Origin of the sequence: Myxococcus xanthus (genome assembly GCF_006402735.1) — a bacterium.
GTDB lineage: Bacteria > Myxococcota > Myxococcia > Myxococcales > Myxococcaceae > Myxococcus > Myxococcus xanthus_A.
The window spans coordinates 1,049,792-1,165,134 of the sequence record NZ_CP017174.1; the positions used below are offsets into that span (position 1 = coordinate 1,049,792).

Sequence of the window (115,343 nt, forward strand, 5' to 3'; positions counted from 1 at the left end):
CACCGACCTGTATGTGGCGGAGGTGGAGGTACCGCGCACCGGCCCGCAGCCGTACAAGCTGGTGAAGGACGGCGACTTCATCGCGGACCCGGGCGCGCGCAACGTCGCGTGGGACAACTTCAACCGGTACGACGTGGGGCAGTTCAACTCGCTCATCTACCCGGAGCTCCAGGACGCCGCGAAGGGCCGGCTCACCGCGTGGTACGACGTGCCCGCCACGGTGTTGGGGGATGTGCGCGACGTCTTCGTCTACACGCCGGCGGCGTATGACGGGCGGGAGTGCCCGGCCCTGCCGGTGATGTACCTCCACGACGGCAACGAGAGCCTGACGCGCGAGTCCTTCGCGGAATCGGCGGACACGCACTACGCGGCGCGGCCGGAGGACTCGGCGGTGCTCGTATTCGTGGCGCTGCCGGACCAGTCCGTGCGTCTGGCGCAGTACACCTTCCCGCCCGCGCGCGCGCCGGGCTGGCCCACGCCGCGCGGGGATGACTACCTGGCCTTCCTCCGTGACGACCTGATGCCGCGCGTGGAGGCGTCCTACCGCGTGAAGACGGGCCCGCGGGAGACGGGCATCGCCGGCGCGTCGCTGGGCGGCCTCATCTCCGTCTACGCGGGCTTCCAGATGCCGGAGAAGTTCGGCTTCGTGGGCTCCCAGTCCGGCACGCTGTTCTGGCCCCACGACGGGGAGGTGGACCGCGACGACGGCAACGCGATGATTCTCCGCGCGGGCCAGGAGCCGGTGGTGCCGGTGCGCTTCTACGTGGACCACGGCTCACCCGTGGCGGGCTGCACGCGGGACGGCGAGGAGGGTGGGGACGACTGCCAGTCCAACCTGCAGTTCGTGGAGGCGCTGCGCGGCCGCGGCTACGGCGTGGCCCACTGGAACGAGCCCGGCGCCGAGCACGACTGGGCCTTCTGGAAGCGGCGCCTGCCGAAGCTGCTGTGCAACTTCCGCAACGAGGCCCCAGCGGTGTGCGGCCTGTAGTCTGGCCTCACAGCTTCGCGACGATGGCGCGGGCCAGCCGGCCCGCGGCCCCCGCATCGAGCGACAGGAACAGGCGCGGCTCGGTGGCCTCCAGCTCTTGCAGCCGCGCCTGGCCCGCGTTGTCGGTGGCCACGTCCACGCGGGCGTAGAGCAGGGGGCGGCCCACCGCTTCCAGCACGGACTCTGCCAGCCGCAGCTCGGCCGCGTCCTCGGGCGTGAAGGCGGTGGGCTCGGAGAAGCCGCGCGGCGCGTCCAGCAGCGTGGGTGGCCGGCGCACCGCGTGGCTGAGGACGCCGTCGAAGAAGACGTAGCTGCGCTCGCCCTCCGTTTCGAAGGCGGTGAGGTAGGGCTGCACCATGACATCGCCCTCGCGAGTCATTTCCGCCAGCCGGGCGGTGGCGACGTGGGCCTCCGCGCGCGGGAAGATGTGCGTCTTGAGCGCTCCCGCGGACACGGCGGGCTTGAGCACCACCGCGTCCCAGCCGTGCCTGAACGCTAGCTCGCCCACATCGAGCGTGTCTCCCTTCCGCACCCAGGTGGTGGGCGTCACCAGCACGCCCTTCTCCTCCAGTTCGCGCAGGTAGTGCTTGTGCGTGTTCCAGCGCAGCACGGGCGCGGGATTGTGGAGCTGCGTGAGGCGGCCCACCTTGTCCGCCCAGGCGACGAAGGCGTCGCGGCGCAGGTGGCTGTCCCACGTGTTGCGCACCAGGGCCAGCCGCACCGTCTTCCAGTCCATGGCCGGGTCATCCCAGACGACGGGCCGGGCCTCCACGCCCAGGGCCGCGAGCGCGGGCAGCAGCGATGCGTCAAAGGCATCGAGTTGAGGCAAGCCTTCGAAGGTGAGGACGGCGACGTCCATGACGCGGGCTCCCGGTGTTGAAACGTGCAGCGGCTTGTAGCGCGTGCGGCGCCTGTGCGCAGGGCTCTCGCGGTGCGTCAAAACAGGGTGCGGGCCAGTCCGACAGGTAGGCACTGAACGTCCCGTACTTGAGGTGAGGCGAGCGGCGTACTCCACGGCACATTCGGGTGGGCGGACGCTCGGGAACTGGACCTGTGCGGTCAGGTGTCGCTGAAATGTTTCAAGGGGTACGCTCTTCGCGTGCCAAGGACCTGTCACCTTCCCTCCGGCCGGCTCCGCCGGGAGACCCACGAGATGCGAATGTCCCCACGTTTATTACTCGCCGCGCTAGGCGCGGTCCTCCTCTTCCACGCTGGATGCGGCGACGAGCCTGGTTGTGAGGGGGCGAGCTGCAACCCGCAAGCGGTCTGCGGCAACAACGTCGTCGAGCAGGGCGAGCAGTGCGACGACGGCAACAAGGTGGACGGCGACGGCTGTGAGTCCAACTGTACGCCGACGCCCGCGCCGGGCGCGGTATGTGGCAACGGCAAGCTGGAAGGCGAAGAGGTCTGTGACGACGGCAACACGGTGGACGGTGATGGCTGTCAGGCGAACTGCACGCCGACGCTGACCCAATGCCCCGCGGCCAACGCGCCCGCGCTCCCCGACGGCGCCACCTGCGCGGTGACGCAGCCGGGCTCCGCCGCGCGCCTCTTCACGGGCGTGGTGCTGAAGGACGGCGAGACGCTGGTGGGCGGCCAAGTGCTGGTGGACGCGCAGGGTGTCATCCAGTGCGCCGCCTGTGATTGCTCCGCCGCGGCGGGCGCCGCCGAGGCCACGCAGGTCTCCTGCCCCGGTGGTGTCATCTCCCCGGGCCTCGTGAATCCGCACGAGCACATCACGTATCCGATGGAGCCGTACGTCGGCTCCGAGGAGCGCTACGAGCACCGCCACGAGTGGCGCACCGGCCGCAACGGCCACACGCGCATCAACAGCCCGAGCGCGGATGCCGCGGACAATATTCGTTGGGGCGAGCTTCGGCAGATGATGGCGGGCGCGACCACCATGGCGGGCGCGGGCGGCCAAGCCGGTCTGCTGCGCAACGTGGACGTGACCAACGTCGCGCTCCAGGAAGGTCTGGACGAGGGCGTGGTGGACTCCGACACCTTCCCGCTGGGTGACACCAGCGGCAACCTGATTGCGTCGGGCTGTGGCTACGGCTCGATGCCGACGACGAGCTCGCTGCCGCGCTCGGCCGCGTACCTGCCGCACATCTCCGAGGGCATCTCCACCGCGGCGCTCAACGAGTTCCTCTGCCTGTCTACGGGCCAGAACAACGTGATGCAGCCGCGCACCGCCGTCATCCACGGCATCGGCCTGACGGCGAAGGAGATTCGCGTCATGGCGGAGAATGGCACCGGCCTCATCTGGTCGCCCCGCTCGAACATCTCGCTGTACGGCGACACGGCCATGGTGACGGCCTACAAGAACCAGGGTGTCACCATCGCGCTGGGCACCGACTGGCTGCGCTCCGGCTCCATGAACCTGCTGCGCGAGCTGCAGTGCGCGGACTACCTCAACACCTCGCACTACGCGCGGACCTTCAGCGACGAGGACCTCTGGCGCATGGTGACGTCGAACGCGTCGGACCTGGTGGACACGTTCGAGAAGACGGGCCGCATCGCCGAGGGCAAGGTGGCCGACCTGGCCATCTTCCAACTGCGCACCTTCGCCCATTCGCCGCACCGCGCGGTCGTCACCGCCAACCCCGAGCACGTGGTGCTCACGATGCGGGGTGGCAAGGCGCTCTACGGTGACCAGGCGCTGATGGCCGGGCTCCGCGGCGCGGATACCTGCGACACGCTGGACGTGTGCGGCGCCTCGAAGGAGGTCTGCCTCCAGTCCGAGATTGGCAAGAACCTGGCGGCGCTGACGTCGGGCGCCACGGCGAAGTACCCGCTGTTCGCGTGCGGCACGCCGGAGAACGAGCCGACGTGCTCGCCCCGCCGTGCCTCGCTGGACTCGCGCTGGCCGGCTGTCGTGAACAACTCCACCAGCTACACGGGCGAGGTTCGCGCCGCGGACAAGGACGGGGACGGGCTGGTGGACTCCGTCGACAACTGCCCTGCCATCTTCAACCCCATCCGCCCCATGGACAATGGCAAGCAGGCGGACTCGGACGGTGACGGGATTGGCGACGCGTGCGACCCTTGCCCGCTGGAGGAGGGCAATGCCTGCACCACGTTCACGGTGGGCGACGATGACCACGACGGCATCTCGACGTGGCTGGACAACTGCCCGTTCGTGGCCAACCCGGACCAGGCGGACGCGGACGGCGACGGCAAGGGCGATGCGTGCGATACGTGCCCCAGCATTCCGAACCCGGGTGACCTGGGCTGCCCCGCCACCATCCACGAACTGAAGACGCGGGTGAACGGCAGCCTGCCGCTGGTGGGCAAGCCGGTGTCCGTCCTCGACGTCGTCGTCACCGGCGTGGTGAAGGGCGGCGCGAGTTCGCAGGGCTACTGGGTGCAGACGTATCCGCTGCCCTCAGGCACGAGCGTGGATAACTCCGGTCTCTATGTGTACTCGCGCAAGGGTGATCTGGCGGTGGGTGACCGCATCGACATCACCACGGGCGTGCTGGTCCTCTACTTCGGTCTGCCCGAGCTGACGGAGGTCAAGTACGTCAAGCGCAGCTCCGGCAACGAGGTGCCTGCGCCGGTGGTGGTGACGACCGCCGACATCCGCACCGGTGGCCCGCGTGCCTCCGCGCTGGAAGGTGTGCTGGTGGAAGTCCGTGACGTGGCGGTCAACACCGCGGTGGACGAGTTCGGCCAGTTCCTGGTGAACGAGTCGGGTGACGTCGGCCAGCCGGGCCTGATGATTGACGACCAAGCCTATGCCTTCCCGGTGCCGTCCATCGGTACGCGCTTCGGCGCGCTGCGCGGTGTGCTGACGTACAACTTCAACGACTCCAAGTTGGTGCCGCGCTTCCAGGCGGATATGCCGCTGCCGCCACCGTCGCTGACGGGCTTCGGTCCGGACGGCTACGTGCGCGTGGGTGGCACGGGGCCGGTGAGCACCTTCCCGCAAGCGCTGACGCTATCGCTGTCGTCCGCTTACGCGGAGGCGCTCGACGTCGTCATCACCTCCTCCAACGTGAGCGTGCTGAGCGTGCCGGCCGGCCGCATCACCATCCCCGCGGGTCAGACGTCCGCGACGGTGCAGGTGAACGCGGTGGCGCCCGCGCAGAGCGTGACGCTGACGGCCACGCTGGGCGGCTCCACGCAGACGGCCACCGTCCGGGTGCTGGCTGCCGACGAGCAGCCCGAGGTGGTGGGTGTCACCCCGGGTGACGTGACGATGGTGCCCGGCGGCGAGGTGGTCTTCACCGTTCAGTTGGACCGTCCGGCTCCCGCCAACGCCACCGTGGCGCTGAGCGTGAATCCGGCGACGGGTTTCGGCACCTTCGTTCCGGCGAACGGCACGCTCACCGTGGCGGAGAATGCCACGGAGGCGGTGTTCTCCTTCATCGCGGACGCGGCGGCCACGGCCACCGAGCCCGGCACGGTGACGGCGAGCATCGGCGCGAGCAGCGCGAGCGCCACCGTGACGCTGGACCAGAACGCGCCGCGCCTGACGGCCCTGTCGCCGTCCGCGGCGGTGACGATTCCGGCGGGCGGGACGCAGACGTTCACCGTGACGGTGGACCGTCCGGCCGCGCAGGACACGGCCGTGGCGCTGGCGGTGGTGCCGGGTGCGGGCGTGCAGAACTACGGCACGGTGCCGGCCTCGGCTACGATTCCGGCGGGCGCCACGGAGGTGACCTTCACCTTCACGGCGGACGCGCAGGGCGAGGGCACGGGCACGGTGTACGCCACGCTGTACGGCATCACCCGGACTACCGAACTCACGGTGCTTCCGCCTCCGCCCGCGCTCAGCGCGGTGACGCCGGCGGTGGCCACCGTCTACTTCGGCACGCAGCAGGTCTTCACGGTGGCGCTGGATCGCCAGGCGCCGACGGGTGGCATCACGGTGGACGTGGCGCTGCAGCCGGCCACGGGCATGGGCGAGCTGTCGAGCTCGACGGTGAGCATCGCGGAAGGCCAGACGACGGGCACCGTGACGTTCACCGCGGGCGAAGAGGACGCCCAGGGACGGCTGATTGCGTCCTACGCGGGCGTCACCCGCGGGGTGGACATCACCATCGCGGAGCGTCCCGCTGTCGGCCATATCGTCATCAGTGAAATCTCCGCGCGCGGCGCGACGGCTCAGAACGATGAGTTCATCGAGCTCTACAACCCGACGGGCGCGGACATCACGCTGAACGGCTGGAAGGTCCAGTACAAGAGCGCTGCGAGCACGGCGAACTACTCGGGTTCGGCGGACATCCCGGACGGCACGGTCATCAAGGCCTACGGCTACCTGCTGCTCGCGCACAACACGGGCTACACCGGCACCGTCACCAAGGACGTGGGGTATGGCTTCGACATGTCGGCTTCGGCGACGGGTGGCGGCCATGTCCGCATCGGCCCGAACCTCACGGCGGACAACCTGGATGACCCCAACACGGTGGACAAGATGGGGTACGGCAATGCGAATCAGCCGGAAAAGACGCCGGCCCCCGCCCACCCGGCCGCCGGTGGCAGCCTCGAGCGCAAGGCGCGTCCGAACTCCACGCCGGAGACCATGGCGGAGGGCGGCTCCGATGCCGTGGCTGGCAACGGCCACGACACGGACGACAACGGGACCGACTTCATCGTCCGCGCCGCGCGTCAGCCGCAGAACTCGCAGAGCCCGGCGGAGCAGCCGTAACCGTCAGGCAACCCGGAGACGGGGCTGAAATGCCGACCCTGTCTCCGTGAAGTCCAGAACGGGCGGAACCCTGACTTGGGGTTCCGCCCGTTTCTTTTTGGCGATTTGACGGTGCCACCCCTTCTCCCAAACGAGACGAGCCGTCTATCAAATGAGACGGTTCGCGACTGCCGCTCACCGGGGGCCCTCGTTTGTCGCGGCGCACCGGGCAGGACTACTGAACTTCAACTGCCCTGAGAAAGCGCCCGTGCCAGCCCTGTCGACCGCAGCTCCTTATGGGGCCTTGAACTCGCGCATCCTGCCCTTGCTCTTCCTACGACGCCCGGAAGCAGGGGGGCCGCAGCGTCGGAATGCCACATGACACGGAGTGCGAGCGGTGGCTTGTTCATACTCCCTCTGTGTGTGGCGCCTGAGTTGCATTACTTCCGCGGAAGCATCCATGACGCGGGTGGGTCATGAATGCACGCAGAACGGGCCAGTCGCGCTCAGCCCTCATGCGCCACGCTAGTGTCGCACATGCCAACGAGCGCCTGGGGAATACCCCATGGGTCCATCTTGAGCCTCGGTCGACGTTTACCCACGATACGTTCCCAAGCTTCACGCGTTGGAGGACTGGCAGTAAAGGTAGATTCAGGGCGCCAAGGATTTCGTCGGTAGGGCTGCCTTCAAGCTAGATAAGGACTGTGCTAGTCGGCACGGACTCACGAGGAGGTTTTGCATTGTTTGGCGTGGATGTTTGTTTTCGAATTGGCCGGATCGGCGTGCTTGCCTTTGGGGCAATGCTTGCTGCTGCCTGTGGCGTAACTGAACCTGAGCGTGCTAGGAATGAATCAAATAGTGTCATTGTTCAAGGGCTCGATTTAACCTGCTCTCGCGATGCGGATTTGCTCCAGTCCTTGAAAACGACGCATCCTCGTGCGTGCTCCTTTGATGATGATTGCCCGTGGGGAGCCTTCTGCAACCGCAGTACGTCGCAGTGTGACTGGCTGTGTCTTGAGGGAGGGACAGGGGCGGAGGCATGTGCCGAACCTGGAAGCGTCTGTGGATGCGATGGCCGGTGCGGTACTCCGGGCGGTGTTCCGCCGATTGCAACGGTAAGGCCTGCTCTGTCGCTGCATCCATCTTCTCTCGGCTTTGAGCCCCCCGCTGTGTCAGGGGGCGATTGGTCGGCCTTGGGAGTTGATGTCTATCTTCAGGTGAACTCCTCGTCGGAGACTGCCTCGGCTGCAAGTCGAAACGTGCAGGTCCGAGCTGGGACGCAGATGGAAGTCTCCTGTGATGACCGAAGCGGTCCCTACAGCCATGAGTGCAGCCTCACCGGATGGAGTTTTGCTGCTGCTGGTGGCCAATTCAGAAGTGTAAAGCGAATTTGGGCTCGGCCCTCAGGGGGCAGTACTCAGGCTACTTGGGATATCTGGTTCGACGGAGTAGACGTTGCTCCTTCGAGAGAGCGGGTGTCGGCATTTCGATACGCGCCTCCGAGTTCCTCGACGGCTGTTGTGCCCTTCGAAGGACAGGTTGTTTTGCATCTGGGGAATTCGACCACGGACATTTCCGCACAAGGCGCTCCCGAGACAAAGCTGACGCTCCCAGTGAAGGCATGGGCTAATAATCAATTTTTGCTCCTGTATGATGAGAGCAAGGTGCTTTCGAGCACAGGTAAGCTCAGGCTGAGCAGAACGAATCCCAAGGTCGAGTTCGGTTGGCTCCCGTCAACGACCGCATCCGGGGATAGAGTGATTGTCGACGCGATGACCGCGGCCGTCCAGTATATTGCCGGTTTCCCCAGTGTGACGGCTTCGACTCAGAGCCTATCTGGCGCATTCCGTATGAGCGTTGCTGGTGTGGGAATTGAGATCGATTACGCACTATCCAGGGCAGTGGATGTGATGACTGATACTTGCAGTGCAGCAGCGCCTTGCGCAAGCGGCATGGTTTGTGAGGACGGCCTGCAGGTTTGCGTGCCCGGGGATGCTTGGTCCTTCGTGAGGCAAGGTCCTGCAAGTAGCACGGTAGCTGCGAGAAACACGATTGTTCATGAGCAGAGAAAGGCCTGGAGTGACTCAGGTGCCCAGCAACTCCTGGAGGCGCCTGAAGCCTTTGGTATGCCTCATGCTCTCCTTGCTCAGGGGGTCATGTGTCAAAGCGGCGGTCAGCAATCGCCAAACAGTCCTTTTGGTAATGGGATTCTTCCTTATTCAGGGGATCTTGCGTGCTCGAATGGGTTGCCTCCGTCACTTTCGCGATTGGCGACCCAGAGGGATTTCAACGCCGCCGTTCCTGGAATGAGTATTCTGAACAGCCAGCAGATGCTGCAGGCTTGCGTCAGTGACCTGAAAGCCCTGCCCCAGGGGGGGATGCCTGCGGATGTTCAGTCTTTCTTCCAGGCAAGGCTGCAAAATCCTGGGCAATGCTTCAGTGCGGCGCGGTTGTTCGACTCGCTATCATTGCTTGGAGATAGGCGGAGAGCGGACCATGACCGGCTGCGATGGCATCTCTTGCAGCGGTGGATCGAGGCGCATTCCTTTACCGCCCGCCAGGTCGTTCAGCAGCAAGGCTCGTACTCATATTTGGGAGATGATCCGATTTGGCAGGTCCCATCGCTGGCCAGTTCGCTTGACCAGTTCGAGCGGGCATGGGACCTCATGTTTGACGATGCTGTGCCTCAGATTGGAAATTATGTCGGAGGAAACTGGTATTGCGATCTTAAAAACCCGGATTATCGACTTCCCCCGAGCCCGACGGGAGTTTGGAGCTGGCGCTCAAACAGTCTGGCCATGGATCGATGGGTTTCGTCCGACAACTTCCCCGATGGTTCAGATCTGACGGTTTTGTGGTACCCAAATCCAAGTGCACAGAGCTTGTGCAGTGAAACTCAAGCGTATGCGTGCTCGCTGAGCCCGGCAGTGTGTCCGCCGGGCCGATGCGAGGCGGGGTTCTACCCGATTCTGTCTTTCGGAGAGGGGGCAGATGGCGAAGCCTCCAATAAATTCTACATCTATAAGTTTACGCATGACTACATGGTCGGGCCCGGGGAGGTGCTCATCGCGGAGCATTTCGCTGGCGACGCGCGGACGCATGCTGAGTACTCCCTGGAATGGATGGGGCCCGATGATACGGCACCGTATGTGGTGCGCCGACGTTCAGGTGGATACGAGGTCCATTCTCCGCAGCAGCAGCCCTTCTTTATTGAGCCATCAGCGACTGTTGCGACAGGGTTTGAAGCGCCATATTCGGAAGATCCCACGTTTGGTGACTTGAAGCATTCTACATTCGGGGCGGTCGTATGGGATCATGCCCTATCGGATGAACAGGTTGCTGAGGCTGTTCAGCGGCCAGTGTCGCATTTCGCTGACAGGTCACGCGATTTGCTGGCGCCGAGCGGAAGCCTCCCTCATCACGACCAGGGAATCGGGCTGCCAACTGTCGTAATGGAAGGGCTTTCTGCTCACCTTGAGCTGCTGGATGCTGAGCTGGAGCGGGTCTCTCGGATTGCAAGCTGCGGGGACACATCACCCAATTCCGAGCGCGGTCAAGCGATAGAACGCTTCAGTCGAACATTGCGCTACTCCATTGCTCTTGAATCACGGGCTGCCGCGCAGCACTACAAGACGCGCTCGGCGAACTGTGAGGGGACTGCGGGGATGGGGCCCAATGTTGAGGCACGCTGGAAGAAAGCGCGCGCCGAGCTTGAGGCAGTTCGCAACCGAGTTCAAAAGCGATTTGCTGCAATGCAGAGTTGCCGCCCCTGGGACATCCCCGAGGATGAGGCACCACTCTTCTTCCGAAGTGCGACTGGTGCATCAGAGCGCTACTTTGCAAGCTCTGACTATATTCTCGGGTATGCCGCGAGTGGTTTAGCGCAGGCCGAGGCGGACGTCGAGGCTGCGCGAACGGCTTGGGACCAACAGCGAACCAGTGCCATTCAGCAACAGTTGTCAGAGTTTGATGTACAGCGACGTTTGGAGGCCCTCAAAACGGAGTATGGTCGTCCGCTGGTTGAGATGTGCGGCCTTGATTCCGAAGCAAAAGACGCTTTGGCCTTGTTCGACCCTGAGCAGCCGAACGCGCTTCGCTCTGAGACATGCTACGTTGCGCGGCAATCCCCTGGGTGCAATGTTACGCCAATTTCCCTCTATTCAGCCGTGAGGGCACCAGCCGCTCGGTATTCGCTCTGTGTTTGGAATGGTCTGCGGGGCCGGGGGGAAATCACGCTTCCCTCGCCTTACTTCGAGGTGGCCGTAGGCTGGCATGAAGCAGTGGTTACGGGCGGGATGGTTCGCGCCAGAGGGCAACATATGCCTGTGACCGCACTGTACCGGCCGCCATTCTCCGTAGATAAGGTGTCGGAAGCATCGTTGGCATACTTCGAGCAGCAATGCAGTGGTTCGCTCGGAGGGATCCACATGTTACCCTCACCCGTGGACATTGACCGGAATCTTGGCAATGAGTGCTTCCGTGGGGAGTTGGGAAGGCTTCGGCTTGAAGTCACTGCTGCAAGCCAGAGCATGCAGGTTGCCCGTTCCTCCTGGGTTGATGCCCAGGAGCGCCATGACATCTCAACTCGTCGGTGCTGGGACGTCGTCGAGGATGGAAACGCGAGGCTTGCGCTCATTGATGAGCACGAGAAGAAAATGGTCAGGCTGATAAGCGCGAGGTCCGATGCCGATCGACTCAATCAAGGCGTCGATAGTGTCAATCGCGCTATTTCCATGGCAGGGACTGGCGCTACCCTTGGTGCATCCCTCGGGGGGCCATTTGGTGGTGGCGTTGGGTTCGTGATTGGCCTCGGAATAGGCGTTTTTGGTGGTGTTAAGGCAGATGAGTCTGCCAGAATTTCGAGGGAGATCGCCATTGCTGAGCAAGAGTTTAACACGAAGTTGGAAACCTTGGCTCTGGCGAGTTCTGTCAAGGAATGCTTCTATAACGCCAACCTCCATATGGTGGGGATCAAGACCGCAGCCCTTCAGATCGAACGCGCAGCCACGGACGTGGAACTCGCACTTCTGAATATGCGGAACATGCAGGACCGCGTGACCCAACTCTCTCATGAGGGAGCCGCAGCGGTGAGTCGTGAGGAAGGGCGCCAGGTTCCATCAGTCGCGCATCACTATTGGCTGGACGAGCGTATCGCCACGGCAGAGGCATCACTCCAGTGGGCTCGGCGATTGAGTTACCTTCTGGCGCTTTCGTTGGAATCCGAAATGCAGCAAAGCCTCATTGAGCGCCGACAGGTGCTGAGCGCATCAGGGCCCGCGGAGTTGAGGGCGGTTTTCAATAAGTTGAATCAGCTCAAATTTGCTGGCAAGGTTGGAGGTAGGTTCCCTGGGGAAGTGAGTGTCACGCTTAGCTTGCTCGATGATGTTCTCAAATTGAAGTCCAGTGAGAGTGCTCCCTTGGGTGAGCGAGCGTTCAGCGCAGGAACGCGTTTCGCACGCCTGATTGCTGCGCCTGAGAATGCGGTTTTTGACCGGACTGGGCGGTATCTGGGGCAAGGGATTCGGTTCACAATGCCCGTTCCCAATGGATTGGCATTGCGCTGCTCGGAGCGCCTCTGGTCTGTGCGGGCGAATATGACTACTGGTGACCTGGGGACTTGGCTTGAAGGCAACGGTGTTCAGTTGTTGCTGTATAAACGGAATACATTCCAGAGCCACTGGTGTGATAGCTTGGGTCGTGGAAATGGGGCGAATTTTCAGGTTCGCGCCAACCGCCCAGCGCTCGACCTGACCGGTTTGGGGACACCCCATAGTGCTGCCACAACCAATGCATGGTCAGCAGCGAGCGTTCACTCGAAGATCAACATGACGAGAAGCGAATGGACGTCGCTGACTTGTACGCCTCAGAATGGTTGCTCCGACGAACTGGCGGGAAGAGGCTTCTTCGGTGAGTATCTGTTGCTGATCCCGTATCAAGGAGCGCTGGAAAACGGCTTCCCTGCCAACGCAGTTGAAGACGTCATGTTGCGTTTCGAAGTGGTGTCCATTTCGAATGCGCCCGAGCCGAGCGCATCGCCGAACGAGGAAGATCCGAAACTGGAATCGTCCATGCCCTCTCTTTGTGAGGGGGCAGAGGTGGAGCAGGCTTCGTGTCTGCGGCTGTAGGCTGAGTTTGGATTGGTAGAAAGAGGCCCATGCCAGATTTGGGTGGGCCTCTTTTTTATGGGTGAGCGGATTTCGTAATCCAGGGTTGTCAAGATGAAGATGGTGATTGCTTGTGGTCTGTTGTGTCTTGTTTCAAGCTCGGCATGGGGGGCAGGAGAGCCAGTGCCAGGGGCGCTTAATTCTCAAACGTTGCGGCTTCCCGATGGACCAGGGTCGGTTCGAGGGCTTGGGGATGAGCTTGCCGTCAACGGCTTTAGCGCTCAGATTCAATATGGTGTGCCCTTTGAGTTGCCCAGGGGGAGGGGTGGATTTTCGCCGACATTGGCATTGTCCTATTCGGGAGAGATGGGCAATGGTCTGGTCGGCGTAGGTTGGTCGTTGCCTGTTATGTCCATTAGGCGCTCGTTGCGTCACGGCGTCCCAGCCTACACTCCAACGGATGAGTTGGAGCTGGTTGGTATTGCCGGAGGCGGGCGTCTCGTCGCGCTGCAGGATGGTACATGGCGCTTGGAGGGGCGTGGGCAAGAGGTGAAGGTGGAGCGCAGCGGGGCGGGCTTCCTGGTGACCGAAAACGGGGGGACTCGGTATTTCTTAGGGACTGCGGCCAGTGCCCGCCAGGAGTCTGCCACGACCGGGCAGGTTGCTGCATGGTTCGCAGAGGAAGTGCTGCATCCGGCAGGCCATCGAGTCGCCCTGCAGTACTCAAAAGAAGGGGGACAGGTATATCCAGTAAGCTTGGCGTGGGGGCCTGGCGATTCGTTCCTTGTGGAGTTGCTCTACGAAGAGCGACCTGACGTCGTGGTCAGCTACCGCTCGGGCTTTGCCGTGGAGACGGCCAAGCGCTTGAAGCACGTGCGAGTCACCTCCTTTGACGAGGTGGTACGCATGTATCACCTGACCTACGAAAATAGCCTCAGCCTAAGTCGATTGGTACATGTGGAAATGACCGGGCGTGGCGGCGAAGGGGCTCTGCCAATGCTCTCGTTTTCATATGCGGAGCCGGCAGCTGAGCAGATCATTCAGCAGACAGGAGTTGCTGGCTGGATCCTGAATTCGCGTGGCGTCAGTCTGGCGGATGTGGACGGTGATGGGATGAGTGACCTGCTGCGCATCGAAGCCTCTGGGCATTCATACAAGAGAGGAACTGGCAGCGGGTTTGCTTCACCTCGAACTTTGCCAGGGCCCGCCATTGATCTTGCGAATGTGCGTTTGATGGATCTGGATGGGGACGCCCGACCAGAGCTTGTTCGCTATCTCAGTAGCTCCTGGCGGCCGTATAGGTTGAACGGATTCTCCTGGGTGGACGCTGGGAGCAAGTGGCAGGGGAGTGACAATCTACCGCTCAATGGTGCTGATTATTTTTTTGCTGACCTGAACGGAGATGGTCGCGTTGATGTCATTCAGCGCATTGCGAACGGTATTCGAGTCAAACTCAACGGTGCGACAGGCCTAGGGGCTTGGATTTCTCGGCCATACATTGGTGGGGTCTCTCAGCTGGTTCCAGGACCTGATGTCCGATTTCATGATGTCAATGGCGACGGATTGGCAGACGTGGTGCAACTCACCGACTCCCTCATGCGTGTGTTCCTGGGACGAGGGGATGGCAACTTCGTCCTGAAGGGGAGTTACAGCCATCCGTGGGGCACAGGAAATTTCCCGCTGGCTGACGTACGGCTGTGTGACCTCAATCGCGATGGTCTCATGGATGTTGTGAGACTGTCCGCCAGTCACGTGTATTGGTATGCGGGCAAGGCGGAGGGCGGCGTGCTGGCGACGGCGCGGTTCCTGGCTCGGCCCGGGAGCGCGGCCTATGATTCAGTCGTGGCCATTGCCGATGTGAATGGCAATGGCAGCGAAGATGTCGTTTGGTCCTCTCAGCAAGGGCTCTGGGTGTTGGATCTGGCGGGGCGCACCTCCGCTGGCATGCTGGTTGGGGTCGACAATGGCCTAGGGAAGACGGTCTCTCTGGACTATTCGGCTTCCGCAATCTTGTCGGTGGCCGCGGAGACCGCTGGCCAGCCGTGGGAAATGCAGCTCCCCGTGTCGGTGCCGGTTCCGGTGACAGTGACAGTGAATCCCGGTGCAGGAGGGCCCCCTCGAGTGGTGGAGCACTCGGTGCGGGATGGTTTCTGGGATGGGGGAGAGCGGCGTTTCGGTGGCTTCCTCACCGGCATTCGTCGCCAAGTCGGCACAACGCTGAGGGAGACGCTCATTGAGAAGACGCTGTATCATGCAGGGTTTGCTGTTGAGCGTGTTCTCCGTGGGGTGCCGCTGGAAGTGCGCACCGAGGATGGCAATGGGAAGCTGTTTTCAGTCAAGACCTCCCAGTACGAGGCTCGAGTCGTTGATGGGCTCCCGTCCGTAGCGCTGCTTCGCAAGGCTGCGGTGCTGGAGCAGCGAATCTGGCACCATGAAGGGACGGCAACGCCAGTAGAGACCCTCACGACCTATGCGTATGACACTCGCGTGCGGCCTGTCGAAGAGTTGCACTCGGGGCGCTTGGATCTGCAGGGGGACGAGAAGACAGTCATTCGTGCGTACGCCAGTGATGATGCACTCTGGATACAGGATGTGGTGTGTGAAGAGAAGGTGCTGGAGGCGGATGGTACGCTCGTTTCTCACTCACGTACTTTCTATGGAGATGCTTCGCAGGTTTTCACCTGGACGGATGTCGCAGCATGCCGCGTAGGCAGGTTGGTGCGCGAGAAGCGTGGCTGGTTGGAAGATTCAGTTCAGCCGCGTTGGGTGGTGGATACCTCCACGGAATATGATGCTTGGGACAATCCGGTCCGGATGTTCGAGAATGGTGTGTGGCGCACCATCTCCTACGACGCCAACCGGCTCCATGCGACTGCAGAAAGTGTATCGCCCGTCCCAGGCAGGATACTGACGTGGGCTGCCCAGTGGGATGATGTGCTGGGTCAATTGAAGGTATTGACGGATCCCAATGGTATCGCGACTGAGGTGGGCTACGACAGTCTAGGACGGCTGGTAACAGTGTCGGTTGCTGGTGCGCCTCCGCATCTTCGTTACTCGTATGATTGGACGGCCCCAGCGCCGCGGACGACCACGTACGCATATGACGGTTCTGACGCCGAGCTCCGCGCAGAATCCTTGCCATGGAAGCCAAGTCCGAAGTGGCGACAGACAGTGGCCATTGCGAATGGCGCCGGCGAGGCGCTGTACACTGCCACGCGCTTGCTGCGGACACAGTGGCTCGTAGGCGACTGGGTGGAGCGAGACGCCCGGGGCAAGGTTGTCTATCGCGCGGAGCCCTTCGTCTGGGCGCAGGCGTCACTGCCTGCTGTGCGGCCGACAAACGCCGATGCTCAATTGCTGGCTTATGATGCACTGGGGCGGCTTGTGAGCCAGTCACTGCCGACCGGGGCAGTTCAGACGATGGCTTATGCTGTATTGGGCGCCACTCATACGGTGCAGGGGATGGCTCCCGTCCACACGACCAAGGATGGTCTGGGGAGAATTCGGAGGACAACGCGCCAGGTTGGCCCAGTCCTTGAGTCCGTGGACGCCACTTATGACGCTGCGGATCGAATCAGAACGCTGCGCCTGCAAGATGGGGAGGCCACCCACGCCTTTACTTACGACACATTGGGCAGATTGGTGTTCGCGAATGATCCGGACATCGGCACGAGGACATTGCGTTACGCCGATAGCGGTCACCTGACGCGATTGACAAATGGGGCTCAGCAGGCTCGAGAGTATTTTTACGATGACGCAGGTCGTCTTGTCCGTACTTTGGGTGAGGATGGCGCGACGTTCGTTTATCACTATGACGTTGCTCAGGATGGTTCCGCCGTCGGCAATACCGCCGGTCGAATGGCCTGGGTTGAAGAGCCTCGCGGTAGCGTGCACTTCGCCTATGACGCACATGGGCGAGTTGCCCGTCAGCGGCGCGCCATTGAAGGTATGTGGAGCGTGGAGGATACCCTCTTCAGTACGACGGGGTTGCCGCTCACTTCTGATGTAGACGGAGTTCTGGTTGACACGACCTACGATGCTGCCGGACGTCCCGTTCGCCTCGGAAACTATTGGGAGGCTGTGGAACTCGACGCCGCCGGAAGAGTCATTGAGGAGCGTTTCGGTAATGGAGTACGCCAAGTTTATGCGCGAGACGCTTTGGGGATGCCAAGTCGCGTTCATGTCCAACGCGCCACGGGCGTGACGCTATACGACGTGACGCTGACGCGAAACGCTTTTGGTGCGCCAGTGACTGTGAGCGACGCCGACGGCGTTGGCCTCAATCATTCGGCCACATTCGAATATGATCCTGCGGCGCGCCTGACGGAGTCCGTACTGGGGGCGGTACCTCTCCCTGATGGTACGCTCGGGGAGGGAGCGGAGTCTTTCCGGTTTGAGTATGCCTACGATGGGTTGCAGAACATGGTCCTGCGTCACTCGTCAGGTCCCAAGGCACTCAATGTGCTCGCAGGTGCCTATCACTACGGAGAGAGAGGGTTTGGGCCTCGCCAACTGACCCGAGTGACCGCAGGCTCCAATGAGACGTTGATGGGTTACGATGATGCAGGCCGCCTCGTGCAGCAGGGCGGACATCTGATGACGTACAACGGGCTGGATCAGCTTGTGCGCGTCAAGTTGCCGTCATCCCCTGGAACCACTTCAGTTGTCGAACATGACTATGGTTTTGATGGGATGCGGGTGCTTACTCGCGCGCCATCTGGAGACATGCAGTATTGGTTCTCTCCGCAATTGACCCAGCGGGGAGCATCTATTCGGGAGCGCTATCTTCGGTTGGCGGACCGCGTGTTGGCACGTGTAACCCATGTACCCTCTTCTGCGTCTGGAAAATCGGTGGTGCCACCTCCAACTGAAATTGAGGGCGCTACCATTGATGGGGCAGTAGGCCGCTTGGTGTCGGGATTGATCTTGGGCGCGCTCGCCTGCGTGACGCTGATGGCCTTGTGTATTCGTGTTCCTGCTCATGGCCGCTGGCGGCGCTGGTCTGCTGGAATGCTGGCCGTCTCGATGCTGGGGTTGTCCTGTGACACCGGTGTCCGGGCTGAGCACCATGCTGAATCTCAGCGTGCGGCGCTATGGATCGAGGAGCAGGTTCAATACTTCCACGGAGGTGTGAGCGCTGGTCCCGTGTTGATTAGCCGCCAGGATGGAAGCGTTCTGGAGGAGCGGCGTTACGAGCCATTTGGCGCCCCCATTGATGCCTATCGTGAGTTGCTTGGCGGCTCGGCGGAACTTGGTGACGTAGACCATGTGGGTGAGCCCCTTAATGTTCTGAACAAGTTGACCGAGGCGCATACCGGCTGGAGCGATCATGGTGCCCGTTGGATGGCACCCGAGTCGGCTCGGTGGTTGACCCCGGATTCGCCAGTGAAGGGGCCTGAACCGCAGTTTCTCTCTTCTCCGTGGGACCTTCACCCGTATCAGTATGTCCGTCAGAACCCCGTACTCTACTGGGATCCGGATGGACGCTTTGGCCGTCTCGACCTGCCGAGTGTTGCGCTTGCCGAGGCATGTAAAGGCGGGTGTTCGAACACTGATAGAGAGGCGTTCCAAAGCGCATTCGAGAGTACGGTTAAGGAAGGCCTCCTGGTACTTAATCCCATCCCGACAAATAAGGAGGAGTTGATTCTTCAGGTGGCAACTGGCGGGACAGGAAAAATTGCTGCCAAGCTAGTTGTGGTGGGCATGATTGCTCGAAGCCCGAAGCTCTTGAAGTCCGTCACGAATGTAACGGAAGGAGCTGCGCGCAGCAGTAACGTGCTCAGGGGGTTTCATGGGACCAAGGGTGATAATGTCGTTTCGATCATTGATAGTGGTATCTTCAGACCGAAGGACGGAAAGGTGTGGATGTCTGAGAACGTCGGCGGAACGTTTGTTCATGGAACGGACCGGTCACGGATGGCCAGCTTCAGTATTGAAGTTGAGGCAGTGGTCGATGGTGCAAAGGTGACCCGCATGTCCACGCCCAATGTTCCTCGTTCATTGCTTATTGAGACTGGGAAGGACGTTCCAGTGCAGGTGCGGCGGTTGCATGTCAGGACGCCAGATGGAGATGGTGGGTTCGCGACGGAAGTGGTTGAAGGCGCGGAAGCCATCCAAAAGTATCTTGCGAGGTGACTGGTATGGGAACTCGGTATGGTACGCGAGACTTTCCGGACATGGAGGGGCTTGTTGTTTGTGGACGGAGGGTAACTGATGCGATGGCGGTAGTAGGGGTGTCTAATTCGGAATTGCTGGAGGTCTTGGAGTTGGTGCTGTTCGGAGAAAAGGAGGCTTGGGGGGCTGCAGTTGATGGGCTGATTACGAGGACTGAGACGGCAAGGCTTCTTTTGGCGAATCTTGAGTCCTGGTTGGTAGAACGCGCGAAGATTCCCTGGGGGGAGGAGAAGGCGTGGGATCTGGAGTTGTTTGTTCCAGAGGTGGAGGTTTGCTTGTTTGGCGTTATTTGAGGTGGTTTTGGAATGGCGTGGTCGCGTGATGCCTGTGCCTGGTTGCACCTCCGCAGGATTTACTCTGCGGAGGTGGCATTCATGACCTGAGGCATCCCCTCATTTGAATCAGATGAGCCCGAAGGCTTCACGGAACACGGCGTACTCGCGTACCAATTGACCAAATCGGTCCACCAGCGGGCTCAGTCGCGCATCGCTCATGCGCGGCATGGCCATGAAGTAGTAGGCGCCCTGGGTGAAGAGCGAGTGAGTCCGCTTCTTCGCGGTGTTCACCTTCAAGTGCTTGTCGTAGCCGAGCGCCTCACCCGCCGCGCCCAGCGTATCCGTCCGGCCAAGGACGTGCTGAGAGGCGTTGAGTGAGGAGTCGGCGCCGAGGACCCTGGTGGGAATGTCAAAGCCGGTGGAGAGTATCCGTCCGGCCAAGGACGTGCTGAGAGGCGTTGAGTGAGGAGTCGGCGCCGAGGACCCTGGTGGGAATGTCAAAGCCGGTGGAGAAGCAGGAGTGGTTCCGGGTCGCCGAAGCCTTCGAGGCGAGCGGACTGACGCAAAAAGCGTTCTCCTCGCAGCGAGGCGTGCGGCTCAGCACGTTGCAGTCGTGGGTGTACCGGCGCCGACGCCAGCACGGCAGTCAGGCAGAGGTAGTGCGCCTGCTGCCGGTGGAGGTCGCGACGAGGCCCACGGCGACGGAGTCGATGCTGGAGGTGGTAACGGCGAGCGGAGCGCGGGTGCGCTTCGAGGAGGGCACCGACGTCGACTACGTGGCCCGGCTCGTCGCCGCGCTGGGGCGGTGAGGCAGTGTTTGCCCTTCCAGCCTCGGTGCGCGTGGTGCTGGCGACAGAGCCGGTGGACATGCGTAAGTCGATTGACGGCCTGATGGCACTGGTGCGCAGCGCATGGGGCGAGGACGTCTACTCGGGGCACCTCTTCGCCTTCGTCTCGCGCATGGGCGACAGAGTCAAGGTGCTGACGTGGAGTCGAGGCGGCTTCGTGCTGCTGTACAAGCGGCTGGAGACGGGCCGCTTCCGCCTACCACCGGTGGACGCGGGCGCGCAGGTGGTGCACCTGGACGCCACGCAGTTGGCGATGCTGCTGGACGGCATTGACGTGGCGCAGGTGAGGCGCCAGCCTGCCTGGACGCCTCCCGGGCGCACGGGCACCTGACGCGCCGGGCCCGGGACGCAGCGTGGCGGAGGCATGTTGAAGCTGGGTGCCTCGAGAGCTCCCTCAAGACCACTTCTGCCCCTGGCGCGAGGAGGCGGAGGAACTCAAGGCCGAGGTGAGCCGTATCGGCGGGGAGGTGGACGCACTCAAGGGGCAGTTGGCGGCCCTGCAGCGTCACGTCTTCGGCCGCAGGGCGGAGAAGTTGCCGACAGTGGCTGCCGAGCTGCGAGGGGACGCGGACTCGACGGCGGCCCGGGCCGAGGCCGCGAAGCAGAAGCGCCGGGAGAGCCTCAATGGTCACGTGAAAACCGGCCAAAGAGGGTCCCTTCAAAACCGGCCAAAGGGAGAGGACCGAGACAGGAGGACTCCTACCCCGCGGACTCGGAGGTCCGCAACTCCATGGCCCCCTTGGTGCGCCAGCTGCGGGGACCGAATTGGACGACGTGGGCATGGTGCAGCAGACGGTCGAGCATGGCGGCCACGGCGGCGTTGTCCCCCAAGAGCTTCCCCCAGTCCTCCACTGGCCGGTTGGAGGTGATGAGGGTGGAAGCCTTCTCGTAGCGGCGCATGATGAGCTCGAGCAGGTCCTCGGCGGCGGTGGCCGGCAGCTTGCGCATGCCGAGGTCATCGATGATGAGCAGAGGCGCGCCGGTGAGCGCATCGAGCTTCTGGCGTCGGGTGCCTTCGAGGCTTGCTTCGGCGAGCTCCTCGAGCAGGTGGTGCGCCTCGCGGTAGAGGACGCGATGGCCCTGGGACTGGATGACGGCGCGGCCGAGGGCCTGGGCGATGTGACTCTTGCCGGTGCCTGGAGGGCCAAGGAAGAGCGCGTCCTCGCGCCGCTCCACGAAGCCGCCGGTGGCCAGCTCGAAGACGAGGCGGCGATTCATCTTCTTGTTGAAGTCGAAGTCGAAGCCGTCGAGCGTCTTGCCCGCGTCGCGGAAGGCGCCCTGCTTGAGGCGGCGTTGGATGAAGCTGTCGCTTCTGCGAGTCAACTCGTCGTTGACGAGGGCGGAGAGGAAGTCGAGTGGAGCGAGCTTCTCGGCTTGCGCCTGGAGGATGCGGGCCTCGACGGCCTGGGCCATGCCGGACAGGCGCAAGGTGGTGAGGGCGCGGGTGATTTCGACGAGATTCATGTCTCGGTGTCTCCTGGGTGAGGGGTGGGTTGAGTCAGACGGACGATGACGTCGCGGTAGTGGGTGAGCTCGCGGATGAGCGGGTCGACCTGGCGCAGGGTGACGGGAGTGGGCGTGCGTCTTTCGAGGTAGCGGCGCACGAAGCGGTAGGTGGGGACGCCCACCTCGAGAGCCACCTCGCAGGCGTCGTCCAGGGCAGCGGCGCCGTGCTTCTTCACCAGGGACAGCACGCCCAGGATGCGGCGGGTGCCCACCTCTCCTTCTCGGCGGTGCACCTCGGCGCAAAGGGCGGCGACGCCGCGTCCGGCCCTGGCGGCGCGCTCGAGAAGTTGCACGGTGGTGCGCGGCGCGTGGGAAGGCCTGTCCTCCTCGCGTGTGCGGTGGTGGCCGCGAGGGGCCCGGGTGTGCTCCCGGAGCAGTTGCCCCGTAGCGGGCAGCAGCAGGCGGACGTGGAGGCTGTCCCACTGCACGTGCAGCTTGCGGCCGATGTGTCCCGGGGGCACCGAGTAGTACGCGCCGTCCACCTCGACGTGCCCGTCCAGGTGCACCACTCGCTCACCGTAGGCGTAGTAGCGGAAGGGCTCCACGGGCAGGGCCAGCAGCCATGGGCGCTCCTCGCCGAACATGGCGGCCACCTGGCGCTTGGTGGTGCCGTGGATTCGGGTGTCCGCCCACTTCGCCTCCCACGCGTCGAGGTAGACCTGGGCGGCCTCCAGCGACTCGAAGCGCAGGCCCTTCAGCGGCGTGCGCTGCGCGTGGCCCACCGCAGACTCCACCTTCCCCTTCCTGTCCGGGTGGCGGACTCGGGCCGGCAGGGCCGTGGCCCCGTAGTGGGCCAGCACGTCCCGGAAGAGCGGATTGAGGGCCGGCTCGTAGACGTCGGGCGAAAGCACCCCCTCACGCAGGTTGTCCAGCACCACCGTGCGCGTCACGCCTCCCAGCCGCCGGAAGGCCTCCTCGTGCAACTGCGCCCACGCGCGGCTGGAGGACTTCCAGCACAACAGCCGCACTGACTTGCGGCTGTAGCCCAGCGTCATGACGAACATGCGCGTGCGCCGGTATTTCCCCGTCTCCGGGTGGCGCACCATGGGCCCCTCCCCATAGTCCACCTGCGCTTCCTCGCCCGGCGTTGTGTGGATGACGGCCTTGGCCTCCGGGCCCTGGCTGTCGCGCAACGCCCGGACGAAGCGGCGCACGCTAATGTAGCTGCCCGTGTAGCCCTGCGTGTCGACGAGCTCCTCGTAGATGGCGCGCCCGTTGCGGCCCACCTCCAGCCGCTGCCGCACCAGCTCGACGTAGGGCGCGACGATGCTCGCCGATACGTGCCGGACTCCGGCTCGGCTGCGCGGCATGGAGTCGGTGGTCCCCTCATTGGCCGGTTTTGCTCCGGCGGCCTCGGCCTCCGGCTCACTCGCCTCGGTGGTCCCCTCATTGGCCGGTTTTGACTTGCCCCACCGGCGCGGTGGACGGATGCCCACGCCCGCGGCCTTCAGGTAGCCGCTGGCCGTCTCACGGCGCACCCCCGTCGCATCCTCGATACGTCTCAGACTCCAACCCAACCGCCCCAGGGCGATGACCTGCTGCTTCTTCTCGTCGCTCAAGACGTTGCCCATCCCCCGGGCGGACTCCACGTCCTACCCGGGCGTCAACGTCTCGGCCCTCCCCATTGGCCGGTTTTCAGGGGACCTTCATTGGCTGGTTTTGGGTGACCACTGAGGCTTCTCGTTGTAGTCGTACCGCCACGCCTCGATGAGGACGACGGCCTCCCTCCTGTTGGCAAACCACTCCGCGGACAGGCACTCGTCGCGAAAGCGGCCGTTGAAGCTCTCGTTGGTGCCGTTCTGCCAGGGCTTGCCCGGGTCGCTGTAGGCCGTCTGGATGCTGCTGACCTCCAGCCACCCTAGCAGGGCCTTGGCGATGAACTCCGGGCCGTTGTCGCTTCTGAGGTACTTCGGCGGACCGTGCACTGCCACCAGGCGCGAGAGTACCTCGATGACGCGCCTGGCACTGATGCGCCCCGCCACGTCGATGGCCAGGCATTCGCGGCTGTGCTCGTCCACGACAGTGAGACACTTGAGCTTCTGCCCGTTGGCGCATGCGTCGTGCACGAAGTCCCAGGCCCATACCGAGTTGACGCCCTCGGGCTTGGGCTGCCGCGGCCGTCCGAGCCGAAGGCGCTTTCTCGGCCTCCTTCGAGAGAGCGCCAGCCCCTCCTTCCTCCAGAGCCGATGCACCCGCTTCACGTTGACCATAGGCCCTTCGCGCCGCAGCGGCGCCCAGGCCCGCCGGTAGCCGAACCGGGGACGTGCCCGAGCGATACCTCGCAGTTTCTCCACCAGCGCCGCGTCCTTCGCCTCCTTGCGACGGACGTAGCCCAGACTGCTGCGGGCCACCTGTAACAGCGCGCACGCCCGGCGCTGCGACACGCCTCGCTCCTCGGCGTACCTCACCTGCCGGCGACGGACGGACGCGCTCACCATTTTTTTGTGGAGATTTCCTTCATGACCTCGATTTCGAGGTCCCTCTCGGCCAGCAGCTTCTTCAGCCGCGCGTTCTCCTTCTCCAACTCCTTGAGCCGCGTCGCGTCGCCTGCCTCCATGCCGCCGAACTTCTGCCGCCACCGGTAGAGCGTCTGCTCGGCGACGCCGTGCTTCCGGGCCACCTCCACCACGCTGGTCCCAGGCGCCTCCGCCTCCCTCAGGATGCGGACCATCTGCTCCTCGGTAAACCTGCTCTTCCTCACGACCGACCTACCTCCTGGCCGCGAGGACTCTCTCACTCTTCAACTGGTCCGAAAATTGGGGAGCAGACCACGCAGGCGCCTGGTCGAAACTGGTGGCCAGGCACCATTCCTCCTTCATCCCCTTTCTCTTCACACACACCACCGCCCCCACCTGTGCCCCCGCCGCGGTGACGCGTGCGCCCCTCAGCAGCTTCGCCCGGCCCCGTCCGGCCCCCATTCGGCCGCGGGCTTCGTTTCTCCTCGCGCGGAGGTGACGAGCACATCCACGCGGAAGCGCACCACGTACTCGAAGTCGAGCTGCTTCAAGGGTGCATAGAACTCCGCATTCGCGAAGCCCCGGTCCGCCAGCACCGTCACCTGCACATGGGAGGGAATCAACTCCCGCAGCCGCTGCAGCACCAGGTCCTCGGTCAGCTGCCGGTTGCCTGCGGAGGCCGATTTCACCAGCGTCGTCCACACCAGCGGCGTCGCTCTTCCATGACGCGTGACGAGGCTTGCCACCAGTGACTCCTGGTCGTCCTTCTCGAAGTCTGTCCAGTCCAGCGCGATGACGGCCTCCGTGCGCTCGGCCAGCACGAACGGCCCCCAGGCCCCGAAGGTTCTCCAGACATCCGCGCCCCCATTGGACAGCAACCGGTCCACTTGCTTCACGGCGTGCTTTGAGGTGACATCCTCGCCTCTGGCCCAGGCCTTGCCGATCGCCGCCACCGAGAGGCTGGCGGCCTGCACCGCCCCCAACGTCGCCTGGGACAGGGACAGGATGCGTTTGACGTAGCAGGTCGTCCTCACACACCTTTGTCAGGAACGGCCGCACCTGCTCTTCGTCGATGGCCACCTTGCGCGTCATGGTGGCCTGCCTCTTTTCCCAAACGCTAGTGTCGTCGCACGCTCCTGCCGAGCGACCGACTGCTGTTCAACTCGCTAAATGAGGGAAGTCCTCAGATTCATGACTCCAGTCGTGACAAGACGCCCGAACATCGCTGCTGGTAGGTCAAAGTCCATGGATGCGCGGAAGAGGTTCTGGTGCACGAGTACGCCCAGGAATCCTCCAATCAGGCTGTGGGCAGTATGGCGCGCATCCACATCCTGCCGGAACTCTCCCGTCTTCTGCCCATGGCGGATGATGTCCTCCAGCGTCGTCGCGTAGATCGCGAGCTTGTCGCGGATGGCCTCTGCCACCTGGTCATTCGAATCCGCCGCTTCAGCTGCGAGCATCGCGAAGAAGATTCCGTATTCGCGGTGCTCGCGCAGGAGCAGATGCGCCCGCTCGGAAATCGCCTGGAACTGCGCTTGCGCCGGCAGTTCGCGGTAGCCGCCGAGCAGTTGGAACTCGCGGACGCAGCGCTGGTGCAACTCTTCAATCGCAGCCAGCAGCAGGTCTTCCTTGGTGGGGAAGTGCCAGTACAGCGCTCCGGGCGTCATCCGGATGGCGCGAGATAAGTCCGCCATCGTCGTGGCGAGGAAGCCTCGCCTTGCGAAGAGGTGGATGGCCGCTTCCAGAATGTCCATGCGCGTGCGCGCGGCACGCTCTTGTTTCAGCTCACGTTGGGCGGGTTCCCTGGCCATACCCGCCGAATCTATGCATCACGCCAGGAGTGTCACCCGGACGATCTCCGGCGGCGCTCCGACGCGCAGCGGCGGACCCCAGAAGCCTGTTCCCCGGCTGACATACAGGTGCCGGTCTCCTTCGTGAAACAAACCCGCGTCGTGCTCCCAGATGGCGGAGACCGCCAGCGTGAAGGGGAAGAACTGTCCCCCATGCGTGTGTCCGGAGAGCTGCAAGCCCATTCCCTCCCGCGCCGCCACCTTCCAGTTCGACGGCTGATGCGCGAGCAGCACCGAGGCCCGCTCGGAATCCCGGCCCGTCGTCGCCGCCGCCAGGTCATAGCCTTGCGAGAACCCCATCTTGCCCGCCGACCAGTCGTCCACGCCCACCAGGTCGAATGACGCGGCCGTATCTCCAATGCGCACGTGGCGGTTGCGCAGAACATGCACATCCATTTGCTCCAGCGCCTCCGCCCAGGCAGCGTCGCTCCAGTAGTACTCGTGGTTTCCCGTGACGAAGTAGGTGCCGTGGCGTGACTTCAGCTCGGACAGCGCCGAGACCGCTGGGGCCAGCGACGCGACGTGTCCGTCCACCAGGTCGCCAGTGATGCACACCAGGTCGGGGCGCAATGCGTTGCAGCGGCGCACCAACTCGTCCATGAAGCGGCGCCGGATGACCGGGCCCACGTGGATGTCACTCAGGTGGACGATGCTGAAGCCATCCAGCGCCTTGGGCAGCCCCGGCAGCTTCACCGCCACCTCGTTCACTACCGGCGGATGGAAGGCGCTCCACATCCCGAAGCCCGTCACACCACCTGCGGCCAGCACCGCTCCGCCGGCTGTCGCCCGAGCAAGGAAGCGTCGACGCTCCACATCCACCGGGGCCGCGGACGTGGCGCCGTCGGCCCCTGTCGCCATTGCCACCGGAGCAGCTTCGGCGTGCGTCGCCGCCGCGCCGTGTCCACCTGGCGCCATGGCCTCCTGAGTCACCGACACGGACTCCGTGCCCGTCGCCGCCGCGCCGTGTCCGCTCGTCGCCAAGGCTTCCGGAGTCACTGACACGGACTCCGTGCCAGTCGCCGCCAGCGTGCCGCCAGCCTGTGCCGATCCACCCACCGCATGTGCATGGGACACCGATGCCCTCGTGCCGGCGACCTGTGCGCCACCGCGCAGCTCCACCACCGCCGGCTCGCCGCGCGAGCGCTGCATTCGTGCCGCCACCATGCGCACCGTGGCCAACACTCCGAGCGCGAGCAACAGGTAGATGGCCATGCCCATCCACGTCCACACCGCCGTGGCCACGGCGAAGGTGGAGTCCATGGGAAGGAAGCGCGTCACCGCCCACGACAGCACCAGCAGTGTGCCCAACACCGTCATGACGCCCATGCCCACGCGCCGCCATGCGCGGTGCTCCGACGTGGCCGCGAAGAGGCGCCGGTACAGGTAGACGTGGACGGCGACCGTGGCGATGCCGGTGACGAGGGCGAAGAGGATGAAGCGCGCGGTGTCCATGCAGTGCGCCATCCTGACCCGTGCGCGACGCGCTGCAATGCAATCCGGCGTGAAGAAATGTGAACACCTCGTACACGGACATCGCATCAATCCGTGTGGGGTGTTCGCAGCTGGGGCAATCGCGACCCGAACCCACGTCGCATGTGATTGCAGCATGCAGCCAAGAGAGCGCCTGAGCCATTCTCGCGATACAAGTAACAGCGTGTTGGCCGCATACACCGGCCTGCCCGAAAGCCACTGAAGGGTCGCCGCGTGTGTAACGGCGAACCGCCTGGCTGACGCGCATGCACCACCTCATCGAGGAGACCCCCATGCCCCCTGACATGATGGCGGGAACGCGCCGCCTGTTGATGTGCCTGTTGAGCGCCTTGCTGATGGCTGGCTGCGAGCCCTCGGGGGAGCTCGCCATGCCGGAGACTCCACACGCCACGCGCACCCAGCGAGTGGTCGTCACGGCTCCGCCGATGCGCATCGCCGCGGGTGCCCAGCACTCGCTGTATCTGTCGCCCGGAGGCGACGTGTGGGCCTGGGGCGGCAATGGCTCCGGCCAGCTTGGCGGGGCGGAGACGTCCCTCCTGGGACTGGCGCCGGTGCGGCTGGCGGCGCTAGAGGACATCGTGTCGGTGGTGTCCGGAGAAGCCCACTCGCTCGCACTGGGCGCGGATGGCACGGTGTGGACGTGGGGCGGCAACAGCTCCGGGCAGCTCGGTGATGGCAGCACCACCGACCGCGCGACGCCGATGCGGGTGGCCGGCCTGGACAACGTGGTGGCGGTGGCCGCCGGAGACTTCCACTCGCTGGCGCTGCGCGAGGACGGCACGGTATGGGCGTGGGGGACGAACTTCCACGGACAGCTCGGCCGGGGACACACCCAGCCGGGGCTCACGCCCGAGCGGGTTCCTGGGTTGAATGGCGTGGTCGCGCTCGCTGCGGGCTTCGACTTCACCCTGGCCGTGCTCGAGGACGGCACGGTGCGCGCGTGGGGCTCCAACGGCTCTGGCCAATTGGGTGACGGTACCTTCACCCAGCGCTTGTCTCCCGTGAAGGTCTCCCAGCTCAGCGGCATCACCGCGGTGACGGCGGGCACCTACCACGCGCTGGCGCTGGGCAAGGACGGCGGCGTGTGGGCGTGGGGCAGCAATGCCTCCGGGCAGCTCGGTGATGGCACGTGGAATGACCGCGCCGTGCCCATGCAGGTGCCGGGACTCGAGCGGGTGAAGGCCGTGGCCTCCATGGACTCGGATTCGCTGGCGCTGCTCGAAGCGGGCGCCGTGTTCGCGTGGGGTGCCAATGGCTCCGGCCAACTGGGCGATGGAGACACCACCGACCGCGCCACGCCGGGACCGGTGCCAGGGCTGAATGCGGTGGCCTCGGTGGTGGGCGGCGCGCAGCACGCGCTGGCCCTGCGAAAAGACGGCACGCTCTGGGCCTGGGGCGGAGGCCTGTCGGGCCAGCTGGGCCACGGCGGCTCCGAGCGCCACGTGGTGCCCGCGCCGGTGATGCGCCTAGCGGGCGTGACGTCGATGGCGACCGGCAGCTTCCACTCCCTGGCCGCGCTGGGGGATGGCTCCGTCTGGGCCTGGGGCCGCAACACCTCCGGACAGCTCGGTGATGGCAGCACCGCCGAGCGCCACGCCGCGGTGCGCGTGGAGGGGCTCGGCGGCGTTCGCAGCGTCGCCTCGGCCGCCCACCATTCGCTCGCCGTGGGCATGGATGGGACGGTCTGGGCCTGGGGGCGCAACGCCGCCGGACAGCTGGGGGACGGCACCACCACGGACCGCGCCCGGCCCGTCGCGGTGCCGGGCCTGACGTCGGTGACGGCGGTGGCCGCGGGCGGCAGTCACGTCCTGGCGCTGCGCAGCGACGGCAGCGTGTGGGCCTGGGGCTACAACGCGCTGGGACAGCTGGGGGACGGCACGACGGTGGACCGGTTGACGCCGGTGCGCGTGTCGGGGCTCGGTGCGGTGGTGGCGGTGGCCGCCGGTTCGTACTTCTCCATGGCCCTGCAGTCCGACGGCACGGTGTGGACGTGGGGCGAGGGCTTCGAGGGACAGCTGGGGGACGGCGGTGGCGTTCAGCGATTGAGTCCGGTGCGTGTGGAGGGACTGGCGAACGTCACCCGCGTGGCGGCGGGCTCCGCGCATGCGCTGGCCGTGCGCGGCGACGGCACGGTGTGGGCGTGGGGCGACAATGGTGAAGGGCAGCTCGGGGACGGCTCCTGGGCGGACCGCTTCCGTCCGGTGCAGGTGCCGGGGCTGCAGGGCATCACCGCCGTCAGCGGTGGCCGCTCCCACTCCATGGCGTTGCAAGGCGATGGCACGGTGCGCGCGTGGGGCTACAACGGTTACGGCCAGCTCGGAGACGGAACGCTCACCTCTCGCGTGCGGCCCGCCCTCATCCCCGGCCTGACTGGCATCCAGGCGCTCCACCCCAGCCACCTGCACGTGCTCGCGCTGCACGTGGATGGGACGTTGCGCGGGTGGGGCTACAACCGCTTCGGCCAGCTGGGCCTGGGCGCCGCGGGGTGGAGCGCCCTGCCGGTGCAGGTGCGTGGCATTGGCCGCGTGGACCGGTTGTCCGTCGGCCGCGCGCACACGCTGATGGTACGCGCCGATGGCACGGTGATGGCCTGGGGAGAGAATGGCTCGGGCCAACTGGGCGACGGCACCTCTACCCACCGCGCGGGACCGGTGTCCGTGCGCGGCGTGCCCTGTGTCCGCTCGGTCGCCAGCGGCTTGCGGCACTCGCTGGCGCTGGCGTGTGACGGCACCGTCTGGGCCTGGGGCGCGAACGGGCGGGGGCAGCTGGGGGATGGCACCGCCACCCCGCGCGTGACGCCGGGGCTGGTGGAGGGGCTTCGGGGCGTGGTGGCGCTGGCGGCGGGGGGAGACGCGTCGGTGGCGCTGCGCGCGGATGGCTCCGTGTGGAGCTGGGGCGGCAACGCCAGTGGCCAGCTGGGGGACGGCACCACTACTGACCGCGCCCTGCCGGCCCACCTCGAGCACCTCTCCAACGTGGTGGCCGTGGCCGTGGGCGAAACGCACGCCCTGGCGGTGGGCGAGGACGGCGCGTTGTGGGCCTGGGGCGCGAATGGCTCGGGCCAGTTGGGAGATGGGGGCACCGAGCCGAGCCTGACGCCGGTGCGCGTGAAGGGGCTGGAGCGTGTGGCGTCCGTGGCGGCCGGGCGCGCCTTCTCGGTGGCGGTGCGCGACGACGGCACCGCGTGGGCCTGGGGCGCGAACCCGTCCGGCCAGCTGGGCGATGGCACCAACCTCGCGCGGAGCGTGCCCAAGCAGGTGGCCTCCGTGAAGGGCATCCGCGCCATGTCCGCGGGGACCCACCACGTGGTGGCGCTGAGCGCCGACGGCACGGTGTGGACGTGGGGCGACAACACGCTGGGGCAGCTGGGGGATGGCTCGTCCTCGCCGACGTGGATGTACCCCCGGCAGGTGCCGGAGCTGCGAGGCGTGGAGGCGGTGGCCGCGGGAGAGCAGTTCACCGTGGCTGTGCTGCTGGACGGTACCGCCCGCGCCTGGGGCAGCAACGAGTACGGCCAGCTCGGTGATGGGAAGACAGGCCCGCAGCTGACGCCGATGGCGGTGAAAATCGACGGGCCGAAAATCCGCCCGCCCGTGCGTGCCGTGCGCGCCTGGGGCCAGCACGCGGTGGTGCAAATGTCGGACGGCACCGTGCAGGCGTGGGGCGACAACGCGTTCGGCCAGCTGGGAGACGGCACCACCACGCGACGCGCGGTGCCCTTGGAGGTGCGTGGATTGGCGAGCGTGGTGGCCGTGTCCTCGGGCGCCTGGCACTCGCTGGCGCTGCGCAGTGACGGCACCGTCTGGGCGTGGGGCGCCAATGGCTTCGGTCAGCTCGGGGATGGCACGTCCACTTCGCGCACCAGGCCGGTGCAGGTGGCCGGGCTGGGGGACGTGGTGGCCATTGGCTCGGGGGGCTACCACGCGCTGGCGGTGCGCTCGGATGGCTCGGTGTGGACGTGGGGCTACAACGCGTTCGGCCAGCTGGGGGACGGCACCGCGGAGTCGCGCTCCCTGCCCATCCGGGTGGAGGGGCTGGAGGGCGTGGTGGCCGTGGCGGGCGGAGACCACTACTCGCTGGCGCTGCACTCGGACGGCACCCTGTCCGCGTGGGGCAACAACGCGTCGGGCCAGTTGGGAGACGGCACCGGCACCACCCGCTACTCGCGCGTGGGGGTGAAGGGCGTGGACGGCGTGGTGGACGTGCGCGCGGGCGCGGCGCACACGGTGGCGCTGCGGGGCGACGGCACCGTGTGGACGTGGGGCGACAACGCGTTCGGTCAGCTGGGGGACGGCACCAGCGGCACGCGGATGCGCCTGGTGCCCCGGCCGGTGCCGAGCCTGTCCTCGGTGTCCGCCGTGGGCGCGGGGGCTCGCCACGCGTTCGCCGTGGGGCTCAAGGGCGCGGTGTGGACGTGGGGCCGCAACTCGCACGGCCAGCTGGGGCTGGGGGACAACGCGAACCGGACGGAGCCCCTGCGCGTGCGGGAGCTGACGGACGTCACCGTGGTGTCGGGCGGGGCGGATTTCTCCCTGGCGATGAAGCGCGACGGCACGGTGCTGAGCTGGGGCTCCAGCCTCTACGGCACGTTGGGCCTGGGCGCCGCGGGGCAGCGCTCGTCACCCGGGCAGGTGGCGCTGCCCTGAGCCGGGCATCAGGGCCTGTTCAGAGGGTGCGGCGGGCGGTCCGCATCCGCACCCGGTACTTCTTGGGCGGGCGTTTCCTGAGCCGGGCCCGGTACGTGCCATGCGCGCGCCGGGCCGGGCGGGAGCGTCGGCTGATGGTTTTCCTGCGACCCGCGCCGGGGGTGCGTCGACGAGGAGCTTTCATGGGTGCATCCGGCGCGTGCGCTAAGGCTTCTCCGTGAGCGGGCGGGGCGTCGTCAGCTCGGAGCCGATCTGCCGCCACTCCTGCGCGTAGGCGCCGCGAGCGAAGGCGCGCAGGTCGTCGGACGTCACCGTGCCCCGCGCCATGGCGGTCCCCAGCGCGCGCACGACGGCGTTGCGGTGCGGCTGCTCGACGTAGGGATTGCCCTCGCGGAACACCTCACCGAAGAGCGACTCCAAGCGGCCGTCCTGCTTCAGACGCTCGACGATGCGGGCCTGCGATGCGGGCTCGTTCGCGTGCGCGTGCAGCATGGCGGAGGCGAGCCCGCCCTGGGCGTCCGCCTGGTCGGGAAACTCGGAGAGCAGCTCCAGCTCCGCGTCAGCGCCCGCGATGGCAGTGGCGTCCGGAGGCGGAGGCGGCGCCGTTACCCCGCGCTGGGCGGGGCGCCGGTCGGGCTCGAAGTCGCTGCGGCCCTGGAACGTCTGCACCGTGCGGTGCGCCTGGACGCCCTTCGTCCCCTGGGTGGCGGTGCCGGAGGCCGGCCGCTGCTCCGGGGCGCTGGCGCGCTCATGCACCGGGCCCTTGGGCGAGGACGGACGGTTACCACCATCAATGCGAGACATGGGGGGCTCCAGGGATGGGGCCCGGTGCGGACAGAGCTCCGGGAATTCCCATGTAGGTTATCGGGCGCGGTGCGGCTCCAGTTGCGTCCCACCTCTAACGTGCGTCCGCCGGAGCGTCCCCGCACGGCGGGCGCGCCCGCGTCATCGCCCGGAAAAACGCAATGACTCCCGGCGCTTGGCGGGCGGGGGAGGGAAGTGGCGCTCCAGGCCGTGTACCAGGTCTTCACGCCACGCAGGGTAGTTGTGCCCACCGCTGTACTCCCTGAGTTCCACCTGATGCCCGGCTTCTGAGAGCACGGGAACGATGCGGCGGTTGCCCTCCAGCAAGCCCTCGAAGCGGCCGCAGTCAAGCCAGACATCCAGCGGGCGGCGGGGTGGGGGCCGCGCCAGGTCGAAGACGACGAAGTCATGGCCCTCCACCGCGAAGGCCCCGGACTGCGACAGCACCCGGCCGAAGACGTCCGGCATGCGCAGGCCGGTGTAGAGCGCCATCAACCCGCCCAGCGAGGCCCCGAGTACCGCGTGGGCACCGGGGCTGCGCCGCTCGTCCACCAGCGACAGCTTCTGGCGCGCCAGCGGCAGCACCTTCCACTTCAACAGCCCCACCGTGTACTCGCTGCAGGCGTACTCCATGCTGCGCGTCTCGCCGCCATTGCACACGAGCGCCAGGGCCACCGGACGCATGCGGCCTTCGGCCATCAGGGTGTCCACCAGCTCCGGAAGGCGGACGCGGCGCAGATAGTCCTCGCCGTCGTACACCACCACCAAGGGCACCGGCGCGTCCGTGGGCGGCGCGTACAGGTACACCCGGCGCTGGCCCGGCAGGTCCACGTCTCCTGTGTCCACCACGTGCCGGGTGACGCGGCCCCGAGGCGCGCCGCGCGGGTGCCGGGCGGGCAGGGACGAGCGGGCCTGGGGCATGTGGAACGAATGGTTGATGCCGCCAAAGCCATTGTCGGAGGGGTGGCGGTTGAGCGGGTCCTCCACGCGCCGGCCGCGCGGGTCCTCCAGCGCGTATTCGACGTAGGCATCCGCGGGCAGCGTCAGCGTGCGAGCCCACAGTCCGGGCGCCACGCGCTTGAGGGGCAGCGGCTTGCCGCGCCAGTCCTGGAAGTCACCTTGGAGGCAGATGGGGCCCCGGCCTCGCCACACGAAGGTGGCGGTGTCGGAGTCGATGACGGGCGTTCCCTCGGCGCGGGCCCGCGCCTCCAGTGTCTTCGCGTCCATCCGCGCACCCTAAGCCAGCAGGTCGCGCAGCGCGCCCTCCAGCTCCGTGTACCGGAACACGAAGCCCGCCTCATGGGCGCGCTGGGGCAGCACGCGCTGGCCCTCCAGCACCACCTTCGCCATCTCTCCCAGGGCCGCCTTGAGCATGAACGCCGGCATCCGCACCATGGACGGCCGGCCCAGCACGTGGCCCAGCGTGTGCGCGAAGAAGGCGTTCGTCACCGGCGTGGGCGCGGTGGCGTTCACCATGCCCTCCACCTGGGGATGGGCCAGCAGGAAGAGGAGCAAATCCCTGGCGTCGTCGCGGTGCACCCAGCTCACGAATTGCTCGCCGCTGCCCACCGGGCCGCCCGCGCCCACGCGGAAGGGGGGCAGCATCTTGTGGAGCGCGCCGCCGTCCGGGTGCAGCACCACGCCCATGCGCACCACCGCCGTGGCGATACCGGACTCGCGCGCCTGCATCGCCTCCGCCTCCCAGTCCACGCACACGCGGGCCAGGAAGTCGTCACCTGGAGGGCTCTCCTCCGTCAGCGGATCCGCGCCGCGCGTGCCGCCGTAGTAGCCGATGGCGGACGCCGACACGAACCGCCTCACCGTGCCCGCGCCCCGCATCGCCGCCACCACCGCGCGCGTGCCCAGCACACGGCTGTCGTGGATGCGGTGCTTGCCTTCCCGCGTCCAACGCTGGGCCACCGGCTCGCCCGCCAGGTGCACGACGGCCTCCGCGTCCGCCAGGGCCTCGGGCGGCAGCGGCGAGCCGGCGTCGAAGGGCGCTCCCGTCACGCCGGCGGGCAGGCGGGCCAGGGCGTGTTCAACGTTCCGGGACAGGATGTGGACCTGATGTCCGCGCTCCAACAAACCCTGGACAAGCCCTGGACCCAGGAAGCCGCTCGCGCCGGTGAGGGCCACCTTCACGGGGAGGGCTCCGAAGGCGCCGGGGCGTTCAGGTCCACGCCCACCAGGCGGCTCAGGACGGCGAAGAAGGTCGTCAGCTCATCCGGCTTCATCCGGCCGGAGTGCCGGTAGACCAGGGCCCCTTCGGAATCCAGCAGCACGATGTTGGACGTTTTCACCGGCAGCTTCCACGGCGCCTTTCCCAACGCTCCATCCATATCCACCAGGATAGGCACGCCCACCTTCTTCTCCTCGTCCCGGACGAAGGAGAGGGCAATCTGCCGGGCCGGAAAAAAGTCGAAATTCTGAAGGTTTGCGACCGCCAGCACCCAGGCCGCATCCAGGATTCCGCGCTCCTGACCCCGGGCGAACAGCTCCTTCTTCAGGGTCGAGTTGAGCTTGGTCGAGTCCTTGTCCTCATAGAACAGGATGACCGGTTTTCCTCGCCACTTGGAAAGCTGGACCTCCTTTCCCGCGGAGGTGCGTAACGTCGCGTCCACCGGCTCCGTGGCCGGCGCCGCGCCCAGGGCACTTCCCGCTGCCAGGGAGATGGAGAGCGCACCTGCGATCCACGCCTTCATGAGGGGACCTCTGTGTACAAGGTTATCGCAAACCTTAGACATACCCTTGACAAACTCTGGACGCAAACGCTACCTCTAGGACGCAAAGGAACGGGTTCTTCGGAGGAAAGAAGCATGGCACTCACGCTTCCCGATGCGCAGCCGCCGACGGGCCTGCTTCCTCTGGAGCAGGCCTGGCTGCAACTGGTCCAGGCGGAGGTGGAGACCTCGCTGGCGGAGTTGTTCGAACTTCCCGACGAGGCCGGCCTGGACGTTCGTTGGACACAGGCACTGACGCAGGCCCGGGCCTATGCCTTGCGGCCCGCCAAGCGGCTCCGCCCCGCGCTGGTGATGGCCGGACACTGCCTGGCGCGTGGGAGCGCGGTGGTGCCCTCCGGGTTGTGGCGCTTCGCCGCTGGGCTGGAGCTGCTGCACACCTTCCTCCTCATCCACGACGACGTGGCGGATCAGGCGGAGCTGCGGCGGGGCGCCGCGTCCCTGCACCGGCTGCTGGCGCCCGGACGCGCGGGCGAGGACCTGGCCGTGGTGGTGGGAGACCACCTCTTCGCGCGCGCCCTGGAGGCCATGCTGGGCTCGGGGCTGACGGGCGTCGCGGGCGTGGTGCAGTACTACCTGGGCGTGTGCCGTCACACGGCGGCCGGGCAGTACCTGGACCTGGACCTGGGCCGCGCGCCGCTGGCGGAGGTGACGCTCTTCCAGACGCTGCGCGTGGCGCATCTCAAGACGGCGCGCTACGGCTTCTGCGCCCCGCTGGTGTGCGGGGCCATGCTCGGCGGTGCCAGCAGCGGCTTGGTGGAGGGGTTGGAGCGCGTGGGCCGTCACGTCGGTCTTGCCTACCAGCTTCGGGACGATTTGCTGGGCCTTTTTGGTGATTCGAACGTCGCTGGCAAGGCCGCTGACGGCGACTTCCTCCAAGGCAAGCGAACCTTTCCAGTGCTGGCCGCCTTCGCGCGCGCCACCGAGGCCGAGCGCATGGAGCTGGAGGCGCTGTGGTCGCTGCCGGTGGAGCAGAAGGACGCCGCGGCGCTGGCGCGGGCCCGCGCGCTGGTGGAGTCCTGCGGAGGCCGGGCCGCGTGTGAGCGCATGGTGGTGCGCGCCTCCCGGGCCGCCCGCCGCTCGTTGCAGTCGCTGCCCAATCCCAACGGTGTGAGAGAGCTGCTCGACGCGCTCATCGCCCGGCTGGCCCACCGCGCCGCCTGAGGACGCCATGAGTGCATCGACACAAGGCAGGCGCATCGTGGTGGTGGGCGCGGGCGTGGGCGGGCTGGCCGCCGCCGCCCGGCTGGCGCACCAGGGCTTCGACGTCCAGGTCTTCGAGAAGACGCAGGGACCGGGCGGGCGCTGCAACCGGTTGCAGGTGGATGGCTTCACGTGGGACCTGGGCCCCACCATCGTGCTGATGCCGGAGGTGTTCGAGGAGACCTTCCGCGCGGTGGGCCGCCGCATCGAGGACTACCTGACGCTGCTCAAGTGCGACCCGAACTATCGGGTCCACTTCCGGGACGGTTCGGATGTCACCTTCACGTCAGAGCTGTGCGCCATGGGCCGCGAGCTGGAGCGCGTGGAGCCCGGCAGCTACGCGCGCTACCTCGCCTTCCTGGCCCAGGGCCGCGTCCAGTACCGAACGAGCCTGGACCACCTGGTGGGGCGCAACTACGCGGGCCTGCGCGACTACCTCTCGCCGCGCGTGCTCGCGCGCATCTTCCAGGTGCGCGCCCACCGCCGCATGTACGGGGACGTCAGCCGCTTCTTCCAGGACGAGCGGCTCCGCGCGGCGATGACCTTCCAGACGATGTACCTGGGCGTGTCGCCCTACGCGTCGCCCGCGGTGTACGGCCTGCTGCCCTTCTCCGAGCTGGGCGTGGGCATCTGGTTCCCCAAGGGGGGCCTGTATGCCATTCCGCAGGCCCTGGAGCGGCTGGCGCGCGAGGAGGGCGTGCGCTTCCACTACGGCGCGCCCGTGGAGCAAATCCTCACCGACGGAGGCCGCACCCGGGGCGTGCGGTTGGAGGGCGGTGAGGTGGTGGAGGCGGACGCGGTGCTGTGCAACGCGGACCTGCCCTATGCGTACGAGAAGCTGCTCGACTCGAAGGCGACGACGCTCAAGCGCAAGGAGAAGCTGCGCTACACGTCCAGCGGCTACATGCTCTACCTGGGCATGAAGCGGCGCTACCCGGAGCTCTTGCACCACAACGTGGTGTTCGGCCGGGACTACAAGGGCTCCTTCGACGACATCTTCGAGCGCTTCCGCGTGCCGGAGGACCCCAGCTTCTACGTCAACGCGCCCACGCGCACCGACGCGTCCCTGGCGCCCGAGGGCAAGGATGCGCTCTACGTGCTGGTGCCCGTGCCGCACCAGCACCCGGACCTGGACTGGAAGGTGGAGGGGCCCAGGGTGCGCGCGAAGTTCTTCGCGCGCATGGCGGAGCTGGGCTTCCCGTCGCTGGAGTCGGACATCGAGGTGGAGCGCGTCTTCACCCCCGATGACTGGGCCGGCACCTTCAACCTGGCGCGTGGCAGCGCCTTCGGCCTGTCCCAGAACTTCACGCAGATTGGCCCTTTCCGTCCGTCCAACCAGGACGCGCGGGTGAAGAACCTCTTCTTCGTGGGTGCTTCCACGCAGCCGGGAACGGGGCTGCCCACGGTGCTCATCTCCGCGCGGCTGGTGACGGAGCGGCTGATGACGTGGGCCCATGTGCAGGGCGTTTCGCTGTCGCCTCGGGCGGCCGCCGCCACGCCGCTGGAAGGGGTGGCCGCGTGAGCCCGCCTGTCGACAAGGCGCTGGTGGAGCGCGGCTATGTGCTGGCGAAGCAGGTGACGCGCCATCACGCCAAGAGCTTCTTCTTCGCCTCGTACCTGCTCTTCGGCCTGCGCCGGAAGGCGGCGTTCGCGCTCTACGCCTTCTGCCGGCGCCTGGACGACATGGTGGACGGGGACGACGCGGTGAGCGCGGCCGATGCGTTGCCGGTGCGGCTGGCGCGGGCGCGGCAGCGCGTGGCGGAGCTGTACCTGCCCATGCCGGAGCTGGCCTCGCGCGAGCTGGGTCCGCCCGCGGACCGGGTGAAGGGCAGCGCGGCCGCGACGCCGTGGGACGCGCGGGAGTTCGCCGCGCTCGAGCACACGGTGCGCCACTTCCGGATTCCGGAGCAGCCCTTCCAGGACCTCATCTCCGGCATGGAGATGGACTTGACGAAGCACCGCTACACCACCTGGGCGGAGCTGGACCTCTACTGCTACCGCGTGGCGGGTGTGGTGGGGCTGATGCTGACGCCGGTGCTGGGGTGCTCGGACGCGGCGGCGGTGGAGCCCGCGGCCGACCTGGGCCGGGCCATGCAGCTCACCAACATCCTCCGCGACGTGCGCGAGGACCTGGAGCGCGGCCGGGTGTACCTGCCCGCCGAGGAGCTGGCCGCCTTCGGATTGTCGGAGGACGACTTGCGGCGCGGACAGGTGGACGCGCGCTGGCGGTCCTTCATGCGCTTCCAGGTGGAGCGCTCGCGGGCGTACTACGCGCGGGCGGCGGCCGGCGTGCGCTACCTGACGGGCTTCGGCAGTCAGCGGATGGTGCGGCTGATGGGCGCCATCTACGGCGACATCCTGCGCGACATCGAAGCGCGCGACTACGACGTGTTCAGCGCCCGGGCCCACGTGACGACGCGCCGCAAGCTCGCGCTGGCTTCCGCGGCCATGGTGCGGCCCGCCGCGGTGCTGCCCGTCCCCCAGGGCGAGGTGCGCATGCCGCTGCTTCCCACCGGGACGGGCGGGTGAGGGCGTCATGCGTGGCGATGGAATGAAGACGGAGCTTCGGCGGCGCATGGGAGGTGGAGCATGAAGCGCACCCGCGTCGCGGTGGTGGGGGGCGGCATTGGTGGACTGACGGCCGCCGGGCTGCTGGCGAAGGAAGGGCACGAGGTGACGCTGTTCGAGCGAGGCACCTCGCTGGGCGGCAAGGCCCAGGCCGTCACCGTGAATGGCATCACCCTGGACACGGGGCCCACGTTGCTGACGCTGCCGCACCTGGTGCGTGGCACCTTCCAGCAACTGGGCGCCGAGGACCTGCTGCCGCGCTTCACGGAGCTGGAGCCGCAGTGCGCCTACCGCTTCGAGGACGGGTGTGACTTCACGGCCTACAAGGACGTGGAGCGGATGGCGGAGAGCGCGGCGGGTGTCCGCCCGGGTGAGCGCGACGGCATCCGCAGCTTCTACACGGAGGCCGAGGCCATCTGGCGGGCCGCGGGCGAGCCCTACCTGGAAGCCCCCTTCGAGGGCATGGCTGGCTTCATGACGCGCGTGGCGAAGCGCGGCGTGGGGGCCGTCATGGCGGGGATGAAGATGGGCACGCTGCACGAGCTGGCGGCCCGGCACTTCAAGACGGACCACCTGCGGCAGTACGTGGGCCGCTTCGCCACGTACACGGGCGCGTCACCCTACGAGGCCAGCGCGGCCTTCGCGCTGATTCCCCACATCGAGCATGCCTATGGCGTGCACCACGTCCGCGGCGGCATCGGCGCGCTGGTGGATGCGCTGGGGCAGGCCGTGCGCCGGCTGGGCGTGCGCATCCACCTGGACACGCGGGCTCGCTTCGAGCGCACGCGAGAGGGCTACCAGGTGGGCCCGCAGGAGGGCATGGAGCGCTTCGACAGCGTGGTGGTGAACGCGGACCCGCTGGAGCGGCTCGCTCGCGCGGAGGAGCCGCTGGCGCTGTCTGGCTTCGTGTTGCTGTTGGAGGTGGAGGGCCGCATCGCTCTACCGCACCACACGGTGCTCTTCGGCGGTGATTACCGGCGCGAGTTCGACGAGCTGTTCGGCGGGCAGCTCGCGTCCGACCCGACGGTGTACTTCTGCAACCCCTCCGCCACCGACGAGAGCATGGTGCCTCCGGGCCGCACCGGGTTGTTCGTCATGGTCAACGCGCCCGCGCTGCCCGTGGACGCGCGCGGCGCGGAGCATGCCACCCGCGACTGGGAAGCAGGCGCCGAGCGCGTGAAGGCGCAGATGCTGGAGCGCCTGTGCCGGCACTACCCGGCGCTCAAGGGGCGCGTGCGTGTCATCGGCCAGCGCTCGCCGGTGGACCTGGCCGCGCAGGGAGCCCCGGGCGGCTCCATCTACGGCTTCCTGCCGCACGGGAAGTTCGGCCCCTTCCGCCGGCCGCGCATCCGCGGCAACACGCCGGGCCTGTTCTTCGCGGGCGGTGGCACGCATCCAGGCGGCGGCGTGCCGCTGGTGATGTTGTCCGGTCGCTTCGCCGCGGAGCTGGCGTCGCAGCACCTCCGGAGGGACGCATGATGCGCCTGGCGAAACTCGCCGCCCTGCCGGACGCGGCGGGCACCTACCGCTGGTTCTATGCGGACGTCACCGCGGGGCCCTACAGCGCGGTGTGCATCTTCATGCTGGGCTCGCTGTTCTCGCCCCGGTACTCGGTGGCGGCGCGGCGGGGCGGACGGCCGCTGGAGCACAGCGCGGTGAACTTCGCGCTGTACCACGAGGGCGTGCGGCGGCTGTGGGTCCTCAGCGAGTACGCGCGCGCGGAGCTGGAGGCCCCGGGCCGGCTGCGTATCGGCCGCTCCACGCTGTCGTACGAGGGGGACGGCACGGTGCGGATGGCCGTGGACGACTGGACGGCGCCGTGGGGTCGGCCCGTGCGCGCGGGCCTGACGCTGGAGCCGATGACGCCCGTGGGCGAGGTGGTGCAGCTCATGCCTGGGCTGCCGCACTACTGGCAGGCGCTGGCGCCTCGTTCGCAGGCACGGCTGGAGGTGTCCTCGCTGGGCATCGAGGCGAGTGGCCTGGGCTACCACGACACCAACCACGGCGGAGAGTTGCTGGGCGCGCGGTTGTCGGGGTGGCACTGGGCTCGCACGCACCGCGAGGACGAGACGGTGGTGGACTACCACCTGCCTGAAGGTGTCGCGCCGCTGCGAGTGGTGGCGGGCGCGCGCGGAGTGCGCTGCGAACGGGGCCCCGCGTTGGTGGAGGCGCGGCCCACCCACATCACCAGCTGGGGCCTGCGCGTGCCGTCACGCCTGCACGCGGGCAACGTGGTGGTGGGACAGCCGAAGCTGCTGGAGTCGTCGCCCTTCTACGCACGGCTGGAGGCGCGCCAGGGGCCTCTGGACTCCCTGGGCGAGGTGGCGGACTTCCGTCGCTTCCACTCGCCCTTCATCCGCTGGATGGCGCATTTCCGCACGCGCATGGGACGGGCGGCATGAGCGCGCTCGTCCTCGCGTCCCTGGTGTGGTGCACCGTGGCCACGGGCTTCAGCGCGGTGGCGTGCGTGCGTCTGTCGCGCGCGCGGGCTGGCGCCGCTCCCCAGCCCGGCGCGCTGCCGCCAGTGTTGCTGCTGCGCCCGGTGGACGCGCCCACGCCTCGAGAGCTGGAGAATCTGGCGCAGTCCATCGACTACGCCGGGCCGTTGGACCAGGTGGTGGTGTCGCCCTACCGTCCCCGGCTCGCCCCGGGCGTGCGGTGGCTTCCCAGCGATCCGTTGACGCCCAACCGGAAGGTGGGACACCTGCTGTATGCGCTGGACGTGTTGCCCGTGGGTGACCGGGTGGTGCTGTCGGTGGACGCGGACGTGGCGGTGACGGGCGCGCTGGTGGAGGGACTGGCCGTGCCGGTGGCCGCGGGCGCCGCACTGAGCACCGCGGCGCCGCTGCCAGTGGGGCCTCGGGACGGCGCGAGCCGGGCCATGGCGGGCCTTCTGCGTTACACACACCACAGCTTCCGGGCCCTGGATGCGATGAGCGCGGGCGCCAAGGCCGTGTGTGGCAAGGCTTTGGGCTTGTCTCCCGTGGCCGTGGAATCGCTGCGGCGGCTCGCGGACCACATTGGCGAGGACCTGGAGTTGGCCAAGTGTCTTCACGCCCAGGGACTGGACGTGGTGCTGAGCAGCGCCCCGGCGGTGGTGCCTTTGGACGCCGAGGTGCCCTGGGCGGCGCCCCTGTCGCGCTTCACGCGCTGGATGCAGGTACTGGCCAGTCACCGGCCCGCGCTGTATCCCACGGTGCCGCTGCTCTTCACGCCGACGCTGCCGCTGACGGTGCTGGCCGCGGCGCTGGGGTCGCCGGTGCTGGCGGGCTCGGTGGCGGGACTGGTGGCCGTGCGGACCTTGCTGTCGCTTCGGTTGGCCGGGCTCCACGCGCCGGTGGCGGACGCGGGGAGGGCCTACGCGGTGACGGACTGGTTGTTGGGCGAAGCGCTCTTGCTGGCTGCTTTCCTGCGCTCGCTGTGGCAGCAGGGCACGGTGACGTGGCGGGGGCAGACCTATGCGTTGCGCCCCGGAGGTCAAATGGTACGGGTGGCTCCGGAGCTGAGTGGAGGACCGGGATGACGTACGCGCGATTCCTTGGGTTGTTCGTGGTGGTGCCCATTCTCTTCCTGGCGTGGCGCTACCGCCGCACCTTCACGGCCAGGAGCCTGGCGCCCATGGGGCTCCTGCTCATCGTCGTGTACGCGGCGACGTCGCCCTGGGACAACCTGGCGGTGAAGTGGGGCCTGTGGGGCTTCGACCCCGAGCGCATCTGGGGCATCAAGCTGGGGTACCTGCCTCTGGAGGAGTACCTCTTCTTCGGCCTGCAGACGCTGCTGGTGGGGCTGTGGGCCCGGGCCCGGCTGGCGCGTGCGTTGGCGCCGGATGCCCAGGCGACTCGGCCCGCGGCGGAGACGGGTGAGCGCCGCGACGGTGCGCTGACGGCTCGGGAGGTGGCGCCATGATGGAGACGAAGTGGGCATACCTCATCCACCTGTTGGGCTGGACGCTGCCGGTCATCGCCTTCCAGTTGGTGGTGCTGGTGCGCCACTACAAGGAACGCTCCGGGGCGGTGCTCAAGGCGGTGCTGCCGCCGGCTTTCATCATGGGGCTGTACCTGTCCATCGCGGACCACCTGGCCATCTCCACCGGCATCTGGAACTTCGGTGAAGGCAAGCACCTGGGCGTGTACCTGGGCGTGGTGCCGCTGGAAGAGCTGCTCTTCTTCGTGATTACCAGCGTGTTGGTGTCGCTGGGCCTGGCGCTGTTCACCGGGTTGGTGTCGCTGCTGGGGGAGGCCCGGGCGTCGTGATTCACGCGGCGAAAGGTGGCCCGCTGGGCTGGGCGTGGGACCGGTACATCGGATGGAAGTTCCGCTCGGCGTTCCGGGGATTGTGGGTGCGTGGGACGCTGCCGGTGGGAGGTCCGGGCCGGCTGGTGTACCTGAACCACTCCAACTGGTGGGACGGCTTCGTGCTCAACCAGCTCTGCCAGACGGCGGGTTGGGACGGCTACTGCCTCATGGATGAGGAGAACCTGCGCCGCTATCGCTTCCTCACACGCATTGGCGCCTTCAGCATCCGGCGCAAGGACGCGACGTCACCGGTGGCGTCGCTGCGCTACGCGAAGGAGCTGCTGCGCAGGCCCCGCGCGGTGGTGTTCGTCTTCCCGGAGGGCGAGCACCGCCCCTTCGGCGTGCTCCCACTGCGACTGGAGCGGGGCGTGGAGCTGCTGGCGCGGGTGTCGAAGGTGGAGTGCCTGCCCATTGCGGTGCGCTACGGCTTCTTCGAGCACGAACGTCCAGACGTGTTGCTGGAGGTGGGCACCCCGCATTCGCCCGGCGACATGTCCGTCTTCCAGGAGGGATTGGAGACGGTGGTGCGGCGACTGGCGGCGGTGACGTCCATGGAGGGCTTCACGCGCAGGGTGTCCGGTGCGCGAGGCGTGGCGGAGCGCTGGGACGCGGCCCGGGGGCTGGCGTCATGACGTTGCGCATCCGCACCATCGCGCGCATGACGGGCATCCGCGAGGCGACGCTGCGCGCCTGGGAGCGGCGCTACGGCTTCCCGCGCCCGCTGCGCAGCGAGGGCAACAACTACCGCGTCTATTCGCGCGAGGAGGTGGATGCCGTCCGCCGTGTGGCCCGGCTCATCCAGGAGGAAGGCCTGTCGGTGAGCGAGGCCATCGCCCAGGTGAAGACGGAGCCGCCGCGTGAGCAGCCCGAAGCCGAGCGCCTGAGCGAGCGCTTCTGGTCCTCCGTGGGGGCCCTGGAAGGGGACGAGGTGACGCGCGTGCTGGATGACGCGCAGACCGTCATGGAGGTGGAGGCCTACTGTGACTGCTTCCTGCTGCCCCTGCTGCGGGAGATGGGCGTGCGGCTGGACGTCGCGCGGGAGCACCTGGCCTCCGCCCTCATCCGCCAGCGCCTGCGGCAGGTGTATGACACCCTGCTCCCCACGCCTGCCGGCCCCCGTGCCCTGCTCGCCTGTCCGGCGGGGGACCACCATGAAGGCGGCCTGCTGGTGCTGGGCATCCACCTCAAGCGCAAGGGGTGGCGGGTGACGATGCTGGGCGCGGACACCCCGGCGGCGGCGCTGCAGGGGGCTTGCGTGCAGGTGCGGCCGGACGTGGTGGCGCTGTCCTTCGTGCGCGCCCGTGCGCCGGAGGAGTTCGCGTCCGTCCTGGAAGACGCGCTCCGGGCCTGCGCGCCCTTTCCCGTGGTCGTCGGCGGGCTGGGGGCTCGCGAGCACCTGAAGGCCATTTTCTCGCTCGGCGCGCAGTACGCGGAGTCGTCGGAAGAGTTGGTGGCCATCTGGAACCAGGTGCGCAACGCTCAGAATCGCCCGTAGTCTTGCCGTAGCGACATGGCTGAGCGCACCTATCGAATCCACATCGCCGCGGAGTTGGCAGGAGTCCGGGTGGAGCTCATCCGGGCCTGGGAGCGCCGCTATGGCGTGCTCACCCCGCGCCGGACCCCCGCTGGCTACCGCGCCTATACGGACCGTGACGTGGCGGTGCTCAAGCAGCTCAAGCGGCTGACCGACGAAGGCGTGGCCATCAGCGAGGCGGCGAAGCTGCTGCCCCAGTTGATGGAAGGTCTGGATGCGGAAGCGGCGGTGCGCGGCACCCATCTGGAGACGCGGGCGCATGCGGAGACGTGGCGGGAATCCGTGCTCGCCGCCGCCCTGGCGTATGACCAGCCGCGCGTGTCGGACGTGCTGGACGAGGTGCTGGCCGCGCTGCCCCCGCTCAAGGCCTTCGACGAGGTGCTGGCGCCGCTGCTGTGCGACGTGGGCGAGCAATGGGAGGCGGGCTCGCTGACGGTGGCGCAGGAACACCTGGTGTCACAGATGGTGCGGGCGCGGCTGGTGAGCCTGCTGCACGCGGCGCCCCAGGGCCGGCACCGGCATGGCGTCCTGGCGTGCTTCCCGGAAGAAGAGCACGAGATGGGCCTGCTGGGCGCCGCGCTGCGGCTGCGGCACCTGGGCGTGCGGGTGACGCTGTTGGGACAGCGCGTTCCCGCCGAGGACCTGGGCCGCGCCGTCTTGGCGCTGCGGCCCGACTTCGTGGGGCTGTCCACGGTGGCCAGCCGGAGCGCCGAGGCCTTCGAGGACACCCTGACGCGTTTGAGGCAGGCGCTGCCCAGGGGATTGCCCGTCTGGGTGGGCGGCGCCGCCGCGCGCTCGCACCAGGCCGTGTGCGAGCGGTTGGCGGTGCACGTCTTCCAGGGCGAGGAGGACTGGGACCGCCTCGCGGGCGTGTAGGTCAGGCGTGTTGATGGCGGAGTGGTTGAAGACGCTGCTGCCGTAGTACTGGGCGGCCTCCTCGTTCCAGCCCGCCTCGGCTGGTGTACTGCCCCGCAGCACGCAGCGCAGGCTCACGTAGCCGTTGATGCCCGCGAACACCGACGGGAGGTTGGCGGGTGCGGAGAGGTTGCGCTGAATCGGGCAGGCGGATGCCAGCCTTTGCACGGCGTCCGTGCCAGGGAATCCATGGCAGGCGAAGCAGATGTTGCCGCGCCCGCGCCATTCCGGTGCGGCAAGGCTTGCCAAGCCCGGCAGGACTTGCCGTTTCTACGGCGAGGTGGCGGGCGGTGTCTGGGCGGCGGTGGTGGGGGCCCGCCGATGGAGCGCTGGAGGTGACGCGCTCAGCGCCCCCACATAGAGGCGGCCGTGAAAGCCTTCCGCGAGCGGCTGCGGGAAGAGCCGCACCCCGGAGGCGATGTCGGGCTTCTGCCGGACCTCCTTCGTGGGGCTGATGGCGAACACGTTGCACTCCACCGCGTCCCAGACGTTGAAGCGGCAGGAGAACTGCGTGCCTCGCGTGAAGCCCACGTCGAGCGCGCGCACCGACGGGAGGACCTGGGCCAGTCGCGCTCCCAGTGGCGCATAGTCGCTGTCCCAGTTCACGCCCGCCGTCCGCACGTGCGTGCCGCCCGCGAGCACCAGCGTCCAGGCCTGGGCGCGTGTCTGCTGGTGGGCCAGCAGGTGCCGGGCCATCTCCGCCTCGCGCTCGTTGCCCTGGGCCTTCTCGGCGTCGAAGGCCACCAGGGAGATGTCCTTGCCAGCGGCGCGCAGCCGGCGTGCCTGTTCGATGAGCCAGAGCATGGCGCTGCTGCTGCGGCCGTCCTGATAGGTGCGGCGCCAGAAGGGGCTCTCGCTCATCATGGTCTGGAGGTCCTGGGGCTGGCCCGGGCTCGCCAGGTAGGTCTCCAGCAGCGGCTGCTCGGAGGCGGGCAGCGACAGCGCCAGCGTCACCGGCAGGCCCTGGGCCGTGGCTTCACAGAGCATCCGCAGCGCCGCCGTGGGCAACTCCCGCGTGCCCAGGGGGTCCGCCAGCAGCAGCACGTGCCCTGGCGCCATCAGCGGGCCGGCGCCGTCCACCGGGGTGCCACACTCCGGCGCCTGCTGCGCCTGCTCCGTCTGTCCTCCTTCTGGCGTCACGGAGCGGATGGGCACGGGCGCGTTGCTGCCCACCAGCTCCAGCGCGGGCACCATCTCCAGCCGCTGCAGCAAGGTCCGCTCGATGTCCAGGTCGCGCACGCCGCGCACCATTCGCATGCGCTCCATGCCCGGCGCGTTCTTGAACGGGTCCTCCATGGGCACCGCCCGGGGGCCACTGGGACCGTTCGCGTAGGTGAAGGCGTCCCGCGTGGCGTCAAAGGGATGGGCATCCAGCGCGGCGAACATGGCCGCCTCCCGCTTGCCCGCCGCCTGTGGCGGAATCTCCAGTTGGGTATCCATCTCGTTGTAGCTGAGCCGGAAGACGCGCACGACGGTCTGCCGCGGCCCCAGCCGCTCGCCCTTGATGTAGTAGCGCTCGATGGTGCGCAGGCCCGGCATGTTCTTTCCGGGCTCATGGGCCGAGGAGAACATCTCCAGCCCGCCTTCCTTCTCCATGACGTCGTAGCGCTGCTCTTCCAGGATGCGGCGCGCCACCATCATCGCGTCCTCGGCGGGGACGATGTACACCAGCTCTTCTTCCGGCGTTTCGTACTCGCCCGTGTCCTCGTTGGCCGTGGCGCCGAAACCCCGGCTCAGCGTCGCGCAGCCAGCGCACATCAGACACAGTCCCATCAGCGCACCGTGAAGCCGCATCGAACCCTCCTCAGAGCCTTGCCTCAGGCAAACGGCCTGGATATCGGGCCGAAACGCTCGGCGCCCACAACCATATCGGGGGGGCCCACCCGGTGCATTGGTGTCCGGCGCTCAGCTGTAGTGAAGTACCTCCGTGCCGGTTCCTTCCTCCGCCCCCGCTGCCGCATCCGCGTCGCGTCCGGTGGGGCCGTTCCAACTCCTTGCGCTTGGCGTCAATGGCATCGTCGGCGTCGGCATCTTCTTCGCCCCGGCGGAGGTCGCCGCGCTGGCGCCGGGTGCCAGCGCCATTGCCGCCTTCGCGCTCACCGGGCTCGCGCTGATACCGGTGGCGCTGGCCTTCGCCGTGCTGGGCCGGCGTTTCAACGCGGACGGCGGGCCCGTCCTCTTCGCGCGCGCGGCCTTTGGAGAGCGGGCGTCCTTCCTGGTGGGGTGGGTGGCCTACGTCAGCGCGTTCCTGAGCACCGCCGCGGTGGTGGCGGGCCTCTCCCATGCGGTGGCGCCCTCCCTGGGCCTGGAGGGTGCCCTGGGGCAGTCGGTGCTCGCCTCCGTCCTCGTCACGGCGCTGGCGGGCGTGGTGGCGTCCGGCATCCGCGTGTCGGCGGGGACCTGGACGGCGCTCACCGTCGTCAAGCTGCTGCCGCTGGCCGCGTTGCTGGTGGCGTTCCTGGCGCTGTCGGGGCCACCTCCCGCCGCGGCGGTGGCCGCGGCCCCGGCCGTGGACGCGTCGTGGCTGCGGGCGGGGTTGACGGTGATGTTCGCCTACCAGGGCTTCGAAATCGTCCCGGTGATCGCGGGGCAGGTGCGCTCGTCGTCGCGCACCGTGCCGCTGGCCACGGTGGGCTCGCTGCTGGTGGCGGTGCTGCTGTACGTGGGCCTGGTGTGGGCGTGCGTGGCCGCGCTGCCGGAGCTGGCCTCCCAGGCCGCGCCGCTGGCCGCGGCGGCGGGCGTGTGGGGCGGGCCCGGGCTCGAAGGGTGGGTGAAGGCGGGCACCAGCGTGTCCGCGCTGGGCATCTGCCTGGGGATGATGGTGACGACGCCGCGCTACCTGTCCGCGCTGGCGTCGGGCGAGCACACGCTGCTGGGGCTGGACGGGATGTCCGCCGGAGGCGTGCCGGTGCGCGCGCTCGCTGTCACCTGGGCGCTGGTCCTGCTGTTCGTCAACCTGGGCGACCTGTCGGAGCTGTTCGCCCTCTCCAGCATCGCGGTGCTGATGCAGTACGGCGTCACGTCCGCCGCGCTGGCCACGCTGGCCTGGCGGCGTGAGCGAGGGCTGCGTCCGCTCCACGCCCTGCTGGCGGTGCCCACGCTGGGGCTGGGGCTGACGTTGGTGGCCTTCGGCGCCAGCTCGCGTGAAGGCGTCACCATGGCCCTCACCCTCATCGCTGGCGTGGTGCTGCTGCGGCTGTCGCGGCCCCGGGCTTCCGAGCCGCCAGCGGCGCTGCGCGGCGAGCCACTGTAACGGACGAAGCCGCCGCCTCCCCATGTCGCGGGAGGGCGGCGGCTCCTGAAGTCCGGCGGTGCGGACGTCCGTTCCTAGAACTGGTTCCAGAGGTACTGGTTGGTGACCTCGTGGTGGAACTTGACCTCCGAGTACTTCACACGGTTGCCCAGCTGCTTCGGGCTGCGCTCGGCCGTGGTCGTCTTGAGCTCGGCGAACTTGCTCTGCACGCCCTCACCCAGGATGGACGCCACGAACTGGCTGCCCTTGAAGATGCGGATGGCGTCGAAGATGTTGTCCGGCAGGAAGCGGGTGCGGCTGCGCTTGGCCTCCGCGTCCTCCTGCGGCTGCGGGCCCTCCAGGCCGGTGCGCAGCAGGGTGTAGAGCACCAGGTACGGGTTGGCGTCCGGCGCCACCGAGCGGCACTCGATGCGCGCGCTGCGCTCGTTTCCGAAGGGGATGCGCACCATGGCACCGCGGTTGTTGGCGCTGGCCTTGATCTGGTTGGGGGCCTCGAAGTGCGGGTCCAGGCGGCGGTACGCGTTCACGCTGGAGTTGAGCGTGAGGCAGATGTCATTCGCGCTGGTGAGGATGCGGTCGATGAAGTCCCAGCCAATGGGGCTGAGGCCGTCCGGGCCGTTCTGGTCGTGGAAGAGGTTCTTCCCGCCCTTGGACAGCGACAGGTTCATGTGCATGCCGTTGCCATTGACGCCCGTCACCGGCTTCGGGAGGAAGCTGGCGGTGCAGTCCAGCTGCGCGGCCACCTGGCGGCTGAGCAGCTTGTAGAGCTGAATCTGGTCGGCCGCGATGAGGGCCTCGCTGTACGAGAAGTTGATCTCGAACTGGCTGGGCGCCACTTCGGGGTGGTCCTTCTCGTTCTGGAAGCCCATGGCGCGCTGGGCCTCGGCCACCTTGTCGATGAAGGTGCGCAGCACGTCACCAGGCAGCGAGTGGTAGTAGCCGCCGGTGGAGATGAAGTCGAAGTGGCCCTTCTCGTGGAAGTGGTGCTCGGCGTCGCGGCCCTTGAAGAGGAAGCCCTCGATTTCAGGCGCCGCGTGGACCACCGTGCCGTCTTTCTGATACATCGACTCGGTGAGCTGCTTCAGCCTGCCACGCAGGTCGGACTGGTACTGCGTGCCGTCACGCTCGTGCACCTCGCTGAACACCAGCACCTTGCCCGGACCGAAGATGTCCGAGGGCAGCCAGTAGAAGGCGCTCCAGTCGATGTTCAGCCGCAGGTCGCTCTCCTGCTGCGCGGAGAAGCCCCGGATGGAGGAGCCGTCGAAGGTGAGGTTGTCGGCGCTCTTGATGAGGAACTTCTTGTCGTAGTCCAGCATGTGCAGCCGACCCTCGAGGTCGGTGAAGCACACGGTGACCGCCTTGATGGCACGTTCCTTCGTCAGGTACTCGATGCGCTCGTCACGGAGCTTCTCCTGCGCGACGTGCTTGAGGCGCTGCTCCTTGACCTTGAGGTTGCGCTCCTCGAGCTCGTCGTAGGGAATCTCCAGGAACGTTCGTAGCCCCTTCGCGTCCATTGTTCGTGCCTCCCAGGCCGGATTCCTCGCCGTCGGTGCGGCGGGATGAATCCGTGGGTGCACGTATTTACATTTGCCGGATTGAAATCAAGTCTTAATTCGTTGATGTGGAGTATAAAGTCTCTCCAGTGAAATCTTAAGAGCCCGCCGGATGACACTCGCGCCTACCATGTGGGCCCTCGGATGGATGGCCGGTGGACACTGGGGCGGCCGGGGAGGGGCTGTCTGGACCGAGGGGCGGCTCCGACACTGGATAGGCCCGTTGCCGGCGTCAGGGAAGTGGGCCGTGTGGCCGTGTGGCCGTGGGGAAGGCTTCCCGGTCGGCTCCAGGCAGGCGAGCGGATGCCACGGATTAGGATGTCCGCATGAGCTCGATGTGGGTCCTGGAGACGCCCGCTCCCACCGCGGATGCGCGCATGGCGTATGGCGCGGAGCCCCACCAGTTCGGGGACCTGCGAATGCCCGAAGGACCTGGGCCGCACCCGGTGGTGGTGGTCATCCATGGTGGCTTCTGGCGGGCGAAGTACGGCCTGGAGCATGCCGGGCACCTGTGCGTGGACCTGACCCGGCGCGGCTTCGCGACGTGGAGCCTGGAGTACCGGCGGGTGGGGCACGAAGGCGGTGGTTGGCCCGGCACGCTGGAGGACGTGGCGCTCGGCACTGACTTCCTGCGCACGCTCGCGCAGGCGCATGCGCTGGACCTCTCGCGCGTCGTGGCGCTCGGCCATTCGGCGGGAGGGCACCTGGTGGCGTGGCTGGGGGCCAGGCACCGGCTGCGGCCCGGCGATGCACTTTACAGTGCGGCGCCGTTGCCCCTTTGTGGCGTGGTGCCGCTGGCGGGCGTCGTGGACCTGCCGCGCGCGTTCGCGCACCGACTGGGGGACGGCATCGTGGAGACGTTCCTGGGCGGCACGCCGTCCTCGGTGCCGGAGCGCTATCGCACGGCCTCGCCCGCGTCGCTCCAGCCGCTCGGGGTGCCCCAGGTGCTCGTCCACGGAGCGGAGGACGACACCGTGCCCGTGTTGATGAGCGAGGACTTCTGCGCGCGCGGCCGTGAGCTGGGAGACGACGTCCGCTGCGTCACGTTGCCGGGCGCGGGGCACTACGAGGTCATCGACCCCAAGGCCCCGGAGTGGGTTCAGGTGGTGGAGGCCGTGCGCTCCCTGGTGTGAGTGGGCGCACCAGCCTCCGAGTCCCGTTGGCTCAGAAGCCGCGCTGAGCGCCGCCGTCCACCGCGATGGACTGACCGGTGATGTACGACGCCTGCTCGGAGGAGAGGAACGCCGTGAGCGCGGCCAGCTCCTCCGGGCGGCCCAGTCTCCGCGCGGGAATCTGCGGCGCCACCTTCTCATCCGTCAGCCCGAGCTGCTGCATGCGCTCGGTGGCGTGGTAGCCCGGCAGCACCGCGTTCAGCGTGACGCCGTGCTGCGCCACCTCGTTGCTCACCGTCTTCACCAGCCCGAGCAGGCCCGCGCGCAGGCCGTTGGAGATGGTCAGGTTGTTCATCGCCTCGCGCGCGGCCAGCGACGTCACCAGGACGATGCGGCCCCACTTGCGCTCCTTCATTCCCGGGAGCACCGCCTGGATGCCGTCCACCGCGGCCATCCACAGGCTCTGGAAGCCGAGCTGCCACTGCTCCGCCGTCAGCGACTCGAAGCCGCCCGACGGCGGCCCGCCCGTGTTCACCACGAGGACGTCCACGCCGCCCAGCTTCGCGGTGACGGTCTCCACCAGCGCCTTCGCGGCCCCGGGCTGCGTCAAGTCACACGGCACCGCGAGCGCGGCGCCCAGCGTCTTCGCGGCGCGCTCCAGCTTCTCGCCACCGCGCGAGCAGATGGCCACCGTGGCGCCTTCCTTCACCAACGCCTCCGCGATGGCATAACCCAGCCCCGCGGACGCGCCCATCACCAGCGCGCGCCTACCCTTCAGTCCGAAATCCATCCGCGTGCTCCTTCATGAATGGCGCCAGCCGGCTCCGGATGAGCTCCGCCGCGCGCTTCAGGTCCACGTCCTCCGCCCGCGTCAGCCCCTCGCTCAGCTCGGAGACGATGCCATCCGTGAGCGTTCCGACTTCATAGGCCAGCCGGTACGGCACGTGGCTGAAGCTCACCAGGGAGTAGCGGCCGACGAACTCGCCCGGGAAGGCGTTGAGCAGCACCTTCTCCACGGCCTTCCGGAACTGGAAGCGCGGGTCGCCGGTGCTGTCGCGCATCTCGACGAAGTTCTCCACCGCCATGTCGGCGATGGCGTCCGCGTTCGTCTTGCGCAGGCGTTCGAAGTCCGTGAAGACCTGCTCCCAGCCGGCGCCCTGTCCCAGCAGTTGGTCCAGGACGACGCAGTCCTCGAAGCCGCAGTTCATCCCCTGGCCGAAAAACGGGACGATGGCGTGCGCCGCGTCGCCCAGCAGCAGCGTCTGCCCACCCGCGTGCCAGGGCGCGCCCTTCACCGTCACCATGCTGCCCGTGGGGCGCGAGAAGAACGCTTCCACCAGGTCCGGGATGAGCGCCTTCGCGTCTGGGAACTGCGCGCCGAAGAACGCCTCCAGCTTCGCGGGCGTGTCCAGGGACGCGAAGCTCACCGGCCCCTGCCAGGGCAGGAACAGCGTGCAGGTGAAGCTGCCTTCCTCGTCGGGCAGCGCGATCAGCATGAACGTGCCGCGAGGCCAGATGTGGAGCGCGTGCTTCTCCATCTGGAACGCGCCACCGGGGCCCGCCGGAATCGTCAACTCCTTGTACCCATGGCCGAGCTGCTCCTGCGTCCCCTTGAAGTCCGGCCGCTTCTCCAATGCCTGGCGGATGGCGGAGGCGGAGCCGTCCGTGCCGAACACCACGCGGCCGGGCTCCTGGCGCGCCTCTCCGGTGGCGTCGTCGTGCACCGTGAGCGCGCCCGAGCCGAAGTCCACGTCCGTCACCCGCTGCTTGAAGCGGATGCGCACCTTCCCGGTGGCCTCCGCCGCCGTCATGAGGAAGGCGTTCAGCCACCCGCGCGACATCGCGTTGATGTGCTGCGAGTCGTCCTTGCCGTAGGGCTGGTAGACGAGCTCGCCTTGCGGCGGGTGAATCATCCGCCCGCGCATGGGAATGGCGTGCTTCAACGCCTCGTCTTCCAGGCCCACCTGCCGGAGCGCATGCAGCCCGCGCGTGGAGATGGCCAGGTTGATGGAGCGGCCCGCGTCGACCAGCTCGCGCCGCATGTCCGGGCGCCGCTCCAGCAGTTCCACGGGGTGGCCCCGGCGCGCCAGGTAGATGGAGAGCAGCGAGCCCACCAGCCCCGCGCCCACCACGGTGACGGTGTCCTTGCGCGCCTCACTCACGGGCGTGGCCCTCCAGCGTCTTCACGAAGCGGTACACGTCCGTGAAGGAGTTGTAGAGCGGAGCGGGGGCGGCGCGGATGATGTCCGGCTTGCGGAAGTCGCAGATGATGCCCGCGTCGCCCAGCCGCTTCAGCAGGCCCTGGGGCTCGCCCCGGAAGCGCAGGGACAGCTGGGCGCCGCGCTGTTTCACGTCCCGGGGCGTGGTGATGCGCACGAAGCCCTCGGGCAGCCTGTCCAACAGGAACTCCAGGAAGCCGGTGAGGCGCTCGCTCTTGGCGCGCAGCGCCGCCATGCCGGCCTGGTCGAAAAGCTCCAGGGACGCGCGCAGCGCCGCGAGCTGGAAGATGGGCGGGTTGGAGAGCTGCCACCCCTCCGCGCCTGGCAGCGCGCTGAAGGTGGGCCCCATCTGGAAGCGCGTCTGCTTGTCGTGACCCCACCAGCCCTCGAAGCGGGGCAGGTCCTTCGTGTGCGCGTGCCGCTCGTGGACGAACACGCCACCCAGCGCGCCCGGGCCCGCGTTGAGGTACTTGTACGAGCACCACACCGCGAAGTCCGGCCCGTCTTCGTGCAGCGACAACTTCAGGTTGCCCGCGCCGTGCGCCAGGTCGAAGCCGACGAAGCAGCCCTTGGCGTGCGCGGCCTTCGTAATCGCAGCCAGGTCGAAGGACTGCCCGGTGAGGTAGTTCACGCTGCCCAGCATCACCAGCGCCACCTCGTGGCCGTGCTGCTCCAGCGTGGCGAGGATGTCCTCGGCGCGCAGCGTCTCCTCGCCCGCGCGGGGCTTCAGCTCCAGCACGGCCTCGCGCGCGTCGTAGCCGTGGAAGCGCACCTGGGAGGCGACGGCGTACTGGTCCGACGGGAAGGCGCCGGCCTCCACCAGGATTTTGAAGCGCTGCTTCGTGGGCCGGTAGAACGACACCATCATCAGGTGCAGGTTCACCGACAGGGTGTTCATCACCACCACTTCCAGGGGCTTGGCGCCCACCAGCCGCGCGGCCTGCTCGGTGACGAGCTCGTGGTAGTGCAGCCACGGGTGGCGGCCGTGGTGGTGGCCTTCCACGCCCAGCCGTGCCCAGTCCTCCAGCTCCTCCTGGATGTAGCGCGCGGCGTTGCGCGGCTGGAGGCCCAGCGAGTTGCCCGCCAGATACACCACCGGCTTTCCGTCCGGCCCGGGCGGGAAGTGGAACGCGTCGCGGTAGCCGCGCAGCGTGTCTTCCGCGTCCAGCTTCTGTGCGAAGTCCTCGGAGTCCTCGAAGGGATGCTGCGTCGTCATGGCGCGAAGTCCTCGGGGGCGCGTCCCAGCCAATCGAAGGCGTTGCGCCAGAGCAGCCGCTCACGCGCGGCGGGTTCCAGCTCGGTCAGGGACTCAATGAGCGTGCCCGGGCGGTCCTCGCCCAGGGGGAAGGGGTAGTCACTGCCGAGCGCCACCTTGTCCTGCCCGAAGAGCCGGACGATGTAGCGCAGCGCCTCCGGGTCGTGGACCAGCGAGTCCACCCAGAAGCGGCCCAGGTAGTCCCGGGGCGGTACCTTGTTGTCCACGGCCACCAAATCCGGCCGGGCCTCGAAGCCGTGTTGAATCCGGCCGAGCGTGTGAGGGAACGCGCCGCCGCCGTGCGCGAAGGCGAAGCGCAGCTTGGGCAGCCGCTCCATCACGCCGCCGAAGATGACGGAGCAGATGGCCAGTGACACCTCGGCCGGCATGCCCACCAGCCACGGCAGCCAGTACTTCTGCATCTTCGCCTCGCCCATCATGTCCCACGGGTGGACGAAGACGGACGCGCCCAGCTCACTGGCGGCCTCGAAGAAGGGGAACAGCGCCGGGTCGGACAGGTTCCAGTCGTTGACGTGCGAGCCAATCTGCACGCCCGCCAGCCCCAGCTCCTTCACGCAGCGCTCCAGCTCTCGCACCGCCAGCTCCGGGGACTGGAGTGGCACGGTGCCCAGGCCCACGAAGCGCTTGGGGTGCGCGTGCACCACGGAGGCGAGGTGGTCGTTGAGGAAGCGCGCCAGGTCCGCTCCGTGCTCGGGCTTCGTCCAGTAGCCGAACATCACTGGAATCGTGGACAGCACCTGGACGTGGACGCCGGCCGCGTCGCACTCCTCGATGCGCTTCACCGGGTCCCAGCAGTTGCTTTCGATTTCGCGGAAGAACTTGCCGTCATCCCGGAGCATGCGCGCGCGGCAGGGCGCGTGGTGGTCCAGCGTGATGAAGCCGCCGTAGCCGTAGCGCTCGGCGAAGCGCGGCAGGTTGGCGGGGAGGAGGTGCGTGTGGATGTCGACCTTCAACGGGCGGGGCCTCCCTTGACCACCTTCGTCCCGCACTTCTTGCAGGTGCAGTTGTCGGGGTTGCCGTAGAAGTGCTCGAAGATGGGCGGCAGCTGCGTCACCAGGTTGGTGACGTGGACGTACTCCTCATAAAGCTTCTCGCCGCACTGCGGGCACAGCCACATGAAGCCGTCCATTTCCTTCGGCTGGCGGCGGCGCTCCAGCACCAGGCCCACCGTGCCCGCGGGGCGCTGCGGCGAGTGCGGCACGTTGGGCGGCAGCAAGAAGATTTCCCCTTCGTGGATGGGGATGTCCTGCACCTGGCCCTCGTCGATGACCCGCAGGTTCATCGTGCCCTCGAGCTGGTAGAAGAACTCCTCGCCCTCGTTGATGTGGAAGTCCGTGCGCGCGTTGGGCCCGCCGACGACGGTGACCATGAATTCGCGGTCCTCCCACACCTGCTGGTTGCCCACGGGGGGCTTGAGCAGGTGGCGGTGCTCGTCGATCCACTTCTTGAAGTTGATGGGAGTCAGGCGGCCCATTCAGTCACCTCCGATGGTGGCGATGCACTTGAGCTCGATGGCAATCGGCGTGGGCAGCCGGTTGATTTCAAGCGTGGTGCGGCACGGCGGGTTGTCCTGGAAGTACTCCGCCCACAGCCGGTTGTAGGTGGGGAAATCCTTCTTCATGTCGGTGAGGTACACCGTCACGTCCACCAGCTTGTCCCAGGACGAGCCTGCGTCCTCCAGGATGTAGCGGACGTTGCGGAACACCGAGTGGCACTGCGCCTCGATGTCGTACGAGACGATGTTGCCCTCCGCGTCCAGCTCCACGCCGGGAATCTTCTTCGTGCCGCGCTCACGCGGGCCCACGCCGGACAGGAACAGGAGGTTGCCCACGCGCCGGGCGTGGGGGTACAGGCCCACCGGTTCGGGGGCCTTCTGCGAATCGACTCGTGCGCTGTCACTGCTCACGGCGTGCTCCTCACGTGGGGGCTAGGGGTTCACAGCTTGATGCAGACGTTCTTCGGCTCGGTGAAGAAGCGCAGCGCGTCCCAGCCGCCCTCGCGTCCCACGCCCGAGTCCTTCACGCCGCCAAAGGGCGTGCGCAAATCGCGCAGCATCCACGTGTTCACCCAGACGATGCCGCTGTGCAGCCGCGAGGCGAAGCGGTGCGCGCGCTTCACGTCCTGGGTCCACACGCTGGCGGCCAGTCCGTACTTGGTGGAGTTGGCCCACGCGAGCACCTCGTCCTCCGAGTCGAAGGGCATGATGCTGGCCACCGGGCCGAAGATTTCTTCCTGGTTGGTGCGGCATCCCGCGTCCAGGCCCTCGATGAGGGTGGGCTCCACGAACCAGCCGTTGCGGCAGCGGCCGGGCACGTTGGCGCGCTGTCCGCCGGTGAGGATGCGGCCACCCTCCTGCTTCGCCAGGCTCACGTAGCCCAGGACCTTGTCGAAGTGCGGCTGCGACACCAGCGCGCCCTGGTCCGTGCCCGCCTCCAGCGGGTCACCCACCTTGAGCGCGCGCGTGCGGGTGACCAGCGCCTCCTTGAAGCGCTCGTAGAGGGGACGCTGCACGAAGATGCGCGGGCCGCAGAGACAGATTTGCCCCTGGTTGGCGAAGGACGAGCGCAGCGTGGTGGCCAGCGCCTCGTCGAAGTCACAGTCCGCGAAGATGACGTTGGGATTCTTTCCGCCCATCTCCAGCGACAGCTTCTTGAAGGCGGGCGCGGCCACGCGGGCAATCTCCGCGCCGGTGCGGGTGCTGCCGGTGAAGGAGATGGCGCTGATGTCCGGGTGCTCGCTCATCGCGGCGCCCACCTTGGGGCCCAGGCCGTGCACCAGGTTGAGCACGCCCGGCGGCAGGCCCACGTCGCGGCAGACCTGGGCCAGCAGGTACGCCGTCATCGGCGTCACCTCGGAGGGCTTGGCCACCACGCAGTTCCCCATGGCGAGCGCCGGGGCAATCTTCCACGTGAGAAGGTACAGCGGCAGGTTCCACGGGGAGATGCAGCCCACCACGCCCAGCGGCGCGCGCAGGGTGTAGTTGAGGGCCACGTCATCCGTCTGGTGCGCCTCGCTGGAGAACTGCGTCACCGCGTCCGCGAAGAACTCGAAGTTGAGGATGCTGCGCGGGATGTCCACCGTGGAGGCGACCGACAGCGGCTTGCCGGTGTCGATGGACTCCGCGCGGGCGAAGTCGTCCAGGCGGCTCCGGATGCCGTCCGCGATGCGGCGCAGCATGCGCGAGCGCTCGGTGGCGGGGGTGGCGGCCCAGGCGGGGAAGGCCCGCGCGGCGGCCTCCACTGCGCGCTGGACGTCGGACGCGTCGGAGTCCGGGACGTGCGCGTAGGTCTCGGCCGTCGCGGGCTCGGGCTTGTCCAGCCAGCCGCCACTTCGCGCGGGCAGCAGCTCACCGCCGATGTAGTTGAGTACCTTCTCCATGGCCGAGCCCTCCGGTAGCGCCTGCCCACGGACCCGGCGGCGGGCGAGCCCCGCGGCCGCTGTGGGAGAGGGCGCGCAATGTACGCCGCCCCTCCGTACCTCACCAGCGCCACGCGCGCCCGCAGTCCACTGTCATGGAATCGTGGCCGCTCGCTCGGAGGCCCTTTGAAATGCCGCACTGCGCGAACGCGCGGGGGCCGCCAGATGCGCCACGCGGTGAAGCCGCTGTCAGTGCGCCGGGTGGGGCACTCGCAGTCCGCCCCGAGGTACCCGGTCCTCACGGCCCGCGCGGCCCACGGTCAGCAGCAGTCCCGCGAGCACGAGCGGGCCGCGATTCCGGGCACTCATCGGGAGCGCTCCCGCCCCTGTCTCCGTGCGCGCTGCTTCACCGTCACGGGGGTGGGGATTTCTCGCGTGGCGAAGTACAGCGCGCCCACGATGAGCAGGAGGATGAGGAACGGCTGGACGGTGAGCAACAGCCGGCTCCAGAAGTGCTCATCGAGGATGGCGGCCGCCACGTCGGGGCGGCAGGTGGGACATGCGGAGGCCGCGGTGGCAGCAAGCAGCCCGGTGGTGAAGCCCGTGAGAATGCCCTGCTTCATAGGTCGCCCCTCCCCTGGGTGGACGGGAAGCTCACCACCCCACCGGGACGCGGCAAGCCGTGGGCATTCCCTGTAGCCACGAGGCCGCCTGGCAGCCCCGCCTGCCGGGGCGGAGGAATGTTGGCGGGACCGCCACGCTCAAGCCGCTCGGCTATAACGCGGCACCTGGAGGAGACATCATGTCGCGGAAAGTGGCGCTCATCACCGGGGCTTCGGCGGGTTTGGGGGAGCAGTTCGCACACCTGTTCGCGAAGGACGGACACGACGTCATCCTGGTCGCGCGCAGCGCGCCTCGGCTGGAGGCGCTGGCGGCGAAGCTGGAGCAGGCCCATGGTGTGAAGGCACACGTCTTCCCAGCGGACCTGGGCCGGCCGGAGTCTCCCGCGCAGCTCTTCGAGGCCGTGAGCGCGAAGGGGCTGGCGGTGGAGTTCCTGGTGAACAACGCGGGCTTCGGCTCGTGTGGTCTCTTCTTGGAACAGGACCTGGCGCGCGAGGCGGAGATGGTGGAGGTCAACTGCACCGCCCTCCTGAAGCTGTCGCACCTGTTCGCGCGGCCCATGCGGGAGCGGGGCAGCGGGCGCATCCTCAATGTCGCCTCCACCGCGGCCTTCCAGCCCGGCCCCTTCATGGCCACGTACTTCGCGACCAAGGCCTTCGTGGTGTCCCTGTCGGAGGCGTTGGCGCACGAACTGAAGGGCACGGGCGTGACGGTGACGTGCCACTGCCCGGGTGCCACGCACACGGAGTTCACCCAGCGCGCGGGCAACGGCCAGACGAGGCTGTTCCAGCGGCCGGGCGTGGCCAAGGCGGAGGACGTGGCCGCCCATGCCTACGCGATGATGATGCGCGGCCGGGTGCTCTCCATCCACGGACTGCTCAACTGGGTGGGGACCCTGGGCGTGCGCTTCAGCCCGCGCGTGGCGGTGCGCGCGCTCGCGGCCAGCCTCAACCAGCAGGGCTGAGGCTGGCGTCCGCGGCGGCGCCGTTCAGTTGTACGTCGCGGAGAAGACGAGCGACACGTTGGTGACGTTCCAGCTATCGCTGTTCGACTCGTTCCGGATGCGGCCCAGGGCCAGCTCGGCGCCGATGCCGAGGCCCCAGTTCTTGCTCACCCACCACTCCTTGCCCACGCCCAGGTGCAGTCCGCCGCCGATGTCCGACTCGGCCACCTTCTCGCCGCCGTCGGTGATGCTGAGCTGCGTGTACGTGAGCGCGCCGGACAGATACACGTTCGCGGGCATGAAGTAATAGGTGACGCCCAAGCCCACGGCGCCGAAGTTCTGGCTCAACTCCGCGTTCTGCCCTTCGACGGTGAGGTCCCCCAACTGGAGGCTCGGGTTGGGGGCGGACGCACCGTAGAACTTCGCGTAGAGGATGAAGTTGTTGATGAGCGCGAAGCCGAGCTCCGCGTTGATGTTGGCGCCGCCGCCCTTCACCACGAGATCGGGCGAGATGTCAGTCGCCTTGGCTCGGAGATAGCCACCGCCCACCTGCAGGCGCAGGTAGAAGCCGTCGTGGACGTGCTCGTCGTATTCCTGGGCGCTCGCGGTGGTGGCAGTGAAAAGCAGGGCCGCGATGATGCTGGGGTATCGCATGAAAACAGCTCCTTCGGAGAATCCCACCCGGCCGGGGTCTCTGCGCTATCTAGCACGGTGAGCTGAAAGGCCAGCGTCCGCTTCAGGCCGGGCCGCGTTCGCGAGGCTTGCGCGTCCGCGTTCGGGTGCCGGAAGCTCCGCGCCACCATCCGGGCGGTGCGCCATCCTGGCGTGGCCGGAACGACCAAGAGAGGGACGCGGATGACCGCGACCGTGGACCACGAGGCACTGGCACATTTCCTGGACTCGGCCAGGCTGGAGCGCCGCGAGGTGGCGCCCCTCACCCGCGAGCAACCCGCACTGAGCGTGCCGGATGCTTACGCCATCCAGGAGGCCGGAATCCGGCTGCGCCTGTCCCACGGCGAGCGCGTGGTGGGCTTGAAGATGGGCCTCACCTCCGAGGCCAAGCGCAAGCAGATGAACCTGGACTCGCCCGTGTATGGCGTGCTCACGGACCGGATGCAGGTGCCCGCCGGCGGCGTGATTCAACTGTCACAGGGCGTCCACCCCAAAATCGAGCCGGAGATTGCCTTCCGCACCGCGCGTGAGCTTCGCGGCACGGTGACGCGCGACGAGGTGTTGGACGCCTGCGAGTCCGTGTTCGCGGCGATGGAAATCCTCGACTCGCGCTACCGCGACTTCAAGTACTTCTCCCTGCCGGACGTGGTGGCGGACAACGCGTCGTCGTCGCTGTTCGTGCTGGGCACCACCGAGCATCCCCCGCGCGCGATGGACCTCACGCGGCTGGAGATGACCCTGTCGGTGAATGGGGAGCCCGTTCAATCCGCCCGCTCGGACGCCATCTCTGGCGACCCGGTCATCTCCGTCATCCAGTTGTGTGAGCTGCTGGCCCAGCGCGGCCAAGTGTTGCCGGCGGGGAGCATCGTGCTCGCGGGCGCCGCCACCGCGGCGCACATGCTGCGCCCGGGGGACCGGGTGCAGCTCACGGTGGAGGGACTGGGCATCGTGGCGGTGTCCGCCGAGTAGCGCCGGGCGCTACCCGTCGAGCGGAGCGCCCGCCGCTTCCATCATCGGTCGAGGCGCGCGCGTGGATGACAGGCGCTGGAGCAGGTGCCACGCCAGCTCCCGCGCTTGTCCTCGAATCTCGGGGACGGCCGTCGTCTCCCACAGCTCGCCCCGGCGCGGCGGGCCCAGGGTGTAGAGGCGTCCAGAGGCGCGTCCGCCCGCGTCCAGCAGCGCGCCGTCCGCGTCCGTGGCCAGTCCCATGCCCAGGGCGTCCGGGCGCACGAGCCCGGTCTCCACCAGCCCACCCAGCACCGGATGGCCGCGCGTCATGGCGCCCTCCGGCCCCGTGCAGTTGATGACGTGCTGGACGTGCAGCGTCTCCTCTCTGCCCTGGCCCCGAGGGCGCACGCGGACTTCCACGCCGGACGCCTCCAGCGCGAAGCCCCGGACGCGCGCCGCATGGAGCGTCAGCCGGCCCTCGCGCCGCAGCCGCTCCACCGTCTCGCCAATGCTGGGCGCCATCCGGTGCCGGTGCACGTCCCAGTACGAGCGCAGGTGCCGGAGGAAGCGCTGTCGCTCGCCCACCGGCAACCGCTGCCACAGCGGTATCGTCACGGGCCGCAGCGCGTCCACCACCGTCCGCCAGTCCGCGCCCGCCTCCGCCGCGCGCCGCACCTCCCGGCGCAAGAGGTGGAGGATGGGGCGGATGCGCACGGGAACGGAGTGCGTGCCCGTCGCGCTCATGTCGCTGCGCTCGCGCCGCACCTCCTGGCGCAGGGCCCGCAGCGCCTCCCGGATGCCGGGCGAGGCATACGTCGTGGCGCCTGCCCGGGGTGTCTCCTGGTGCACGTGGGGCAACAGTCCGTGCCGGGACAGCGCATGGATGTGCCCCTGGTGTCCCTGCTCCACCAGCGACAACACGGTGTCCACCATGGTGAGCCCCGTGCCGATGAGCAGCACGTCGTCGGTGGCGGACACGCCCTGGAGCGCGTCTTGAGCCCAAGGGGAGCGGTGATACCGGCGGCTGGCGTACAGCCCTCCGTCGGGCACGCGCAGGTTGGAGGGCAGCGCATTGCCCAGGGCCAGCACCACGGTCCGGGCCTCCAGATGCCCCCCGCTCGCCAGCGCGACGCACACCGCGCCGTCGCCCGTCTCCTCGACCGAGGCGACGTCGCTGGTCACCACTTCCAGGTGCACGCCCTGCGCGGCCTGGGCGCGCGCCTCGCGCAGCACGGACTCCAGGTAGCGGCCATAGCGCTGGCGGGAGATGAACGCGCCGGGCGCCGTGTCAGGCAGCTCACGGCGCACCCAGCGCAGGAAGTGCTCCGGGTCGTCCGCGAAGGCCCCCATCCGCGCCGCTGGCACGTTCAGCAGGTGACACGGGCTCGTCGTCGAATACGCCAGACCCAGGCCCGCCCGCGCACTCCGCTCCACCAAGGCCACGTGGAGCGGCGCCCGCGCGCTCCTCAAGAGGTGCACGGCCAGCAGCGTGCCGCTGGCGCCTCCCCCCACGATGGCCACATCCCACCACCCCAGTGCTCGCACGCACCCATCGTAGGTCCTGACATGCTCGCTGGCATCCTCTGGTGGCGGCCGGGTGTCCAAGCGCCGGGCCCGGATGTCCGGCCCTCCTCCCTGGGCAGGGGGTTGTTCCGTGCTCACACTCCGTCGCACACGCGGGGGGAAACACCATGCGCGAGCCCATCATCGACCAGCGTGAGCACGGCGCGGTGGCCCAGGCGCTGCTCGGCTGGCCATTGCCGGAACAGACAGACGACATCGTCTCCATGGCGTGGCTGGTGGAGCGGCTGCGCTCCAGCAGGGTCGACTGGGGACTGCTGGACAAACTGGTGCGCTTCGAGCCCTCGGGCTACACGCGTCAGACGATTGCCCGGACGCCAGCGTGCGAGCTGCTGCTCGTCTCCTGGCTCCCCGGGCAGGCGTCCCGCGTCCATGACCATGGCGGCTCCGGGGGCGCCTCCTGGCTGGTGCGCGGGATGCTGCGAGAGACGCGCTTCGCGTGGGCGGGGGACCGGTTGGTGCCCGAGGTCATCGTGGGCGCGAGCGAGGGCGACCTCCTGGTGGAGTTTCCGGACACCATCCACCGCATCGACAACGCGTCCCGCCATGGGGCGGTGTCCCTGCACCTCTACGCGCCGCCGATGCAGGGGATGACGCCGTACGACGCGAGCCTGGCGCCGGAGTCGCTCAGGCCACCGCGTCCGCTTGCTGCGGAGCGCGAGGCGCCTGGGCGAAGGCGCCGGCCACGGGCAACGTGACGCGGAAGATGCTGCCCCGCTCCGGGCCGCTCTCCACCGTCAGGGTGCCGCCCAGCGACGTCACGATGCCATGGCACACCGCCAGCCCCAGGCCCGTGCCCACGCCCAGGGGCTTGGTGGTGAAGAACGGGTCGAAGATGCGCTCGCGATGCTCCGGGGAGATGCCGCAGCCGGTGTCGCGCACCTCCACCGCCACCCGTCCGGCCTTCGACTCGCAGGCGACGACGTGGACCTCGTTATTCTCCACCTCGCCGGGGACGATGGACTGCGCCGCGTTGAGCAGCAGGTTGAGGAACACCTGACCCAGCCGCGCGCCGTTGCCCTGGACCGGCGGCAGGCCTTCACACTCCACCACCAGCCGCGCGCGGTGCCGCAGCTCGTGCATGGCCATCTTCGCCGCCGTGCGCACCACCGAGCCCAGGTCCGACGGGCCCGTGCCCACGTCCTCCGCGCGTGACAGCGTCTGCAGGTCCCGGACGATGAGGCGGATGCGCTCTGCGCCGTCGCGCGTCTCCGCCAGCGCCTCCAGCACCTCCTGCCGGTCCTGCTCGGACAGGTGCTCCTTCTGCTGCAGCTCCTGGTGGATGTACTCCAGGTTGCTGAGGATGAAGGCCAGCGGGTTGTTGATTTCGTGTCCCACGCCCGCGGCGATGCGGCCCAGCGCAATCAGCCGATCCGCGAACAGCAGCTGCGCCTGGGTGGCGCGCAGCTGCTCCAGGCTGCGGGACAGCTTGACGTTGGCCGCCTCCAGCGCCGCGGTCCGTTCGCGGACCGTCTCCTCCAGCAGCGCCGCCTCCTGTGTGGAGGACCGCGGCGCGCGAAGCCGCACGCCATTCACGGTGGGGCCCTGGAGCGTGTCGAAGGCGCGCCGCAGTGTTCCGCGCCGCTGTGCCACCGCCGACATCAGCATCACCCTCGCTCGCAGCGTCATCGCGTCCGGCTCCAGCGGTGTGGTGTCTGTTCGTGGAAAAACCCCGAGTCGCGACAGACCCGCGTAGTCAACACTGTCATGGCGGTCAGGGGCAAGGGACGGAAGGGTGGTGACAGCGTGCGCCGCAGGACGGAGGCAGTGTGTTCCATCCGAGCACCCGCTGCATCAGTAGGGGCACGGGCCGCAGTCCGCCTGGCAGCTTCCCGCCGCGACGCCGTCGCCGCAACGTTCAGTGAACTGACAGACGCCGTCTCCACAGTGGTGGATGTCCTGTGGCTGCAGACGCGTCGTGAGCGGCTGGAAGGTCCGTCCGTTATACGTGCAGGTTTCGTAATAGGGCGGCTCGCCGTGGGTGGGCGGGTTCTTCTTGTCCGCGTCCCGGTCGAAGGGGAGGGCCTCCGTGGCGGCGCGTTGGCAGAGCGACTCGCAGGTGCCCGCGTGGATGATGGGCAGGCAGTCCGCCTGGGCGGGGTTCGAGGGCAGGCCGCAGGCGCGCACGCTGCTCTCGTCCTCGCGCAGGTAGCCGCGGTCCGTGGCGGCGAATACGCCGGTGCCGTCGAAGAGGTTGCCGAAGAAGCACGCCTCCCGCTCGCTGAACGTCGACAGCTCCTGCTCCGTGTACGACAAGGCGGCGCCCCGCGCGTTGCGGCCCAGCACGGAGATGGCGACGGGAATCCCGAACTTGTTCGCATGGGCCGCCAGGCAGGCTGAGACGATTTCTTCTTCCTGGACTGTCGCCGGTGCGCCCGTGGCCCAGTTGTGTGCCAGACCCAGGCCTCCTTCCCAGGTGTACTTCACTCCCGTCACCGGGTTGGTGTACTTGCGCTGCTGATTCCCCTTCGCCGCGCACCGGATGATGTAACGCATGATTTCATCGGCGCGTGCGGGGTCCTGGTTGAACCAGTTGGAGAATCCAGTCGTGGACAGCCCATGGGTTGACAAGCCATTGATGGACAGTCCGTTGGTCGAAAGGCCATTGGTTGACAAGCCATTGGTCGACAATCCGTTGCCCGACTCGGCCGACCCGTGGGATTCGCACAACGTCCACGTATCACCCGCGAGCTCCGCTGGACCACATGCCCCGCCTCCGAATCCCAGTGTCAGGCCCAGCAGCCCTCCGGCGATGCGCGGCCGGCGCAGGTGTTTCAGGCAGTGATTGATTCGGATTCCAGACAGAAACGCTGGCATGAGACGCATGGCTTCCCCCGTTTCGGGGAGCGAGCAATGCCTGCTCCCCGGATGCCATCAGTTCCAGCTTCCACGAACTAAAACACTGTCGCTGATGGATGAGACCAGTGTGACGGTGTTCAAGTCGTGAGAAAATATGGCTCGGCGGGAATATTCGGGTGGGGGTCTGCCCGGAGACACCTGGTGTGTGTCATGGGCGACGGCGTCACGCCCACCTGCTCGCAAGCTGATAACAGATACGTGTTTTCCGTCAGCTAATCGCTCTCGTCGAACTCCAGGGCGAGCGACGCCGCTGGGGTGAGCGCGAAGCCATCCGCGGTGCGCAGGCGCCAGGTGCCCACGTCGGTGACGGGGCCTCCCACGACCTCCGACTCCGAGGCGTCGCCGCGCGTCTCCGCCTGGCCCAGGTGGACACAGAGGTGGACGCGGGCGTTCACCGGGTCCGCCAGCTTCTGCGCCATGTCCTGGAGCACCCGCAGCGTGCGCTCCGCTTCGCGCAGGTACTCGGTGCGCTCGGCGCTGGGGGCGCCGTGGTCCAGCGGGTGCACGGCCAGCAGGGAGGTGCCGGACTGGAGCGCCAGCAGGAAGCCGCCGCCGCGCAGGCCCTGCTCGAGCCCATCCAGCACGTCCGCGAGCACCGCGTACACGGCGTCGTCATCCTGGGCGGAGGCGGCGAGGACGACCTCGGCGTGGACGGCCAGCGCCAGCCGCGTGCGGCGCGTGGGCTGGACGGGCTCCTCGGCCGCTTCGCTGAGCGTGGCGAGGAAGGCCGTCACGCTGCCGAAGCGGCGGCTGCCGTCCTTCTCCAGGCAGCGCAGCACCACCGCGTCCACCGCCGGGGACACCGCGGCGATGGCGCTGGGCCGGGGCGCGGGCGCCTCCAGGTGCAGCCGCTCCAGCTCCATCCGGTCCTCGCACTGGAAGGGATATCGGCCGGTGATGAGCTGATGCAGCAGCACGCCCAGCGCGTAGATGTCCGTGTGCGGGCCAATGGGGCCGCCGCGGAACTGCTCGGGCGCCATGGCGTGCGCGGTGCCCAGCCGCTGGCCGGCGATGGTGAGCCCTTCCTGTGAAGGCTCGGCGTGCAGCAGCTTGGCGATGCCGAAGTCCAGCAGCTTCACCCGGGGGCGCTCACCTTCCTCCACGACGAGGATGTTGCTGGCCTTCAAGTCGCGGTGGACGACGCCCGCACGGTGCGCGGCCTCCAGCGCTCCGCAGACGGGCTCCAGGTACGCGAGCGCGCGCGTCGACGACAGCCGGCCGCGCTCCAGCACCACCTGACTGAGCGTGCGGCCGGTGAGCAACTCCATGACGTAGTAGGGGCTGCCGTCCGGCATCAGCCCGAAGTCGTACACATCCACGATGTTGGGGTGGCGAATCTGGTTCACCACGCGCGCCTCGCGCACGAAGCGCTTGAGCATCTCCCCCTGGTCCGCCAGGTGCGGGTGGAGGACCTTCACCGCGGCCCGTCGGCCCAGGATGCGGTGCTCCGCCTCGTACACGCTGCCGTGTCCGCCCGAGGCGAGCAGCGCCTTGAGGACGTACTCCCCGGCCAGCGTGCCCGGGCCTCGCTGCGCACGGGAAGGTTCGCTCTGGGCCCGCTCGGATGCATGCAGGTCCGCTCGGGCCTGGATGCGAAAGGTGCTCTCGGAGTCCGCCGCCATGGGGTGCCTCATCCTTACACCTTTCCCCAGGGAGTCTGCGCTGGCGCCGGGTTGAATTCCCGCCGCGCCGCGGCATCGGCGTGTGGGCGTTGGTCACCCATCGGGGAGGACGTGGGCGCGTCCCGCGGGGTGTTCGCTGGCGGAAGGTCTGCTGCCCTGGAGTCGGGGGGGATTGGACGGAGGGGCCCTGGCACTGATGGGATTCAGGGGGCGTGACGCTTAGAGCGGGGATGGCGGGAGAGTGGGGCTTCGGGCGAGCGTCGGGGGGCTGCTACATGACGACGTTGGATGAACTCACGACGTGCGCGGGCCTTGCCTTGGCGCCACCGTCCTCCACGGGAGCCTGTCTCATCCTCATCAGCACCACCACGCCGGCAGCCATCGGCAAGGCCTACCGCCTGGACCAGGGCGAGCACATCATCGGCCGCGGTTCCGACGTCACCGTGCGCATCGACGACCACGGGGTGTCGCGCAAGCACGCGCGCGTCGTTCGCGCGGGCGACGGTGCCTGCCACGTCACCGACCTGGACTCCACCAACGGCACGCTGCTCAACGGCGTGCCCGTCAGCACCGCCGAGCTGATGGAAGGGGACCGGCTGCAGATCGGCACCGTCACCGTGTTCCGCTTCTCCAAGCGCGAAGTCCTGGAGCAGCGGGAGGAGCAGCTTCGCCAGGCGCTGACCGCCGCGCGCGTGGGCATCTGGGACTGGAACGCGCAGAGCGGCCGGGTGACGTGGAGCGAGCAGGTGGACCGGCTGCTGGGGCTTCCCGTGGGGAAGCTGTCCGGCCGCGCCATGGAGCTGTCGGAGGTGGTGCACCCGGCGGACCTGCCGCGCGTGAGCGAGGTGCTGGGCGCCGCGCTGGAGAAGAAGACGCAGGTGGACGTGGAGTACCGCATCGAGCCGCAGGGGAGCGGCTGGCGGTGGATTTCCTGCAAGGGTGACGTGCTGTGTGACGCCTCGGGCGCGCCGGCGCGGGTGACGGGCACGGTGATGGACATCACCGCGCGCAAGCTGGCCGAACAGGAGCTGCACCGCCAATCGCTCATCTTCGAGAGCATCTACGACGGCGTGGTGATTACCGACCTGGGCGGCGGCATCATCGACTGGAACTCCAGCGCCGAGCGCATGTTCGGGCGGCAGAAGTCGGAAGCGCTGGGCCAGACGCTCTTCAGCGTGCTGCACCCGGATGAGCCCGACCGGCTCACCGGCCTGATTCTCACCGCGCTGGACAAGCAGGGGCGCTGGTCCGGAGAGCTGGAGTTCAAGCGCCGCGACGGCACCACCTGCTGGTGCGAGTCCGTCGTCGTGCCGCTGCGCGACAGCGAGGGGCGCGCCATCGCCAACATCATGGTCCACCGCGACACGACGGAGCGGAAGCAGCTCCAGGCGCACCTGGTGGTGGCGGACCGGCTGGCGTCGGTGGGCACGCTGGGCGCGGGCGTGGCGCACGAAATCAACAACCCGCTGGCCTACATGCTCGTCAACCTGCACCTCATCCGCGAAGGGCTGGAGCGGTTGGAGAGCCAGGCGCCCGCGGCGCCCGTGGCGTCGTTGCAGCAGTTGGTGCGTGAGACAGCGGAAGGCGCGGAGCGCATCGCCACCATCGTCCGCGACCTGAAGGTCTTCGCGCGCGGCGAGCAGGAGGCGCGGCTGATGCCGGTGGACGTGCGCCGGGCGGTGGAGCTGGCGTGCAAGATGGCGGACAACGTCATCCGCCACCGGGCGCGGCTGGTGACGGAGTTCGAGCCGGTGGCGCCAGTGGAGGCCAGCGAGTCGCGGCTGTGCCAGGTGTTCCTCAACCTGCTGCTCAACGCGGCGCAGGCGATTCCGGAGGAGGGCACGCCGGGCGTGGAGCACGAGATTCGCGTGGTCATCCGCGCCGGAGAGAGGGACCGGGTGGTGGTGGAGGTCCGCGACACGGGCATGGGCATGGGCCAGGAGGTGCTGGGCCGCATCTTCGACCCGTTCTTCACCACCAAGCCGGTGGGCGTGGGCACGGGGCTGGGGCTGTCCATCTGCCACGGCATCATCGAATCCATGGGCGGCTCCATCCAGGCGGAGAGCGAGCCGGGCCGGGGCAGCACGTTCCGCGTGGTGCTGTGCGCAGCCACGCGCGAGCTGGAGGTGCTGCCGCGCCTATCCGCCGCCATGCAGGCCAATGCGCGCGCGCGCATCCTGGTGGTGGATGACGAGCCCAACGTGACGCTGGCGCTCCAGCGCTCGCTGGCCGCGGACCACGAGGTGGCCACCGCGAACAGCGCCCAGGCCGCGCTGCGGCTGGTGAACGACGGCGGCCGTTTCGACCTCATCCTCTGTGATGTGATGATGCCCGGGATGACGGGCATGGACCTGTACCACGAGCTGGGCCGCTGCGCCCCGGAGCAAGCTGGACGCATGGTGTTCATGACGGGTGGCGCCTTCACGCCGCGCACGGTGTCGTTCCTGCGTGACGTGCCCAACGCCAAGATTGCCAAGCCGCTGGACCTGATGCAGTTGCGCGAGCTCGTGGGCCGCTCCGCCGAGGCGGGGCGATGAGCCACCCGGTGAGTGGCCTCTCTGGAACGGACCCTTCGGAGGCCGCGCCCGCGCCCTCCCTGTCCCTGGTGACGGAGCGCCCCGCGGCGCTGGAGTTGACGACGCGCGCGCTGGGCATGGGCCTGCTCATTGGTGGGCTGCTGGCCGTCACCAATGTGTACATGGGGTTGAAGACGGGCTGGTGGGAGAGCGGCTCCGTCACCGCCGCGGTGCTGGGCTTCAGCGCGCTGGCCTCGGTGTCCCGCAGGCGCGGCGTGCCCTATACGCCGTTGGAGAACAACCTCACGCAGACGGCCGCGGCGGCCGTGGGTGCCATGCCGGCGGCGGCGGGCCTCTTGGGCGCGTTGCCAGCGCTGACGCTGCTGGGCACCTCCGTCCCGGGCTGGGGTGTGGCGGTGTGGAGCGTGGCGCTGGGGGTGTTGGGCGTACTCGCCGCGCACCTGCTGCGGCGTCGGCTGGTGGCTCAGGAGGCCCTGCCGTTTCCCACCGGCATCGCCACTGCGGAGCTGATTACCGCGATGCACGCGTCCACGGGCGACACGGTCCGCGCGGGCCGTGGACGGCTGCTGGCGGGCGCGGGCGCGGTGGCGGTGGCGGTCACCGCCGCGCGGGATGCGTTCAAATGGCTGCCTGGGATGACGGCGCTGCCCGGCACGCTGGCGGGCCTCCCCGCCGCGTCGCTGACGTGGGGCGTGGGGTGGAGCCCCATGCTGCTGGCCATTGGAATGATGACGGGGCCGCGCCTGGGCCTGAGCATGCTGGCGGGCGCGGCGGTGGCGTGGGGCGTGCTGGCGCCGGGGCTCGCGGGCGCGGGTGTGCTGGCGGACACGCGCTACGAGACGCTCTCCGCCTGGCTCACGTGGCCGGGCGTGGGGCTGATGGTGGGCTCGGCCCTGGCGGCGCTGCTGGCTCAGGCGCGCGACTTCCTGAGTGCGGCGCGTGACGTGGGCAGCCTGGGGCGGGGCGCGGCGGTGCCGTCCTGGGCGCTGGGCGCGGGCCTGGCGGCGTGCGTGCTGGCGGTGGTGGTGGGCGCGGCGCTGTTCGGCCTCAGCGTGCCGTACATGTTGCTGGCGCTGGTGCTGGTGCTGCCCCTGTGCGCGGTGTGCGCGCGCGGCGCCGGACAGGTGGACGTGTCCCCCGTGACGCAGATGGGGCAGGTGACGCAGGTCATCTTCGGCGCGCTGCTGCCGGGGGCCATGGCGCCCAACGTCGCCGCGGGCGCCGTGGTGTCAGGTGCGGCCGCGCAGACGGGCGTCAGCATGTGGTCGCTCAAGGCGGGGCACCTGCTGGGGGCCTCCGCGCGTCACCAGCTCGCCGCGCAGCTCGTGGGCGTGCTGGCGGGTTCGGTGGTGGGGGTGCCTGTGTACCTGCTGCTGTCCAGGACGCACGGCCTGGGCTCGGAGGCGCTGCCCGCGCCCTTCGCTCACCAGTTCCGCGCGGTGGCGGAGGTGGCGGTGCGAGGGTTGGACGGGCTGCCGCCTCACGCGGCGCTGGCGGCCTGCGTGGCCGTGGGCGTGGGCGCGCTGCTCACCCTGGTCTCCCGCGGCCGGGCGGCGCGGTGGCTGCCGCTGCCGGTGGCGCTGGGCATCGGCTTCATCCTGCCGGCCTACTACGCGGTGACCCTGTGCCTGGGCGCACTGGGACTGGCGGCGGCGCGTTGGCGCTGGCCCCAGGCCGCGGACCGGGACACGTCCACGCTGGCGGCGGGCGCCATCGCGGGCGAGTCGCTGGCAGGCGTGCTCATCGCCGCGCTGATGGCCTTCGGCCTCACGTAGCCGGCGAAGACTCGTGCACCTTCTCCAGTGAGCGGCGGATGCGGCCCTCCATGAGATTGGGCACGTGCCGCGCGCGCTCCAGGGCCTCGCCCAGCACGCGCGCAGCTTCTTCCCGGTCGCCCCGGCGCAGCGCCGCCAGCCCCATCATCTCCAGGACCTCCAGCGGCTCCTGCTCCACGGACACCTGCGCGGAGCGCTCGCGCAGGGACCACCACGCCTCGGGGGCGGCGTCGCGGGTGGCCAGCTCCACCATGGAGAAGAGGACCTCCTCCGACGGGCTCAGCTCCACGCCCGGCGGGCCTTCCGCCATCACCTGCCGCACCTGGGCCAGCACCTCGCGGGCACGGGTGTGTCGGCCCATCCAGGCCAGGGCCCGCGCCTGGAGCAGCAGGGCCCACGGGCGCGACGCCACCTCCGGGTGCCGTCGCTCCAAGGCAATGGCGCGAGCGATGTGGGGCGCCGCGGCGTCGGCGTCGCCGGCCTGGTAGTGCAGCTCGCCGAGGTTGTGCTCCGCGAAGTACTCCCAGCCCACCATGCCCAGCTCGCGGCCCAGGTGCATGAAGCGCTCCTGGTCCTTCAGCGCCCGCGTCAGCTCCTTGCGCGCCACCCACAAGTTGCGCCGGTTGTTGATGGCGCTGCCCAGGTGGAAGTGGTCGCCGCGCTCGGTGCAGGCGGTGATGACCTCGGTGAGCACGTGCTCCGTCTCGTCGATGTCGCCCAGGTTGGGAAGGATGACGGCCAGCAGCAGCTGCGCCACCACCTGCGTCTCATAGCCAGCATCGCCCAGGCGGCGCGCGCGCTCGGCGGCGGCCTCCAGGGGCATGCGCGCTTCCTGCCACTCACCCTTGCGGAACTGGGCGCGTCCCAGCGCCAGCAGCAGCCGAGCCTGTACGTAGGGCGAGGCCACGGTGGCCGCCAGGTGCTGGGCCTCCAGCGCGCGGGCCTCGCTGCGCGTGTAGTCGTTCACCCAGTCCAGCGCCATGGCCTCGTCCAGCAGCAGCTCCACCTCCGTGCGCGTGTGGCCCAGCCGGCGGGCGCGCTCGCGGGCCGCGGCGAAGTCCGCCAGCGAGTCGTCATACCGGCCAATGCGGATGCGCATCAGGCCCCGGCCGCGCAGCGCGGTGAGGCAGCGCAGCTCGTCGGTGGGCTCCAGCAGCTCCAGCGCCCGCGTGTACATGGCCTCGGCGTCGAGGAACGCGTGGCGGCCCCGGGCGGACTCGGCCAGGTCGATGGAGAGCGCGGCGGCCTCGTCGCGGCGCCCGGCGGCGGCCGCGTGCAGGGCCAGGCGAGGCAGGCGCTGGCGCTCACCGGCGCCGGCCGCGCTGAGGAAGTAGCGGTAGGCGGCGTGATGGACGTGCTCGCGCTCGGCGGCGGGCAGGGTGGCGGCCACCGCCTCGCGCAGCAGCTCGTTGCGGAAGCTCAACCCTTCGTGGCGGTGGGATACCAGCAGGCCGGAGTCCAGGAGCCGCTTGGTGGCGTGGCCCGCGTCCAGGGGGAATCCGCCCGCGGCGCCTTCGCGCTCCAGCTCACGAACCACGCCTTCGGCCGTGGCCGCGGTGAAGTCCGTGCCCAGCATCGCGCACAGGCGCGCGTGCGCGGCCAGTGATGGCGGCAGCGCGCCCAGCTCGCGGTCCGCCAGCCACTCCACCAGCCGCAGCTCGGGCACCTTCTCCAGCCCGTCTGTGACGAGGTACCAGCTCCCGCCTGGCGCGCGCTGGCGCACCAGGCCCTGGCGCTTGAGGCCGCGCACCAGCTCCACCAGGTAGAGGGGGACGTATTGCGCGCGCTCGACGATGCGCTCCACCGCTTGCGCGGGCACGTTCTCCACCGGCTTGAGCAGCAGGCGGCACAGCGACTGCGCCTGGTCGGCCGCCAGCACCGGCAGGGCCAACGTGGCCTGCTTCGCGGCGCGAGTGCCCCAGGTGGGACGGCTCTTCTCGAAGCCCGGGCGCGCCAGCACGCACACCCACAGCGGGACACTGGCCTCGGCGAGGCAGGCGTACTCCAGTGCGTCCAGCGCCGTCTCCTCCGCGAAGTGCGCGTCGTCCAGGACGAGGCACAGCGGACGCTCGCGGGCATTGGCGGCCAGCAGCTCACCGGCGGCGCGCATGGCCAGCGAGCGAAGCGCACCGGGCGCGGCGGCCCAGCTCTGGAGCTCCGGACCACCGGGCGTGTACCAACCCAGCGTGGCGGCCACGCCGGGCCACAGCTCGGTGCCCAGCGTGGGGCCCAGGCGCTGGAGGATGGCGGCGCGTGTCTGCTGCTCGGTGTCCGTGTCGTCGCGCTCGAAGGCGTTGAGGGCGCACCGCAGCAGCGTGCGCAGGGTGCCGTCGGGGTCGCCCTGCACCGGCTCCCGGGAGCGCGAGCAGTACACCCGCGCGTGGGGCAGCAGCAGGCGGAGGCGGCGGGCGAGGGTGGCGGCCAGGTGGCTCTTGCCCAGGCCGCGCTCGCTCAAAACGGTGACGATGGTGGGCGTGGCGCCGCCCACCGCGGAGCGTGCGCTCTCCAGCAGCTCGGCCAGCTCCGCCTCGCGGCCCACCAGCACCTCGCTGCCCAGCTGGAGGACGGTGATGTCCGGACGGGGCGCGGCGCCTGGCGGCGCGGGGCGCAGCAGGCCCCGCAGCTCCGGCACCTCCATGCAGGGCACTTCGGGCACGGCCTCGGCGGCGGCGGGAGACAGCAGGAGGCCATGGGCCTCGGGCCCGCTGGGATAGCGGTCCTCGCGGGACAGGATGGCGCCCAGGTAGCGCGGCGCGCCGGTGGGGCGGCGCTGCACGGTGACGGCGGACACGTCCACGAGGCCGTTGGGCGACAGGCCCCGCTCCGCCAGCCCTTCCGCGGCGCGCATGGCGCGGCGCACCGGGTTCTCTCCCGCGTCCGGGTCGAAGACGGCGGCGATGCGCTGGGCGTCGGAGAAGGCCAGGTGGCCGCCATAGGAGGCCAGGGCCTTCTGGAGCGATACGGGGTTGGCGCGCGAGGTGAGGAACAGGATGGCGACGGAGCGGCGCACCTGTGCGGGGCGCGGCTCGCCCGGCGCCGCGGGCCGAGGCGTCGCGGGCTCGGTGGCGCGGAGGGCGTGCTCGAAGGCCTCGCGTAGCGCGCTGCCCAGCGCGGCGGCGTTCTCCGGACGGCGGGCGGGCTCCTTCGCCAGACAGCGCAGCACCACCTCCTCCACCGCGGGCGCCACGGGCGCGAAGTCGGACGGGGGCGGGGGGCGCAGCGACAGGTGGGCCTGGAGCACGTCCGGGGTGGGGCCGAAGAAGGGCGGCCGTCCAGTGAGCATCTCGTAGAGGAGGACGCCCAGCGCGTACACGTCCGTGCGCGTGGAGATGTCCGCGTTGCCCGCACATTGCTCGGGGGCCATGTACTCCGCGGTACCGGCGAAGCCAGACGCGTCACTGGGCGTGGAGGCATCGCTGGGCTGCGAGGCGCTCTCCGTGGTGGCGCCCCGCACCAGGCCGAAGTCGAAGACGCGCACGCGGCCCGTCGCTTCGTCGACGAAGAGGTGCTCCGGCTTGAGGTCGCAGTGGGCGAGCCCGTGCGCGTGGACCTGGGCCACCGTGTCCACCACGGCCAGCGCGCGGAGGGCCAGCTCTTCAGGGGGCAACGGTCCCGCGGCGCGAGCCAGCCGGTCCGCCAGGGTGGGCAGCGGCACGTACTCCATGGCCAGGAAGCGCGCGCCGCCCGTCAGCGCGCCCGCCTCGTAGAGCGCGGGCACCGTGGGCGGCCCGAGCACGCGCAGTGCCTCCGACTCACGGGCGAGCTGGGCGCGGCCCAACCAGTTGCTCCCACGGGCCACCTTGATGGCCACACGCAGGCCGTCCGCTGCGCGCAGGGCGCCCAGCAGCACGCCGAAGCCTCCCTGCGCGAAGACGCCGTCCACCTGGTAGCCCGGAACAGCGGGCACAGGGGGCGGCGAGGGCGTGTCTCCCTGAGGTGGCGGTCCTGGCGGGCACGGCGCGTGAGAGCCTTCCCAGCGCCGTCCGCATGTCTGGCATCGCGGCACGGAGGGGACTCTACGTCAGGTGTCTTCCGGTTTCAGAACGCCGGGGGGCGTCTACGTACCATCCCGGAGTGTCCACAGGTACCCGGAAAATCGTTCAGCTCTCCAGTCCCTCCAGGGCACCCGCACGATAGGTGCTCGGAATCGTTAGGGATAGCGGGAGCAAGGGTGGGCATAAGGTGGCAGGTGGGATTGGTCGCCCCCTTGCCATGGCCAGAACGGGAGAGACGACCTCGAGTGATGGGATGTCCCTGCTGCTCTTTGCGCGTTTTTCGGCGGTGGAGGACTCGAGGCGGCACGCGCAGAAAGTGGTCTTCCCGCTCGAACTGTTGCTGCTCATCGTCTTTGGAGCGGCGGTGAGGGACATGCCTGGATGGCAGGGGGCCGCGGACTTGGCGCGACTGAAGGAGGCATGGCTGCGCAAGCTGTGTCCCTGGGATAGCTCCGGGAGGCCGTCCGCCGATACCCTGGAGCGTGACATAGGGAGACTGGACGCGGAACTCTTCGCGGAGGGATTTTCGGTCTGGATGAGGGATGTGGCGGCACGGCGCGCGCTGCCTTCGAGCGGAGTGCAGCAGGTAGCCGTGGACGGCAAGAGTCTACGGGGGGGGGAGCACGTACGACGGGCGCGTCGAGCGTGCCGATGCACCTTGTTCACACCTATCTGGTCGAGGGTCGCGACAGCCTCCTGGTGGGGCTGGTGCCCGCGCCAGGTGGTGCCTCGAGTGAGGCAGTGGTCGCCGCGGACCTGCTGAGCCTGCTGGAGTTGACCGACACGGTGATGACAGGCGACGCGAACCTTCAGACGGGCGTCCTGGCCGACGGCATCGTGAATGCTGGGGAGAGGCTATGTCCTGGCCCTCAAAGGCAACCGGGGGCCTGTGCACGCCACGGTGTGCGAGACGTTGTGCGTCGTGGGCGGAAAAGACGTGCTGGATGAGGCATGGGCAGAGTCCTTGTGCGATTCACGCACGGACAGCGGGGAAGAAGCAGGCCATGGCCGAAAAGAGCAACGGCGTGGCTGGGCCTTCGACGTGAAGCACTTCCCCCGCGTGCAGCACTTCCTGCCGCACGCCAGGAGTGTGTTGGCGCTGGTTCGAGAGCGTTCTGTCGTTACGCTGAACGGCACCGAGACAAGCCGCGAGCTGCATTTCTTCGTCAGCACCCGCGAGCCCTCCGATGCCGAAGCCATGGCGATCTCCGTGCGTGCGCACTGGGAGGTGGAAAATGGGCTGCATCAGCGTCTGGACGTCGTGCTGCATGAGGATGCCACGCGCATCCACAATGGCCCAGGCGCTCAGAACCTCGCCGTGGTACGCCGAGCCGCTTTCGCCGTCCTGAAGGCTGACACCTCGTTCAAGGCAATTCTGCCCAGACGCGTGCGGCGGGCTGGTCACGACGACACCTACCGCACCCACCTCCTCACCCTCGTCATTTTATAGGCCTATCGTGCGGGTACCCAGGGGGGCAGGGAGGGTGACCTCCCTGGTCTACCCGACCGCTCACCGACACCAACGACTGTAGGCCTATAATTACCACCCTCCCCATTCCACCACTTGGATTCCTCCTTCGCCAAAACCATGGCGCATTCGCACGAATCGACGGAAGTATTCATTTGCGCCAACCGGCCAATGGAGTCCATGCACACCCAAATCGTTGCCACTGGAGCTCACAAACGAAGAAGCCGCAAGTTCGACCAAGCGTGCCACATCCACCTTGACGCAGCCACCCCTTCTTAGATAGTCAAAAATAGCGCCTTCCCGCCAAGTCAAAATTCACTAAGCCACCCCGTTTACCCTAGGCGGAAACCCCCACACACCGACCAATGCGCCAACGGCCCCGCCAGGCTCACCCCCGCCATGGACTCAATCAAACACAAGGAAGCGACCACATACCGCAACCACTCCAGGCGAAAAATATCCAGGACCCAAATACCGCCGCCACACAAGAACTAAGCCCCAGAATCCTCCAGCCATCAATGCGTAACCACGCAGAACCCAAGCGGAACACGCCAAATACCTCCATGTCCCCCAAAACACCACGGCTCCCATTAACACTTTCTCTACTGGTTTTGGCTCTCGTGGGATGCACTCCACCCCAGCAAGACAATAATCAGCCGCCAACGAAAAATAGACTCACGAGACTGAGAGACACCACATGGTACGGCACCTACACGAGACATCGAAAGGAATGGAATAGCACTGAAGACGACTTCACGTCCGGCTGCCTTGGTCGCACATATAGAGGCTCCTATAGTAGTAACACCACCATCGACTACGTCTCTGACGAAACGGGCAGTCAAGTCACGCTAGAAATAGACGACTCCAACATCGACACACGCCAGTCAATAGAATGCTCGCAATGCATCCATTCACAGGAGATACACACCAAAAGAAGGACCGTCGGCACGAGCGAAGGAGACATGTATATATCGATCGACACAGGCGGCGATTTCGCGGCACTTGAGTTCGGTGCCCTCGAAGACATAGTAGGCACAACGACCACAAAGACATTCAACGAAAGCAGTTGCGGCCCCCCCGCCCTGACAACAAGCACCGCCGACGATCCGGTCTTCGTGTACGAAATCACTGACGGATACTGGAAACCCGGAACGACGCCCGGCAGCATCGTTGCCTACGGGTCGAACTCATCCACGGGGAGTTACTCGGCCACACATCACTGGAGCGAAACTGTCACGTGGCGTTTTACCAACCAACCTGACGTGCGCCTCATTATCGATGCAACCAATCTCGATTCATGGCGCCCAATGGCGACACTTTGGAACGGCTCTGGAAGCGAGCCAACAATCGCAGGCGCAACGCTTCAAATAAACGCGACGCTAGATCCAAAGCCCAGCGCATCCACATTGCCACTGCCTAAGGCTCAAAAAATCACTTTTAGACTAACATCCTCCAATGTTCTCGGAACCGCGATGAATTCCCCGCGCCTCGCTCCCGAGAATAGTCCTCAGGACCTACAATTCGAAGCGAGCCTGAACACGCCCCTGGTGTTTGTCGACAAGAACACGCTTCATACCCCCACTGGGCTGATCGAAGATGCTGCGGCAACCCTTTCATCTTTCGACTGGGGAGCCTACGGAGAGGTTACCGCAGAAGCACTCCTCGAGGATGGAACAACCATTGTTGCCCGCTTCAGGAACACTGGCGAACCCATGAGAATTCCAAAACGCCAAGCGACTTCCTACATCGCAGATAGCTGGAAGTCCGCACATGGTGTTTCAAATCTGGACGACAGTTCCGACAACGAAACCTTGCTGGGCGGGGATGGACATTCTGGAGATGGCCTCACGCTCTACGAAGAATATCGCGGCATGGTCGCCAATGGACAGCGTGTGGAACCAAACCCCACGAAGGTAGACTACCATGTCTACAACGGATACTCGGCGAGCGACCCTGTCCAGAGCCAAAAAAGGCAACACATCATCACCGGCATCATGCAGTTCGCAGCCCTAGCCGATCTTCAACCCCATTACGATTACGGCCTTGCTGATTTTACACCCTCTGATTCATTCAACGATAACGATCCGAGTAAGCGAATAATAAACTTCAATGCGCTCACGGAAGGATTACGCCACAGGACAGACCAGCATCTCGTCATGATAATGCCATCGTTAAGCCTAACCAAATCAAAGGCGCACTTCGGACCGAGCGTTCCGCGAAATATCTCACGAGTAGAACTCGCATCATCCCTAGGCGACTCTCAAATCCCATGGACAACCGCCCATGAGCTTGCTCACACCGCAAACGTCCCCCACCATGGCGATCATGGACAAAGAATAGCAATATGGGAGCGCTCGGGGAGTACCGTCACGGAAAAGATAAATGCATCAGATTCTGGCATAACCATACAGGTTCATAGTGAGTCAACGGGAATTTCAGTCCCGGGAAGTATCCTGCCTCCTAGTCAGATCATGATTATCTCGCACGAAGTCACCAACTCACAGCACGGCAGTATATTCGGAGGTGACGAGACCTGCTTGATGCGCCAACCAATCGCAACCGCTGTCCACTGGGACCGCTGGCCACTGCGTAGGTATGTTATAGAGCCGCATGAGACCCCTGGCACAGATCTTTGCACTGATCGTCTTGGAAAAACCTTCAACAAAGACCAGAATATGTATCCGCAACCAGTGTCAGAACCCCATCCTTCACGACATGGAGATGCGGCCCCCCAACGAGGTAACTGTCGCGAAAAAATATGCGTGAACGACTATTACAACCATCCACCATACTATGGGGGGGGCGTCGCCCCTGAGGAGATTCCATGAAGGGCACCTCATTGCTGCTCTGTCTCGCCCTGGGGACATCGACAACTCTTGCATCTCCACCTCTTCAGTCTCCGCAAGCGCCCCGCTCCACACAAGCCCGTCCCGTCTTGGTGCTTCAGACCTCTGCAACAGAAATTCGCCAAGGAACTCCCTTCGTACTGAATGTCTACCTGCGCTACGAAGCGCATCCGCCCTTGTCTCGTTCAGACAAAGGCCCCTCTATAGATACAGTTCATCTGGACGACATCAGACTCAATTTGGATATCTATCGCAACGGGGCATCGAAGGATCGGGCGCCTCTTTCTTGGCCATTTAAAGCTACGGAGAGGCACTCAAAAAACATCACGCTGCGCCCCAGCGAAGCACCAACACTCATTGCCAGGTACGTGTTGACTGCGGAGCAGACATCCAAAATCCCCCCTGCCACCTACATCATCCAGGCATGGTTCGACACACGTAAGGAAGTTGCAAACTCCAATTGGTTAGGCAGTGAATCCAGTGGCGCACTTATTCAAATCAGTCCGGAAGGTTCTGCGCCGAGTCCGGCTGACATCTGCGAAAAAACGCTAGGAACCAGGGCATATTGGCTCGCACTCGGCGATTCCCATATGGCGTTTGTGGTGCTCAATGATTTCTTGACTCAGACGCCCAAGCCAACAGCCGCAAAGTGCTGGGCTGCTTTAGCTGAAGTTCACGAAAAGGCAGGCAATCTCCCTGCCGCCAGAGATGCCTATTGCGACGCCGGCCGGGCAGTCGCTGATGAATTAATCGCTGATGTCGCAAGGGAGGCACCCAATCCAGGGAGGTCAAGCGTCCATTTGCCTCCATATATGAGGCGTTGTAACGAACTCACCATGAGGCTTGCCCCCTCCGATTCCGGAGAGAAGGCACCATAAGGTTGGTGCCCACGTAAGCCAATGCGGAAGAGTGGGAGCCGGAAGTGCGGCTGGTGGGTTGCCTAGCTGTGGAACTGGAGGCGGTTGGAGCTTGGCTCCAGCCGCTCTTCAGATGGTGCAAGGCACATGAAGCCGCCGTTGGACATGAGGGGTTGCCCCCGTCAAGTGGATCTCCCGCTCTTTGCGTGATGCTCCTCGAAAGAGTAGGCAGATGCAGCGGGCTGCCAGTGACGTGACTACACCCTGGCTCCCTTCTCGGATAATGCACGGTGAAGCGGCGCCAGAGTCGACGTCCTGCGCGCACCCCATATCGTATCTCCAATGCGCGGCAGGAGTGGGTGCTGAGGTTGTCGAGCACCAAATGGATGGCTTCTGCGCCGGGTAGTGATTGGCACGATCCTGAAGTGCTTCCGTAAACGCCTCGCTCTTTCTGTTGGCCGTCGCCTTCACGAAGTGCCAGCCCGCCTTTGGTTCCACCGCGCAGAAGAGATTGGCGGTGCCACAACGAAAGTAGGCGTAATCCTGACGAGCTTCTCGTCCGGGGCAAGCAGGTGAAGCAGGACGTACCCACTCCATCAGCTGCACGGGCCTCTCATCGAAGCAGACGACGGGTTCAGCCGGGCACACTGGCCGCGCGTACAACTCCAGCACGTCCTCCATGCGCTCGATGATGTACTGAGCGTCCAATTCGGGCACGCACCACATTTTTTCTACGCCGGCAAATATGGCCTGAGTTCCTCTTCGATGTCTCGGAGGTAGCCATCCGGGTCGGCGCGGATGCGCCGGCCCATGATGCGAGGGACGCGCCGATGCTCAAGCTGAGCGCGCAGCAGTCGCCAGTCGTTGAGGTCCCCAGGCGCCAGATGTGGGCCGTCAAGGGCGGGCAGCAGGTGGGCCGAGGCGATGGCCGGAAGCCGCACCGCGCCGCGCACGACGAGGCCCGCACTCCCTCGCACCCGGCCCGAGGCGCGCCGCTCGTGGTAACGGCAGGCACCGAAGAGGTGTTCGAGGTCATTGTGGCTACCGCTTCAGCATGGGCCGCGCCAGCAAGACGCGAAAGGAAGCCCTGGGCGGCACCTCGGGCGCCCTCGTGGTGGACGCGTACGCCGGCTACAACGCGGCGACGTTGCCCTCAGGGCGAGTGCGCGTCGGGTGCTGGGCCCACGTCCGTCGCCGATTCTTCGATGCGCTGGCCACCGCCCCTGAGGCACGCGAAGCGCTGGACTTCATCCTTGAGATGTACCGTGTGGAGACCCATGCGCGCGACGCAAACGCGGTGCGCACCGCTGCCCACCGCGAGCTGCGCCAGCAGCACAGCGCCCCCGTTCTCGCGCGACTGCACGTCTGGCTCGAATCGCAGGCGCCGCGTCACCCGCCCAAGAGTCCGCTGGGCCAAGCCATTTCCTACGCACTGAAGCAGTGGGAAGCCCTCACGCGCTTCGTGGAGAATGAGCGCCTTCCTCTCGACAACAACCGCTCGGAATCGGCGCTGCGGAAGGCGGCTCTGGGCCGTAAGAACTTTCTCTTCGTCGGCCACGAGATCGCGGGTGAAAACCTCGCGGGCCTCTACGCACTGGTGGCCACCTGCGAGGCCAACCAGGTCAACCCCGAGGAGTACCTGGCCGACGTGCTGCTGCGTGTGCAGACGCATCCCAACTCACGCATCGGTGAGCTGCTACCCCACGAGTGGAAACGTCGACGCGTCGCCGAGCCGCCTGACTCAGGCCTCCAGCCCAGTCCCTAAACAGCTCGCTCTTCGCGGCGCTCGCCGAACACAGTCCTCGTCCGCAATCAAACCTCCCGGCACGACGCCCACCGGACGGTTACGTCGTCCGAGCCATGGCGGTCTTCCTTCTCCCAGAGGGTCAACACCTCGGACTCAAGCCATATTTGCCGGCGTAGAAAAAATGTGGTGCGTGCCCGAATTGGACGCTCAGTACATCATCGAGCGCATGGAGGACGTGCTGGAGTTGTACGCGCGGCCAGTGTGCCCGGCTGAACCCGTCGTCTGCTTCGATGAGAGGCCCGTGCAGCTGATGGAGTGGGTACGTCCTGCTTCACCTGCTTGCCCCGGACGAGAAGCTCGTCAGGATTACGCCTACTTTCGTTGTGGCACCGCCAATCTCTTCTGCGCGGTGGAACCAAAGGCGGGCTGGCACTTCGTGAAGGCGACGGCCAACAGAAAGAGCGAGGCGTTTACGGAAGCACTTCAGGATCGTGCCAATCACTACCCGGCGCAGAAGCCATCCATTTGGTGCTCGACAACCTCAGCACCCACTCCTGCCGCGCATTGGAGATACGATATGGGGTGCGCGCAGGACGTCGACTCTGGCGCCGCTTCACCGTGCAGTGCACGGCAGTTGGCTCAATCAAGCGGAAGTAGAGAATTCCCTGCTATCACGTCAGTGCCTGGGTAATCGGCGCATCCCAACCCTTGAGAAGCTCGGCCAGGAAACAGACGCCTGGGGGCGGTGGGCCAACCGCCAGCGGCTCCGAATCCGCTGGCGCTTTACCGTCTCGAAGGCACGGGCCAAGTTCGGCTACGACCCACCAAGCTTCTCCCAGTCAGAGGACTAGCGATGGTAGCTTATAGTTCCGGGACTTCCACCGCGCGCAGCAGCGTGGACTCCGAACCCGGCATGCGCACGCGCAGGAGCAGCGCGGCGCCGGGCTTCGCGGACGTCAGCGCCTGGGCGGCGTCCGACACGCTGGCGATTTTCTGGTCGCCCACCTGGACCAGCACCATGCCCGGCACCAGTCCGCCGCGCTCGGCGGGGCTGCCCGGCTCCACGGCCACCACCTGCGCGCCGCCGTCCCGCGTGTCCGACAGCTGCACGCCCAGCCGCCTCGGCGCGGAGGCGGACGCGTTGCGCGGAAGCACCTCTTGCTCGCCATTCTGCGCGGGCCGCGTGCCCAGGGTGACGTCCATTGACTGCGCCTTGCCACCGCGCAGCAGGTCCACCTTCACGCGGCTGTCGGGCTGGAGCAGGGCCACGGCGCGCGTCAGCCCGCCCGCGGACTCCACCGGCTTGCCGTTCACGGAGGTGATGACGTCCTCCTCGCGCAGGCCGGCGCGCTCGCCCGGGCTGCCTCGGTTGACGCCTGCCACCACCGCGCCCTTCATCGCTTCCAGGCCCAGCGCCCGCGCCAGGTCCGGCGTGAGGTCCTGTACGGCCAGGCCCAGCCAGCCGCGACGCACCACGCCCGTCTCCTTGAGCTGCGGCAGCAGCGCCTGGATGAGCTTGCTGGGCACCGCGAAGCCGATGCCCGTGGCGCCGCCGACGATGGCGGTGTTCATGCCCACCACCTCGCCCTGCATGTTGAAGAGCGGCCCGCCGGAGTTGCCGGGGTTGATGGCGGCGTCCGTCTGGAGGAATTCGTCATAGGGGCCCGCCTGGATGTCGCGGGCCCGCGCGGAGAGGATGCCCGCGCTCACGCTGGACGCCAGGCCGAAGGGATTGCCAATGGCCATGACGGCGTCGCCCACGCGCAGCGCGTCCGAGTCCCCCAGCGGCACCGCCGGCAGGTTGCCCGGCGCCCCCTTCAGCTTCAGCAGGGCCACGTCGGTGAGCGGGTCGCGGCCCATCACCTCCGCGTCGAAGGCACGTCCGTCATCCAGCTTCACGCGCACCTGGTCGGCGTCCTCCACCACGTGGTTGTTGGTGAGGACGATGCCGGAGGCGTCGATGATGAAGCCGGAGCCCGCGCCCTGGCGCGCCGGGCCGTTGCCTTCGCCGCCGAACCCGGGCGGCAAGCCGAAGCGCTCCGCCATGCCGGGTGGCAGGCGCTGCATGGCGGCTGACCTGCGGGGCCGCGCGCGCACCTCCACGTTGACCACCGCGCCCTTCACTGCGTCCACCAGCGGCGCCAGCGAGGTGATGCCGCCCTGGCTTCCGGCCACGGCCGGATTGAAGAGCGCCTTCTGGATGGGCGGCGCCGCCTGCGCCGGAACAGCGGCGGCGACCTGGGCGGTAGGAGCGGGCGACGCCGCGGACGCGGTGCCAATGGCTTGGCCACAGGCGCCAAGCGTCGCGGCGGGAAGAAGGACCAGTGCACTGAGGAAGCGGCGGGAGGGGAGCGAGCAGGCCATCGTTCGTTCTCCAATCGAGAGGGAAAATGCCGGTCCAGGCGAGGGGCCTGCGCGAGAAAGGTCCCACCTTGGAGGGGTGGAAGGTGATGCCCTGCGGCCGACTGTCCCCCGACGTCAGCAGCGGTCATCGCCATGGGGTTTCTTGCGTGAGCCCCGCGCCCGAACCGATGCTGGGAGGCATTGCAGTTGGCGGGCCAACGCTCCTCGCCCTCGGGATGCCTCGGGGCCACGGCCCGTGCGTGCCCCAGGTGCCCCGTCGTCCCGGGGCAAACTGCCCCGGCTTGGGGCATTTCTCCCCGGGGCAACGTGCCCCGCCCCAGCTTCTGGGGCGCCAGCGGGTCATACAGCGGGTGGGGGGCCTGTCCGGAGGGCCCCTCACCCGGGCCGGCGCGCTGTCCGGGTGTGCCGCGCCTGTCCCAGAAGCGGAGCGCCTCCTTATATGAGCGACAGGGATTGGGGCTCCTGGCGGCCCAGGCATGGGAGGCGAGCGAGCCCCCGCGGGCCGGCTGGCGGGCGGGCAGGGGCCAACGCTCCAGGGGCCACGGCGTGGCACGGCGGATGCTCTTGCGTTGGGCGCCCGGCGCCGCCCCGTCCCGAAGCGAGGAAGGGGCCCAGGTGCCGGGCGTGCCCACCACACCACAAGGAGCAGCCATTGATGGGGCCAGACGAAGTCACGGCGGTCAGCGACGAGGTGCGGGAGTGGCCGCGGTCGACGCGTGAGTGGGTGTCGCGCCGCAGCGCTCCGCGCATCCTCCTGGGGGAGGACCAACCGGAGATGCGCAGCCTGCTGCGGCGGGCACTGTCCCGGCGCGGGTATGACGTCGTGGAGGCCCCGGACGGCCCGGGGTTGGTCAAGGCGCTGGTGGACGGACTGCTCGCGCAGCAGACGCAGGTCCCCGACCTCATCGTCACCGACGTGCGCATGCCCGGCTTCTCGGGCATCGAGGTGCTGGCCCGCTTGCGCCGCGAGGGCTGGACGACGCCCGTCATCCTCATCACCGCCTTCGGCGATGCGCAGCTCCACCAGGAAGCGGAGTTGCTCGGCGCGGCACGCGTGCTCAACAAGCCCTTCGCCATGGAGGATTTGTGCGAGGCGGTGGAGACGCTGGTGCCGCCTCCGCGCTGAGCCTTCACGGCGCGCGTGCCCCCACTGTTCTCCCTGTGTCGTGGGCCCGGCGCTAAATCCGATGGACGCGGTGGGACGGGGGCTTGCACCCTGACGGGCCTGGGTCCAGGCTCACTCGGGGCGGTGGGCGTCGCACGAACCGCTTCACTCGAGGCGTCTCATGCGGATTCCATCCTCGCTGCTGTCCTTGCTCGCGCTGGGTGTGGCGTGCCATTGCAGCCCCACGAACCGGCCGGTGCCGGATGCGGGAGGCGGCGTGCAGGAACCCGTGCGGCGCGTGGCGCACATCATCCGTGAGTATCCCCACGCGACGAATGCCTTCACCCAGGGACTGGTGTTCCACCAGGGGCATCTCTTCGAGAGCACCGGGCACCAGGGGACGCTGCGGCAGCTGTCGCTGGAGAGCGCGCAGCCGGTGTGGATGGAGCGGCTGGGGAACATCTTCGCGGAGGGCCTGGCCAGCGATGGCGAGCGCCTGTACCAGATTACCTGGACCGAAGGACTGCTCTTCACCTGGAGCGGCATGCCGCCGCAGCGCGAGCGGACCACGCGCTACTCGGGGGAAGGCTGGGGCCTCTGCTACTGGGACGGGAAGCTGGTGCGCAGCGATGGCGGCACCATGCTCACCTTCCACGAGCCCGACGGCTTCGCCCTGCTGGGCGCGGTGCAGGTGAAGCTGCGCGGCCAGCCGGTGGAGCTCATCAACGAGCTGGAGTGCGCCAACGGCGTCATCTACGCCAACATCTGGCACAGCTCGGATGTGCTGGAAATCGACCCCGCCACGGGCACGGTGGTGGGCGTCATCGACGCGTCGGCGCTGACGCGCGCGGTGGCGGGGCAGGTGACCAACCCCGAGGCGGTGCTCAACGGCATCGCCGTGGAGCCAGGCTCGGGCCGCATCTTCATGACGGGCAAGCTGTGGCCCCGCATCTTCGAGGTGCGTCTGGCCGTGGTGGACTGACGTCAGCCCTTGCGCGTGTCGTCGTCGCGCTCCAGCTTGCGGTACAGCGTCTTGCGGTCGACGCCCAGGATGCGCGCCGCCAGCGTGCGGCTTCCGCCCACCGCCTCCAGAACGCGGTGGATGTATCGCCGCTCCAGTTGCTCCAACGTCACCAGCTCCGAGGCGTCCTGCGTCTCCGGCACCACGCGCGGCTGGCTGTAGTTGCGGACGCGCTCGGGCAGGTCGTCCACGGTGATTTCCTCGAAGGAGGTGAGCGCCACCGCGCGCTCCAGGCAGTTCTGCAGCTCGCGCACGTTGCCCGGCCAGCCGTAGGCGAGCAGCCGCTGGGCCGCCGCGGGGGACAGGCCCAGCACCCGCTTCCCGGTGCGCGAGGCGAACTGCTCGATGAAGCGCTGGGACAGGGCCAGCACGTCATTGCCGCGCGCACGCAGCGGCGGCAGCTCCACGCCGATGACGTTGAGCCGGTAGTAGAGGTCCTCGCGGAAGCGGTCCTCCTCCACGGCCAGCTCCAGGTCGCGGTTGGTGGCGGCGACGATGCGCGCGTCGAAGGGCACCTCCGTGTCGCCGCCCACCGGGCGCACCGTGCGCTCCTGCAGGGCGCGCAGCAGCTTGGGCTGGAGGGTGAGGGGCAACTCTCCCACCTCGTCCAGGAAGAGGGTGCCGCCGTTGGCCTGGACGAACAGGCCGGTGCGGGCGGCCTTGGCGTCGGTGAAGGCGCCCTTGGCGTGGCCGAACAGCTCGCTCTCCAGCAGGGCCTCCGGCATGGCCGCGCAGTTGATGGCGACGAAGGGCCCGTCCTTGCGGCGCCCGCGCGTGTGGACGGCCCGGGCCGCCACCTCCTTGCCGGTGCCGCTCTCGCCGGTAATCAGCACCGTGGAGTCCAGGTCCGCCACGCGGTCGATGAGCGCGTAGGCCTGCTTCATGGCGGGGCTCTCACCCACCACGGTGCCGCTGTCCTCGCGCCGGCCCAGCTCCTGGCGCAGCCTGCGCACCTCTTCCCGGAGGGCGCGGTGCTGCACGGCGCGCTCCAGCACCAGCACCAGCGCGTCCACGTCGATGGGCTTGGTGACGAAGTCGTACGCGCCGGCGCGGATGGCGGCCACCGCCGTCTCCAGGCTGCCGAAGGCCGTCACCACCACCACGGGGATGTCCGGGCGGTTGAGGGCGATGCGCTCGCACAATGCCAGGCCGTCCATGCCGGGCATGCGCAGGTCGGTGAGCACGACGTCGAAGTCCTCGGCGGCCAGCCGCACCAGGGCCTCGTCCGCGGACGGAAGCGCCACGGGCGTGAAGCCCCGGCGCGTGAGCCCCTTCTCCAACATCGCGCGCATCTCGCGCTCGTCCTCGACGACTAGGACGCGGCCTGGCATGTGTCCTCACCCCTTGGCAGGTAGATGGAGAAGCAGCTACCGCGTCCGGGCTCGCTGCGCACGGCAATCCAGCCGCCATGCTCCAGCATGAGCCCATAGGAGACAGACAAGCCCAGTCCGGTGCCCTCGCCCACGTCCTTGGTGGTGAAGAAGGGCTCGAAGACGTGGGACAGCACGTCCTCGGGGATGCCCTGGCCCTCGTCCTCCACGTCCAGGCGCACGTAGTCCGCCTCGGGCCCGCCCACGTCCGGGGGCGGGGTGCTCCGGGTGTGGGCCGCGCGCACGCGCACCGTGCCCGGCTGCTTCATGGCCTGCACGCCGTTCATCACCAGGTTGGTGAGCACCTGCTGCACCTGGCCCGCGTCCACTTCCACCGTGAGTCCCGCGGGGATGTCCGTCTCCAGCGTGACGCTGTTTCGCGCCGCCATGGAGCGCAGCAGTGACAGGGTGCGTTCGACCAGGCCCTGCACGTCTTCCGGCGCGCGGTGCGGCTTCCTCCGCCGCGCGAAGTCGAGGAGCTGACGGATGATGGCCGTCATGTGCTGGGCCTGCTGCGAGATGATTTGCGCGCACTCGCCCACTTCCTCGCCCTCCGCCTCGCCGGAGGAAATCATCTTCGCCCGGCCCATGACGACGTTGAGCGGGGTGCCCAGCTCATGCGCCACGCCGGAGGCCAGCTTGCCCACGGTGGTGAGCCGGTCCGCGTGTCGCAGGTGGTCCACGGCGGACAGGCGCGCGGCCGTCTCCGTGGCGAGGCGCGAGCGCGTCTCCTCCAGTTGCTCGCCCATGCGGTTCATGGCGCCGGCCAGCGTGGTGAGCTCGTCGCCGCGGCGCTGCGGGAGTGGCACGCGGGCGGTGAGGTCCCCCTCGCCGATGCGGTGGGCCAGGGACACGAGCTGGTCCACCGGCTCGCCCACCAGCCGGCGGCCCATGGCCATGGCGGCCACGATGAATCCAATGGCCATGGCGGCGGTGGCGGCGAAGGTGCCCATGACCACGGTGTTGACGTACTTCTGCTGTTCGCCCAGCGACTCGGTGATTTCGATGGCGCCCAGCCGGCCGCCGATGAGCACCGGCGTGTACGAATGCAGCAGGCCGGGGTCCACGGCGGGGTCCACCATGGAGCCGTCCTTGCCCTGGAGCAGGGTCGCGAGCAGGCGCGGTGGGAAGCCGGTGAGGGCCGGGGTGCCGGGGCCGCCATCCAGCCACACCCAGCGCAGGTGGACCTGCTCCTGGAAGCGGTTGGCCTGGTGGAGCAGGGTGAGCGCCTCGCGCTCCCCGGCCAGCTGCCACGCCTTGCCGATGGAGCCAGCGAGCGTGTGGCCGAGCAGCCGGTGGTCATGCTGCATGTCCAGGGCGGAGCGCTCGAGCTCGCGGCGGACCTGGACGTACTGCAAGCCCGCCATGACGGCGATGGCGAGCAGGACGAGGGCGAGGGTGAACTTGCGGGCGAGTCTCACGGGCGGTTCGAAAGAGGCTGCTCCGGTCCGTGCGCCTCGAGGGGGAGGGAGCGCACGGACCGGAGGTGGGTTCTCACAACGTACCGCGAGTGCTGCAACAAGGAAGGCGGTGTTTGCCGCACGAGCCCTCGCCGGCTGTCGGGACGGGCGGGCCGTACTTCCTTGGGCTCACGCAAAGCATCCGCTGTGCCAACGGATGGGATGCGTTGCCTCACTCGGGGATTCGTGTGCCGTGTCCCGCCCTGGACGGGGCAGATTGCCTCGGTGAGGGGCAGGATGCCCCAGCGCCCCTTGTCAAAGCCCCTTCGTTTCGTAGTGGGACGGGGCGTCGACGTGGAAGGCGAAGTCCAGGGTGCGTTTTTCGCCCGGGGCCAGTTTCACCTTCCAGGTCGCGATGCCGTCGTTTGACTGGAGCGTGTAGCCGGCGGTTGTCTCGGGCTCCAGGGCCACCTTCACGTCCTCCAGCTCAGACACGGGGAAGTGCTCGGAGAGCTCCACTTCTTCCGGGTGCGCGCGGAGGTTGTTCAGCGTGAACTGGTAGGCGTACCGGAAGCGCTGCGTGTCCTTGAACAGGCCCTTGGGGCGCTGGAGTTCCTCCACCACGCGGCGCTCCACGCGCAGGCCTTCCTCCACGCCGAAGGTCAGCTCGAAGGGGGCGCCTTGCGCCACGTGTTCCAGTGTCTGTCGCCCGATGAAGCCTGTTCCCCGGTAGAGGTCCACAGCACCTGGCAGCAGCGGGAACGCGGCGGCGTTGTTCAAGCGGGCCACGCGGAAGACGACGGGGTGCAGCTTGGGGATGGTGCGCCAGTGGAACGCGGCCTTGAGCCGGGTCTGCGCCACCTGTATCCGCACGGCATGGCCATCGCCGGGGATGCTCACTCGCGCTTGTGCCGCGAACTGCACGGACAGACCCTGGGGGACGGCTTCGAGTCCCTTCGAGACCGTCGCCGTGGCGGTGCCGCCAGCGTTGGCGTGCTGTGGCTGCTCGTCGCGGCGCACAAGCACCTGACGCTCCTTCGGCCGTTCTTCCGCCAGGACATACAGCGGCTGGATTTCTGGAAGGGTGGCGTCCCGCTGCGGCTGCGCGGTGGACAGCACCAGCTTCGCGTCCGACCAGTCCTCTCCGGTGGATTGGCGCACCGTGGCCAGCGTCGTCAACTCCACCGTCCGGGTACTGTCGTTCGCACGAGCCTCGTAGGAGGGCGTCCAGCTGGCGTTCCCCATCAGGTACGTCAGCGCCACGCGGGCCCGGGTGCCTCGGGGGCAGGAGAGTCGCACCTCGACGTGGCGCTCTCGTTGTTCGGAGGCGGTTCGGAGTTTCTCCAGTTCGGTGTCTACCTCGGCGAGCTGTTTCTCCATCACGCGCTGTCTGGCCATGGCGTCCTGGTCCTCGGTCATCGCGCGCCGCCTCACGGCCATGGCCGAGTCGAAGGCGGCCGCCCACGCGCGCGTGTCGGGCTTCGCGTTCGTCATCTCATGGGTGACGCGGTACACGGCGACGTCTGTGTATCCGCTCGCGAGTGTCTGGAGGTCGTTCGCTCGCGCCGCCGCGTCGCCCAGGGCGGCCCGCTCACGCAGCAGTGCGTCTCGGCGTGCCTCCAGCCGGGTGCGCTCTTCGCGATGGGCGTCCTCGCGCGAGTGTTCATCGGTGATGAGCCCTTCCACCGTGGCACTGTCGGCGTGGGCCCGGAGGCTGTCTGCCACGGCGGAGAGGGGAACGGCCTCGAATCGGGCACGTGTGGGACCTGTGCAGGTCACGGTCTCTTCCCGCGTGACCTGCGCACGGTCCGGATACACCACGACAGTAGACACCTTGGCGGCCGCGACGAGCGCCCACAGCGTCAGAGGTAGGGCAGGCATGGTTCGGTCCTCGGGCTAGTTCTGGTACTTCTGGTACAGACGCCAGCCCTTGGGGCGGCTCAGGGTGTATTGGAAGGAGACGGTGGACTTGCTGGACGGTGGCACCACCACGTCCCACTGGAGCTTTCCCGTTCCCTTGTCGAACTGGGGAGAGGGCCCGGCACGGACCAGCGCCACCTCCACTTTGCCGTCTTTGTTGAGCGGAAGCTGGTCCACCACGCTCACTGCCAGGGGGAAGGGGTAGGGATTGGGAACCTCGATGGTGACTTCGTACGTGCCCACCTCATCCTTGGAGATGAAGCCTTTCTCCGACTCGACGAGCCGTACGTCCCGGGCGCTGCGTACCGCGCGGTCGATGCCCAGTGGCAGGGTGAAGGACTCCCCGGGAACGATGGTTGTCAGCGTCGCGGTTCCGGCCGGGTCGGCGCCCACGAAGAGCGATGCATCCCCCCCTGGAAACACGTTCCGGGATGGGCCCTGAAGCGTTGCGACGAGGTACGTGTTCGGCGAGAGCGCAGGGAATATCTTGCGCTCCACCTGCACGGGCCAGGACTCGGAGACCAGCGGGAGGCTGCGTTCCCCCTTGTTGCTGAGGAGGGTTTCCGGGTGCTGTGAGGAGAAGGTGAGGTTGTAGCCTCCCGCAGCAGCGACTGGCGACTCCGGGGCGAAGATGGGGGGGCGCCAGCCAGGCGGTGGGGTCAGTGACATCGACCGCTGAATGGAGCCGTCCCGATTGGCGACCGGGATCCGCTTGATGAACTCCTGATCGATGTTGACGCCCATGGTCGTGGACCCGACGTCGATGGTGGGCGGGCGGCCAACAATTTCAATGGCTTCGTTTAGAGAGTCGGGAAGCAGCTCCGCATTGACTCGTAGTGTGCGGCTCGAGCGGAGCTGGATGGAGTTGCGGGCATAGGGCTTGTACCCCTCACGCTCGTACCGCACGGTGTAGGCGCCGGAGGGGAGCCTGGGGAGGAGGTACTCACCCTTGGCGTCCGTCACCGTCACGTGCTCCGCCTCACTTGATGAGGAGGTCGCGGTGACGACCACATCGGAGAGCGTTTGCCGGGACTGGGCGTCGATGATGGTACCCCGGATGGCCCCCAGTCCTCCTTGTTCGCGTTGCGCGGTGACCTGCGGCTTCGAGGCTGCGGGCTGTGTCAGGCCCCGCTCTCCGGCAAGTCGCAGCAACTGCGAGCGCAGCATTTCCTCGGCTGAGGCCGTGGTCTGGGACGGGGTGTTCGAAGCGTCCGGCGCGGGTTGAACGGACTCTTCATGAGGACGCGGCGTGGGAATGAATCGCTCCCGAATGCCCAGCTTCCAGGTGCTCAGTTTGGGCAACTCCATGGCGTTGGCGGGCAGGGCGGTGCTGAGCGTGAGCCGTGCGCTCTCCCAATCCTCGCCCGTCTCCTGGCTCACGCGGCCGTAGAAGGCCATCTGCATCCGCTGCGTCTCGGGTTGGAACTGCAACTCATAGTGGGGATACCAGCGGGCACTGGTGGCGAGGTACGTCAGCGCCACCTCCGTGGCGCCTTTGCCTGTGAGCGTGGCGGTCACTTCGACACCGGGCTCGCCGAACGTCTTGCCCAACATCGTGGCGCGCTCCTTGTACTGCTGCTGTTCCTTCTGGAGCGTCGCGGATTGCGCCTCCAGTTCTCGCATCCGGGCCTCCATCCGGGCCACGTTGTCCACGAGGAAGGACACTGCGGCGTTCCAGGTGGTGGGCGGAGTCTGGGCGCGCGCGGCTTCGCTGTCGGACTGCGCCGAGGGACGAACCCGCCGGAGCGCTTCAATCTGCGCATGGTGGACGTTTCGTTCAGCCGTGATGCGAGCGAGCGCCGCGTCAATTTCCTCCATGCTCGCGATGAGCTTCCGGGCTTCGTCATGGGAGAAGGACTCTCCCTTCACGATGCGCACGTCGACGTGGGACACCTCCGCGCCCTCGGCTTCGACGCGGATGGAGTCCGTATCCACGTTCTTGGGCAGCTGGGGAAACGTCACTCGCCGCGAGCCGGAAACCGTGAGGCTGCCGGAGCGAACCACCTGCGCCTGGTCGCTGTAGACCGTGACAGACGTGACGGGCGCATCGAGCGTCGCCCCCAACACGCCCACGGCCATCAACCCGAGTCCGAGGATGAGCATGCGTCCATGCTGGCGATGGACGCATGGACAATCACGTCATGGTTCCCGCACGAAATCCTCACGGAGGAACCGGCGCCGGAGCGTGCGCGTGACTTCCGCGTCCCACCGGGCGGAGAACACCTCCACGAAGGTGCGGCGGAAGCGCAGCGCGCACGCCAGACACAGCAGCGTGGTGAGCAGTCCGATGACCGCGTTCTGCCAGGAGGCCAGATTCCACTGCCCCTCCCAGAACCACTCCCGCATGCTCGTGGGCCAGTAATAGTAGATGGGCCAGCCCGGGCCGCTGCCCGCGAGGTCGCAAAGCAGGTGCAGGTGGAAGGCGAAAAGGGACAGCGCCGCGACCCGCAACCGCTGGCGCGCCAGCGCCGCGCAGACCACCGCTGTCACAATGGCACCCACGTACCCGTGGAAGATGACATGGTGGTACCTGACGTAATACGCCTCGCCCGCGAGCAGCGTGAGCCCATCCAGGTCCGGTGCCAGTCCTGCGCAGGTGACGAGGATGCGGTCTCTGCGCTCACGCAGGCCCTGCGCCGCGAGCCAGGCCAGCTCGGCATGGACGATGGGATTCATGGTCGCCGCAGCCTATGCGACGACCGTGCCGCGCTTCACCCCACCACGGGCGCGCGCCGGGGCGTGCCGAGCAGCTCCAGCGTGCGCATCGCCACGTCCACCAGGGAGGAGGCACACGGGTGGCAGCCTCCACCGCAGCAGCCCGGCCATTCACCCTCCGGGTCGCGCAGCAGGGGATACACGCAGCCCCGCAGCGAGTCCGGCAAGCCGACCTCCTCGCACGCGCGGCGCAGGGCCGTCTGCACGGCCGCGTCCTTCACATCCAGCACGCACCGTTCATAACGCCCGGGCCAGCAGGCGCCAGCCCCCGGTGCAGGGCGTGCCCTTTCTAATTGCCTAAAATCATTAGGGGCCTTACGAGGCCTGTGCCGTGCCTACTCGACCTCCCACTTCCCCGACGCCCGCGGCGGTGCCGCGCTACGAGCGGCTCCGGCGCCTGGCGCTGCGCTTCCCCGAACTCGACGCGAGCGCCATCGAGACGTGCATCACCTTGCTGCGGGCTTCGCACGACTTGTCGGGGGCCTATGAGGCGCACCTGGGTCGTCACGGGCTGTCGATGGGGCGCTTCATGGTGCTGGTCCGACTGCTCACCACCGAGGACGACGACGTGGAGCGCGTGAGTGGGCTCACGCCCGCGGACCTGGCGGAGAGCTCCGGCGTCAGCCGGGCCACGATGACGGGGCTGCTGGACACGCTGGAGAAGGACAACCTCATCTCCCGCGAGGACCATCCGGAGGACCGCCGCATGTACACGGTGCGCCTCACGCCCAAGGCCCGACAGCTCATCGAAAGCGTGTTGCCGGACCACTACCGGCGGATTTCCGCGTTGATGGCGCCCTTGAGCGAAGAGGAGCGCACGACGTTGCGGACGTTGCTGGCCAAGGTCACCTCAGGGCTCCCCCTGCTCAAGGAGCCCTGACTCACGACCTTGCCGCGCGGGGCCCGCCGTATCACCGACAAGCCCCGCGATGACGAGGCCGCTCAGCGCTTCGCGTGGGCGCGAGCCTGGGCGGGCTTGCGGCGGCGGGCGAACAGCGCGGCGAAGGAGAGCAGGCCCACGGCGGCCGTGATGGGCACACCCGCCGTTCCGCCGCCGGAGGCATTGCAGCCCCGAGCTCCGTCGGAGCCCAGCGGACTCTCCCCGGAGAGGATGTCCTCGGGGGTGGTGACGCCCCATCGGGTCTGCGGCTGCGTGTCGGGCGTCCGGACGATGGGCCCGTCGGGGAGCTCCTCGGACGGCGCGTCCTCACCCGGCTGCTCAGGCGCGGGGATGGTGGGCTCGGGCACTGGTGCGGGGGGCGCGGGGGCCGGCTCCGGTGTCGGCGGCATGACCTCCTCCAGCGTCGAGGCCATGGTGAAACCGTCGTGGTACACGCTGGCCTCGGGACGGATGGCGTCGTCGCGGTACAGGCCCAGCTTCAGGTAGTTCATCTCCTTGCCGAACTGCGTCGCGACATAGGTCTTCGGCACGACGACCTCGTTGTTGTGCCAGAGCTGGACGAAGCCCGTCTTCGCGTTGGGCGACCACTTCACCTGCAACACGAAGTCGCTCCAGTCACCGCGCTTGAGCGGGGCCGTCCACAGCACCTTGCCCTTCACGCCACCCACGCGCATGTGCATCTCTTCGCCGCGCACGTAGAACTCCAGCGGCGGCGAGCCGCAGCAGCCCTCCTGGTGCCACTGCGCGAAGACCTGCCAGCTGTCGTCGAGCGGGTAGTTGGCGGGAAAGAGGGTGCTCCACTTGTAGTACCAGGTGGAGTCCGCCTTCTCCTGGCTGATGTAGAGCAATTCATTGCGATTGCCGCTGGCGTTGATGGGGTCATCACCCTGGCGCACCGTGGCCTTCAGCGCATAGCGGCCCTCGCGGACCACATCCGTCACCACCTGGAGACGGCTGTTGGAGACGCTCTGACTGCGCGTCCACTGCGAGGTATTGCCCGTCTCGAAGTCGCCTTTCCACACCACGTCCGCGGAGGCGAACGAGGGAATCAGAGACACCAGGGCGGCGAGTCGAAGCAGTTGCGTCAAGCGAGGTCCTTTCGTTCCAGGTTGGCGCAGTGGGACACTCAGGCGGACGTGCTACTTCCCGCTCGTGCCCTCTCGTAAAACCCTCGGGCGGGCGTGGGCCCGCCGTCTCAAGTGCGGGGCGAGCCAGCGTGCGGGCTCCTGGCGTCATGCCGGCTTGGGACAGTCCGGAGGCAGTGATTCCGGAGGGATGCGCGGAGGACCTGCACTCAAGGTTTTCGGCGCAAGCCGTCTCCAGGTCAGGCCGCCTGGTTCACGGCCTGACCACCCGGCGAATCGTGGGCGGGCAGTAGGGGAGGTGGGTTGGAAAAAGCGGGAGAAATGCCGCGGGTGGCAATGAGCCAGGCGTCTGTTTCTGGTCGCCCGGCCTCCGCCGGAAGTCGGTGGGGAACGGTGGATGGTGTACAACGCGGTAGTTGGGCGGCTGCTTGGGGGATGGCGCCCGAGGGGGCAGTATGTTGAAGCCGGCGTACGACAAAGTCCTGGTCCTGGCGCTGGCCACGCCCGTCTTGGTGCTGACCGTCCTTCTTGCCCGCACGCCCTCCAAGGGTAGCGGCGCACCTGTATCAGCGCAGTTCTGGGCGGAGCGGCGCTCCGCGTCACGCATCGAGGCCCGGCTCACGCACCCCGAAGCGGACCGCTACCGGCCACGCATGTCGGCGGGCGGCTGCCCCGTTACTCCCGAACCCACCCCACTGCGAGACCTCGCCCGGCTGGAGGAAGCGGGCGACCTGTCCGGTATCGCCTCCGCGTATGCCCTTCAGGGCGAGTGGAACCAGGCGGCCTCGTTCCTGGAGCGCATGCCCGCCTCTCCGGACCGCGACAGTGATTTGGCCGCGGTGTACCTCGCCCGCGGCTCGCATGAGCAGGCCTTGCGGTTGCTGGACGGCGTGCTGAAGGCGCAGCCGAAGCATGCGCAGGCCATGTGGAACCGCGCGCTGGTGCTCCAGGCGATGGGGCTCACGATGAAGGCGGCGGACACCTTCGAACAGGTGGCGCTGATGGGTGAGTCGGGCTGGAGCCGCGAGGCGAAGGCCAACGCCCGCGAGCAACGCGACGCCACGATGGAGCGCGCCCGCCGGTGGAAGGAAGCGCGCGCGGCCACGCTGGCGCTGGTGGATGACCCTCAGGCACCTCTTCCGCTGGAGGCGGCCCGCAAGGACCCTGGCATCGTCCGGCAGGCCTTCTATGAAGTGGTCCGCGCGGCGCCGTCGAAGGAGCGCGTCCTGGCCCTGCTGCCCCTGGCGCAGGAGCTGGACCGCGGTCACGGCGGCACCGCGCTGACGGACTACGTCAAGCGGGTGAGCGGCCGGAACTTCACGCGCCGCGGCGTGCTGTCGCGCGAGTACGCGTCGCTGGTGCGCGGCAAGCTGAACCAGCCGGACAAGCTGCTGGAGCGGGTGCTGGCGTCGGGAGAGGACGACCTCTTCCTGGGCACGGCCCAGCACACGCGGGCCACGCGCCGCATGTTTTCGCAGGTGGTGGAGCGGGCGAAGCGCCAGAACGACCCCTGGTTCAACCTCTACATCGAGCGTGAGGAGGCCATCCGCGAGACGGCCGAGGGCCAGTGGTGGAAGGCCGAGCAGCGCATCTTCAACGCGCTCCAGCGCTGCCGCGAGGGCGGCCTGTCCGCGCGCTGCGTGGACCTGGAGCTGCGCCTGGGCATCCTCTACGCCGACCTCCAGCGCCTCACCGAGGGCGAGCAGCATGCCCGCACCGCCTGGGCCTGGGCGCGCCAGCTCCGGGAATGGGACATGGAGTTCACCGCCCTGGAGGCGCTGGCCGCCATCACCCGCTCACGCGGGGACTTCGCCAGCTCGCGTGCCTATGTGGAGGAGTGGTCCGCCCGCGGGCACGACAACTGCGTCTGGCCCCGGGAGAACCTGGCCCACACGTACTACCTGGACAACCGCATGGACGACGCGCGCCGCGAGGTGGACGCGAACGCCGCCTGCGAGAAGGAGCCGCTGAGCCTGCTGTTCGCCGTCAACCTCGCGGAGCTGTCGCGCACCCGGCCGAAGCCTGGGGACGAGGCGTTGCTGCGGCAGGCCCTCACGTGGGCCGACCACAGCAACCCCATGCCCAGCGACGCGGTGTATGCCCGTTACGTGGAGGGCCGCTTCCTGCTGGATTCCGATAGAGCCCGGGGGCTGGCGCTGCTGCGGCAGACCATCACCGAGGCGGAGGCGTTGCCTCGGGGAGATTCACTGGCGCGCGAGGCCTGGGCGCTGAGCTATTCGTCGCTCGTCACGGACGCGGGCAAGGCGGGCGAGTACGCCCAGGCGCTGGAGTTGATGGCCGCGCAGCTCGGCACGCCCGTGCCTCGGCGCTGCGCCCTGGCGGCGGCGGTGCATGGCGAGCGCACGGTGCTGGTGGCGCGCGGGACGCAAGGCCAGGTGCTGGGCCACTACGAGACGGATCGGCAGGGGCCATTCAGCCGCGCGGACACCTCGCGGCTGGTGCCGGATCGGCTGCGTGAGGTGTTGCGTGGCTGCGAGCGCGTGGACGTGCTCGCCTGGCCGCCTGTCTTCGGCCGCACGGACCTGTTGCCCCCGGAGGTGCCCTGGAGCTTCCGGCTCGGCCGCACGGCCCAGCCGCGCACCGCGCCCAACGCCCGGCGGCTCGTCGTCTCCAGCGTGGATGCGCCCGCGCTGCTCCAACTGCCGCGGCTTCCTCCGTGGCTGCCTTCCCAGGACCCGGAGGCGGTGCCGCTGCAGGTGCTGTCCGGCTCGGACGCCACGCCCGCGCGCGTGCTGGCGGACATGCGGGACGCCACCGAAATCGAAATCCACGCCCACGGCATCATGGACCCGGCGCTCTCGGATGCGTCGCTGGTGGTGCTGTCCCCGGAGACGAGCGGCCGCTACGCGCTCACCGCGGACGTGGTGCGGCAGCAGAAGCTCACGGGGGCGCCCATGGTGTTCCTGGCGGCGTGCAGCGCCGGCCGCGCGGCGAGCACCACCACCAGCCACGAGCCCTTCAGCCTGCCCGCGGCCTTCATCGACGCGGGCGCGCGGGCGGTGCTGGCCTCCACGGTGGACATCCCGGATGCCGCCGGCCGCTTCTTCGATGGGGTCCGGCGCCGCATCCGCGAAGGCGCCGCGCCGGCGGTGGCGCTGCGGGACGAGCGTCAGCGCTGGTTGGAGCGGGACAGCCGTGCCGGGTGGACCCGGCACGTCATCCTCGTGGAGTCATATTGAGTGCAGGCGGCCGCGCGGTGCGGCCGTCTACTGCGGAGTCCTCAGGTGCGTGTTGCCTCCCGGGAGCTGGAAATGATGGAACGTGACAGTGGCGCTCACGTCCAGTGCGCGCACCCAGTGCCACCACCCCACCGGCAGGAAGAGCAGTTCGCCCGGCTCCACCACGCCCTCCAGGACGGTGGCCTCGCCGTAGAGCGGGAAGCGCGCCGCGTCCGGGCTCGCCGCGTCCACGGAGCTGAAGGTGCCATGGCGCGGGTAGACGAGGTGGCGCTGGAAGGACGGCACCAGCCGCACGTGCTTGCGGCCCATCACCTGGCCCAGCAGCACGTTCATGTTGTCGTGGTGGAGCGGGGTGACGGTGCCCGGTGGGCCCAGCAGCAGCGTCGTCATGTCGGGACGCAGCTCCGGGTCGATGATGCCGGCGGGCGCGCGGATGTCCTCGCGCAGCCGGGCCAGTCCGTCGCGCTTCCAGTTCTCGTTGCGCGGCACCATGTAGAAGTCGTTCGTCTCGCCGCCCGTCTCCACCCGCTGGACGTAGTCGCGCAGCTTCACCACCTGGCGGTGTTTGTCGGGCTGCGAGGCATGGTCCGGGTTGGTGTCGCGCCCGGACATGATTTCCACCTCCACGTCCCCGAAGCGCTCCCGGAAGTCCGCGAGCGACCAGCGGCGCATCGCCGGCCAGTCCTCCATGAAGCCTTGCAGCACCACCGGCTGGTGACCGAAGTAGTAGCGGGTGAAGAACTCCTCCGGGCTCACCCCTCGGCGCTTCTCCAGCGTCACCGCGCCGGACTGGCGGTGCAACTCCGCGTAGAGGTCCGCCAGCGCCTCCAGCCACTCGTAGCGCCGGCCAATCCGCCGCGCCGCCACCACGTAGGGGTGCGCCTGTGCCGCGGCAATCTCCCGCTGCGCCAGCGAAGCCTCCACGCCCGCATCCACGAGCACCCGCTGCGCGTCCTCCGCGCTCACGCCCAGGGCGAGGTTCTCCGCCAGCCAGGTGTGCCACTCCAATGCCAGGCGCGAATCTTCCCTGTTCATTCAGAACTCCGTGAATTCCATGTCGCGAGTTGCCCCGTCAGATGCGCGGGGTTGGCGCGTGTCATGATAAGGACTGTACGTGTTGCCGTATCATCCATGTCTAGCTTTCAGACCATCCCCATCGCGAGGTGCGAGCGCTCATGACGCCCGTCGAATCCCTTATTGCCGGTAGCTTGGATTCCGAGTCCGGTGAAGCCCACGTCAAGAACACCTACGTCAACTGCGACACGGCCAGCGTCGCTCCGCGCAAGCGGCTCCCGCTGCCGTCGCCAGCAGTTCCTCCCCTGGCCGGGCCGGAGCATCCGAGCGCCAGCCAGGCCCGCTGATCTCCAGGCCCGGGCGGGGATTTTCACCCTCCCGGGCATTTTTCTGCCCGGGTCCTTCTTTTTTTCTTCTCAAGGATTGGGCCGCTGCGCGTCTTTGACTGGGTAACGCGCAGGCGCGCATGTGAGTGGGGCTGAATGTCCAACCTCTTCAACCGGGAACGGAGGCGCTTCGAAGCGTTCATCCGTCAGCATCGGCCCAGCCTTCTGGGGCTGGCCCGCCGGTTGTGTGCCCGCTCCAGCCTGGAGCCGGAGGACCTCGTCCAGGAGACCTTCGAGCGGGCGATGCCGGAGTTCGAGCATCTGAAGGACCGGACGGACTCCGCGGCGGCTGCGTGGCTGTGTACGACGATGACGAACCGCTTCCTGGACTATTGCCGCCGCCAGCGGACGGAGTCCCGGGGGATGCCACACCTGGCGCTGGTCCAGGACTTGGCGCTGTCACCGGAGGAGACCCAGGAGAACTGGGAGCTGGTGAGCACCGACGCCTTCCAGAAGGCCATCGAGCGGCTGAAGCCTCACCTGCGTGACGCCTACCGCCTGCACGCGGAGGGCAAGCGCTACAACGCCATCGCCGAGCATTTCAATGTTCCCGTGGGCACCGTGGGCAGCTGGCTCACCCTGGCCCGTAGGGATTTGAAGGAACTGCTGCTGCCCCAGGTGGCGGTAGCCCGGGAGCAGGGGGCCACGAGCTCATGACGACGCCATGCACCAATCTGCACCTCTTCGTGGACGGAGAGCTGTCCGCTCCCGACGCGGAGGTCTTCCGCCAGCACCTGGGACGTTGTCTTGAATGCGAGGCGGGGCTGAGGGACCTGCTTCAATTGGAGCTGCTGGCCTCCCGCGCCCTGGGTGGTAGCGCCAGCGCCGCCGAGCCGCCGCCCGCGAAGGTGACGCCGCTGCGGCCGTGGATGCAGCGGATGTCCCGCACGGTGGTTCCTGTGGCGTTGGCGGCGGGGCTGGCGGCGGTGGGTGTGTTCCGTCTCCAGGCGCAGCCGGAGGCCCCCACCGACGTGTGGCTGGCGGGCGCGGACGTGCGGACCTTGGAGGCGCGGCTCAGCCACCCGATGGCGGACCGCTTCCTGCCCTACGAGCCGATGCGCGGCACGTCCGGCGCCGCGAACCCGCTGCCGCTGCGTCCCCTGGCGGAGCTGGAGGAGCAGCAGGACTTCCGGGGCATCGCCGCCGCCTATGCGCTGCGCGGGGACTGGCAGCAGGCGGAGTCCTTCCTGGCGCGGGCACCGGCCTCGGCGGACCGGGACAATGACCGCGCGGTGGTGGCCCTCAGCGGTCAGCGGTGGGAAGAGGCGCTGAACCTGCTCGGTGGCGCGCTGCGCCAGGAGCCGCGGCATGCGCAGGCACTGTGGAACCGGGGGCTGGCGCTGCGGGGACTGGGCCTGCTGAAGCAGGCGGAGGCGTCGTTCCGCGACGTCGCGTCGCTGCCGGGCCAGGCGGCGGGCTGGAAGGTGGCCGCGGAGAAGCGCGCGGACGAGATGCGCGCGCTGCGTGACGCGGAGGCCGCGCGGTGGCAGCGCCTGGTGCGGGAGACGTGGACGCAGCTCACCGAGAAGACGGCGGATGCGGCGTACCTGGTACGGCAGCAGCCCGCGGTGACGCGCGCGGCCCTCTATGAAGCGGTGCGTACGGCCACTTCGGCGGACGCGGTGGCCGCGCTGTTGCCGCTCGCCGCGGCGTTGGACCAGTTGGGTGAAGGCACGGTGCTCCAGGACTACGTCCGGGATGCGGCGTCCCGCGACTTCAAGGTGCGTGCGCCGCTGGCGGAGGACTATGCGCGGCTGGTGAAGGGGGCGGTGGTTCCCGGTCTGCTGGAGCGGCTGCGCGTCTCCCAGGAGACGGACCTGTACGTCGGCGCGCTGCTCCTCACGGGCGAGGCCGCCCGGGATGCGGAGTCGCTCAAGGCCCTGCAGCGCTATGCCCATGGCTCCAGGGACCCGTGGCTCAACCTGCTGGCCGAGCGTGAGCGGGCCCGGAGCGAGGAGGCGTCCGGCCGCGCGGCCAACGCCGAGCACCTGCTGCTGGCCACGCTCCGCACGTGTGGTGCCTACAACACGCTCTTCCCGTGCGCTGAAATCAACTGAGCGCTCGCTTCGGATGACGTCGCGCGGAGGCCGGCCTGCGACAGGGCCGGCCTCTTGCTTTTGTGGGCTTCGTGCAGGCGCGTGTCTGGCACCGGGCGAACGCGGGACTCGTGAAGGACGCCCCTGGCGTGTCGTGGCAGGCTCTGGCGGTTGGTTTCTTTCGCCCAGGAGTCGGCCGCCATGCCCCTGTCACCCCCTCGGAACATGAAGGACTACGAGGCCACCCGCCGGGACTTTCGCTGGGAGCGGCCCGAGCACTTCAACTTCGCGGCCGACGTCATCGACCGGCACGCCGCCGAGCGCCCGGAGGCGCTGGCCCTGCTGTGGTCCGACGAAGCCGGGCAGGAGCGGCGCTTCACGTGGGAGGACTTGCGGCGGCGCTCGCTGCACGCGTCCCGCTTCCTGACGGAGCAGGGGCTTCGCCGGGGGGACCGGGTCTTCATCATGATGCCGCGCGTGCCGGAGTGGTGGTTCCTGGTGCTGGGCTGCATTCGCGCGGGCATCGTCTTCATGCCGGGCACGCCCATGCTCACGCCGAAGGACATCCGTTACCGGTTGGAGGTGGCGGAGGCCCAGGCGGTGATTGCGGACGTGAGCTGCCTGGAGCGCTTCGACGGCCTGGTGGGGGCGGCGGGCAAGGTCCGCACCTGGGTGTCGGTGGGCGAGGGCGCGCCGTCGCCGTGGGTGCGCTACGTGTCCGGTGTGGCGGAAGCGGACGCGGGCGCGGCCTTCGAGCCCACACGCGCGGATGCGCCGCTGCTCATCTACTTCACGTCCGGCACCACGGGCATGCCGAAGATGGTGCTGCACACGCAGGCCAGCTACGGGCAGGGGCACGTGATTACCGGCCGCTACTGGCTGGACCTGACGCCGGAGGACCGGCACCTGACGCTCAGCGACACCGGCTGGGCCAAGTGCGCGTGGGGCAAGCTCTTCGGCCCGTGGAGCCAGGGCGCGTGCAACGTCGTCTATGACTTCCGTGGCCGCTTCGAGCCCGCGAAGCTGCTGAAGGTGCTGGAGACGCAAAAGGTCACCACCTTCTGCGCGCCGCCCACCGCGTGGCGGGCGCTGGTGCTCCAGGACTTGAAGGCCTTCGACATGTCCTCGCTGCGGCACACGGTGAGCGCGGGCGAGCCGCTCAATCCGGAAGTCATCGACACGTGGAAGGACGCCACCGGGCTGCACATCCATGAGGGATACGGGCAGACGGAGACGGTGATGATTGTGGGCATGTTCCCATCGATGGCGCCGCGCGTGGGTTCCATGGGCAAGCCGTCCCCGGGCTTCACGGTGAGCGTCATCGACGACCAGGGCCAGGAGGTGGCGGACGGGCAGGAGGGGGACATCGCGGTGCGCGTGGCGCCCGAGCGGCCCGTGGGGTTGTTCCAGGGCTATCTCGGGGACGACGTGGCCAACGCGGCGTGCCGGCGTGGCGACTGGTACGTGACGGGAGATCGGGCCGTGCGCGACGCGGACGGCTACTTCTGGTTCGTGGGACGCGCGGATGATGTCATCAAGACGTCGGGCTACCGCGTGGGGCCCTTCGAGGTGGAGTCCGCGCTGCTGGAGCACGACGCGGTGGCGGAGTCGGCCGTCATCGGTGTGCCGGACGAGAAGATTGGCCAGCGGGTGAAGGCCTTCGTGGTGCTGGCGCCGGGGCATACGGCATCCCCGGCGCTCGCGCAGGCGTTGCAGGAGCACGTGAAGCGGACGACGGCGCCCTACAAGTACCCGCGTGAAATCGAGTTCGTCACCGAGCTGCCCAAGACGGTGAGCGGGAAGATTCGCCGCGCGGAGCTGCGCGCCACGCGGACGTAGCGGGCGCGCCGTCAGGCTTCGAAGAGGACGGGGAAGCCCAGGAGCGCGCTGCCCTCCTGGGTGAACCAGCCCTCCGCCACGGCCGCGTGCTGGGTGAGGGTGTGGATGTCGCGGAAACGGCGCTGGAGTGATGCGCCATCGCGCACGGACGTGGCGCCGCCCGCGTGGTAGCAGGCCGTCACGACCTCGGCGGCTGTCTCCACGGCCCACGTCAGGGTGGAGGACACCTGCGGCGCGAGGGCGAAGGCCTTCATCGGGGACTGCTGGCAGGCGTCCCAGAACACCTCGCCCATGCGGCGGAGGGCGTCGTGAGCGGCGCGGGCGCCCGTCTCCGCGCGGCCCAGCCGGTTGCGGAACACGGGGGAGTCCACGAGCGAGGTGCGCGCATACAGCCGGCGCTTGCCCGCGCGGGCCAGGGTGAGCAGGTCGTCCACCGCGCCCTGGGCGATGCCCACCGCCACCGCGCCGATGTGCATGGCGTAGTGCAGCACCGGCACCACGAAGTTGGCGCCCGGCACGGAGGGCTGGCCGGTGAAGATGTCGAAGGTGCGTTGCTGGGGGACGAAGGCGTCGATGGCGATGTCGTGGCTGCCGGTGCCGCGCAGGCCGAGCACGTCCCAGTGCTCGATGATGCGGACCTCGCTGGCGGGGAGCAGCATGGCGCGCGTCTCGGGAAGGCCCTCGGCGGGGCCAGCGCGGGGCTTGCCGTCTGGGCCCAGGACGACACAGTTGCCGAACAGCCATTCACTCTGGCGGCAGCCGGTGGCGAAGTTCCAGTGGCCGGTGACGCGGTAGCCGCCGTCCACCTGCACGGCCTTGCCCTGGGCATTGAAGGCGCCGCCCACGGTGGCATTGGGCCCGGCGGCGTAGACGGCGTCGAACTCCTCGCGGAGGAGGAGGGCGAAGAGTTGGGGGCTCTCCGAGGCAATCATCATCGTCCAGGCGGTGGAGGCGTCCGCGCGGGCCAGCTCGGAGAGGACGTCCAGCCCGGTGACAAGATTCAGCTCCAGCCCGCCATGGCTGCGAGGGACAAGCATCCGGTAGACGCCGATGTCCTTCAGCGTGGCGATGACGTCCAGGGGGAGCTGCCGTGCCTGCTCAATCTCCCCACTGCGAGCGGAGAGGGCAGGGGCCAACTCACGTACCGCATGCAGCAGGTTCGCTCCGGCATCCAGCGTCATGGTCGAGGCTCCGGAAAGAGAGCTTCAAAGATGCCTGATGCTCGATGTCTGTGAAAGGTGCAGTGCGCTAATCGTTTCAAGTCCTGCTCGCCAGGGCATTGCATGAGCAGGAATTGCTGTGTTTGTGGCCCGGGCGTCCTGGTGAACGCCCGGGTCAAGCCGGCCCCGTGCTACTTGCCCCACTCCGTGTGGACGAAGCCCGCTTCCGGTCTGTCCTTGCGCTGATACGTGTGCGCGCCGAAGGCGTCACGCTGCGCCTGGGTGAGGTTCTGCGGCAGCTCCGCGGTGCGGTAGCTGTCCAGGTACGCCAGCGAGGAGCTGAACACCGGCACGGGGATGCCCACGCGCGTGGCTACGCCCACCACCTGCCGCCACGCGGGGGCCATGCGCTCCAGCACCGGCGCGAAGGAGTCGGACACCATCAGGTTGGGCAGCGTCGGCTGTTGCAGGAAGGCCTCACGCAGCGGCGTGAGCAGCTTCGCGCGGATGATGCAGCCACCCCGCCAGATGCGCGCCAGCTCCGCCAGGTTGATGTTCCACTGATACTCCTGGGACGCCGCCTGGATGAGGCGCATGCCCTGCGCATACGTCACCACACGCGCCGCGTAGAGCGCGTCATGCGTCCACGCCGCCAGCTGCGCCTGCTCCTCCTTGCTGAGCTGCCCCACCGGGCCGTTCAGCTTCGGCGCGGCGGCCACGCGTTCGTCCTTCATGGAGGACAGGATGCGCGCGTCCAGTGACGCGGCGATGGAGGGAATCGGGACGCCCAAATCCAGCGCCACCTGCACCGTCCACTTGCCGGTGCCCTTCTGGCCCGCCTTGTCCAACACCAGGTCCACCAGCGGCTTGCCCGTCTCCGGGTCCTTCTGGCGCAGCACCTTGATGGTGGTCTCCAGCAGGAACGAGCCGGCGATGCCATGGTCCCACTTGGACAGCAGGTCCGCCAACGCGTCCGCGTCCAGCCCGAGCCCGCGGCGCAGCACGTCATACGTCTCCGCGAGCAACTGCATGTCCGCGTACTCGATGCCGTTGTGCACCATCTTCACGAAGTGCCCGGCACCGTCCGCCCCCACGTAGGTGACACACGGCCCCATGTCCGTCATCGCGGCGATGGCTTCGAACACCGGACGCACCAGCTCGTACGCCGCGGGAGCACCGCCCGGCATGATGGAGGGGCCGTTGCGCGCGCCCTCCTCGCCGCCGGACACGCCGACGCCCAGGAAGTGGATGCCCTTGGCCTTGCACTGCTCCTCGCGGCGGCGCGTGTCCAGGAACCACGAGTTGCCGGCGTCCATGATGACGTCGCCTTCCGCCATCAGCGGCAGCAGGCGCTCCAGCATGGAGTCCACCGCCGCGCCCGCCGTCACCATCAGCAGCACCTTGCGCGGGCGCTCCAGCCGCTGAACGAAGGCCTCCAGCGACTCGGTGCCCCAGACCTCGGGGTGTCCGTGCTTGCGGTGCATCTCATCGATGCGCTCCACATGCCTGTCCCACACGGCCACTCGGAAGCCGTGGTCCGCGATGTTGAGGGCGAGGCTCGCCCCCATGACGCCCATTCCCGCCACGCCGAACTGCGCGCCCGCTGCCTCACTCATCGTTGATTCCTCCTGGAAGGTTCGCGACTGGGAGCCCTCACCGCCCGGCGGCGGCGGGGTCCAGCATCCACTCCGAATTCGTCACCCGGGCGGCGGGGAGGCTCAGGTCCCCCGCCAGCGCCCGGCGCACCGTGTCCTGCTTGCCCGCCCCTGATACGAGGGTCAGCACGTGCCGCGCGGACCGCAATATCGGCAGCGTCAACGTCATCCGCCAGGGCGGCGGCTTGGGCCCCACCACCGCCAGGACGCGCTGCTCGGATTCCTCCAGCGCGGGGTGGCCGGGGAAGAGGCTGGCCGTGTGCCCGTCCTCTCCCATGCCAAGCAGCACCACGTCCAGGACGGCAGGCAGCTTCGCCGCGTAGTCCTTCGCGGCGGCGTCCCGGTCCTCGCGCTCACCCTCCATGCGGAACACCTGTGACGGCGACAGTCGAAGAGGACGCAGCAGCGTGTCCTCTACCATCCGGTAGTTGCTGTCCGCGTGGTCGGGCGGCACGAAGCGCTCGTCCACGAAGTAGACGTCCACGCGCTCCCAGGGAAGCACCTGCGCCGCCAGCGCCCGGTACGCGGGCCCCGGCGTGCTGCCGCCCGACAGGGCCAGGCTGACGCGACGCTGGGTGGCGAGCGTGTCCTGGAGCGCGCGCGCCATCCACACCGCGGCCTCCCGGGGCAGGGACTCGGTGGGAACGACGTGCGTGCGCGCGGCGCTCACAGTCCGGTCCACCGGCGGCCATCCCGGGCCAGCAGCGCGGCCGCGGCATCCGGGCCCGCGCTGCCACCGGTGTAGCCGTGCGCCGGTCCGCCCTCGCCGGACTCCAGGGCTTGGAGGATGGGCGTCACGAAGGTCCACGCCTGCTCCACGCTGTCCTGCCGCGCGTAGAGGGTGGCGTTGCCGCGCATGCAGTCCAGCAGCAGGCGCTCGTAGGCCTCGGGGACCGGCCGCTGGAAGGTCTCCTGGTAGTTGAAGTCCATGGTGACGCCCGCGATGTTGACGTCCTCGCCAGGCACCTTGGATTCGAAGGAGAGCGCGATGCCTTCCTGGGGCTGGATGCGCAGCGTGAGCACGTTGGGCTGCAGCCGCTGGCAGGTGGCGCCTTCCCCGGAGAAGAGGCTGATGGGCACCGACTTGAAGTGGATGGACACCTCCGTCACGCGCCGCTTCAGCTTCTTTCCCGCGCGCAGATAGAAGGGCACGCCCGCCCAGCGCCAGTTGTCGATGTTCATCTTCATGGCGACGTAGGTCGGCGTGCGCGAGCCGGCCTTCACGCCCTTCTCCTGGAGGTAGCCCTCGTACTGGCCCGCCACCACCGCGCGGGACACCTCGCGGCCCTCCATCGGGCGCAGCGCGCGGATGACCTTGTTCTTCTCGTCGCGGATGTCCTCGGCGCCGAAGGATACCGGCGGTTCCATTGCGCACAGCGCGAGCACCTGGAGCAGGTGGTTCTGCACCATGTCCCGGATGACGCCCGTCTCGTCGTAGAAGCCGCCACGCCCCTCCACGCCCAGCGTCTCCGCCGCGGTGATTTCCACGTGGTCGATGTTCTGCCGGTTCCACAGCGGCTCGAAGATGGCGTTGGCGAAGCGGAAGACGAGGATGTTCTGGACCGTCTCCTTGCCCAGGTAGTGGTCGATGCGGAAGATCTGCCGCTCGTCCAGCACCGCCGCCAGCTCGCGGTTGAGCGCGCGGGCGCTCTCCAAATCGTGGCCGAAGGGCTTCTCGATGATGAGCCGCTGCCACGGGCGCTGGTCGGCCTGTTCCTGGCGCTTCAGCAGCCCCGACTCCGACAGGCCGAGGAGGATTTGGGGGAAGGTGGAGGCCGGGGTGGCCAGGTAATAGAACTGGTTGCCCTGGGTGCCGAACCTCTGGGCGACCCGGTCGAGCTCCTCGCGCAGGCGCACGAAGGACTTCGGGTCGTCATAGCCGCCGGAGATGAGCTCCAGGCGCGGGGCGAAGTCCTTCCAGACGGCCTCGTCCAGGGGCTGGGTGCGGGCGAACTTCAGCAGGGACGCCTTCACATGCTCGCGGAAGGCCTCGCTGTCTCCTTCGGAGCGGCTGAAGGCGACGACGGCGAAGTTCTCCGGCAGCAGGTGGTCTCTCGCCAACTCGAAGAGGGCCGGGAACAGCTTGCGCTGGGCCAGGTCTCCGGTGGCGCCGAACAACACCAGCGCGCACGGGTCGGGCCGCCGGGCGCGGAGCAGCGGGTCTCCTTCTCGGGGATGGGTCTCGATGTGCAGGCCCTGATGCGCGTCCATTCGCTGCCTCCCTCCGGGTTGGGTCCGGCGGGCACCTTACGCCTTCCGAGTGGTCACCGGGCAAGTGCGAGTGCGGGCAGTGACGCCGGTCCGACGTTGCGGAGCGTGCCTGCTCCGCGCCCTTCAAGGCAGGCAGAGCAACTGGTACCGTTGGGTGTCGTGCTGCTTCACTTCGCGCAGGTCGACACGGCACGCCTGTTCAATGTCTCCGAAAGGCGACACCCGACCCCACAGACGGCGCAGGCGGCTCTGCTTCGCCTTGAAGTCGTCGGGCGATGCGTAGGCGCGGATGTTCTTGTAGTGACCTTCCAGCACCTCGCAGACGCGGCGAGGGTCGGCTCGCGCATACTCGCCCCGTCCGTGGACCTCGATGTAGAGGATGGGCTTGTCCGGACGTTCGAGCGTGGCCCGCATGCCGGCCAGCACGTCCAGCTCGAAGCCCTCTACGTCGACCTTCACGAAGTCCACGCGTGACAGGCCCTGCTTCTGGACGAAGCCGTCCACGGTGACGACCGGGACGGTGATGCCCTCCGCGCCCTCTTCGGGAACGTGTCCGTTGAGGCCCGTGGCGAAGGTGATGACGCCTTCCTGCGAGCCCACCGCCGCTTGGATGGCCTGGCAGTCGCGCAGGTGGTTGTTCCGGAAGTTGGCGTCCAGCTCCGCGTAGTTCTCCGGCTCGGGCTCGAAGCTGAAGAGCTGTCCCAGCGGGCCGATGCGGCTGCGCAGGTACATGGACAGGTAGCCGATGTTGGCCCCCACGTCGAAGGCCACCATGCCCGGCCGCAGATGCGGCGCGATGAGCGGGAGGTCCGACAGGAAGTCGTCGCCCTGCAGGTACAGCAGCATGTGCGTCGTGCTGCGGTGGGCCTTCAACGTCAGGTCGTAGCCGAACAGCCTGCGCTGGACCTCGAGCGGCTGCTGACCATTCAGTTCCAGCAGCAACCGCGCCGTGCGCAGCTGGCTGAAGGGGACGAACGTGTGGGCGAGTCGGGCGGCTCGGAGCGCGGGGTCGATGGGACGCATGGGGGCGCTCCCGTCTTTATGGCAGCGGAAGGTCCACGGGCAAGGAACGGCGGATTGCCCTTGGGGGCAGTCCCCATGGCGCCCTTCAGTCCGGCTGTCTGGATGGGAGGGGCGCGGCCGTGGGAAGGCGGGGCTGTCAGGAGAGGGGCGTGGGATGGGCCCGAAGGTGGTATGCCTGGGGCCTCGCCATGAAGTACGCCGTCACGCTCTGGTTCTGGGTCGTCTTCCTGCTCACCGCCCCGGTGCTGTTCACCCTGGGCGCGTTGCTGCTCGTCGTCACGTACCCGTTCGACCGGGACCGGCGGCTCTTGCACTCACTGGTCTGCCGTTGGTGCTACGGCCTGTGGCTGCACGCGTCCCCGGGCTGGCGCACGCGAATCGAAGGCCGTGCGCTCATTCCGCCCGGGCCCTGTGTGATGGTGGTCAACCACCAGTCCGCGGCGGACATCCTCGCCGTCATGGGCCTGTTCCATCCCTACAAGTTCGTGGCGAAGGCGTCGCTGTTCTCGCTGCCACTGGTGGGGTGGATGATGACGCTGCTGGCCTACGTGCCCATCGTCCGGGGCTCGTCCACCGCAATGAACCAGCTCCTGGACCCGTGCCGGCGCTGGCTCCGTCGTGGCATGCCGGTGCTCATCTTCCCGGAAGGGACGTACTCCAAGGGCGGGCAGTTGCTGCCCTTCAAGCGGGGCGCCTTCCAGCTCGCGCTGGAGGAGCATGTGCCGGTGGTGCCCGTGGTGGTGGAGGGCACGCCAGGGCTGCTGGACGGAGACGGCCCCTGGATGAGTCCCACCGCCTCCATCCGCGTGCGCGTGCTTCCCGCGCTGCCGCCGGAGTCCTTCGGTCCGGACTCACAGGTGTTGGCCACGCAGGTTCGCACGCTGTTCGAGCAGACGTTGGCGAAGACGGGCTGATCGTCTCCGCGCACGCGCCTGTCGACGGTCAATCCCCTCTCCTGGTGCAAACAATGGGGGGCGGAAACACTGACACAATCCAATACAGGATGGGTGAGCCCTCGCGAACGTATCAGTCGTGCTGAGGGGCACATTGCGCGGAGGAGGGCAGCGCGAGTGAGCTATCCTCAACAGTCATGCGCTCTACTTTGATGTTACTTGGGTTGTTAGGGCTGTCTTCGCCCGGATGGGCCGCGGTGCCCTCCGGCTTCGTGGAGACGCCCTTCACCTCCAATACCCTCACGCAGGCCACGGGGATGGCATGGGCGCCGGACGGTTCAGGCCGCCTGTTCATCACCCGCAAGACGGGCGAAATCCGGGTGATGTCGCTGAAGGACGGCCAGCCCGAAACCCAGCCGGGAAACAGCACGCTGGTGACGCAGGTGTTCGCGACGGAGCCTGCCGTCTACACCAGCAGCGAGTGGGGCCTCATCGGCATCGCGTTCGACCCGAACTACGTGGTCAACCGCTACGTCTATTTCTTCGTCACCGTCTCCGCGTCGGAGCAGCAGATTGTCCGCTACACGGATGCGAACGGGACGGGCACGGCGCGCACCGTCGTCGTCAGTCGGCTGCCCACGCGGGGCGCGAACCATGACGGCGGCGCCATTGGCTTCGGCCCAGACGGAAAGCTGTACTGGGCCATTGGCGACCTGGGCAACGGCACGGGCGTGAATGCGGACCTGACGTCGATGGCGGCCAAGGTGAGCCGCGCGAACCCGGATGGCACGCCCGCCAGCGACAACCCCTTCAACGACGGCGTGGGCCCCAACAACGAGTACATCTGGGCGCGCGGCTTCCGCAATCCCTTCACCTTCACCTTCCAGCCCACCACGGGCCGGTTGTGGGTGAACAGCGTGGGCGCCAACTACCAACAGGTCTTCGTCGTCGCTCGCGGAAGCCATGCCGGCTACAGCGACTACGAGAACAACCAGCCCAGCACCAACGGTTACATCTCTCCCGTCGTCAAGTACCGCACCAACGGCGCCGACAGCCGCAACTTCGCCGCGGGCGGCGCCGTGCGCAGCAGCGGGGTGGCCACCTTCACCACCACCGGGAACCATGGCTTCCGCAAGGGTGAGCGGCTCACGCTCAGCGGTGTGGGGGATGCGAGCTTCAATGGCCTGTTGCTGGTGGCCAGCGTTCCTTCTCCCACGACCTTCACCGTGTCGCAGCCTTCGCTGCCGGACGCGGCGAGCAGCGGGGGAACGGCCACGACGCAGGAACTCGGTGGTTCCATTGCCGGTGGCACCTTCTACGACGCGACCCTGTTCGACGAGGCGTACCAGGACAACTTCTTCTTCGGGGACTTCAACACCGGTCAACTGACGCGAGTCACCCTGGAAGAGGACAACTCGGTGGCCACGGTGGACGAGTGGGCCACAGGCTTCACCTCGCAGGTGGACATGTCGGTGGGCCCGGATGGCGCGCTCTACACCATCGGCGTGTCGGGCGGCGTCCTGCGGCGCATCACGCCCGAGACGCCGGGACAGAAGTTGGTGGTGTCTGGACTGCAGCCGCGCGTCGAGGAGGGCGGTCGCGCTGCCTTCACCGTGCGCCTGGCCGAAGCGCCGACCTCCGATGTCTCCGTGCAGGTCTCCCGCGCGCTGGGCGGCTCGGAGGACCTGAGCATCGTCAGCGGCGCGGCGCTCACCTTCACCGCGACCAACTGGAACGTGCCCCAGGTGGTGGCGCTCACCGCGGCGGTGGACGAGGACACGACGCCGGATGTCGCCACCTTCATGGTGGTGGCGGACGGGCTGCGGGAGGTGGCGGTGGTGGCCACCAGCATCGACAACAACTCGCCGCGCCTGGTGCTGACCGAGTCGCAGGTGACGGTCGTGGAGGGCGGGACGGCGACCTTCGGCGTGTCGCTCTCGCAGCGGCCCCCGCGCAACGTCACGGTGACCGTGGCGCGCACCCGCGGGGACGAGGACCTCACCGTCCAGTCCGGGGCGACGCTGAGCTTCACCACCTCCGACTGGAACACGCCCAAGGACGTCACCCTGGCCGCCGCGCCGGACGCGGACGCCGAGGACGGCACGGCCATCATCACCGTGGCCGCCCCGGGCGTGGACGCACGTGAGGTGGAAGCCTTCGAGCAGGACACGACGCTCCTGCCGCCCGTCATCCTCTCCGCGCCGGTGACCCGCGCGGTGGTGGGCAGTCCGTACCGGTATGCGGTGCAGGCGACGGCACGGCCCGCGCCCACGTATGCGCTGGTGAGCACGGCAGCGGGCATGAGCATCGATGCCGCCACCGGTGTCATCACCTGGGAGCCCACCGAAGCGGGCACGGTGGAGGTCTCCGTGCGAGTGAGCAACGGCGCCGCGCCGGACGCGGTGCAGGACTTCACCATCACGGTGAGCCCGGACGCGCCGCCCACCGCCATCCTCACGCGTCCCGAGGACGGTGAGCACGTGTCCGGCACCACGGCGGAGTTCTACGGCGACTGCCAGGACGACGTGGGCTGCACGCACGCGGAGTTCTACGTGGACGACGTGCTGCGCTACACCGACGAGCGGACCGAAAGCCCCTACTCCTACGGCGGCGAGCCCAGCCGCTGGGACACCACGGACCTGACGCCGGGCTGGCATCGCGTTCGCTTCGTCGTGGTGGACTCGACGGGGCAGCAGGGCTCCGCCGAGGCGACGGTGTGCGTGGGGGATGTCCCCTGTGAGTCGCCGCCGTCGGATGCGGGGACGGATGCTGGA

At 68.0% G+C, this 115,343-nt stretch carries 84 protein-coding genes and 2 pseudogenes (2 of these 86 running past the window's edge); 42 read left to right on the forward strand and 44 right to left on the reverse strand.

Annotated elements, in window-relative coordinates:
* Window positions 1–988, forward strand: the 3' portion of a protein-coding gene (locus BHS09_RS04625; RefSeq protein ID WP_140797274.1) for an alpha/beta hydrolase. It extends 437 nt beyond the left edge of the window; only the last 988 of its 1,425 coding nucleotides appear in the window; the start codon falls outside the window, past its left edge; it ends in the stop codon at window positions 986–988.
* 7 nt (window positions 989–995) lie between these two features.
* On the opposite strand, the gene BHS09_RS04630 is transcribed toward BHS09_RS04625, so the two are convergent.
* The gene (locus tag BHS09_RS04630; protein WP_174259191.1) at window positions 996–1,847 is read right to left on the reverse strand and encodes an ATP-grasp domain-containing protein; all 852 of its coding nucleotides are present in this window, start codon (window positions 1,845–1,847) and stop codon (window positions 996–998) included.
* Between the two features lie 294 nt (window positions 1,848–2,141).
* Here BHS09_RS04630 and BHS09_RS04635 point away from each other — a divergent pair, with 294 nt between their 5' ends.
* The 4 genes from BHS09_RS04635 to BHS09_RS04650 all read left to right on the forward strand — a co-directional run bounded on the left by BHS09_RS04635 (window position 2,142) and on the right by BHS09_RS04650 (window position 19,194).
* Window positions 2,142–6,644 carry an amidohydrolase family protein gene (locus BHS09_RS04635; protein WP_174259983.1) on the forward strand — a complete coding sequence of 1,501 codons (4,503 nt, stop codon included), beginning with the start codon at window positions 2,142–2,144 and terminating at the stop codon, window positions 6,642–6,644.
* A gap of 1,736 nt (window positions 6,645–8,380) precedes the next feature.
* Complete coding sequence (locus BHS09_RS04640; protein ID WP_140787612.1) at window positions 8,381–12,748, forward strand: hypothetical protein; 4,368 nt, start codon at window positions 8,381–8,383, stop codon at window positions 12,746–12,748.
* A 93-nt stretch (window positions 12,749–12,841) separates the two neighbouring features.
* Window positions 12,842–18,862 carry an FG-GAP-like repeat-containing protein gene (locus BHS09_RS04645; protein ID WP_140797275.1) on the forward strand — a complete coding sequence of 2,007 codons (6,021 nt, stop codon included), beginning with the start codon at window positions 12,842–12,844 and terminating at the stop codon, window positions 18,860–18,862.
* Window positions 18,863–18,903: 41 nt separating this feature from the next.
* Entirely contained in the window at window positions 18,904–19,194 is a 291-nt protein-coding gene (locus BHS09_RS04650; RefSeq protein WP_140797276.1) for a hypothetical protein, read from the forward strand.
* A 108-nt stretch (window positions 19,195–19,302) separates the two neighbouring features.
* On the opposite strand, the gene BHS09_RS04655 is transcribed toward BHS09_RS04650, so the two are convergent.
* Window positions 19,303–19,617 (reverse strand): hypothetical protein, encoded by a 315-nt coding sequence (locus tag BHS09_RS04655; protein ID WP_140787618.1) that lies wholly within the window; start codon window positions 19,615–19,617, stop codon window positions 19,303–19,305.
* A gap of 53 nt (window positions 19,618–19,670) precedes the next feature.
* Here BHS09_RS04655 and tnpA point away from each other — a divergent pair, with 53 nt between their 5' ends.
* Window positions 19,671–19,985 carry an IS66 family insertion sequence element accessory protein TnpA gene (tnpA, locus tag BHS09_RS04660; protein WP_140787622.1) on the forward strand — a complete coding sequence of 105 codons (315 nt, stop codon included), beginning with the start codon at window positions 19,671–19,673 and terminating at the stop codon, window positions 19,983–19,985.
* A 4-nt stretch (window positions 19,986–19,989) separates the two neighbouring features.
* Window positions 19,990–20,355, forward strand: coding sequence for an IS66 family insertion sequence element accessory protein TnpB (tnpB, locus tag BHS09_RS04665; RefSeq protein ID WP_140797277.1), 366 nt, complete (start codon window positions 19,990–19,992; stop codon window positions 20,353–20,355).
* Window positions 20,356–20,723: 368 nt separating this feature from the next.
* Here tnpB and istB read toward each other — a convergent pair whose 3' ends face one another.
* The 6 genes and pseudogenes from istB to BHS09_RS04695 form a co-directional block, all read right to left on the reverse strand.
* Window positions 20,724–21,488, reverse strand: coding sequence for an IS21-like element helper ATPase IstB (gene istB / locus BHS09_RS04670; RefSeq protein WP_140787629.1), 765 nt, complete (start codon window positions 21,486–21,488; stop codon window positions 20,724–20,726).
* Window positions 21,485–23,101 carry an IS21 family transposase gene (gene istA / locus BHS09_RS04675; RefSeq protein ID WP_140793108.1) on the reverse strand — a complete coding sequence of 539 codons (1,617 nt, stop codon included), beginning with the start codon at window positions 23,099–23,101 and terminating at the stop codon, window positions 21,485–21,487. Before istA ends, istB begins: the two co-directional genes overlap by 4 nt.
* A gap of 105 nt (window positions 23,102–23,206) precedes the next feature.
* Window positions 23,207–24,231 (reverse strand): annotated as a pseudogene (locus BHS09_RS04680) (IS3 family transposase); the annotation flags it as partial.
* A 183-nt stretch (window positions 24,232–24,414) separates the two neighbouring features.
* On the reverse strand, window positions 24,415–25,020 hold the full coding sequence (locus BHS09_RS04685) for a hypothetical protein (protein ID WP_140787631.1): 606 nt from the start codon (window positions 25,018–25,020) through the stop codon (window positions 24,415–24,417).
* 132 nt (window positions 25,021–25,152) lie between these two features.
* Window positions 25,153–25,797, reverse strand: a complete 645-nt coding sequence (locus BHS09_RS04690; RefSeq protein ID WP_140787633.1) for a TetR/AcrR family transcriptional regulator — start codon at window positions 25,795–25,797, stop codon at window positions 25,153–25,155.
* A gap of 18 nt (window positions 25,798–25,815) precedes the next feature.
* On the reverse strand, window positions 25,816–27,288 hold the full coding sequence (locus BHS09_RS04695) for a metallophosphoesterase (protein WP_140797278.1): 1,473 nt from the start codon (window positions 27,286–27,288) through the stop codon (window positions 25,816–25,818).
* A 311-nt stretch (window positions 27,289–27,599) separates the two neighbouring features.
* Between BHS09_RS04695 and BHS09_RS04700 the strand changes: the two genes are divergently transcribed.
* Window positions 27,600–31,973, forward strand: a complete 4,374-nt coding sequence (locus tag BHS09_RS04700) for an RCC1 domain-containing protein (protein WP_237080190.1) — start codon at window positions 27,600–27,602, stop codon at window positions 31,971–31,973.
* Window positions 31,974–32,177: 204 nt separating this feature from the next.
* On the opposite strand, the gene BHS09_RS04705 is transcribed toward BHS09_RS04700, so the two are convergent.
* From BHS09_RS04705 to BHS09_RS04720, 4 genes are all read right to left on the reverse strand, one after another.
* The gene (locus BHS09_RS04705) at window positions 32,178–32,777 is read right to left on the reverse strand and encodes a hypothetical protein (RefSeq protein ID WP_140787640.1); all 600 of its coding nucleotides are present in this window, start codon (window positions 32,775–32,777) and stop codon (window positions 32,178–32,180) included.
* 141 nt (window positions 32,778–32,918) lie between these two features.
* Window positions 32,919–34,004 (reverse strand): alpha/beta hydrolase-fold protein, encoded by a 1,086-nt coding sequence (locus tag BHS09_RS04710; RefSeq protein ID WP_140787642.1) that lies wholly within the window; start codon window positions 34,002–34,004, stop codon window positions 32,919–32,921.
* A 9-nt stretch (window positions 34,005–34,013) separates the two neighbouring features.
* Window positions 34,014–34,919: a TIGR01777 family oxidoreductase gene (locus tag BHS09_RS04715; protein ID WP_140787644.1), complete on the reverse strand. Its 906-nt coding sequence runs from the start codon at window positions 34,917–34,919 to the stop codon at window positions 34,014–34,016.
* Complete coding sequence (locus BHS09_RS04720) at window positions 34,916–35,479, reverse strand: peroxiredoxin family protein (RefSeq protein WP_174258647.1); 564 nt, start codon at window positions 35,477–35,479, stop codon at window positions 34,916–34,918. Before BHS09_RS04720 ends, BHS09_RS04715 begins: the two co-directional genes overlap by 4 nt.
* Window positions 35,480–35,593: 114 nt before the next feature.
* Here BHS09_RS04720 and BHS09_RS04725 point away from each other — a divergent pair, with 114 nt between their 5' ends.
* The 11 genes from BHS09_RS04725 to BHS09_RS04775 are packed head-to-tail and all read left to right on the forward strand — an operon-like array spanning window position 35,594 to window position 45,991.
* Window positions 35,594–36,679 (forward strand): polyprenyl synthetase family protein, encoded by a 1,086-nt coding sequence (locus BHS09_RS04725; RefSeq protein WP_140787648.1) that lies wholly within the window; start codon window positions 35,594–35,596, stop codon window positions 36,677–36,679.
* Between the two features lie 7 nt (window positions 36,680–36,686).
* Window positions 36,687–38,240, forward strand: a complete 1,554-nt coding sequence (locus BHS09_RS04730; RefSeq protein WP_140797281.1) for a phytoene desaturase family protein — start codon at window positions 36,687–36,689, stop codon at window positions 38,238–38,240.
* Window positions 38,237–39,247, forward strand: coding sequence for a phytoene/squalene synthase family protein (locus BHS09_RS04735; RefSeq protein WP_140797282.1), 1,011 nt, complete (start codon window positions 38,237–38,239; stop codon window positions 39,245–39,247). The genes BHS09_RS04730 and BHS09_RS04735 overlap by 4 nt, the downstream gene beginning before the upstream one ends.
* 60 nt (window positions 39,248–39,307) lie before the next feature.
* Window positions 39,308–40,765, forward strand: coding sequence for a phytoene desaturase family protein (locus BHS09_RS04740; protein ID WP_140797283.1), 1,458 nt, complete (start codon window positions 39,308–39,310; stop codon window positions 40,763–40,765).
* Window positions 40,762–41,688, forward strand: a complete 927-nt coding sequence (locus tag BHS09_RS04745; protein ID WP_140797284.1) for a carotenoid 1,2-hydratase — start codon at window positions 40,762–40,764, stop codon at window positions 41,686–41,688. Before BHS09_RS04740 ends, BHS09_RS04745 begins: the two co-directional genes overlap by 4 nt.
* Entirely contained in the window at window positions 41,685–42,809 is a 1,125-nt protein-coding gene (locus BHS09_RS04750) for a glycosyltransferase (protein WP_140797285.1), read from the forward strand. Before BHS09_RS04745 ends, BHS09_RS04750 begins: the two co-directional genes overlap by 4 nt.
* Window positions 42,806–43,192 carry a lycopene cyclase domain-containing protein gene (locus BHS09_RS04755; RefSeq protein ID WP_140797286.1) on the forward strand — a complete coding sequence of 129 codons (387 nt, stop codon included), beginning with the start codon at window positions 42,806–42,808 and terminating at the stop codon, window positions 43,190–43,192. The genes BHS09_RS04750 and BHS09_RS04755 overlap by 4 nt, the downstream gene beginning before the upstream one ends.
* Complete coding sequence (locus tag BHS09_RS04760; RefSeq protein ID WP_140787662.1) at window positions 43,189–43,539, forward strand: lycopene cyclase domain-containing protein; 351 nt, start codon at window positions 43,189–43,191, stop codon at window positions 43,537–43,539. Before BHS09_RS04755 ends, BHS09_RS04760 begins: the two co-directional genes overlap by 4 nt.
* The gene (locus BHS09_RS04765) at window positions 43,536–44,213 is read left to right on the forward strand and encodes a lysophospholipid acyltransferase family protein (RefSeq protein ID WP_140797287.1); all 678 of its coding nucleotides are present in this window, start codon (window positions 43,536–43,538) and stop codon (window positions 44,211–44,213) included. Before BHS09_RS04760 ends, BHS09_RS04765 begins: the two co-directional genes overlap by 4 nt.
* Complete coding sequence (locus BHS09_RS04770; RefSeq protein ID WP_140787666.1) at window positions 44,210–45,076, forward strand: MerR family transcriptional regulator; 867 nt, start codon at window positions 44,210–44,212, stop codon at window positions 45,074–45,076. The genes BHS09_RS04765 and BHS09_RS04770 overlap by 4 nt, the downstream gene beginning before the upstream one ends.
* A gap of 15 nt (window positions 45,077–45,091) precedes the next feature.
* Entirely contained in the window at window positions 45,092–45,991 is a 900-nt protein-coding gene (locus BHS09_RS04775) for a MerR family transcriptional regulator (RefSeq protein ID WP_140797288.1), read from the forward strand.
* A gap of 309 nt (window positions 45,992–46,300) precedes the next feature.
* Here the strand turns inward: BHS09_RS04775 and BHS09_RS04780 are convergent, their stop codons facing one another.
* The gene (locus BHS09_RS04780) at window positions 46,301–47,824 is read right to left on the reverse strand and encodes a hypothetical protein (RefSeq protein WP_140787672.1); all 1,524 of its coding nucleotides are present in this window, start codon (window positions 47,822–47,824) and stop codon (window positions 46,301–46,303) included.
* 181 nt (window positions 47,825–48,005) lie between these two features.
* Here BHS09_RS04780 and BHS09_RS04785 point away from each other — a divergent pair, with 181 nt between their 5' ends.
* Window positions 48,006–49,283, forward strand: coding sequence for an APC family permease (locus BHS09_RS04785; protein WP_140800609.1), 1,278 nt, complete (start codon window positions 48,006–48,008; stop codon window positions 49,281–49,283).
* A gap of 74 nt (window positions 49,284–49,357) precedes the next feature.
* On the opposite strand, the gene BHS09_RS04790 is transcribed toward BHS09_RS04785, so the two are convergent.
* Complete coding sequence (locus BHS09_RS04790) at window positions 49,358–50,797, reverse strand: glutamine synthetase family protein (protein WP_140787674.1); 1,440 nt, start codon at window positions 50,795–50,797, stop codon at window positions 49,358–49,360.
* A gap of 365 nt (window positions 50,798–51,162) precedes the next feature.
* On the opposite strand from BHS09_RS04790, the gene BHS09_RS04795 reads away from it, so the two are divergent.
* Complete coding sequence (locus BHS09_RS04795; RefSeq protein WP_140797289.1) at window positions 51,163–51,969, forward strand: alpha/beta hydrolase family protein; 807 nt, start codon at window positions 51,163–51,165, stop codon at window positions 51,967–51,969.
* Between the two features lie 31 nt (window positions 51,970–52,000).
* Here the strand turns inward: BHS09_RS04795 and BHS09_RS04800 are convergent, their stop codons facing one another.
* The 8 genes from BHS09_RS04800 to BHS09_RS04840 all read right to left on the reverse strand — a co-directional run bounded on the left by BHS09_RS04800 (window position 52,001) and on the right by BHS09_RS04840 (window position 59,423).
* Entirely contained in the window at window positions 52,001–52,738 is a 738-nt protein-coding gene (locus tag BHS09_RS04800) for an SDR family oxidoreductase (RefSeq protein ID WP_140787678.1), read from the reverse strand.
* Window positions 52,716–54,110: an FAD-dependent oxidoreductase gene (locus BHS09_RS04805; protein WP_140797290.1), complete on the reverse strand. Its 1,395-nt coding sequence runs from the start codon at window positions 54,108–54,110 to the stop codon at window positions 52,716–52,718. The genes BHS09_RS04800 and BHS09_RS04805 overlap by 23 nt, the downstream gene beginning before the upstream one ends.
* Window positions 54,103–55,383, reverse strand: a complete 1,281-nt coding sequence (gene kynU, locus BHS09_RS04810) for a kynureninase (protein ID WP_140797291.1) — start codon at window positions 55,381–55,383, stop codon at window positions 54,103–54,105. The genes BHS09_RS04805 and kynU overlap by 8 nt, the downstream gene beginning before the upstream one ends.
* Window positions 55,380–56,396, reverse strand: coding sequence for an amidohydrolase family protein (locus BHS09_RS04815; RefSeq protein WP_140797292.1), 1,017 nt, complete (start codon window positions 56,394–56,396; stop codon window positions 55,380–55,382). Before BHS09_RS04815 ends, kynU begins: the two co-directional genes overlap by 4 nt.
* Complete coding sequence (gene nbaC, locus BHS09_RS04820) at window positions 56,393–56,917, reverse strand: 3-hydroxyanthranilate 3,4-dioxygenase (RefSeq protein ID WP_140797293.1); 525 nt, start codon at window positions 56,915–56,917, stop codon at window positions 56,393–56,395. Before nbaC ends, BHS09_RS04815 begins: the two co-directional genes overlap by 4 nt.
* The gene (locus BHS09_RS04825) at window positions 56,918–57,349 is read right to left on the reverse strand and encodes a RidA family protein (protein ID WP_140787688.1); all 432 of its coding nucleotides are present in this window, start codon (window positions 57,347–57,349) and stop codon (window positions 56,918–56,920) included.
* A gap of 29 nt (window positions 57,350–57,378) precedes the next feature.
* Window positions 57,379–58,821, reverse strand: coding sequence for an aldehyde dehydrogenase (locus tag BHS09_RS04830; protein WP_140797294.1), 1,443 nt, complete (start codon window positions 58,819–58,821; stop codon window positions 57,379–57,381).
* A 344-nt stretch (window positions 58,822–59,165) separates the two neighbouring features.
* Window positions 59,166–59,423: a hypothetical protein gene (locus BHS09_RS04840; RefSeq protein WP_140797295.1), complete on the reverse strand. Its 258-nt coding sequence runs from the start codon at window positions 59,421–59,423 to the stop codon at window positions 59,166–59,168.
* 179 nt (window positions 59,424–59,602) lie between these two features.
* Between BHS09_RS04840 and BHS09_RS04845 the strand changes: the two genes are divergently transcribed.
* Complete coding sequence (locus BHS09_RS04845; protein ID WP_140797296.1) at window positions 59,603–60,385, forward strand: SDR family NAD(P)-dependent oxidoreductase; 783 nt, start codon at window positions 59,603–59,605, stop codon at window positions 60,383–60,385.
* 24 nt (window positions 60,386–60,409) lie between these two features.
* On the opposite strand, the gene BHS09_RS04850 is transcribed toward BHS09_RS04845, so the two are convergent.
* Window positions 60,410–61,018: an outer membrane beta-barrel protein gene (locus BHS09_RS04850; protein WP_237078049.1), complete on the reverse strand. Its 609-nt coding sequence runs from the start codon at window positions 61,016–61,018 to the stop codon at window positions 60,410–60,412.
* A gap of 201 nt (window positions 61,019–61,219) precedes the next feature.
* Between BHS09_RS04850 and BHS09_RS04855 the strand changes: the two genes are divergently transcribed.
* On the forward strand, window positions 61,220–62,005 hold the full coding sequence (locus tag BHS09_RS04855) for a 2-keto-4-pentenoate hydratase (protein WP_140787698.1): 786 nt from the start codon (window positions 61,220–61,222) through the stop codon (window positions 62,003–62,005).
* A 9-nt stretch (window positions 62,006–62,014) separates the two neighbouring features.
* Here BHS09_RS04855 and BHS09_RS04860 read toward each other — a convergent pair whose 3' ends face one another.
* The gene (locus tag BHS09_RS04860) at window positions 62,015–63,529 is read right to left on the reverse strand and encodes an FAD/NAD(P)-binding protein (RefSeq protein WP_237080192.1); all 1,515 of its coding nucleotides are present in this window, start codon (window positions 63,527–63,529) and stop codon (window positions 62,015–62,017) included.
* Window positions 63,530–63,675: 146 nt separating this feature from the next.
* Between BHS09_RS04860 and BHS09_RS04865 the strand changes: the two genes are divergently transcribed.
* On the forward strand, window positions 63,676–64,263 hold the full coding sequence (locus BHS09_RS04865; RefSeq protein WP_140797298.1) for a cysteine dioxygenase: 588 nt from the start codon (window positions 63,676–63,678) through the stop codon (window positions 64,261–64,263).
* Here the strand turns inward: BHS09_RS04865 and BHS09_RS04870 are convergent.
* From BHS09_RS04870 to BHS09_RS04880, 3 genes are all read right to left on the reverse strand, one after another.
* A complete protein-coding gene (locus tag BHS09_RS04870) occupies window positions 64,193–65,194 on the reverse strand; it encodes a sensor histidine kinase (RefSeq protein ID WP_140787704.1) in 1,002 nt (333 codons plus the stop codon). The two genes, BHS09_RS04865 and BHS09_RS04870, sit on opposite strands and share 71 nt — an antisense overlap.
* 165 nt (window positions 65,195–65,359) lie before the next feature.
* Window positions 65,360–66,391, reverse strand: a complete 1,032-nt coding sequence (locus tag BHS09_RS04875) for a hypothetical protein (RefSeq protein WP_140797299.1) — start codon at window positions 66,389–66,391, stop codon at window positions 65,360–65,362.
* 245 nt (window positions 66,392–66,636) lie between these two features.
* Window positions 66,637–68,046, reverse strand: coding sequence for a serine/threonine-protein kinase (locus tag BHS09_RS04880; protein WP_140797300.1), 1,410 nt, complete (start codon window positions 68,044–68,046; stop codon window positions 66,637–66,639).
* A 275-nt stretch (window positions 68,047–68,321) separates the two neighbouring features.
* On the opposite strand from BHS09_RS04880, the gene BHS09_RS04885 reads away from it, so the two are divergent.
* Complete coding sequence (locus BHS09_RS04885; protein WP_237080193.1) at window positions 68,322–70,583, forward strand: serine histidine kinase EspA; 2,262 nt, start codon at window positions 68,322–68,324, stop codon at window positions 70,581–70,583.
* Entirely contained in the window at window positions 70,580–72,358 is a 1,779-nt protein-coding gene (locus BHS09_RS04890; protein WP_140797302.1) for an OPT/YSL family transporter, read from the forward strand. The genes BHS09_RS04885 and BHS09_RS04890 overlap by 4 nt, the downstream gene beginning before the upstream one ends.
* Here BHS09_RS04890 and BHS09_RS04895 read toward each other — a convergent pair.
* A complete protein-coding gene (locus tag BHS09_RS04895; protein ID WP_140797303.1) occupies window positions 72,351–76,364 on the reverse strand; it encodes a serine/threonine-protein kinase in 4,014 nt (1,337 codons plus the stop codon). The genes BHS09_RS04890 and BHS09_RS04895 overlap by 8 nt on opposite strands.
* A gap of 242 nt (window positions 76,365–76,606) precedes the next feature.
* On the opposite strand from BHS09_RS04895, the gene BHS09_RS40210 reads away from it, so the two are divergent.
* From BHS09_RS40210 to BHS09_RS04915, 4 genes are all read left to right on the forward strand, one after another.
* A complete protein-coding gene (locus BHS09_RS40210; protein ID WP_161605124.1) occupies window positions 76,607–77,116 on the forward strand; it encodes a transposase family protein in 510 nt (169 codons plus the stop codon).
* A gap of 78 nt (window positions 77,117–77,194) precedes the next feature.
* On the forward strand, window positions 77,195–77,803 hold the full coding sequence (locus tag BHS09_RS04905; protein WP_140797305.1) for an ISAs1 family transposase: 609 nt from the start codon (window positions 77,195–77,197) through the stop codon (window positions 77,801–77,803).
* A gap of 980 nt (window positions 77,804–78,783) precedes the next feature.
* A complete protein-coding gene (locus BHS09_RS04910; RefSeq protein WP_140797306.1) occupies window positions 78,784–80,649 on the forward strand; it encodes a hypothetical protein in 1,866 nt (621 codons plus the stop codon).
* Entirely contained in the window at window positions 80,646–81,545 is a 900-nt protein-coding gene (locus tag BHS09_RS04915) for a hypothetical protein (RefSeq protein ID WP_140797307.1), read from the forward strand. The genes BHS09_RS04910 and BHS09_RS04915 overlap by 4 nt, the downstream gene beginning before the upstream one ends.
* Before the next feature lie 108 nt (window positions 81,546–81,653).
* Here BHS09_RS04915 and BHS09_RS40215 read toward each other — a convergent pair whose 3' ends face one another.
* Window positions 81,654–82,250: a transposase gene (locus BHS09_RS40215; RefSeq protein ID WP_140797308.1), complete on the reverse strand. Its 597-nt coding sequence runs from the start codon at window positions 82,248–82,250 to the stop codon at window positions 81,654–81,656.
* A gap of 5 nt (window positions 82,251–82,255) precedes the next feature.
* On the reverse strand, window positions 82,256–82,477 hold the full coding sequence (locus tag BHS09_RS04925) for a hypothetical protein (protein ID WP_201800550.1): 222 nt from the start codon (window positions 82,475–82,477) through the stop codon (window positions 82,256–82,258).
* Window positions 82,478–82,566: 89 nt separating this feature from the next.
* On the opposite strand from BHS09_RS04925, the pseudogene tnpC reads away from it, so the two are divergent.
* Together tnpC and BHS09_RS40220 are read left to right on the forward strand one after the other, a co-directional pair.
* A pseudogene (gene tnpC / locus BHS09_RS04930) lies at window positions 82,567–83,289 on the forward strand (IS66 family transposase); the annotation flags it as partial.
* 208 nt (window positions 83,290–83,497) lie between these two features.
* The gene (locus BHS09_RS40220; RefSeq protein WP_418764035.1) at window positions 83,498–83,962 is read left to right on the forward strand and encodes a transposase; all 465 of its coding nucleotides are present in this window, start codon (window positions 83,498–83,500) and stop codon (window positions 83,960–83,962) included.
* Between the two features lie 170 nt (window positions 83,963–84,132).
* Here BHS09_RS40220 and BHS09_RS04940 read toward each other — a convergent pair whose 3' ends face one another.
* Window positions 84,133–85,635, reverse strand: coding sequence for a Do family serine endopeptidase (locus tag BHS09_RS04940; RefSeq protein WP_140797311.1), 1,503 nt, complete (start codon window positions 85,633–85,635; stop codon window positions 84,133–84,135).
* A 655-nt stretch (window positions 85,636–86,290) separates the two neighbouring features.
* Between BHS09_RS04940 and BHS09_RS04945 the strand changes: the two genes are divergently transcribed.
* The gene (locus tag BHS09_RS04945) at window positions 86,291–86,761 is read left to right on the forward strand and encodes a response regulator (protein WP_140787719.1); all 471 of its coding nucleotides are present in this window, start codon (window positions 86,291–86,293) and stop codon (window positions 86,759–86,761) included.
* A 160-nt stretch (window positions 86,762–86,921) separates the two neighbouring features.
* Window positions 86,922–87,722, forward strand: coding sequence for a glutaminyl-peptide cyclotransferase (locus BHS09_RS04950; RefSeq protein WP_140797312.1), 801 nt, complete (start codon window positions 86,922–86,924; stop codon window positions 87,720–87,722).
* Window positions 87,723–87,724: 2 nt separating this feature from the next.
* Here the strand turns inward: BHS09_RS04950 and BHS09_RS04955 are convergent, their stop codons facing one another.
* From BHS09_RS04955 to BHS09_RS04980, 6 genes are all read right to left on the reverse strand, one after another.
* On the reverse strand, window positions 87,725–89,092 hold the full coding sequence (locus tag BHS09_RS04955) for a sigma-54-dependent transcriptional regulator (protein ID WP_140787723.1): 1,368 nt from the start codon (window positions 89,090–89,092) through the stop codon (window positions 87,725–87,727).
* Entirely contained in the window at window positions 89,074–90,552 is a 1,479-nt protein-coding gene (locus BHS09_RS04960) for a sensor histidine kinase (protein ID WP_140787724.1), read from the reverse strand. Before BHS09_RS04960 ends, BHS09_RS04955 begins: the two co-directional genes overlap by 19 nt.
* Before the next feature lie 294 nt (window positions 90,553–90,846).
* The gene (locus BHS09_RS04965; protein WP_140797313.1) at window positions 90,847–92,412 is read right to left on the reverse strand and encodes a mucoidy inhibitor MuiA family protein; all 1,566 of its coding nucleotides are present in this window, start codon (window positions 92,410–92,412) and stop codon (window positions 90,847–90,849) included.
* Window positions 92,413–92,427: 15 nt separating this feature from the next.
* The gene (locus BHS09_RS04970; RefSeq protein WP_140787728.1) at window positions 92,428–94,554 is read right to left on the reverse strand and encodes a mucoidy inhibitor MuiA family protein; all 2,127 of its coding nucleotides are present in this window, start codon (window positions 94,552–94,554) and stop codon (window positions 92,428–92,430) included.
* Between the two features lie 36 nt (window positions 94,555–94,590).
* Window positions 94,591–95,127: a metal-dependent hydrolase gene (locus tag BHS09_RS04975; RefSeq protein ID WP_140787729.1), complete on the reverse strand. Its 537-nt coding sequence runs from the start codon at window positions 95,125–95,127 to the stop codon at window positions 94,591–94,593.
* A 35-nt stretch (window positions 95,128–95,162) separates the two neighbouring features.
* Entirely contained in the window at window positions 95,163–95,396 is a 234-nt protein-coding gene (locus tag BHS09_RS04980) for a hypothetical protein (RefSeq protein ID WP_140787731.1), read from the reverse strand.
* 101 nt (window positions 95,397–95,497) lie between these two features.
* Here BHS09_RS04980 and BHS09_RS04985 point away from each other — a divergent pair, with 101 nt between their 5' ends.
* The gene (locus BHS09_RS04985) at window positions 95,498–96,046 is read left to right on the forward strand and encodes a MarR family winged helix-turn-helix transcriptional regulator (RefSeq protein ID WP_140797314.1); all 549 of its coding nucleotides are present in this window, start codon (window positions 95,498–95,500) and stop codon (window positions 96,044–96,046) included.
* Between the two features lie 62 nt (window positions 96,047–96,108).
* On the opposite strand, the gene BHS09_RS04990 is transcribed toward BHS09_RS04985, so the two are convergent.
* Complete coding sequence (locus BHS09_RS04990; protein ID WP_140787734.1) at window positions 96,109–97,155, reverse strand: heparin lyase I family protein; 1,047 nt, start codon at window positions 97,153–97,155, stop codon at window positions 96,109–96,111.
* A 452-nt stretch (window positions 97,156–97,607) separates the two neighbouring features.
* Between BHS09_RS04990 and BHS09_RS04995 the strand changes: the two genes are divergently transcribed.
* Window positions 97,608–100,352 (forward strand): CHAT domain-containing protein, encoded by a 2,745-nt coding sequence (locus BHS09_RS04995; protein WP_140797315.1) that lies wholly within the window; start codon window positions 97,608–97,610, stop codon window positions 100,350–100,352.
* Between the two features lie 27 nt (window positions 100,353–100,379).
* Here BHS09_RS04995 and BHS09_RS05000 read toward each other — a convergent pair whose 3' ends face one another.
* Window positions 100,380–101,387 (reverse strand): cupin-like domain-containing protein, encoded by a 1,008-nt coding sequence (locus BHS09_RS05000; protein WP_140787737.1) that lies wholly within the window; start codon window positions 101,385–101,387, stop codon window positions 100,380–100,382.
* A gap of 140 nt (window positions 101,388–101,527) precedes the next feature.
* Between BHS09_RS05000 and BHS09_RS05005 the strand changes: the two genes are divergently transcribed.
* The 4 genes from BHS09_RS05005 (at window position 101,528) to BHS09_RS05020 (ending at window position 105,627) form a co-directional block, all read left to right on the forward strand.
* Window positions 101,528–101,713: a hypothetical protein gene (locus BHS09_RS05005; protein ID WP_140797316.1), complete on the forward strand. Its 186-nt coding sequence runs from the start codon at window positions 101,528–101,530 to the stop codon at window positions 101,711–101,713.
* A 135-nt stretch (window positions 101,714–101,848) separates the two neighbouring features.
* Window positions 101,849–102,409, forward strand: a complete 561-nt coding sequence (locus tag BHS09_RS05010) for an RNA polymerase sigma factor (protein WP_140787738.1) — start codon at window positions 101,849–101,851, stop codon at window positions 102,407–102,409.
* The gene (locus BHS09_RS05015) at window positions 102,406–103,809 is read left to right on the forward strand and encodes a zf-HC2 domain-containing protein (protein WP_140797317.1); all 1,404 of its coding nucleotides are present in this window, start codon (window positions 102,406–102,408) and stop codon (window positions 103,807–103,809) included. The genes BHS09_RS05010 and BHS09_RS05015 overlap by 4 nt, the downstream gene beginning before the upstream one ends.
* A 180-nt stretch (window positions 103,810–103,989) precedes the next feature.
* Window positions 103,990–105,627: an acyl-CoA synthetase gene (locus BHS09_RS05020; RefSeq protein ID WP_174260492.1), complete on the forward strand. Its 1,638-nt coding sequence runs from the start codon at window positions 103,990–103,992 to the stop codon at window positions 105,625–105,627.
* 11 nt (window positions 105,628–105,638) lie between these two features.
* Here BHS09_RS05020 and BHS09_RS05025 read toward each other — a convergent pair whose 3' ends face one another.
* From BHS09_RS05025 to BHS09_RS05045, 5 genes are all read right to left on the reverse strand, one after another.
* A complete protein-coding gene (locus BHS09_RS05025; protein WP_140797318.1) occupies window positions 105,639–106,808 on the reverse strand; it encodes an acyl-CoA dehydrogenase family protein in 1,170 nt (389 codons plus the stop codon).
* Window positions 106,809–106,978: 170 nt separating this feature from the next.
* Complete coding sequence (gene gndA / locus BHS09_RS05030; RefSeq protein ID WP_140797319.1) at window positions 106,979–108,403, reverse strand: NADP-dependent phosphogluconate dehydrogenase; 1,425 nt, start codon at window positions 108,401–108,403, stop codon at window positions 106,979–106,981.
* Between the two features lie 37 nt (window positions 108,404–108,440).
* Window positions 108,441–109,112: a 6-phosphogluconolactonase gene (gene pgl, locus BHS09_RS05035; RefSeq protein WP_140800611.1), complete on the reverse strand. Its 672-nt coding sequence runs from the start codon at window positions 109,110–109,112 to the stop codon at window positions 108,441–108,443.
* A complete protein-coding gene (gene zwf, locus BHS09_RS05040; RefSeq protein ID WP_140797320.1) occupies window positions 109,109–110,653 on the reverse strand; it encodes a glucose-6-phosphate dehydrogenase in 1,545 nt (514 codons plus the stop codon). Before zwf ends, pgl begins: the two co-directional genes overlap by 4 nt.
* Window positions 110,654–110,776: 123 nt before the next feature.
* The gene (locus BHS09_RS05045; protein WP_140797321.1) at window positions 110,777–111,676 is read right to left on the reverse strand and encodes an FkbM family methyltransferase; all 900 of its coding nucleotides are present in this window, start codon (window positions 111,674–111,676) and stop codon (window positions 110,777–110,779) included.
* A 188-nt stretch (window positions 111,677–111,864) separates the two neighbouring features.
* Between BHS09_RS05045 and BHS09_RS05050 the strand changes: the two genes are divergently transcribed.
* Complete coding sequence (locus BHS09_RS05050; protein ID WP_140797322.1) at window positions 111,865–112,590, forward strand: lysophospholipid acyltransferase family protein; 726 nt, start codon at window positions 111,865–111,867, stop codon at window positions 112,588–112,590.
* 176 nt (window positions 112,591–112,766) lie between these two features.
* On the forward strand, window positions 112,767–115,343 hold the 5' portion of the coding sequence (locus BHS09_RS05055) for a PQQ-dependent sugar dehydrogenase (protein WP_174260493.1). Its footprint extends 159 nt past the window's final position; only the first 2,577 of its 2,736 coding nucleotides appear in the window; it begins with the start codon at window positions 112,767–112,769; its stop codon lies off the right edge, out of view.

What these genes read in the sequence shown, in the direction of transcription:
- BHS09_RS04630 (WP_174259191.1), bottom strand. Translation starts at nt 1,847, where the DNA reads ATGGACGTCGCCGTCCTCACCTTCGAAGGCTTGCCTCAACTCGATGCC.
- BHS09_RS04635 (WP_174259983.1), top strand. Translation starts at nt 2,142, where the DNA reads ATGCGAATGTCCCCACGTTTATTACTCGCCGCGCTAGGCGCGGTCCTC.
- BHS09_RS04645 (WP_140797275.1), top strand. Translation starts at nt 12,842, where the DNA reads ATGAAGATGGTGATTGCTTGTGGTCTGTTGTGTCTTGTTTCAAGCTCG.
- BHS09_RS04650 (WP_140797276.1), top strand. Translation starts at nt 18,904, where the DNA reads ATGGAGGGGCTTGTTGTTTGTGGACGGAGGGTAACTGATGCGATGGCG.
- tnpA (WP_140787622.1), top strand. Translation starts at nt 19,671, where the DNA reads ATGTCAAAGCCGGTGGAGAAGCAGGAGTGGTTCCGGGTCGCCGAAGCC.
- istB (WP_140787629.1), bottom strand. Translation starts at nt 21,488, where the DNA reads ATGAATCTCGTCGAAATCACCCGCGCCCTCACCACCTTGCGCCTGTCC.
- istA (WP_140793108.1), bottom strand. Translation starts at nt 23,101, where the DNA reads ATGGGCAACGTCTTGAGCGACGAGAAGAAGCAGCAGGTCATCGCCCTG.
- BHS09_RS04690 (WP_140787633.1), bottom strand. Translation starts at nt 25,797, where the DNA reads ATGGCCAGGGAACCCGCCCAACGTGAGCTGAAACAAGAGCGTGCCGCG.
- BHS09_RS04695 (WP_140797278.1), bottom strand. Translation starts at nt 27,288, where the DNA reads ATGGACACCGCGCGCTTCATCCTCTTCGCCCTCGTCACCGGCATCGCC.
- BHS09_RS04700 (WP_237080190.1), top strand. Translation starts at nt 27,600, where the DNA reads ATGCCCCCTGACATGATGGCGGGAACGCGCCGCCTGTTGATGTGCCTG.
- BHS09_RS04705 (WP_140787640.1), bottom strand. Translation starts at nt 32,777, where the DNA reads ATGTCTCGCATTGATGGTGGTAACCGTCCGTCCTCGCCCAAGGGCCCG.
- BHS09_RS04710 (WP_140787642.1), bottom strand. Translation starts at nt 34,004, where the DNA reads ATGGACGCGAAGACACTGGAGGCGCGGGCCCGCGCCGAGGGAACGCCC.
- BHS09_RS04720 (WP_174258647.1), bottom strand. Translation starts at nt 35,479, where the DNA reads ATGAAGGCGTGGATCGCAGGTGCGCTCTCCATCTCCCTGGCAGCGGGA.
- BHS09_RS04725 (WP_140787648.1), top strand. Translation starts at nt 35,594, where the DNA reads ATGGCACTCACGCTTCCCGATGCGCAGCCGCCGACGGGCCTGCTTCCT.
- BHS09_RS04730 (WP_140797281.1), top strand. Translation starts at nt 36,687, where the DNA reads ATGAGTGCATCGACACAAGGCAGGCGCATCGTGGTGGTGGGCGCGGGC.
- BHS09_RS04740 (WP_140797283.1), top strand. Translation starts at nt 39,308, where the DNA reads ATGAAGCGCACCCGCGTCGCGGTGGTGGGGGGCGGCATTGGTGGACTG.
- BHS09_RS04745 (WP_140797284.1), top strand. Translation starts at nt 40,762, where the DNA reads ATGATGCGCCTGGCGAAACTCGCCGCCCTGCCGGACGCGGCGGGCACC.
- BHS09_RS04750 (WP_140797285.1), top strand. Translation starts at nt 41,685, where the DNA reads ATGAGCGCGCTCGTCCTCGCGTCCCTGGTGTGGTGCACCGTGGCCACG.
- BHS09_RS04755 (WP_140797286.1), top strand. Translation starts at nt 42,806, where the DNA reads ATGACGTACGCGCGATTCCTTGGGTTGTTCGTGGTGGTGCCCATTCTC.
- BHS09_RS04760 (WP_140787662.1), top strand. Translation starts at nt 43,189, where the DNA reads ATGATGGAGACGAAGTGGGCATACCTCATCCACCTGTTGGGCTGGACG.
- BHS09_RS04770 (WP_140787666.1), top strand. Translation starts at nt 44,210, where the DNA reads ATGACGTTGCGCATCCGCACCATCGCGCGCATGACGGGCATCCGCGAG.
- BHS09_RS04775 (WP_140797288.1), top strand. Translation starts at nt 45,092, where the DNA reads ATGGCTGAGCGCACCTATCGAATCCACATCGCCGCGGAGTTGGCAGGA.
- BHS09_RS04780 (WP_140787672.1), bottom strand. Translation starts at nt 47,824, where the DNA reads ATGCGGCTTCACGGTGCGCTGATGGGACTGTGTCTGATGTGCGCTGGC.
- BHS09_RS04790 (WP_140787674.1), bottom strand. Translation starts at nt 50,797, where the DNA reads ATGGACGCGAAGGGGCTACGAACGTTCCTGGAGATTCCCTACGACGAG.
- BHS09_RS04795 (WP_140797289.1), top strand. Translation starts at nt 51,163, where the DNA reads ATGAGCTCGATGTGGGTCCTGGAGACGCCCGCTCCCACCGCGGATGCG.
- BHS09_RS04800 (WP_140787678.1), bottom strand. Translation starts at nt 52,738, where the DNA reads ATGGATTTCGGACTGAAGGGTAGGCGCGCGCTGGTGATGGGCGCGTCC.
- kynU (WP_140797291.1), bottom strand. Translation starts at nt 55,383, where the DNA reads ATGACGACGCAGCATCCCTTCGAGGACTCCGAGGACTTCGCACAGAAG.
- nbaC (WP_140797293.1), bottom strand. Translation starts at nt 56,917, where the DNA reads ATGGGCCGCCTGACTCCCATCAACTTCAAGAAGTGGATCGACGAGCAC.
- BHS09_RS04830 (WP_140797294.1), bottom strand. Translation starts at nt 58,821, where the DNA reads ATGGAGAAGGTACTCAACTACATCGGCGGTGAGCTGCTGCCCGCGCGA.
- BHS09_RS04840 (WP_140797295.1), bottom strand. Translation starts at nt 59,423, where the DNA reads ATGAAGCAGGGCATTCTCACGGGCTTCACCACCGGGCTGCTTGCTGCC.
- BHS09_RS04845 (WP_140797296.1), top strand. Translation starts at nt 59,603, where the DNA reads ATGTCGCGGAAAGTGGCGCTCATCACCGGGGCTTCGGCGGGTTTGGGG.
- BHS09_RS04850 (WP_237078049.1), bottom strand. Translation starts at nt 61,018, where the DNA reads ATGCGATACCCCAGCATCATCGCGGCCCTGCTTTTCACTGCCACCACC.
- BHS09_RS04855 (WP_140787698.1), top strand. Translation starts at nt 61,220, where the DNA reads ATGACCGCGACCGTGGACCACGAGGCACTGGCACATTTCCTGGACTCG.
- BHS09_RS04865 (WP_140797298.1), top strand. Translation starts at nt 63,676, where the DNA reads ATGCGCGAGCCCATCATCGACCAGCGTGAGCACGGCGCGGTGGCCCAG.
- BHS09_RS04870 (WP_140787704.1), bottom strand. Translation starts at nt 65,194, where the DNA reads ATGACGCTGCGAGCGAGGGTGATGCTGATGTCGGCGGTGGCACAGCGG.
- BHS09_RS04875 (WP_140797299.1), bottom strand. Translation starts at nt 66,391, where the DNA reads ATGCGTCTCATGCCAGCGTTTCTGTCTGGAATCCGAATCAATCACTGC.
- BHS09_RS04880 (WP_140797300.1), bottom strand. Translation starts at nt 68,046, where the DNA reads ATGGCGGCGGACTCCGAGAGCACCTTTCGCATCCAGGCCCGAGCGGAC.
- BHS09_RS04885 (WP_237080193.1), top strand. Translation starts at nt 68,322, where the DNA reads ATGACGACGTTGGATGAACTCACGACGTGCGCGGGCCTTGCCTTGGCG.
- BHS09_RS04890 (WP_140797302.1), top strand. Translation starts at nt 70,580, where the DNA reads ATGAGCCACCCGGTGAGTGGCCTCTCTGGAACGGACCCTTCGGAGGCC.
- BHS09_RS40210 (WP_161605124.1), top strand. Translation starts at nt 76,607, where the DNA reads ATGTCCCTGCTGCTCTTTGCGCGTTTTTCGGCGGTGGAGGACTCGAGG.
- BHS09_RS04905 (WP_140797305.1), top strand. Translation starts at nt 77,195, where the DNA reads ATGCTGGGGAGAGGCTATGTCCTGGCCCTCAAAGGCAACCGGGGGCCT.
- BHS09_RS04910 (WP_140797306.1), top strand. Translation starts at nt 78,784, where the DNA reads ATGTATATATCGATCGACACAGGCGGCGATTTCGCGGCACTTGAGTTC.
- BHS09_RS04915 (WP_140797307.1), top strand. Translation starts at nt 80,646, where the DNA reads ATGAAGGGCACCTCATTGCTGCTCTGTCTCGCCCTGGGGACATCGACA.
- BHS09_RS40215 (WP_140797308.1), bottom strand. Translation starts at nt 82,250, where the DNA reads ATGTGGTGCGTGCCCGAATTGGACGCTCAGTACATCATCGAGCGCATG.
- BHS09_RS40220 (WP_418764035.1), top strand. Translation starts at nt 83,498, where the DNA reads ATGGAGGACGTGCTGGAGTTGTACGCGCGGCCAGTGTGCCCGGCTGAA.
- BHS09_RS04940 (WP_140797311.1), bottom strand. Translation starts at nt 85,635, where the DNA reads ATGGCCTGCTCGCTCCCCTCCCGCCGCTTCCTCAGTGCACTGGTCCTT.
- BHS09_RS04945 (WP_140787719.1), top strand. Translation starts at nt 86,291, where the DNA reads ATGGGGCCAGACGAAGTCACGGCGGTCAGCGACGAGGTGCGGGAGTGG.
- BHS09_RS04950 (WP_140797312.1), top strand. Translation starts at nt 86,922, where the DNA reads ATGCGGATTCCATCCTCGCTGCTGTCCTTGCTCGCGCTGGGTGTGGCG.
- BHS09_RS04955 (WP_140787723.1), bottom strand. Translation starts at nt 89,092, where the DNA reads ATGCCAGGCCGCGTCCTAGTCGTCGAGGACGAGCGCGAGATGCGCGCG.
- BHS09_RS04965 (WP_140797313.1), bottom strand. Translation starts at nt 92,412, where the DNA reads ATGCCTGCCCTACCTCTGACGCTGTGGGCGCTCGTCGCGGCCGCCAAG.
- BHS09_RS04970 (WP_140787728.1), bottom strand. Translation starts at nt 94,554, where the DNA reads ATGCTCATCCTCGGACTCGGGTTGATGGCCGTGGGCGTGTTGGGGGCG.
- BHS09_RS04975 (WP_140787729.1), bottom strand. Translation starts at nt 95,127, where the DNA reads ATGAATCCCATCGTCCATGCCGAGCTGGCCTGGCTCGCGGCGCAGGGC.
- BHS09_RS04995 (WP_140797315.1), top strand. Translation starts at nt 97,608, where the DNA reads ATGTTGAAGCCGGCGTACGACAAAGTCCTGGTCCTGGCGCTGGCCACG.
- BHS09_RS05000 (WP_140787737.1), bottom strand. Translation starts at nt 101,387, where the DNA reads ATGAACAGGGAAGATTCGCGCCTGGCATTGGAGTGGCACACCTGGCTG.
- BHS09_RS05005 (WP_140797316.1), top strand. Translation starts at nt 101,528, where the DNA reads ATGACGCCCGTCGAATCCCTTATTGCCGGTAGCTTGGATTCCGAGTCC.
- BHS09_RS05010 (WP_140787738.1), top strand. Translation starts at nt 101,849, where the DNA reads ATGTCCAACCTCTTCAACCGGGAACGGAGGCGCTTCGAAGCGTTCATC.
- BHS09_RS05015 (WP_140797317.1), top strand. Translation starts at nt 102,406, where the DNA reads ATGACGACGCCATGCACCAATCTGCACCTCTTCGTGGACGGAGAGCTG.
- BHS09_RS05020 (WP_174260492.1), top strand. Translation starts at nt 103,990, where the DNA reads ATGCCCCTGTCACCCCCTCGGAACATGAAGGACTACGAGGCCACCCGC.
- BHS09_RS05025 (WP_140797318.1), bottom strand. Translation starts at nt 106,808, where the DNA reads ATGACGCTGGATGCCGGAGCGAACCTGCTGCATGCGGTACGTGAGTTG.
- gndA (WP_140797319.1), bottom strand. Translation starts at nt 108,403, where the DNA reads ATGAGTGAGGCAGCGGGCGCGCAGTTCGGCGTGGCGGGAATGGGCGTC.
- zwf (WP_140797320.1), bottom strand. Translation starts at nt 110,653, where the DNA reads ATGGACGCGCATCAGGGCCTGCACATCGAGACCCATCCCCGAGAAGGA.
- BHS09_RS05045 (WP_140797321.1), bottom strand. Translation starts at nt 111,676, where the DNA reads ATGCGTCCCATCGACCCCGCGCTCCGAGCCGCCCGACTCGCCCACACG.
- BHS09_RS05050 (WP_140797322.1), top strand. Translation starts at nt 111,865, where the DNA reads ATGAAGTACGCCGTCACGCTCTGGTTCTGGGTCGTCTTCCTGCTCACC.